Consider the following 115343-nt stretch of genomic DNA (forward strand, 5'->3'; position numbering starts at 1 on the left):
GGTTGCGCCAATCGATCCCGTCGAGCATGTAGGCGAGCTGCGCCGGTGATATGGAAACCGTGCCGTCCGCCGGCGACGGCCATAGAAACCGGCCCTTCTCGAGCCGTTTTGCATACAGCGACATGCCGAGCCCATCATGCCAGATAATCTTGATCAGATTGCCGCTGCGGCCGCGGAAGACATAAATATCGCCGGCATGCGGGTCCCGGCCCAGCGTCTCCTGAACCTGCAGAGCGAGGCCTTGCATCCCGCGACGCATATCGGTCCGGCCGACCGCCAACCAGATCCTCACCTGGCTCGGAACCGGGATCATGAAACGCCCAGCGCCTTCACCATCGCTGCCGCCAGTGTTGGCGGCGTGGTCAGCGGAATCCGCAGCCGCACCTTGCCGGCGACCTCCAGCTCGATCACCGCTGGGGATGCCGCCGGCCGCGAAACGGCGACAGGCTCATCGGGAGCCACGACAACTTCGGCAAAGCCCGTCTCGCGGGCTCTCACCGTGCGGCGCCACTTATAGATCAGGCTGGTCGCGACATCGTACTGACGCGCTACCGCCGCCACTGTGGCCCCGGGCGCGAATGCCGCGGCCAGTATCCGGCACTGATCCTCTTCACGCCAACGACGACGACGCTCAGGCCCGGTCAATAACGTCACATGGCTCATGCTGTGCTGCTAACTTCGCTCGTAAGGGCGACCTTAAGAGCGCAGCCTCGCTACCGTGCCGTCCTCTCGCAAGGCGGCCTTCGCCGGAGGGTATCCATACGGCGACATATTGAAGGTCCGCATGGCATACTGCGACCGCTGCATGTCGTTCCTGGCAAGTGAGAACGGCAAGCAGATCAAGCTACTAGCGCTCGGCGAAGCTGAAGTGGATTCTCGACGAGGCGCTGATCGCGGCGGCTGGCGCTCCGCATTGAGCCTTGTGCCTCACCGCGCCACCGCAGTCACAAGGAACGCGACGGCCTCTCCGCTCGTTGATTGCTTTTCGAATCGAGCCGCCGTCATGAGGCTTCTAATATACGCCCGACATCCTAAGGCTGACCTATGACCAGAGTTACAAAAGTTGAACTTCATCGGGGAACACTCCTTCAGTCTGCCTGTTCGATTTGCCAGGCGCATCCCGCGCATTCAGACAGGAGAAAGAAGATGAAACGCATCCTTTTGGCTTCGGCCGTGCTGGCGGTGTCGGCAGGGCTTTCCTTTGCCCAGACGACCAGCGGAACTTCGAGCGGAACCTCGACCAGCGGAACCTCGACCACGACAACCATGCCCAGTACGACGGATCAGGGCACCGGCACGACGAGCAGCGGCACCAACATGTCCGGCGATCAGGGCACCGACACGACCACCACCAGCGGCACCACAAATCCGAACTCGGCCAGAGACTGCGCGCCCGGCCAGCAGACTGGCAGCGCTCAGCAGGCGGCGCCTGGTCAGCAGGACACGACAGCCAATACCGCCGCGCCAGGCCAGGTGAAAAAGACCGACGAAGGTTGCTGATTGGCACATCGGCTCAGGTTGGAATCACCAGCGTGTGGCTGGCTGATCTCCCCCGACCACCGCCTGAACTCAACTCGGCTGGCGAGCAAGTTCCCGCCAGCCGAGCATCAGTTCAGGAACCTTTGCGCTTGCTTGTGCTTTCAGTGGGGCACGCGTGGTTTCTTTTGCTTTCGGTCAGATAGATATCCGTCTGCTCGCGCATCTTGCCTGAAGGGAGCTGCGGTCGCGCTCAGAGGAGAGCCGCGCTGTATTGCCGATAGCGCTAGAGCGATTCGAAGCCCTACGGCAACCGGCAGTTGGACTGACACCAAGTTGGCTCCGAGAGCGTTGGGAACAGCCTTGCACGGCACGTTGCTCAGTTTGGACTGCCCTCGTTCTCTTTGTTGCCCTGCTGGCCATATTCGTTCTGGGGTAGTCCTGATTGCTGCAGCAGGATCAAACTTGGGTGCACGAGGTTGTGAGCCTAGAGAGCTGCAGAGCCTACTTGGATCTTGAGCACCGTGGGGTTGAATGCAAGCTCCCGTGTGGTGCAAGTGACTGCTAGGCTTTCGTGGTTTTTGGTGTCCTCTTCGGTTTAGATGCCGCGGCCGACGTCACAGCAAGTGCGGCCTTCAGGCGCTGCTCCCGAAGCCGCGGTCTTTGCGTCTCGTGCCGCACGCTCAATGTCGGTCAATCCTCGTGCAGCATCCGAGGTGCGCTCGTCTCTGGCTTGTCTTTCTTTCTCGGTAGGCAAATTCCTACACTCCGATGTGCCAGCACAGTCGGCTGTCGGCACCCAACCACGGTCGCCATATCGTATTCCAACAGAAAAAACCCGCCTCGACTGCCGCTGAGCGCGCGCATCCCCGCCTCTGGAACGCTTCAAATACTTTGCCGTTGTTAAAGGCACCTGCAGGAGCCAGGCATGAGAGTATTCCAACGAATTTTGCCGCTCGCCGTGTTCGCCTTGCAGCTTTTTGCCGTGCAGTCATTTGCTCAGACCGAGCAGCAAGATCTGCCGGGGCAAGGCGCATCATCGACAACCGAAGATGCCCAGGATGTCGGCGTCGACGTTTCGCTTGGCAGGCACGAAGTGAAACAGCAGATCGCAAGGGAGCTTGGAATCTCCGAGGTGGAAGTGCCTCTGGCAGTTCATGTGCCTATCGAGCTCGCCAAGCGGGTCTGCGAGAAAGAGGTATTCGACGCACGCGCCAATGTGAACCGAAGCTGCACCGCGACGAAATACATCCCGGAAATTGCCGAAGCAGCACGAAATCGTCCGCAAACCTCTGCCGTTCCGGAGCAATAGGCGAAGCCGAATACTATGGGATACAGAAGGGGTGCTTGGCTACTCTGGTCGATCGACAAAGCGCCCCCCGAAAGTGTGGAGCTTGCGCGTAAGTTTTCAGGCAGCGTCGATACCGCTTGGCTTCCCCAGAGGATGAATCAGTTTGGGGCCGTTATGCTTCGACAAAAGGCGCACACCAGATTGCGAAGGCAACCTTCGACCAGGAGAGGCGGACACTGCTTGTTAGCAGCATCTTGATGATCGCCAGACTGACGAGCCTCTCTGGTCAGCATAGTAGCTTTTTGAGACTCCCCGCCCTTTTAGGTATACTTTCCCCTGACTGTCGACAATTGTTAGGGCGTCGTCAGCTGTGAGCGACCATCGCGCTTCCGCCCCGATCGGGAGACAGCGCAGATGGAAACCTCGTTCAAGAACGAACTGTTGCGGCCTGAGCGCGCCGGATCTGACGTTGCTGCAGCCTCACCTCGAAGCCCGTCACTTGGGACTGAGGACGCACCTGGAGCAGGCCTCGGTCCCGATTGACACCGTCGATTTCTTCGAGAGCGGTCCCGGGTCAATGGTGGCGAAGCTTCGGGCTGACGTCGAGGCCGAGGTTGGCCTTATTGGCTTTGACGGTATGACCGGGTCAGCCCTGGTCATGGGTGAGGACCGGTCCCCGCACGATTGCTTTGTTCAATTGAAGGCTGAAGCTATTGCTATAGACGCGCGTTGGCGGATCGTTCTTATGGGCAGCCCGAGGCGGAATACATCCGACTGATCGGGACGCCCCCGTTGCTCATGATGTCACCCGTGCTGCCCTCTCTCCCGTCGCTGACCACATTCGGGAGGTGGCGATTGGCACCTGTCAGGACGTTCTGGCAAGGGTTGTCCAACGGTATGAAACCGCAGTGTCGATCCAGGACAGGATCGTTGAACATTGCAAGGAGGTCGGATTAACACCGCAAGCAGATGAAGCTTTTTTGCAGGCCTTGTGGTTGTCGCTGGCGAAGGCCAGGACGGCCTTGGAGCGTGAGGTCCCCCCGGCACCGCTGCACCTGGCCGGCCGCTCTAGTCCTGGACAATTGCCGACCTCGTCGCTGGTCAGCATGCCAGAATGTCGATGGCGGAAGCCATGAGGACCCCGATTGAATGTTCTCATTCGTTTGTGATCGGGGGTGCAAGTCAATCCGGCTCCAGCGCATGTTGGCCTCAGGAACAAACCGCCGTCGCATCCGTTCAGCATCGCGAAGGACGACACGGCTGTCCACGGCCTTTCCGGTACTGCAAAGGAGACATGACATGCTCGGTCCGCAGAGGGGTTTTCGAAGACCATCTGAGGCTTCGCGCCGCTGGCGACATCGAGGAGGATCCTAGGTGCAACTATGCTGTGGACGTGGTCCTCTTGACCTCGAATTCGAATTTAGAGGCCATGATGCCGTCCGCCTGTCGTCCAAACGCCTGCGCGAGCAGCTGCCTCAAGGTGAGTTCAACTACATCGCAAAACAGGTCCGCGGCCCCTATACACTGCTGATCTGGTCGGCAACTTCGTCCAGGTTCGACGCCATTGGGGGCCCGAGAAGAGATCGGGAACCTTGATCAGGTGCGGGCAAAGGTCCGTTGCGAAAAATGCGGCCGCAAGGACTCGATGACAGCGGAAACCCTTCAGGCAGACGATCCTCATTCCGAACTTCCGCAATGGAGCGCAGCCGAGATGCTCAAGCCGCTGCTGGCGCGGCGGACTGAAATCAGCGGTCAACCCGACCGTCGCTCGCTGTTGGCTGCCGGTGTGCCGTCGCCGAAGGAACAACAAGAGACTGGTCCAGTTAGAGCCATGCATGCGTCGATAGAAATGAAAGAGGAGATGACAATGGCGACGAAAAAAAGCTCTCAGGGCAGCTCCAAGGGCTTGGAAGACCTTTTCTATGATGGTCTGAAAGACATCTACTACGCCGAACGCAAGATTCTGACGGCGCTCCGGAAAATGGCAAAGGGCGCGGAGTCCAAAGAGTTGAAGGCGGCGTTCGAAAAACATCGTGACGAGACGGAAGGTCAGATCGAGCGTCTGCAGCAAGTTTTCGACGCCTTTGGCAAGAGAGCCCAAGGGAAAACGTGCCCGGCGATCGACGGCATCATCGAAGAAGGACAAGAGATTTTGGAGGAGTTCGAGGAGGCTCCGGCATTGGACGCGGGTCTCGTGGCTGCAGCCCAGTCCGTCGAACATTATGAAATAGCGCGCTACGGGACTCTTGTCACATGGGCCGGGTTACTTGGCTTGAAAGACGCCGTCCCGCTACTCGAACAGACGCTCAAGGAAGAAAAAGCAACCGATGAGGCGCTCACACGACTAGGCGAAACAGGCGTCAACGAACGGGCGATGCAACAGGCCGCATAACTTCGGATCGAATCGACGCGACCGCGGCCCCCGGCAGACGGGATTGGAGCTTGGTTGTATTCGCCAATCCAGGCACACGTGTACACCGCAGCCGCCGAGCCGTCGACGTGGTGGTGGCCGACCGGTTTCGACTAGGCCACCGGAACTGACAATGGGGGACTGCGAATGCGATTACTTGCCCACGCCTTGGGCGACAGGATGTTGGTATGAACGAGGATACCGCTCGTCGGCCCACGGCAGGCTCTTCCGGGTTCGACAGCTTTTTCATGGCTGGTTTCGAGTGTTCCTCCCACAGGCGCGCCGACGGGGCCCGTCTTGATCTGATCCGCGCGACCTCACATGACATCCATGCACATGCCGACTATCGCCGTTGTGCCGAGCTTGGGCTTCGCACGATCCGCGACGGCTTGCGCTGGCACCTGATTGAAACAGCGCCCGGAGTCTTCGACTGGTCGAGTTGGACGTCGGCGATCGAAGCAGCCCAGGCGGCCGGGGTGCAGATTATCTGGGATATCTTCCACTATGGCTCGCCAGACCATATCGACCAAGGTGGCCCGGGGTTTATCAAGGCCTACGTCCGTTTCGCCGCGGAAGCTGTTCGGGTTCATCGCTCCGCTACCGGGGTGGCTCCCCTGGTGTGCCCGATCAACGAGATTTCGTTTTTTGCATGGGCTGTGGAGGTCGGCTATTTCCCCCGCGTCGGGCCGAACAAGCGTGGATGGTTCAAACGACACCTTGTCAGGGCAGCGGTCGCCGGCGTGAGGGCCATGCGGGAGGCCGAACCCGGCTGCAGGTTCATCTGGGCTGAACCGCTGATCCATATTGCTCCTCGTGACCGTACTCACCCCGAGCGGCGGCGCGCCGAAAATGCTCGCCAGGGCCAATTCGAGGCGTATGACATGCTGATCGGGCGCGTGGAACCGGAGTTGGGCGGCAGCAAGGACGTTGTGGACGTCATCGGCCTCAACTTCTATCCGCACAACCAATGGTACTTGAATGGCCCAACGATACCGATGGGGCACCACGAATACCGTGCACTTTCGGAATTGCTGGTCGAGGTCGCCGAACGATACAAGAAGCCGATGTTCATCGCCGAGACCGGCGCCGAAGGTTCAGGCCGGCCAGCCTGGCTTCACTACGTTTGCGACGAAGTGCGCGATGCGACGAGCCTCGGTGCACCTGTTCAGGGTATATGCCTGTACCCGGTGACGGCCTACCCAGGTTGGGACAATTCGCGCCACGCCGAAGTCGGCTTGTTCTCCACCATTCATGCGGACGGCTCGCGCACTGTTCGCAAGCCACTTGCGGACGAGTTGGAGCGCCAGCGCCAATCGTTCTTGGCGTTTGAGGAACAACAAGCAAGCGCGCTATAGCCTCGCTGATACGAACAGTGCGCGCTTTTCAGCTGCATCAACAGCACAGCATATCTAGAGCTGTTCGCCGAGAAGCCGAGAAACATCGTTGGTCTCTTTGGCCGTGGGTCGCCCGACGCCGGTCAGGCCGGCGCATCATTCACTCGGCCGCCTCGCGCTGCGTCGGCGTGACGAGCATCCCGTTTGCTGGCAGGCGTGTCTGAATGCGCCCGAACGTAGCCAATGCCTGGCCGACCACCTGATCCATATTGTAATAGCGATATGTTGCAAGACGTCCGACGAACCAGACCTCCGGGCACGCCGCGGCCAAAGCTTCGTATCGTTTGTACAAAGCCTCGTTTTCGGCCCGCGGCACCGGGTAATAAGGATCTCCGACGTCGGTGGGGTATTCGTAGGTGAGGCTGGTCTTCGGACTCTGCTGACCGGTCAGATGCTTGTACTCGGTGATCCGTGTGTATTTTTCCGTCTGCGGATAGTTGACGACGGCGACCGGTTGAAACTGCTCGCAATCAAGCGTCGTGTGCTCAAAGCGCAGCGAACGGTAGGGCAAGCGACCAAGCTTCCAGTCGAAATACTCGTCGATCGGACCGGTATAGATCATCTGCTGGAAGGGGATCTTGTCGCGAATTTCGCGGTAGTCGGTCTGCAGCATGATCTTGATCTTGGGACTATCCAGCATGCGCTGAAACATGCGCGTATACCCGCCTGCCGGCATGTTCTGGAAGCTGTCGCCAAAATACCGATCGTCGCGATCGGTCCGGGTCGGGACTCGCGCCGTCACTGACTTGCTCAACTGGGAAGGGTCGACACCCCACTGCTTCCTCGTGTAGCCGCGGAAGAATTTCTCGTAGAGCTCTCTGCCTACTGTGCTCACCACGACGTCCTCGGCGGTGCGGACTTCTTTGACCGTTTCGCGTCGGAAAGCGAAGAAGTCCTGCAGCTGCTCGGACGTCAATTCAAGGCCGTAGAGGCGGTTTATGGTGTCGAGATTAATCGGTATCGGCAGCAGCTTTCCATCGACAAGCGACAGCACGCGATGTTCGTAAGGCCGCCATTGCGTGAATTGCGACAGATAGTCGACGATCGATTGGGCGTTGGTGTGAAAGATGTGAGGCCCGTAACGGTGAATTAGTATTCCCGCCTCGTCGTAGCAGTCATAGGCATTGCCGCCGACGTGATTTCGTCGGTCTATGATCACGACGCTTTCCTGCCGTTGCGATGCGATACGCTCGGCCAGCACACTGCCGGCGAAACCGGCCCCTACGATCAACCAGTCGAACACGCTCACGCCCTCCTCAGGAATGGGACGACGCTCTTCATCGCATGGGCGCGCTCGATGTGGGCAGCCATCGCGCTCCAGGTCTTCTCCCAGGACATGTCGGCGAGGTAGGCGTCGGCCTTCTCCACCAGGAAATCGCGGGGGTGGGCCAGGATCGAGCGAAGCTTGGCCTCGATGTCCTCCGCCTCGACAATCTCGACAAGACCTTCGACGCCGTAGGTACGCACAACGTCGACGATCGCCGTGGACAACACCGGCAGTCCTGCCGCAAGAAACTCGGGAGTCTTGGTCGGGCTGATGTAGCGGGTCGCTTCGTTGAGCGCGAACGGCATCCAGCCGGCACTCCAATGCCTGAGATAGTTCGGCAGGTCTGCATAGGACTTGCCGCCCAGCCAATGCAGGTTGCCTGCCGTGGGAAGGCTCGCCCGATCGATCTTGACGACAGGGCCGAGCATGACAAAATGCACGTCTGGCATTGCCGCAGCCGCATGCGCGATAAGTTCAAGGTCGAGCCGTTCGTCGATGACCCCGAAGTACCCCACCCTCGGGTGAGGTATGTCGGCCTGATCGAACGGGTCTTCACCTGGCGCCCTAGCCTGATGGAAATGGGTAACGTCGATGCTGCTCGGGAAGGGAAAGATCGCCCGATGCAAGCTGCGCTTGGCCTCGTAGAGGCTCTGCCCGCCCGTGAAGACGACATCGGCACGTTGCAACAGCGCCTTTTCCAACTGCGTCAACTCTGCGGGAGCGTCTTTGAACGCGGAGAGTTCATCCATGCAGTCGTAGACGCAGACGTCACAGGCGAGATGATCGCTGAAGCGTAGCGCCATAGGCGTGTAATACCAGGTCGTCAATCGGTCATGCGGCGTGGAGGCGAGGATCTGATCGACGAACCTGCGCTGGATTGCGTCCGCCCTGGTCGCGGAAGTACCAACTGGGATCAGCGGCGTCACTATTCTGATCTTGGGGGTAATATTGTGCACCCGCATCGAAGGGTGGCGCCTCTCATCGAAGATCGGCTCTTCGAAGTAAATTAGCTGTTGCTGTTTTGACGCCAGGGTCAGAATGTGTTGTGGTCTCTGATATACGAAGTTCCATCGGAGGTGTGAAAAGCAAATTAAAATAGACGGTTGTACAGGGTTTTTTGGTGTTTTGGCCCGGCCCGCCGCCATTTCCATGTAGATTATCCTTCGATATAGTTACAAAATGCCTCGACTAACAAAAGTCAATCGAGGCAGCTTTGACATGAAGTTCGCAGCCTTCTATATAACTTCCATCCCGATAAGTTGTTCCATAGCTCCAAACTGTCTCGGGCGAGACCAGCCGTCCGCTCCACTTGCGACGGCTCGACAGAGAAGGGGCGAGCCGGCCGCCCCCATTCGATCCACATGATGAAGCCCCTCGCGTCAGGTCGGGCTCCCCAAATGTGGCCCTTTGCCACAGAGCGGTTCAAATCCTTCAATCGTTCAACAACCGTTCATCAGCGGAGCTATAAATACGCTTGGAATCGATTCATCTGAGTCGCGCCGGTGGTTCATTTGAATGGAGACCGAGACGAATCGAGGGATGGCTGGCGAATGAAGATCGACTTTGAAACCAACGTCTTTCCATTGTTTCACCCGCAGGTTGTGGATGATCTGAAGGACCCTTGTCCGGTGTTCGACGGCACGCTCTGGCACGTCTTCGGCTCCAGCGGCACCGTCACAACAGAGAGCTGGAAAATACTCCATGCCACGGCGCCGGATCTCTATGGACCCTGGACAGAGCACGAGCCGATCGTCTTGCCGATTACCGGATCTGGCATTGCGGCACCCGGCGTCATCCATGAGTGCGGCGTCTTCCATATGTTCATCCAGACCGAATTCATGAAGTCCGGCGGACGTTGCGAGCATGCAGTCTCCAATGACGGCTTTCATTGGGTGGTGCTCAATCCGGCGATTTTGTCGCTGCCCGACACTGATGAGGACGGCATCTACGATCCCCATCCGGCAATCATCGGCGGCAAGCGCTACATCGTCTATTCAGGCATGCCCAAATTCACCAGGGTACCTCAGCCTGATGTCTATCTGGCGCGCAGCCAATCCGATTCCTGGTTCGGGCCATGGAAACGTCTCGGCAAGATACTCGATCATCTCGACGTGCCGCATCACAATGCGCGCGAGCACCCAGATTACGAATGGGGGATCGAAGGCGCCCAGATCGTCGAACTGCCGGACGGTCGCGTGCTTCTCAACGCCACCTGCTTCCTCCCCGAAGGTCCGCGCGGCAGCCGGCAGCGCGTCTTCTTCGCCATCGCCGATGACGTCAAGGGTCCCTACGTTTCCGTTGGCCCCGTTCTCGACCCTGGTGAGCCCGGCGAGAATGGCCATTCGACGGTGATGATCGACGGCCGGCAACTGACCTTGTTCTACCAGAGCAGGCGTGAGGCTACGAACCATCGCTGGCGGTTCGGGTTGGCTAAGTGTGACCTGGATCGGCATATACTTTCGAGAGTTGCCTAGATGGTAAGTTCCGGCATTTGCCGGAACGGAGGATGCTCTGGCTGTTGGTTGGTGGGACGGATCCCTTTGTACTGGTGATTGAGGGTAGCAGGGGATTCGCAGCCAGTGGGCAAAGCTTGCGACGAGGGATCTATACACGTCAGGCAAGCCGGTCGCCTCATGGACGGCGGTGCCAGCTGCAAGCCTGGCCTAGCAATGAACTGTAACTGAGCGCAGCAACGCGGCCAGTCGATTCACGCGGTTTTGATCCTGAGCACAATGTCCTGATCGTAATTTCCAAAGCCCTTGCCGAAAATGTTGATCCCGCCGGGGCGATTGGCGTCGTCCTTGACGCCGATACGGACGCGGATTGAATGATGGCTCTTCAGATCGAGTGCGGCGAGGCCGGTTTCGGAAATCCTGAGGCCGTCGACATAGGTGCCGTCATTGGCAATTCGCCAGTTCTTAAGCTTGCCGTATTGCGAACCCTTGAGTTTCCACCAGGACGGCGTGAAGACGCCGCGCTTGTCGCCGAAATCCCCCGGCGACGTCCAGGTGCCGACATCGACGCCATTGATCGTCAGCGTGATGTCCGAGGGCCAATCGGCGCTGGTGCCCGGCACTTCCGAAGACAGCTCTATCGCTACTTCGAGCTCGGTGATCTCGGCATTGGCGAGCTTGGCATTGTTGGGAAACTGGTATTCGACAAAACCGCGCGTGAACCATAGCAGACCGGCTTTCATGCGGTCCGGATCGAGGAAAGTGTTCGGCACATCGAGCAAGCCGATGATGCCGTCCGGCGAACAAAGGCCGCAGGGCGCGGTAACCTCGAAGCCGGTGTAAAGCCCGATCGGCATCGACACTTCGATCGCGTCGTTCTTGACCGCACGATATTCGCTCTTGAACACGACGAGCACTTCTTCCGCCGTCGGATAACAGATTTTCTGACTGCCCTTCTTCGCTTTCAGGTGCTCGGTTCGGATCAGGCCCGCATCCTCCAGCACCTGGATGTTGGTCGAGACGGTCGACTGCGGCAGCGACAGCACGGCGGCGATTTCGTTGACATTCATCGGCCCCTTCTCATGCAGCAGTTTCAGCATCGAGATACGCGCCGAGGAGGCAAGCCCCTTGAGCACGGCAATGCCTTCCTCAGGTTCAATCACCAGAAAATTGCGATTCATGAAATCGCCAGTCTATGCTCGTGACAGAGGTTATGGCTTCGCTCATTACAACGGCGCTGACCGAAACGCCGAGCCGTTGATTTGGTTACATTAAGCCCTCGACCGTCAGTATGCATCGCAAGCCGCACCCACAAGGATGGTGCGACATGTCTACATTGTTCTCCGACCGCCAGCTCCTTGTAGTGCGGGGTGCTTGTCAGCCCGTGGCCTCGATTGCAGACGACTAGATACTGGCAGCCACAAAGAAAGGCAGAAGCCGAACACGGAAGTGGGGCCGTTCCCCTGGCCAAATCCCCAAGATACCGGACCTCGACGTCGGTGTTAGCCGAACCGGCGCGGATGGATGCACAGGATGCGGTTCGCTGAAGTGCGTGTCGCCGTGAAGTAAATCATCGGGGATTCGCCACCCGATAGAGTCGGGACGGGGTTCTACCTATTGCTTTTGAGCATGATCTTTTCCGAAAATCGCGATTCCACTTCTTCGGGATCGCGCCAGTGCCGGCCTACTTCATGCTGGCCGCGGCAGCGACCCTGTCCACCATGGCGAGAACAGCTAGCGGTGCGGTGTGGTGGACCATGTGGCCGGCCTGCGGGATGATATCGACAAAGGAACCAGGAATCTCCGATTGTAGTCTAAGAGCCTCGGCTTTCGCATCGAACAACCGGTCGCCGGCCCCGGCAATAATGCCGGCAGGCATCAACAGGGTGAAGCGGCCGCCGGCCAGCGCGTCGGCCAGCATCAATCCCGATTCGGCCGCGATCGACCGCAGCTGTGAGGCCGCTGGCGATGTCCTTTGCCGACGAAGCAAACCCTGCAGAGACGATGCCGGGGCGAAATACTTGCCCATGGCGAGCGGCCAGGTGAGCAGCACAAGCCGCGGCAGCAAAATGTGGCGGGAAACACCGGCAACAGGCAAGGCCAGCAGCCCGCCAGTGCAAGGCCCAGGCGCGGCGGCAAGAACGGACCGATGAAAGACTTCCGATCGAATCGTCGTCCGATCGAGCTCATCGACTCGCCCGCCTGCCATCGAACCCAAACTCAGGCCGCTGAGCGGCCGAGTAGTAGATGCGACTTCGCTGCTTCATGGCTCACACTCCATCTTTCAGAAAAGAGCGTGTGTTGCTGCGATCAGTTGAATCCGCCACCCAAAGCGGACGCGCCGCGAACGCGGCTGCTAGGCAGGCCGAAGCCTGTGCAAGTACAGCTGTGCGTCACAAGCCAAGTGAACCAAGAAGCTGCACGAACCGCGGGTGATCGCGAATGGCGTCGAAATCGACTTCGTGACGGATTCGCTCCAATACGTTCTGACTCATGCTTCCTCCGACGGCTCTTTCCAGGTACCGCACCGCTGCTCCACTTCCCCGAGCACGGAATACATGCAAGCGGCGTTGTACTGCGTCACGAAGTCGTCCGGATCGATCGCCAGCGCTCTGGCCAGCCAGGAACGCGCTCACCGATATACGCGAGCGCGAGGGCGCCGCGATGCAGCGGTGCCGCATTTTCAGGATGGCGGCCAGTTGAGCGTTCGGCGCGCTCGAAACAGACCCTTGGTTCGCGAGCGGATGAAGGCGATCGCGCAGGAGCGTCCCCCGTGTAGAGTTGCCACCCTGGATCTCGCCTTGGCCGGCTGCATTCCTGGCTGTGTCCCCTAGGATACATTGTCGAGCAGGGTCGACTTATCCAAGCCTTGTGTCGGCTCAGGCGGCCATTCACCATTCGGCGTCATCTCGTTGACTGTCTCGGGTAGATCCCGCGCAATCCTTCTGATTAGCTCCTCGCGCGAAAGACCCGTCTGCATCGAAATGGACGTGAGTGTACCTTCGTCCATTGCCGCTTGGACGTCCCTTGGCTCAATCGGTTGGTTTGGCCCGCTGCCAACCCACGAGTCGACCTTCGATCCTGCCCCCGCCTCCCTGAACCGGTCGAGGATCTCACCAAGGTCAGCCCTCGACACGCCATTCGTTATCTGAGCCAGAATTCTGCGTTGCGGGTCGTTTGGGTTAAGATACCCTGCTCCCGGAATCAATTGACAGAGCTTGTCGCGATTTTGGTATGCCAGAACGCCAAGCATCGCGATCGCCAATCTTCCCAGATTTGCCATTTGGTCTCCTCCACGGTTTTGGCCGATGAGCGAATCAAAGCCAAGTCTTGGCGGATGCCGACGCGTGTGGACTCGAACAACTTCTTGCCGGTCGGCTCGCGGGCGGACAGGACGCGTCCTTCGGGTACTCGTTTTCTATCTGACGTCTTCCCCTGACGCAGAACTTCGGGGCGCTTGGCCGCAGTCGCCCTGCGCCGATCGAACGCCCTAACCCGGCGCCTCCCGGGTTTGTTCCGCTTGTCAGAGTTTGTCGGCGACGATGGGGCGCGCGACCCGACGGGTAACTCTACCGGCTCGAGAGACAGAGTCTGCCCAACTTGACCATACTTCAGAACGACGACGGCTCGGTTAGCCTCAGCTACCTTGGACTGCCGCCGGCTCGCGCACGAATTTCAATTTCGGCGGGACGGCGAACACCCTGAACCGCTCAGCCAGGCTGTCAAGAGCTTGACGCATGCCCACTCCCGCAGCAGCCGCACCGTGTCCACTGATGACCATCCGCGGGTTCAGGGCAGCCAGGTGCTTCACGGATCTTTCCGCCGCATCCCAGTCCGGCGTGAAGTAGCGCGGCGGACCGTGCATCTCAAGATCCTGAACGGCGACCTCATAGACTGACTCCTGACCGGTGGTGATGAAAGCGTCCCCTACGATCAGCGAGCGGTCCTCCTCGCGCCAGAGCGAGATATGCCCAGGAGCGTGCCCGGGTGTGTGTAGCCATCGCCATCCGGGCATTCCGGGGATCGATCCGTCGGCAGGTAGGAGTTCCAAACGGTTGCCAAGATCAATTGGCCCCCGTGGGAAAAGCGGCGAAAGCAGCGCCATCAGTCCACCCCCGACCCAGGGATCCGGTGGCGGATAGGACGCGGTTCCGTCCAGATAGGGGCGCTCGAGTGGATGCGCGAAGACAGGCACGTCCCACCTATTCGCGAGGTCTAGAACCGTTCCCACATGGTCGAAATGGCCGTGGGTCAGGATGATCGCGGCCGGCCGTGCGTTCGTGCCAAACCGCTTTTCCGCGACCGCAAGAATGCTGCCGCGGGACGTCGGCAACCCGGTATCGATCAGCATCCAGTTCCGATCTCCGCTGCCCGGTGCGCCGAAGAACACGACATTGACGATTGCTAGGCGCAAATAGCCCAAGTCCGGTGCGATGCTCCAAGCGCCGTCGCCACGATCCTCGCGCCTGGCGTGGTCGATCTCGGAAAGTCGAATCTGAACGGTCATGTGATCCCGTGCCTCTCTTGTTGCTGAGCAGCCGCTCGAGTCGATCGGCGGCGGTGGTATATCGCCCCGAACTTGGCACGGCCCTCCTTGTTCCTCCTTCGCCACCCAGCTCCGGACAGTCCACCACAGGAACAAAGGCTCGACCAAATCGGTTCGGCATTACCCGGTCGCGCCAGGACGAGCTGGACTGAGCAACGAAGATGGCGCGCGCCCCATTGGATGCGGTATTTCGCCAACGCGGTTCCCGGTCCTAACAAGGCGGCCGAGTTCGAAGCCGACTGCTGAAAGAAGACTTCGAATGAGCGAAGTGGGGCGTATGGACGAGCACCAGGTGGAGGCTCCGGTTCCGCAAGCTTCGCCTATGACTGGTCAAGTTGGGCGCCAATGGTCGAGGCGGCCCGATCGGCAGGTGTCCAGGTTATCTGGGACATCTTCCATTACGGATCTCCAGACCATGTCGATCAGCGATCGCTGCATTTCATCGATGCCTATGCCTCGTTCGCGGCAGAAGCCGTGAGCGTACAGCGTTCGATCGCCGGAACACCGCCTCTGTTGTGTCCCATCAACTAGATCTCCTTTTTCGCATGGGCTGTTGAGGTCGGCTATTTCCCGCGTGGGGCCGAACAAACGTGGATGGTTCAAGCGGCATCTCGTGAAGGCTGCCATCGCGGGTGTTCGTGCAATGCGGGAGATCGACCCCGCCTGCAGATTTGTCTGGGCCGAGCCCCTTATCCAAATCGCTCCTCGTGACCGGACCCGCAGCGAACGGGGTCGGGCCGAAAACGCCCGTCAGGGGCAGTTCGAAGCTTACGACATGTTGCTGGGCCGCGTCGAACCTGAGTTGGGCGGGAGCGAAGATGTTGTCGATGTCGTGGGCCTGAATTTCTAGCCGCACAATCAATGGTAAATAAACGGGCCGACGATATCGATGGGACACCATGAGTACCGCGCTTTGTCGGAAATGTTGCTCGAGGTTGCTCATCGGTACGGTAAGCCGATGTTCATTGCCGAGACCGGCTCAGAGGGATCCGGCGGGCCGGCTTGGCTCCACTATGTATGCCGCGACGAGGTGCGTGCCGCTATGGGTGTCGGAGCATCGATTCGAGGGTATTTGCCTGTACCCGATAACGGCCTACCCGGGCTGGGACAATTCGCGTCATGCAGAGGTGGGGTTATTTTCGGCCATCCACCCGAATGGCACACGCCGCCTCCGTCAGCCCGTCGCGGACGAACTGGTGCATCAGCAAGATCTGTTCACGGCAAACCGGACGCGCTGATTGTGTTGCGACACACCGCAAGGGCGAGCACCGAAGACCAGGGCAAATTACGGTGTATTCCTCAGCCAAAATCGGCGCCACGCGATGCCAAGTGGCATGGGTGCGAGGATGACCGTGCAGCATCAGGAAGCGGCGGCCCCTTCCACCAACCCGCACTCTGAGCGTCGCTTCCGGAAGTTTGATCTGCTCCAGCGAGAAACCTTCAAACATGCAACTCCCTCCATTCGCAACATTTGCCAAACGTGTAAACGGAGAGGCAGTTCAATGTCGGCTTCCGCGGGATCTGAACTTGCCTTGTATTCCGCGAAGAGGTCGTGAGCCGAACGGCGGCTTTAACTGATCCCTCGGCAATAACCGGACGGACAGCAAACGGCCCCCAAAAAGCCGCCAGGCGGCGACGCGCCTGATATCGCACTTCGAGATCAACTCTGCCGTTTCCTGTTAGCCGAAGTTGCAAACGGCCCCGCTCACAATCGTGGTTGCGCCTTTGGGCATCGTGGTTCAGACCGCTGGCGGATTAGAACTCATATTGGCTTTGCGATCGGCTCATCGCTGCCGACTATCGGGGACCTATATAAAGGGGCATGTCCACGCGCCGTAAAACCAATGCAACAGCGAAGCTGATTGGAGAGTGGCCTTTAACCCCGGCTGCAACGTTTGGATCGTCCGTCAGAGCGAGGGGTATTTTTCTCGAAATACGCGCCCGCCTTCCAACGGAGTTCAGGAAATTGCTCAATATCGAGTCCCGCGTGCTTACCCTGCGCCTGTCTGAGGGCGCCGAGAATGATGGGCAGGTGGTATTCGGGATCATATCCAAAGCACTGCAGAATATCGAAGACCTGCCCGTAATCCCCCGTGAAATCGAGGACATTCTGACGATCTCGACGGCCGAACGGCACCGCTGGCTGAAAGATGGTCGCTTGCAGAGCGCCGGGACGAAAACCGTGAAACTCCGCGGGCGGGCAAGGAACATCACCTTTCACGTGTTCGACCCGGAGCACGTGGAGGATGTGCTTGACCGCGACCTGGTTACGGTCTGGCGCGAACAGGACGCAGCGACAGCTGCAGAGAACAGGCGGCGAGCCGCGGGGAAGGCCGCTATGAAACGTGCTCAAAGAAGCGGTCGCGGAACTGCAGCTTCAACTGGCTACGGCCCCGACGAGAACGCGCACTCCAGTTTGCGCGGCTGGGAAGATTTTGAGAATGACGGACTCCTGCGCTGATAGGCCGGGCGCACAAGCAGTTTAGGACGTTTGCCTGCGCCGTGCGAGATGCGCAAGAAGGGCCGTCAAACGCATCGCGTTCAGGACCCGCTTCGCAGGAACACCGCCCTTGCGCGCCATCTCGACACCCCAATGCATGTGGTCGAGCTCGCGGATCGAATGAGCGTCCGGATTGATGCTGAAGATGCAGCCCTGATCGAGTGCCTTTTGATGCCAGCGCCAGTCGAGGTCGAGTCGCCACGGATGTGCGTTGATTTCGACAGCGACGCCGTGTTTCGCACACGCTTTGAGGACTTTTTCGACGTCGAGATCATAACCGGGCCGCCGCAACAGCTGGCGACCGGTCATGTGCCCGATGATTGTCGTCCGGGGATTTGCGATCGCCTCAATGATACGCTCCGTCTGTTCCTTCTTTGGCAACTTGAAGCGGCTGTGCACGCTCGCGACAACGAAATCGAACAGCTCCAGGATATCATTCGGGTAATCGAGCGAGCCATCCGCCAGGATGTCCGCCTCGATGCCCTTCAGTATGCGAAATTTTCCATTGTATGCCTTGTTCAGCCGGTCAGCTTCGCGGTGCTGTTCAGCAATCTCCTGCAACGAAAGGCCGCCTGCGTAGTGAGCGGACTGCGAATGATCGGCGACACCATAGTATTCGAAACCGCGCTTGCGCGTGGCTTCCGCCATTGCCTCAAGCGTTTCGGTGCCATCGGATGCGGTCGTGTGAGAATGCAGGATGCCATGCAGATCTTCATCCCGAATGAGGGCGGGTAGCTTCTGCTTTGCCGCTCGCTCAATCTCGTCCCTGCCTTCGCGCAATTCAGGCTCGATAAACTGCAAGTCCAGAGCTTGGTAGATTTCTTCTTCTGTCGCTGACGCGATCAGCTTTCTCCCGCGATGAAGCCCGTCGGCGTTTAGGGTGAACCCCTTGTCGGCCGCGAACGTCTTCAGTTGCTTGAGGTGGTCTGCCGAACCGGTTGCTTCGAGCAGGCTCGCGCCAAAGTGCTTCCTGTCCGTGACAACAAGCCTGAGGGTCGTATCCTCGATTCCAGTCGATTTTCTGGCCTGCGCTACCAGGGCGAAATCGGAAACGAGCTCGCAACCGCGCCGGAAGTCGCCTGCAATTTCGACGCGCGAAAAGTCTGGATGCTCTTGCTTCACCGATATGACCGCATGTTCGAGAAGAGCGGCGGCCTTGTGCAGGTGAAGTTGCGTTTCGCCGCTGCGCACGATGGCCAGGTTCTGCAGGAGCTTTGTCTGAAGCGCGGCGCCGAGGCCTTTGACTGGGCGTATGCGGTCTTCTCTTGCTGCGGCCTCGAGCTCCGCCAGCGAGTTCACGCCGAGCGCCTGATGAAGCTTCAGTATCTTATCAGGACGAAGCCCGGGTATGGCAAACAGCTCCATCACGCCCGCTGGAACATCCTCGCGCAGCTTCTCAAGGCTCGGGTGCGTGCCGGTTTGGTAAAGCTTGGTCACGATGTCTGCGATTGCGTCACCGATCCCCGGGATCTTGGTGAGGGCGCCGGCGGCAATGATCCGATCAAGCGGCTGCGACAGCGCCGTCAGACTGTCTGCCGCGCGCAAGTATGCCTTTGTGCGATAGGGATTGTCGCCGCGCATAGACGCCCGTTGTGCGTATTCCCTCAAAAGACTGGCGACGGTCCTCGGATTGATTTTTGCCATGGCTTCAGCCAAACGGAGGCCGATCTCCGCAGGTTCCAATCAGGCAAGGCCATGAGCGCCGCGTTGCCCTTTAAATCCCGGCTTTACTGCCTCTTCACGTACGCTACAGATTGGGCAAGGATTGGTCAGCGCGACCCCATCCAGCCAGAGCTTTGGAGGCTGCGCGTTTATTTAATTCAGGAGCATCGCCCACGTGGAAATGAGAGGGCGCATCTATTGTCTTCATCTCCGCCCACGTGATCGGTGCCGCGACAGGGGCGCCTGGACGTGATCTTGCGCTGTAGGGCATGATCGCGGTCGCCCCGCGCTGATTGCGTAGATAGTCCACAAAGATGCGACCCTTGCGGCGCGCCTTTGACAACACGGCCGTGAAATGGGCCGGATCGCTCCGGGCGACCGCCTGCGCCAGGCGAGACGCGAAGTCCTTCACCTCTGGCCACTCGGCGCCAGGGGTGAGCGGCGCGATGACGTGCACTCCTTTGCCTCCCGTCAGCATCGGGAAAGTCGTAAGTCCCAGCGATTTAAGGATAGCGCGGAACTGAAAGGCAGCGGCGCGGACGGCCTCAAAATCGAGGCCTTCATCGGGGTCGAGGTCGAACACGAGGCGGTCGGCCTTTTCGACATCCTCGATCCGAGCCCCCCATCCATGCAGCTCGATCGTTCCCATCTGGACGCAGGTCATCAGTCCGTCGGCATCGTCGACATAGAGATATGGTTCCTCGTGCCCGTCCTTCTCCGTGATGCCGACGTGGTGGACTTTGTCGCCAAAGCTGCCGGCGTCGTGTTTTTGGAAGAAGCACTTCTTCGCGCGGCCCTGTGGGCATCGAACCAGACTGATCGGCCGGCTGCCAACCCAAGGAAGCATGATCGCCGCGACCGCTGCGTAATGGTCGGCGAGCTGTCCCTTGGTGATGTTGGACTCCGGATAGATGACGCGGTCACGGTTACTTATCGCGATGGCGGTTGTCGCAGACGCGGCGAGATCGGCTGCATGACGTTCCGTCTCGAGCACGACCGCCTCCGGCTTCTTGTCTTCACGGAGACCAAGATAGCTCGGATGTCGTAACGTCCCTTCATTTGTCATTTCGGTGAAGGCAATCTCAGCGACCAGTTTCGGACGGAGCCAGTGTGCGCCGCGCACTTCGGCGCGTGGTGCGTCGACGGTGGCGGCCTTCTGCTCAAGCGGCGCCATGATCTTCAAGAGACGAAGAAGTTCAGCGGTATCGAAGCCGGTGCCGACTTTCCCGGCGTAACGCAGCTTGCCGCGGTCATGAACGCCAAGGATCAAGGACCGAAACGCGCGGACCTTGTCGGACGGCGTCCAGCCGACAATCACAAATTCCTGCCGCCTGATGCATTTGATCTTCAGCCAGCTTGCGCCGCGGGCCGCCACATAACTCGAATCCGCGAGCTTTGAGATGACGCCCTCAAGGCCGGCAGCGCAGAAGCGATCGAGCAGCTCTTCTCCGCGGCCGAGGATATGGTCGGAGTAACGAAGGACCGGATTTTTCGCAGGCAAGATCGCCTCCAGCTTCGCCTTGCGCTCAACAAGAGGAAGCCTTGTCAGATCTTCGCCGTCGAGCTGCAGCAGATCGAACGCATAAAAGTCGATAGTCGCCGGGGCACCCTTCAATGCATTTTGAAGCGCTTGGAAGTTAGATCTTCCTTCGGCATCGACAACCACGGCCTCGCCGTCAATCAGGGCGGAGCGCACCTTGAGCTTGCGAGCCTCGGAGAGGACCGAGGGAAAACGGCTAGACCAGTCCAGACCAGATCGTGTGTAGGCTCGCGCCTCGCCTCCGCCGACCGCAACGAGAATACGATAGCCGTCGTATTTCATTTCATGGATCCAACGATCGCCGGCAGGGACCGTGTCCACGAGCGTTGCGAGCTGGACCGGCCGGAAAGCGGGCGGCGCTAAAGTGACCTCGTCACGAGCGGGCGACTTCGCTTGACTAGCGCTCGACGCATTGATTGCCTTACGCGACGTTGGCTTGACCACCCTGACCTAAACCATACTCAGAGACGAAACAGCGTTATTTGCCGTCCAACGCGCGACTACTTCTTTAGTTTCGCTGGCGGCCGTGTTGAGCTTTTCGCGATCATTGCCGACCCGCTTGATTAGCGCCTCGGCCTGAGGCCGTGCTTCCTGCCTCCGGCCCTTCCATTCCCGATTTTCGCGCACAGCTCACAGGCAATAATCAAGAGCAGGAACGGGCCCTCAAATGCCGCCACAGCGTATCCGGTTTCTGCCATCGGCTTTAGAAGCCTGACATCCGGTTCCGGTCCCCTGTGCGTACGGTTTTGATCTTCTCGTCGAACCCTATGTTCGATTGATGATTACTCGACGTGCCCCATTGACGCCAACTACCTCGCCCAGAGCAGCTCCGATGCCAGTTTCAAGAAGTGCAAAATGGCCATAAATGCGCCGACCAGAGTGAATGCTCTCGTATCCGGGTCTATTTCGAGCAGCGCGGACTTGGTCAGCATTAGACAGCCTAACGGGTCCTTCCCAACATAGCCATGGGCACCGGCCTGCTACTCACGCAGCACCCTCTCCTCCTTGGCAGCAGCCTCGAAAGCCTGACGGACCTCTTCCGGAGTCACACGGTCCTGAAGGGCGTCGGCGCACAGTTGCACAGCCTTCCTCCACTTAGGTCCCATCTTGGTCCACTTCATGAGTTCCTCGGCGGCACCCTCGACGTTGTTGCACCCGTAGGACCCCAGGTCGGTCGGTCTTGACGTACACCGGAGGGGAGAACCAATGGGTTGCCACGACAACTCCTACTCAGGGGAGAGATACACGTTGGCCTCCTTAGCGGCAGCCTCAAAGGCCTTTCGTATTATGTGGGGTCAATCGAATCGCCCTCCAAGGCTGACAGGCAGAGGGTCACCGCCTTATGCCAGCGAGGCCCTCGCCGGGTCCACATCTTGAGCTGCTCAAGGGCTTCCTTCGCATTGTTGCAGCCATGCCTGACACCGGTTTCAGTCTTCACGAACACCGGAGGGACGAACCAGATGGGCGCCATGATACCTCCTACTCAGGGGAGAGATACACGTTGGCCTCCTTGGCAGCCGCCTCAAAGGCTTCACGCACCTCATGGGGGACATCCTGCCCTCGAACGCGTCGACGCAGGATTGGACCGCCTTCGTCCACCTCGGGCCCTTTGTGTCCCATGCCAGGAGTTCCTCGGCGGCTCCCTCGACGTGGCTGACCCCATTGCGAATGCCCGGACGTTTCGTCTTCACGTAGACCGGGGGAGAGAACCAGAGAGGACCCATAAGAGGGAACTTAGAGCGGGAAGAGCCCGCCGACCAACCCCGCTTTAGCTGCAGCTAAGGGAACGATGTAGGCCCTCGCGGGTTTAGAGGCGGCAGCGGGATTACTTCGTGGATGTGCAGCCGCTGTGGGGGGGTCCGTCGCCTCTCATCTCCATGCTTGGCGGCGGGCTCCTTTCGCGAAGGCGGTGTTGGTCTGAGACACCTAGAACCTTATACCGCAATCCAATTTAGCTGGTTGTCATTGGGGGGAGTAATGTCCCCTCCTCTTTTGCAGCAGCCAGGAATGCCTTGCGGGCCTCCTCAGCTTCCATCTCGTCGAAAATCACGGCCATGCAAACGCGCACCGCGAGGTCCCACCAAGGGCCACGCTTGGTCCACTTCATCAACTCCTCGCCGGCTGCCTCGGCGTTGTTGACGTTGCGGATGATCCCGGGACGCGGTCTTGACGGGGACCGGAGGGTTGAACCAGTGGAGAGCCATGAATGGACCCCAGGCGGCTAGCGGGTTTCGTCTCTACTAACCGGCTCAGCGATGAGGACGATTACCGTTTGTTAGGCATGTCTGAGTCCGTGACGGGATGTTTCCAAAGGTTCATCGACGGTTATCTAAGCGGTCGGTACGAAGCCGGTATGCATCATCTTCCGGTGGGTGTCGCCCTGGTCATTTCGCTTGTTGTCGGTCTACTCGTTGCGACGATCGCGTAAAAGGACCAGTCGGAAATCTGCGGCATCCGATGGTTATTTGTCCTCGGCGAGAGCGTTAATGTGAGGACTGTCACGCCAAGGCCGGAATATTGAGAATGAATGACAGCATATGGGCGCGCGCCCATTGCGAGGTCACCGAAGTCGGCCGACAGCTACTCCCGGGCGTCGAAAGCCACGCAGAGGCCCATGGCAGTTGCTGCCTCGACGATTGCCTCGGTTAGTTCTTCGTCGGAGGCCACCAAATAAGGCGCAGTCTCCCGAGCTTCGCGTAATGCCGCTTTGATCGAGACCGTGTCGCGACGGTCCGCCCTGTTGAGGAGGCGGTTATTCGCGAAGATCGAACCCGACGAACAGGCCAAAGGCTGGGGCAACATTGACAATAAGCTCCACCAGCTCGCAGTCAGTTTCCGCCAGATGTGGCCGGTCTCGGCGCACCGCTGCAATAGTCTCTTTGACGGAGATGATTTGGCCGCGACGGGCTTGTAGGATCAGCTCGTGAACAAGGTGTTTGGCAGTCACTTTGTCGGGTCGGCAGTTCGTCCAAACGTTCATACAAGGCCTCCCACCTCAGCGAGAACCCAAGAGAACATTCATGATCCTCTGTCGAGAAAAATCAAGAAGAATGTTTGATAACTTCTGAGTGGGAATCAGGGGGACAAGCCACGAAGCGAGCCTCTATACTCTTTGACCTGACGCTCAGCCAGCCGGCTAGGGACCTTCTTCCGTCGGGCCCTGTTTGGCCCGATCAATAGCCGCAAGTAATGACTGTAGGGTTGGCGGCAGTTCTGGTTCGACCTCCAGATTTAAGAACGTTTGTACGTGATGACGATAGCCTTCGGAACGGATCAGTTTCCGAAACGCTTCGGAGACAGACTGATGGTCTGCTTTGTTGCTCGTTGTCATGTTCGGGAAGTCCGTCCCAATGAGCCGCAACTCGCCCGCAACGAATGGGTTCCATCAGGAGGTCGGAATATTTGGTAGAAATTTCTGAGCGGGAGATCGGCTAACTGGCTCGCGCGAAGACCCCCGTGCCCCCTTCGATCCGCCGAGCATTAATCCCCGCTGTTTGAACAGAAGATCGTGTCGATCTAGCGTCGGTGTTGCATATCGTGAATGTTGGAATGCTTCTGTCCAATGTTTGCTCACGCTGTGATGCCAACAGGGCAGGCTCTTGCGGCAGGGTGCCGCAAGGTCGCGACGATGAAACGCCGGCCCAATTCAACCTGGGCGACGCCCTTCAAAGCTGGGAGGATCCATCTTCACCAAGCGGTCTGCGGCCTCGACCGCAGTTCGTATCCTGCTGCACAGCGCGAGATTTTCCGCCAGCATTTCTTCAGTGCGTTGAAGCGCGAGCTCGATCCGGTGGATGCGCTGCCTGGCATTGGCAACTTCCGATGTCAAAAGATCGGCCGCCATCCCGTGGCCGTGGGGTTCCATAGTGTCCATGGGTTTCTAATACATGGGGGGCGATATCGTTCCCTGATGTCGGGCGAAACGGCGGGCCGCAGAAAAGCGCGACGGGCCGAATGACCAATGCGCGCCGTGTCAAAACAGCGCCGGCAACAGGCGAACGGCTTCGGCCGCTCTAGATCCCACGGGCAGAGGCGATCACGGTCCAGAGGGCCATTGATCTGTTCAGGTACGACTACAACGTAAGCGAAGACACACTCAGGCGGCTGGTGATCAAGCACCGTCTTCACAACCAGACAATGCCCGGTGCTCCGTGGAGAATAAGCGCTCCCGGTTTGGCTATGGCGCTCGCCGGCGATGATGACGCGCTTGCGCGGTTGAGGCGGGACGATCGCGAGCATCCGGACGTAACCCGGTATTTCAAGCGGCTCGGCATCCCGCGACCCTGACCTGTTATCAAAAGTTATGGTCGCGGCGACTGTCTAAAATAGACATTAAGTAGATGTCGCGGCCCGACAGGGCTCCACACAAGAGCGAACCGTTGCTGCCTTGCGCATCGCCCTCTAGGCCGCCGGCGTCGAGTTCATCCCGGAGAACGGCAGCCGCGCCGGCGTGAGGCTCCGCAAACCTTAGGCCGTAGACTCGTTACTGCGCAGCCACACACCTGCTTTTCGCCATCGGACGAAGCGGTTGCAACAGGTGGTGCGCGGGCCATAGCGCTGAGGCAGGTCGGCCATGGAGCACCGGAGCGCAGCACCCAGAAGATGCCGTTCAGCACGCGCCGATCATCAACACGTGGCACACCTCTTGGCTTGTTGGGTAGACGCTTTATTCCATTGCTGACCATTGTCCAAAAGCGCTGTTAACCAAATTTTCTCACCCGCCAATGCTTATTCGCGCGACTGAAGGGGTGAGGTGATCGATGTGTGATTCAAACATAAGCGCGTTTCCGCTGCATCGGCGGCGGAAGTTGGTCGAAGGGATCGCCCGGGTCCTGGAATCCAAGAACGGGAAGGACGCGAACGCCTTCTGGCGCAACACCGCCAAGGAAATTCTCGTTCAACTGTCCGAATCAGGAATTGCACCCGGGGTCGCCGAACAGGAAGTTGGAACGCTTCTTCATGCTGTCTTGGCCGATATCGCCACCCGCAGTGCTGCGAAACTTGCACAATAGCATCGGCTCACGATGAAGGATTGCCGCATAGAGACGCCCCGGGGCTCCACAAGCGTAGCACCACTGCATCCGTCAAACGCAGGTTTCTCACTGCGGATGAAAAGATAGGCGCGTTCGTCGAAATCATGCGCGCGAATGTGCTCTCGGGCGAGATACGGCTCCGCCTCGCCTGTCCGGCGGTCATCGACCAAATCGAGGTAGGCGATGCGGAAACCCGCATTCACGAAAGGCCGACGGACCTTTTCCACGAGCTGAACCCGCAAAACCAATGAGCCGCCGTTGAGTTCCACACTGCCAATTATGCGACTTTTGAAGCACAAAAGGCGAACATGTAGTGGCCGGCCTATGTGTTCTCGACGTCAACAGCACTGACTCACTTCGGCTATCGCCGGCTTGTGAATGACCGGAAGGGGGCCGTTTCCAGACCGTCCGGTTTCGGTAGTTGCGAGAAGCTGCCGTTCTGCAGCCGACCCCTTAGCGGACATGGGGAGCTACTTCGAACAAAGATGTAAGCTGCCCTCCCCCATGCCAATCCAATGGCAGTCCTTCGGGCTACCATTGCAGTTTGGTGTACCTTTCCTTCTATAGGCTCTAAGCGATTCCAAGAGGGGGATTTTTGCCTTTCCAGCTGCAGAACTAGCATCGTCAAAGCACGGCTCCCATAGTGCCGCATGACCAGCGCGATGCGCGACTGAAACACACGAACGGGACAGAATGTTGGACTTGTTTACTCCGCGATTCCGGGAAGAAAAGCTCCACAATTACTTTCGTCGCATCTCGGCCGACCCTCACTACGCGAAGGTCCAGCCTATCATTCAAAACTGGGCGACAGGCCTGCTGGATCGAAGGGGAGAGAGCCAGAAATTCATCAACGAATTTCAAACGACATTCAATTCCTCGATGTGGGAACTCTATTTGAACAGAGCGCTGACCGATTTGGGGTGCAGTGTCGACTTTTCAAAGTCAGCGCCGGATTTCTTCGTCCGAGGACCCGGAAACTACGAGTTCAACATAGAGGCTGTCGTCTCTGACCAGCCTCCGACCGCGAAGCAGAAGAAGACCTTCAACGAGCAAGATTTCAAAACCCGTGGTGCACTGAAGCTTGCTGGGAAGATCAGGGACAAGCTGGATCTTTACCGCGGAAGCAATGGAAAGAAGCACCCGTATTCCTCGATGAGCCACGTGTGCAGCCGGCCATTTGTCATTGCAATCGCCCCCTTCGATAGCGACCTCTCACTCACCCAAAACAACGAACTCATCAACATGGTCCTTTTTGGCTTGGCGCCGCCTTTGCTCGAAGGGCCAGACCTAGGAAAGCAAGACAAGATAACCTCTCTCCTGAAGCCTTCGGGTGCGCGAGTTGAGATGGGAATTTTCACGAACGATTCGTTCAAAGAGATCAGCGCCGTTTTCTTTTCTACGGTCGGGACCTTTGGAAAAGCGGTCGTTGAAGGTAAGATTGATAGGCTCGTCCGGTCGACCCGTTACAGGGTGATCGACAAGGACAGGATTGCGCCCGGTTCGGAGCTCTGGCAAGTCGGGACGCACCGGTTTCAGCTCGCCGCGCTGAACTACCTCCTCACGCAACGACGAGGAAGCGAGCATCAGATCGGCGGTGCAGATGTGCTTATTCAGCACTCATCGTTTCATCGTGAAACCCATCTCGATGGGTTTCAGGTCTATTTCAATCCGTTTGCAGAGGTACCGTTTGAGCCAGAATTCCCATGGCCCGCAGAAATCGCTCTCAACTATTACGACGTCGAAAGCGGTGAGCACATCCAAGCGCATCCTGACGGCGCGCTCGTTTCAAGGCAGGTTTATCAAATAACCCCCGAATACATTCGGCTTCTGCTCGGCAGTTATGGCTTTCTTTCATGATGGTTAGCCGGATTGGAGAGGCTTCAAGATCGATTCCTAAGTCCGCATCCTGAGTTCTGCGCTCAAGAGCGGACTGACAGCAACCTGAGGTGCCTTTTTGCGACTGTGTGACGATTGCTTTGAACTCCGGTCATCAACATCTGGTACCATTCTTGAAGTAGCAGCAAGTAGGGCGTCGAACGATCAAGTCTGTCGCCCGAAACCGAATTGGGTCCCCATTATGAAACAGGAGGCAACTACTGTGGCAGCGGGAACTGCCGCGAGCATCGAACTTGCGGATCTGATCCGACGAAACGTGGAGTCTATGGCCTTCCCGCCATCGGAAATAGAGGCGGCCACCTATGAGGAGGTGAGCGCGCTGCCGCGCGTAGTTGTTTCTCGGCCGCCCGTGGAAGAGCTTTTGGCGACTGGCTTCGTGCGTTATGACTGTCACCGAAATTGCGGTGAGCAAGCTGCCAATGACCCGGATGGCAAAAGCAGACAGGTCACTGGATGGTTGCCCCATGGTGAAGACCTGATCCTCCACTCGGTCGCCATTATTGAAAATGAATGGATCTGTCTGACGCCGCAGTTAGTGCCTGCGCCGAACAGGTTTGAGTTCATTCCTGACCCTCATCTTGAGTGGCGCAATGCAGATGGCGGCGCCACCCGGACAGCATTCCGTCATGGGAATGAGGTACCGAAAGCACTTCGCAGGGACCCAGGCCATCATATCCGTATGTGGGACGAATTCCAGGCTCTCGTCGCAAGGGGACATTCGGTGATCGAGGCCAGAGATTTCATGGCAACGTCCGCTTTTTAGGAAATCGAACGTCGATTCGGAATGTCCGGCATGCGGCGCTAACCTGCCCGTCACGGTTCGAGCGAGTTGATTGTTTTGATCAGAGCGGCCACCGGTGGGCGAATAGCGTCAGAGCCCTTCGAATCCTGGGATGCCGTAGGCGGTCGGATCCAACGTCGGATTGAACAGCCATGCCAGCATTGACATGTTGCAGCCGTTCATGGTCTTGACGTTACTTAGCAAATCGGGCTCCGCGGCTGGCGTTTCGTCGGCGGCTACACTCACCTTTCCCTCCGGCCATTTGCCGGTGAGGCGAAATTGCTCCATGACAGCTTTTGCTTCTTCTTCAAGGGTGCGCCAGTATCTCGGCTTTCCGTAGAGAAATGGACACGAGTCTGTTGATGCCGTGAGTCCCGCCATCTCGGCGACTTTGGCGTCGGACAGCCGCCAGCCCAGCGGCAAGCCCAAGTCGCCGATGGGCAGCTCGTGGGGAAAATACCCGCCATCGACGTGTATTCCTTGAACGTTGTCCGGGTCAGCCAGTCCGCCGAGCAACCGCCTGGCCCGACTCACGGCCAATTCGCCTCTGGTGGTCCGAGTGCTGATCATCGTTAACAGCGGGTCCAGAAGATAGGACTGCCGTGGATCTGCGTCCTTTAGGGACTCAAGGTCGTTCAGAGGCACTTTGGAGTTCAAACTCTTGATCGGCATGTAAACGAGAAAAACATTGAACTCGCAGCCCTTCCACTCAACTGTTTGGGTGAATGTCGGGATGACGTGTAAAGGACATTTGCAGAGGTTTGTTCCACTCACCTCGTAGGTGGCGTCTTCGCTCTTGGCGCAGTGCTCGGAGTCGAGGGAAAGCGCCTTTATCTGCTCGACCACTTCCATCGCCGTATCGGCCCCTGCGTTCTCGAAGTAGCCGCCGTCTCCGAGAATTCGATAATCGTCTTTGTCGACTCGCAGCCGCGCCGTCGACGTGAGCCACGGGAAGCGAGCGCTGGTTACGGCTGCCCGGTTCCCTTGGATGTCCTCGCCGCCCGTCATGGGGAAGAAAGCAGCTGTTTGGCCACCCAGGTCAGGCACGGATCCAATCACAAAGCGAAATCCCGAATTGGCGTCCGTTGCAACGAACACCTGGGCGGGACGAGCCTGATCTGGCCGCCATGACGCTGCTAACGGTTCGGAGATACGCGGATTGTCCGGGAGACTTGCAGCAATGGTGTTTGCCAGGACATCGCCCCCGTCCGGCGAAATATCGATGAACGGCACGAAGAAGTCAGCCACCTGCACAATGAGGAGGTTGGCCAAAACGGGGGACAGGAAATCATAAGACAGCACATCGGTATTCACAGCCGTGTTGGAAGAGCCGCATTTACGCAGCTCAGAATTAGGCGCCTCCGCTGATGCGAACAACAGGTTGCCGATGCCCCCGCCCGATATGCCAACCGACGCGAACAGGTGCTGCTGGAAGCTTGGACAAACGGTCTGCAGCTTGCTGAGCGCGAGATAGGAATGAGCTGCGGCATAGATGCCGCCACCCTCGGCGGAGCTGATAATGACCGGATAAGGTCGCTTTGCCTCTTTGTAGGCGTCCAGATCGCCGCGCATTGCCAACCACGGCACGACAGCAGTGGCCGCAAACCAGTCGGAGCTGGCGTCAGCCCCGGGCTCTTTGCCAGGCGTGAGCGGAATATCGTTGCTGCTCCCGAACACAATCGACGCTAAAAGGCAAGCTCCGAGGTATGCCGCTGTGGCCAAAGGCCATGACCATAGGATCGTTAGTGTGGCGCCAAGCAGTCCAAGTCCAATAGTCACGACTGCAATACCTAGAGCCTGAGGTGTCGAGATCGGGTCGAGCCTCACTACGAGGCACAAAAGCGCCCACATGACCAGAACGGTTACAAGCGACCACCTCCGGCTCAGTTCTGCAACGCGCTTTGCGCCATACCCCGCCAATCTTAGCCGGCCTAAGAGCATCATGGCTCCAATACATACAAAGATGCCGGGAACGACAATCACCCAAAACAGCCACGGCGAGGCGGCGTCAGTCTTTTCGATTAAGCGGGCAATTGCGTAAAAGGATACACTCCCGACGAGCAGATCGGCGAATCGTGAGCTTCGACCGAGATCGTCGACGAATGAGATGGCGAAGGCCACGGTTACATATACTGGCAAAGCAAAGAAGAATATCGAGGCATAGCGCTCGTCGCGCAGGTATATGCTGAAGATATGTAAAACCTGCGGTGGCGCTAGAAAATTGAAAAGAACATAAAATACAGATATGACAAAAAGCGGAATGCGCTGAAATAGATATCGTGTGAAAAGCGTCATCGTATGTCTCTAAAGAGAATTTCAGCGCAAGTCAGTGATGCACATTCAAGAGAATGGTATTACATCGCCAGAGAACCGCAAGTCCTCCCCGCATCGTCATCGTATGCGAAGCCGGACGCATCATCAATCTGAGGACTGCCTGCAGCCAGATCCTCGGCTTCGTCGTGATGTCTATCTCCATGCCCTCCATGAGGAGACCTTTGTGGACCACCTGTTGGGCCGGCCAATGAGCCATGACCGTACCGAGTACCGCGTGCCGGTGAACGCCGATATCCATGACGCAGAGGTCATTTTTCTTCGAGGAGTAGGATTTCGATATAAAATCCGCTTGGCGTGAGGGGGCCGGCGAACTTGGCATAGTCGGTACTGCCGCCGCCGTAGCCAACGCCATCCACCACGTGACCGGCAAGTCCGTGCGTGATCTGCCGGTCACGATCGACAAGCTGCGTAGCCTTCTCCAGTACGAGCATCCTGGCGCCGCCCGTTTGGCATTCAGATGCGATGTGGCCGTGACTTAGTGCAATCGTGCCCAAGGTGGATCGCGAGAATGTCCGCTTTCTGGCTTTGGGCGAACCAACGTGAACGGCTGCGATCAGGCGCAAAGCTGCCACTCACCTATCGAAGAGCAAGAGGCCGCTTAGGGTCAGATCTTGCCGTTTGAGCTGGCCGCCGGAACGGGCACTGCGCCATCTCCGGACCTCCGGATCGCCATCAGGACTGAAGGGATTCTTCAAAGGCACGCATGCGGTGCCTCAAAGTCCGCTGATTGAGCTGCCGCATATGTCGAAGGTTGCGAAGGCAGGCCTCCGTCTCGCCGACACGGCTATCAAGAACGGTATCGAGTTCGATTTCAGCTATGAGGCGGATGCCAAGACGGGCACCCAGAAAATTGCCTTCAGGGTGACGCCCGCGGAGGCGCTGGAAGCGAAGAGGCGGGAGAAGGCGCGGCAACAGTTGCTTACCGGCCCGGAGACGGTGCGGCGGCTAACTGCTGCCGTTCCACAGGTCCAAATCGAAGACTTCACCAGAAGAGTGATTGCGCACGCCCCGTCTGGCAGCTCGTTCGACCAAATTGTGGTCGAGGCTTTCGTGCAGTTCATGAAAGATAACGGCAACGCTTACCAGTTGCTACAGCTCGCGTTGTCATTTGAGATGCAGGGCAGGTCGGACATCGGGCAGGTCATACGCCGACATATCGATGACGGACCGGGCAAAGTGAGCGTCAGCGTAGAGGACTAGGCTCAATCAAGCCTTTGGGGCAGCTGCGGGCTTCTCCGCTTCCTTTGCATCAGCGACAGCTGCCCGCTCTTTGGGCGTCGGGAAAATGGTCTGAAGCTCCTCGGGTGGTATCCGCTCTTTGCCCTTATCAAGGATGCCACTGGTACAGATCGTGATGAACCCGACTCCAAACTGCGAGGTGGAGATCATGAAGTCCCCCTTCTCCTTGTACCCGTAACGGTAACCGAACCGCCTGCCGTAATCCTTGATGTTGCCCCGGCCACCAACCTCTTTTTCAGGCAACATCCTATTCACGTAGTCGGTTAGCTGCGACGCGCGCGGATGGCTGCTGTGAACCGTTGCGGTCCAGATGTAGTGCTTCTTCGTAAGGAACTTGCCGCCCGTTTCCTTGTAGTAGATCGCACACGCCATCTTCCGCCCGATCCTCGTGGCCGCCGCAGGAAACTCTGCAGGCACACCAGCCAACGGCATGTTCGACAAATCGGCGTCCGCTGGCACATGAATCCCCATTTCAGCCAGTGCCGCCGCCTTGGCCTGATTGCTGAGCTTGGTGTTCAGGAGCGCGGCCGGATAGTTGTTCTTGATGCCATCCTGCAGCCGCCACATCGACCACAAGTCGTTGGTGAACAGGTCGGGGTTTCCCATCTGCATGTAGTAGCCGAATATCTGGTCCTCCCTCTTGGTCGAGCCGTTGCAGGCCTCACACGCGGGGAACTCAAAACCCTCCGGGAAGAACCCACGCGGGAAGCACGCCTGAGGCGGGATGTGGTCGACCGTGGACGACTTGGTCACGCCTCCACAAAGGCAGCACAGCGGGTTGTCCTCCAGCAGTTGCTGGTAGCGGCTCTTCTTTTGTTTGGCCTGTCCCATTATTTCAGCAGCCCATGCAGGAGGTCGTTCAGCTGGATGGTGCCATGTGCAAACCCGTCGGCGAGAGCATCGATTTCAGGAATCGAGAGCCGCGCGCTTTGCGCGATTAGCTGCTGTTCCGCTTGCTCGAAAGCCCCGCGTCCAACCTTGCTCAGGCCGATGCCGAACGACGGTCAGTCCGGACTGAACTATACCCGTTAGAGCATCCTTGTCAGGCCTAAGTTTAGCATGGCTCGGTTTCGGATAGGTTAGCAGGCGACATCTACCGGGCTAGGGAAGCGCGGAGATGTCGAGCGACCTGGCTAACGGCCCTTCCGCTGCGCAAACAATGGGACAATCGCAAGCGCAGCGTTCGAACCAGCGTCGGCCATAATGGCCAATATGCGCCGGATCTCGGGCCTGTCGCAGCCCGCGTGATCGGCCAACGGCTTCGCGAGCGCGGCGGCGCGGTCGCCAAGATCATCATATTGCCAGAATTTCGGATCGCGGCCATGCGCCTCGACAAGGCGGGCGAGCCATCGCGTATAGATGGAAGCTCGCTCGTCCAACGACATGCGTTCGACCACACGCAATGATAACCACGCCGCTCGGCGGAGATGAAGTGTCGATTGCTGCCAGGTGTCGATCCATTCCAGAAGATCTGCGAGATGTAGCCAACCGGGCGGAATTGGAGTCGACCAAGGGCCCACGAACCCTGCAGCCTCCACGCAATTGTCGAGTGAATCATAATTGGTTTGCCGAGATGGGACGGCCGTCGCCATGACCCATTCCGCCGCGGGCTTCCACGCGAACCAGAAGCGTGCGTCGGGCCTCCGCTCGCTGACCATTAGTTCGTGGGCGATCGCCTCCATATAGTTGCCGACGAGTTCCCGGCCGTGATCTCGTTCTTCAAACCGGGTCAGACTTTTCCAGATCGCCCCATCGCCGTGGAAGGCCGCAAAGCGCCCGACCTCGCTCGCCATCTTGTGGGCCCATTCGAAGGGATAGCGGCGGTCGTGCTGCCGCGGCTCCTCGTCTTCCGAATAGTCCCGTGTCCATTCGACGAGGCCCTTCAAATAGGTCGCGAAAGCGTCGCGCCCCGTTGCCTCGCTCGTAAGGCGACGCCAGTCGAGGCGGGCTAGAATTTCCGCCACGCGTCCCCAGTCGAGCACGACAGGCGAGATCAGCCGAACGCGGCGCGGCGGATGATACCATTTGCGACCGCGTACCCACTGAGACCGATAGGGTGCCGGCGGAAGGTCTGGAACTCGGTTTGCCGGACATGGCGTTGCAGCGCGTTTGATAATCTTCAATCGCCTCCTCGCCATGCGTCTCGCAGCCCTTTCTTCGCTGCCCTGAAACCAGAAATGGCCGATGTCGATCACGCATACATCCAGCGTGGCAAAGGTCACCCGGCGAGCAAAGTCCGGGTTTGCGTCCCAGAGAAGTCCATCGAGCACTGCCTTTTGAAGGCCATGCAGCCGATCGACGGCAAGTTCGAGGACACGCCGCTCGATGGCGTCGTTGCGCTGGCGGCAGGCATACGCGGCGAGCCCCCATGCTCCTATATCCTGAGGGTCGAAGCTGAGTAGCGCCTCATCAACAGTAAAGTGTTCTTCCGCTGGCGAGCGCCGATTCTGACAACCCGCCTCAAGCCGTTCGCGAGCCCATTCGAGCCTTGCATCGAGAAACGCCATGTCGGCCCTTGCGACGACAATTGCTGCTGCTCCAACAATGGCGAAGGAGGTCATCTTTCGGGCCAGTCCGAATCCGCCATCATCGGCATCCTCGGGCGGTTCGGCCATCACTTGATCAGCTAGTTCGATAGCCTCTTCGAGGGTCAAGCCTTCCTCGATACCACCTTTCTCGCGCGAGTGGACTGCCCACATCGCCAACCGATTTACCTGTCCCATTCTGCGGCGGTTTTCTTCTGCAGCCTCGATGACCTTGAGCTGCTCGGCCGGAGGATTGATATGGGCTTCGATACGCTGCTTGGCCTCATTGTAGCTGATCTCGACCTGATTCTGGTCGCTGTCGGAGAGGATGCGTGCGAACCGCTCCCCGTTCGCCGCGACCCATGATGAATCGGCCGGCTGTCGCTTATCTTCGGCGAGATCCTCCAAACTCCACGTGCCACGCAAGGCGTCGAACTCGGCTTGGACTGTCTCGCCCGCCTTCAGGCGGAATGGAAGCATCAACGTGTGCGACATCGGCGACTGCGCCTTATGTCGCTCGAAGATCGCCTCGACCTGATCGAAGTGGTGATCACGCTCTGAGAAACTGTAGCTTATGCGATGCGCCGGTTGTTGGTCGTCGATATGCTTGCGAATGTCGTAGTTCCAGAACCGCGGCGTCCCGAGAAATGGCGCAGCGTGATCAATCGCACCCGGCGTGTTTACATGCGCCTTGAGGAGAGAAATACACAGACCCGCCGTCGCCACCAGACCGTTGGGCTGTAGAGCGAGCCTAATAAGGTCGCCGACATCCCGTCCGTTGGATGCTTGCCGATGCATCCATTCATCGAGCGCGAGATGCATCGAACCCAGGATATTTGATCCGAGTACGGCTCGGGACCAGCGGTAAACGGTCTCGTCACCCCAGAGAGCGATGGTATGCCCATCGATTTTGAGCGTCAGCGCAAGCGGTTGTTCCCCGTCGCGGCAGCGGGCGTACCAGCGCCAGAAGACCGAGGCTCGCCGTTCGATTCGATGGAAAAGATCCAGCGCCAACACTTCGTCGGCCTCGAACAACTCAAGGAAACCCGCGCGTGATGGGCCAGGCGGGTAGCAACTCTGACCGTCAGGGAGCCCCGAGCTATGAGCGTCGGAAAAACTAAATAGCTCACGCCCGAGGATCGACTGATCGTTACGCGAGCGGCGTCGCGGCGGCAGATAATGGCAGGCGCAAAGCTTGGCCCACGTGGCTGGAAACTTACCTGCCAGGAAACCAGGGGATTTCAGCAACTTGCGTCGCGGGCTGCCGAGGCGCCGATCATTAGCCAGACGCGCGAGATAGGCTTCGACACCGCGCGCGTCCGACTCAGCGCAGAATATCAGAGCCTGCCGAAGTTTCTCTTCGATTAGCTTCCAAGCGTCGCGGTCCGGCAAATCGATCCCGAAAGGCTCGCGTCTATCGCTCCAACCGAGCAGGTGACGGCATTCCTCGATCTCATCCAGCCAAGGGCGTACGATCTGTCCTATGGCCTGGCTATGGGCGTTCGGGAAGTTGAGCGTTGCTCGGCAGAAAACGCGCGCAGGTTCGGCAAGCTGAGGAACAAGACTCTTCGGCCAATTGGACCATTTCGGCAGCGACCAACGTAGAAATGGAACCCAGCTTCGCCACACCGGCTGCTTGCCATAGGTTGCGATCGCGTAGCGTTGGCTTTCGCTAAAATGGGCAAGGTGAGGAGAGTGTAGGAGCGTTTCGTCTAGCCTTGTCTCGGATACGAGGAGCGAGTCAAGAAGACGGCGGATCAGCCGGAAGTCATCGGCTTCGAGGGCGGAACCGAGATCGTCAAGGATTGCGCTAGAGGCTTCGGTATAGAGCGGCGCGACGAGCCAGGCCCGAGCCCAGGCAGGATCTATTGAGGTGTCGGCTTCGAGCGCCGCATACACTTCGCGCCAACGGACATAGTGGCCTTGCTCGAGACACAATTGTCCGAGGAGCCTAACCGCTCGAAGCCACCACAACGGCTCACCGCTGTCGCGCAAACGTTCGCCAAGCCGGTCGCAGTCGGGCAGCAGACCACGGGCGATGAGCCAATCCTCGTGTACGTCAAAAGCAAGCGTGATTGCGTCGGCACGAGGGTCTGAAAGCAGCGTGCCTTCGCTTATGAGGCAGAGCGCTCCTTCCGGATCGAAAACGGAGCTCCCAGGCGCGCGCGTCGGATTTTCGACAAGCCACCGCCCCATCTGCGACAGAGCCTTGGTCCGGCAAACGGTTAAGCGGGCATCATTCTGATCTGCATTAGCCCATTTTCCTGCTAAATCCATTTCGGTAATGCGCCCCTCGGGCGGTACGTCGAGTTTTAAAAGCTCGCGAAGAAGAAAGAGCCGCCGGTTCTGCTGGGCAAGATCATTCCGTCTGAGTAAAGATGCAAAGGCCGGGAACGCTTCCGCAACTGCTTCACAATCCTCCTCTTCTATCGCATCGACCGGAAGGCTCGCCGACTTGCTGATCCCCGCGTCATCGAGAGCGGCGAGCACCAAGTCCCGGTCTTGATATGCGCGAGCGGAAGTAATCATCCGCCAATTGCCGGCATCCAGATAACGTGCCGCGAGCGCCAGCAGGTCGGTCACGACCCCGCGCCGCTCCGAGAGCAGGAGTCGGTCGGCCCCGTCGATCAGGACCAGCAAATTGCCACCGCGTCCGAGGCGCTCGAACAGCTTTGTAGGTGTCTCGCCGATCCCGAGTTGCACCAGGTATTCGGCGAGCGAGCCTGCCCGAACCCTATTGTCTTTCAGAACAAAAAGCGGACCCAAATGCTCAAGTGCCAGGCGCTTCAGGATAGCCGATTTGCCACCTCCGCCCTCACCTGTGACGCGGACGATATTATGCTCAGCAAGATAGACCGACGCGCGCGCAACGAGATGCGACCGGGGCAGTTGGAGACTTTCACTGCCGCGGCGCAAGCGGTCCTCGATTGACCCCAAGGCGGCCTCGGCGGCCTCAGCCACACGCTCGAGATCAGCCGCGCCTGCCGCAAGCTCAGGGTAAAATTGGCGGATGACCGATGGATGCTTTGCCAGCAAGGCTTTGAGAGCGCCCCAGCCAAGAATATCTACCTCGAACTTGCCGACGGCAACCCGATCCGCGGAGACAGTGCGGGCGTGCTCCTGGAGATCCGCATCGACCTCGGCAGTCGTCGCAAAATACCATTTCCCGAGTGGTGGTGCGAACGCCTCTGCTTTGCCGAGCTCGATATCGAACTCGGCCTTAGTTGGCTTTCCGCCAAAGCCTTGGTCCTTGCCTTTGCACTGAACACCGAAGTATGTACCCGGCTTCCATTCGGGCGAGCCGTATACGTCGACGCCGTGCTGCGGTTGGCCGATCCGGCCGTTCTTCTGCGCGGTTGGATCCCTCCATACTTCCGCGAACAAGGCGCAAGACAGGTCCTCGAAGGTTTGCCACTTGCTCGGCGCATTGATCTGTGAGTCGAGAATATCCACGAGCTCAGCCTTGGCACAGCGAAAGATAGCCAGCAATTATGCGGGCGGAGCAATATCTACCCCAGCGCAAGATATTTCGCTTCCATTTTCACATTGGCCGGCGCGAACGCTAATCTGCAATCCGACTCACCCTCCGCTGGCCGAGCTGTTTGAGCCGATGCTTGATGTCCCGCGATTTCGCCTTGCGCGCCGATCGCGTAGGAGGACCTACTCAGCTTCTCCCATCCAGACGCGCGACCGATGCCTGTGGGTCGCCCGCAGCCGCTTCCACCCGCAACTCGAGCTCATGCGCCTCGGCGACGCCAACCCCGATCAGATTGCCCAGCGCGCGGTCGATCCGGCCCCGCGCGGGATGCGCCTGGATCAGCAGGCTCGGTTGTTCGGCGAACACGGCATCGAACCAGCGCACGACGCGACCACCGATGCCAGCGGTGATCCACAGGCCCGCCGCGCGGGTGCGATCGAACCAGGCCTCCACTGCATCGAGGACAAAGTCGAGGTGTCGCGCCCGGGGCGCAACGAGGAGCAGCTTCATAGTGCAAAGCGCCACGAACACCGTCGGCCCGCCCCTCAGCAGGGGGCGCATTGTGGCTAGCAGCGGCTCGATGCGGTCGAAGAGAAATGGCGGGAGATAGCTATGCGTCCGTTAAATGGATCGTGGGTATTGAGGAGCATCTTCGCGATGATGCCGCCACTTTCTATGTCGATCCGCGAGCTGGCCGGATCGCCGGCATATTCCCACCGCCTGAGCGCGATCACCCGCTCCACCAGCTTGGCGCGCAGATCGGCAGGCCGAGAAGCGGTACGTTGGAGATCATTGAAATAGAGCGCGTCGGCCGCATGCATGACCGTCTGCGCGACCTCGCAGAAGGGCTCGTCTGGCAAATCGGTCACGAGCTTCAGATCGGAATCGAACGACATAGGCGTTCCGTCGAGTAGCCGCTCGGCGAACAGCGCATAATAGTGCAGGTTCCAGTCGTGGGGATCGCGGTCGATCTCGGTATCAACCGACAGCCCCAACCCGTTCATCCGCGCGGTCCAGTCAGCATAGGCCGCGACCACCTCCTGCCGCCAGCCGATCGATCCCTTAGGCGCGGCCTGCATCATCGCCAGCCACTGCGCCGCAGCCGCGCTGTCGACGTGGACGATCTCAATCGCCTCGTCTTCGTCGAACTGTGCCGGTGGGACTGGTCTAGGAACGCGAATACGCGAGCCGCGACGCAGATGTGGACGCTCCTTGGGCCATGTCGGCCACGCAGATTCGGCGCCGCCATCCAGCCAGGCGACCTCGGCTGCGACCGCTGCATCGATTGCCGCGGCCCGCTCTGCTTCGAAACGCGCATGCTCGGCGTCGTCCTCCTCCTGATAGCTCTTCCAGCGCCAGGTCGTGCTTGCGAAGGCTACGCGCATCGCCGCTTTGAAGAGCCTGGGCTCGATCTCGAGGATCCGCGCAAGGCCGGCGGAAAATGCCGGCGCGGCGCTGCGGTCCTTGCGGGTCGCGAGCCGGATCAGCGCATCTCGGTCCGCTTTGCTCCCCTTGCGCCCCCAGAGATGGATCAGCGCAAGCGTCGCGATCGCCGGGCGGTTGAAGCGCAGCGCAAGCTGCGAACCACCCCCGCGATCGGACTGCTCTTCCAACGCGATCGAGATGACCTGACGAACCCATTTCTCGTGCGTCACGAGCAGATCGTCATCCCCATCGCGTGCTACCAGCAGGGCAGTCGTGACCAGCCTCGTCGAGCGCGATTTGAGAGCATCGGTATCACTGTCGTCGGGAAGATCGCCCTCCGCATACTCGACCGCATCGCGTGCCGTTGAGGCGTTGGCGTGTTCGCCTTCTCCGCCCATAGCCAGACTGACGCGCGCCTCGATTTCGCTAGATCGAAGGAACTCGCCCCGCGTTTTCTCCATCGCCGCAAGATGGGCGGCCTCATCCGCCGGCGGCTGATAGGCCAGCTTCCCCTCCCCGATGTCTGTCCAGTTCGACCGTTGAAGCATGTTGTTGGCACAGCGGGCGATGAACCGCGTATCGCCCCAGTTCGAATAAGGCTCATAGGGCTCCAAGTTCTCGATCGCGGCGCCCAGTTGCTCACGCAGACGGTTCGCAATGGTGTCGTCGCCCATATAATTGGGGACGATGTCAAGCAAGGACGCACCCCGTGACGGGCGGGCTTTCAAGTCGGCGAGTTTGACCTTTCCATCCGGCTCTTTCCCAATAGGGAAATCAATTCCCGACCCGATTTGATCATGGGTCTGCCGCGCGCGGTCGGCAGACAGCAGCACAGGGGCTGCGATAAACGGCGCGAGAACGTCACGACCGACACTGAAATGCGACAGCAGTACGTCGATTGCGACCAGCAGATAGGCCGCACAGCTGCCTTCGGGTCCAAGGATGTCGGTGAGCACTTCATCGACGGGTACACCGTCGTCGAGGCGCTGCTGGCTCCACGCCTCGAGGGCCTTCAGTCCGGAGGCCGCGGAATATTCGTGGCTCTGGTCGCGAGACCACAAGTAGCTCGAAGTCCAGGGAAAGAAGCGCGGGCCATGGCCGAGATCGACGGTGTAGCCGTCGTCTTCCGGGGCAAACCCGTCGGTGTTGAACGCTATCGCTTCCGCAACCAGCGTCCGAATCAGCCTCAACCCTTCAGCAGCGCCGGACTCCAACAGATCGAGGAATGGCGGCTGCGCCGGCGAGGCCGGCAGATAGTCGCTGTCGGCGAAGGTGAAGGCTCGCTCCATCGAGCGGTCATGGCGGCCGCGCCGCTCCCGCTTGTCAATGAGGCTCGACAGTATGAGGTCCGTAAGCTCGGCCGGCGCAACCGGCGCGATCACCTTGGAAAACGGCCGGATCGCCTTGACCTTGTAGCTGTCCCCCTCGGCGCCGAGCTCCCTTAAATAAGTCTTCAGTTGATCGGGCGCGAATTCGCCAAGCAAGACCGCAATCAGGCGCAACTGCTCTATCGTGCTACGCGACGCGTCGCTCGCCGCCCGGCCGAGGCTTCGCTCTCCGGGGATCGTCACCTCGGCGTCGCGAACATCAAGCTGACGCAGCCAGCCAAACAGCATGATGGCCGTCTGCTCGGCGAACGGTCGAAGGTGCTTGAGGAAATAGACCTGTATTTGGACCAGCTCGACCACCGCGCCGATCGCCGACATTGGAATCTCAGCAGCATGCGCCACCACCCAGCGCAGGACCAGAACTGCCGACCCGGTATTATTTGTACGATACGAGCGCGGCAGATTGACCTTGGAGCCGTCCGGCATCGTCATCAAGTCTGCCGTCGCCACGGTCTCGGCCGCCGCGATCGCCGTGCACAATTCGATAAGGCGAGCTGCGTCGTCTGCCAATAGACCAGCGCTGCACTTTTCGAGCAATTCGAAGCCGGCCTCCGACCGCGGCAAGGCGAGGATGGCTTGGCGCCGCCATGATCCGTGCGCCCCTCGCGGAGACAGATGAGCGATCAGATCGGTCCAGGCGCTGCAATCTGCCCCCGTCTCGAGCGCGAGACGTGCGGCGAACTCGATACCGCGCGCCACACGCGGCGATACCGGCACAGTCAGATCGAGTGCGGCCAGACGGCTCGGATTCTCTGCGATGTAGTTCCCGATCGCCCAGTCGCGCAGCACGTCGTGATAGAAGTTTAGCCGGTCGCGGCGCACTTCCTTGAGCGTCAGTGCCTCAAGCAGATGCGTCCGAGCAGAAGAATCCTCGGTCAGCTCGACCCCGTCTTCTCCCTTTATGGCACTCGCCGCGAGCGCTGCCAGCAGCCGCTGCGCGGCGCGCACCTCCGCAGCCGACGCGCCGTCCGCTCTCTTCCACCACGAATCGGCCATTGCTGCTTCGGTCCGAACCTCGGTCGCGCTCGGCACCTTCAGCAACCGGGATAGCCGATAGAGATTACGAGCAAGACCGGCGGCGGGATGTTGGGGGGCAAGCAACAGCCGAAGATCCGGCGCCTGATTAACTAGAATCGCGACTTCATCGTCCGACAAGGGGCCGACGGGTACCGGCTGCACGCCGCCCAGGGCGGCAACGATCTCTTCGTCGAGCCAAGGTTCGATATCGACATGGCCGGCAGTGCGCGTGGTAGCGATTACTGTAAAACCCGGAATCGTGCTCGCCGCGCGCATGAGCTCGATGATGGTGCGTTGGCGGCCTCGATCGTCGAACATATCAATGCCGTCGACGAACAGCATCGCGGCGCCGCTAGCGGCCAGATCGGTCAGGAATTCGCCCGCCGAACCCGGAATACCGAGCGCGTTAGAGAACGGTAGCCAGCCGCCTGCCGGCGTCGAGTCGCAGTCAAGCACGATGATCGGCGCTTGGCGCGCCACGCGCTCGGCGACGTGCCGAAGCACCCAGGACTTACCGACACCGGAATCGCCACGGATTTCGATGAACCGATGCGCTTCGGACGCGTCATCCACCGCAGCGACAGCTTCCAATCGTGGCAAGGTCACACCCGCCACGCTCGTCCCGATATGGGAAAGCGTATTCCGCGCGAGTTCGGCTAGCTTGGCGCGTGCCAGCCCATAATCGCGGTCGCCGGCAAGCCGGAACCCTGCCTCGGCGAGATCGGCCCTGAGGCTATCTCGATCAATTTTACCGCCAGTGGTTCCGGTCTTGATCGACAGGTCGGTCAGCCGGCTCCATAGCGCCTCGGCACGGGCGACATCCTCGTCTGCCAGCGCCACCCGCGCGAGCGCCAGACCATGGGCCCGGGCAATCGGCGCCATCGCTTCGAAATCGAACTCGAGGATGAGCATTCGCCGCAAAAGCAACCAGATCGCCTGGTCATTGTCAGCGATACCGCCGGCGATCAAATGCTTTCGCGTCGTCGCGACGAAGTCGCGCATGTCCTTGCTCGCGACGCCCTTGGCGTCGATGCGGTTGAAGAACGCTGTTGCGCTATCCGCAGTTCGCGCCCATTTGAGCACATCCTGATAGGCGCCCGAAATCTTGCGGCTGGTCCGTTGGGTCGCGATGCCGAGAAGATGCCGGTCCTCCGGGACAGAACCCACCGTGCTCAGCGCAATTTGCGACGCGACGTCCTGATAGACGCTATCGCCAGGCGAGAAGGTAATATCCCGCTTCGACTGGATTTCGAGGATGAAGTCGCCCGCCGATCCCACGCCCGAAACTATCAGGTCATCGAGCTTGAATCCCTGCTCCGTGCCCTGGAACCGAATGCTGACGACCCGGGCGTCAGGCAAGCCCGGTGCCCGATTGCCCGTCAGCAGCGCAAGCAGATATAGCGCGCCGAGCTCACCTTCGATATAGGCACCGGCTGGCCCCCGCGATGCTGGGCTCGAACCGCGCGCGATTTCGGAGCTGGACTCCTGTTCCACCATTGAGATGATTTGCAGGGAGTCGTCCTCCCGATCAAGTGGGCACAACACTTTGTTCTAGTTCACCTGAACGGTCGGCAGGTTCTGACTTCGCTGAAAACAGGTGAGAATGGCCGAGGCGCTTTGCAGCCGGCTGCCTTGCTGCCCGGAAGTGGACTTCTTTCTGGTTCCGAATTGGAAATAGCGGACTCTGAGGTCGCCACGAGCCTTATCTTACATGACCCGTGACGGGCAGCGAAGGCTTGAACCAGCACAAACCAGACCTGACCAAGTGCGCTCTATTTATTCCATCTGGGTCCAGACATCGAACCCATCTTAGCCGAGCTGCACACAACTGTGCTCGCGGCGCGTCAACGATCCTTGTCCGATCTGGCCGCGTTCTCTCGGTCCTTGAGAAGTCGCGTACGGAGCTGGCGGGCCTCGACGACAAACTCATAGGGGAGCGTCTCAAAGACGCCCTTGAGGCTGACCGGATCGTTGCGCGCCCAGAGATAATAAGGATCGACGATTTCCATGATTTTTACCAAGCGAGCCCATTGGATAGGTTTCGGCGAATCGAGCAGCCGATCGCGATGCAATAACGCGGCCGTTTCAAGGTGACGTTGACGGAGCGCCACGCGGGCGGCATCGCTTACGGCCGGCAGAGTTTCGGCTGCGAGTTGATCAAGCCAAGGTACCATCACAGCCGAAGGGATGACGGTGGCTACCTGAGCCGCCAAGACTCGGTCCTTTGAGCGCTGCGAGTTCGCCAGCGGGGCGAGTAGCGCTGCCAGCCTATCGCCCCCCAGATGCAGCCGAAGACGCCGCTCGAGTTCCAATCGAAGGGAAGGCTTTGCGTCTCGGTAGCGGAGTAGGAGTTCCGAGCCGGCGCGATCTGGGTCGATCTCAAGCATCAGGTCGGCCGAAGCTGGTACCTCGTGGCGAGTGAGCAAGCGCTGCGCGGCGAAATAGGCTTCGTCCGGATCCTCATTCCGCAAATAGCGAATGGCCGCGATCGCGTTCCCGCGGTCAAACCCCGAGTGGCGGTAAGCCGCGCGCAGCAGCTCGTCTCGAGCCCGGCTGTCGCCCGCCTCGGCCAGCAGTCGCATAAGCCCTCCGTCAACGATCAGGTGCCCGTTGGTCCGCGAGCGCCGCAAGAAGCTGACGACCGCAGCCCTGCCCTCGGGGTGGTCGATGAGCGGGCGCAGGTAACCTTGGCCCGACCATGATGAACTCCCTATGTCCTGCTCCGAGAGCCAGTCAATAACGGCGCGCCGGGCATCTTCGTCTCCGTGTTCGCCGAGGTAGGTAGCGACGAGGTGTGCCTCCTGGTGGATCTGCCCGGCAATCATCTCGCGCGCCAGCGGAAGCACTCTGGGCGTGTAGAAGCCCAGCGCCCGAAACGACGCCAGTATCCTGATTCTGATTTGGCGGGAGGTCCCTGGTTCCAGGAAGGTTGCGACTAGGCGGGACGCATCCTCCGCGGCTCGTAGGAAGCCAGTCAGAGCTGCGGCAGTGTCGAGAGATTGTGCGTCGCCAGCTGCGAGAAGGTTCGTGATGCGGAGGCGGAGCGCCGAGGTGTCCCGGCCGTTCGACGAGCGCATCTCCGCAGCATTCAAATAGATGGGGGAGCCGGTTCGAACCATGCTTTCGATGTGCGCGTCGCAACCGTGTACGGCGAGCGCTTCCATGTACAGGACCTGGCCAACGGACTGGGCGTCGGGGTCCACCAGGGCTGCCGACAGCGACCTCGTGACGGCGTGTGCCTCAGACCAGCGGGCGGCGATAAAGCCATCCTGGCGACCAAAGGTATTGGGTCTTGCGAGCTCGGCCACCACCAAGTCATCGAACCCCGGCCCAGCGATCATCGCCAGAATGCGTTCGCAATGGCCGCCGGTCACATCGCGCGTCATATCGATGCGGCCGCGACGCCGTGCAGCGAACGTCAGCAATTCGGCCTCGAGCGCCGTGCCGGCACGACTTCTCAGTCTGTCGAATTGCCAAGGTTCACAGAGGCGAGGAAGGAAGTCCAAGGGGTGATGCAGTCGCCCCTCCTCTCGGTTGGGATTTCCGGTCCCGTTGAAGACACGGAGCCTTTCGGTGAAAGCGTCGAGAACTTCGTCGAGCGTTTCGGCATTCATCGCCTCGGGTCTGTTGCGGTAATAGAAGATGAGCTCGGTCGGTGGATCGTCGCTCCTGCTCGCACGCATGCGGATCGCGTCAGCGAGGCCCTTTGGATCGGCCGCTGCCAGTAAGTCGAACCACCAATTGGAGGCTTTCCAGCCGTAGAGGTCGCTGCCCTCCGCCAGCTGCCGCATGGCATCGCTTGGCGCTAGCCGTGCGCGGCTTCGCAAGATGCGCTCTGGCATCCACTCCTGCGCACCGGTCCCGGCTGCGTCAAGTACCGTACTCAAGGACGTTTCGCGGAAATGGCCTATTGCCTCTACGAGCGCTGCGCTCGAGGACGTCATTAGGGCCACCAACCGCTCGCGATGCCTGTTCCAAATCGCTGACGCCGTATCTCCGTCAACCGATTTCTCATCCTTGAGCCGCCACAACAGCTGGTCGATCGCCGTCACGTCCGTTTCGGCGGCCAGCTTCTTGTCGAGCCACTCCGGGGCTGCGGCAACGGCGATGCGCAGCGCATCGGAACTCAACTCCCGCCGGATAATCGCGAGCGACCGTACCTCGACATCCGATGTGGTTGCGGCCTCGTCGTAGGCGGCCGTGCGCGCAAGGTGCTCGCCCCAGATCGAGTCAAGCGCTCTCGGAGCCGGCACCATGCGGGCCGCCCGCACTCCAATGTCGACGATGCGCTCGACGCCCGACGTGATCTGGCGCTCGATCAGGTCCTCGACGGGCTGGGCATCCGCGACTGCGATGCTGGCGAGGGCGAATGGAAGATTCCTCAGGATTTCCGTATCACCCTCTTCACCGAGCTCGTGGGCGGCGAGATATTCCAGGGCGGGAAGGATGCGCGGGCCCAGGCTGCCGAAGCCGTTTGTCCACTGATCCTCGGCATGGTCTTCCGGGTGCATCCGCGCGATATGCTTACGGATGAGCATGGCAACGAACTCGGGCTCGCTCTGGCCAGCGAGCAGCCACAATGCGTCGAAGTAGACATAGCCAAGACGCGTGCCGATCGCTTCGCCACTCTTGGTTCGCAGAACGTCGATCGAGGCAAAACGGGCCTCGGCTTCCGTCGGAGACAATCCATCCTCCAGTATTGCTTCGACCAAAGATTCCGCGACCGCCCAGTTGAGCATTCGGTCCGCGGCGAAAGCGATGCGGTCGGCTACCACGCGCCGTAAAAGCCCGACCTGCTCAAGGCGCAGGATTGCGGGATCGTCGAGCCCCGCGGCCCGCATCTCGCCGATACGCCAAGGATAGTGGCTTTGCCCTGTCAGGAGTTGGCCGGCCAGCGACCTCAGGCAGTGTCGGTCGCTGGGATGGTCGAATTGCTCGCGGGCATCCAGGCTCGCGTAGTCCCAATAGGCGTTGAACAGCTGATACTCTGATACGCCCGCCCAAGCATCGCGTTTGGGTAACTGAACAATAATGCTAGCGTGCACCGGCTTCAGAAGCAGTTCGAAAACATCGTCGGGCGTGGTCTCCAGCGCCGTGGCATGCCCATGTACGGTTAGGAAGCGGCGCAGTTCGGCACTCCGGAAATTGCCGATCTCAATGATCTGCAAATCTTGGCGAACCGAGCGGATCGCCTCGGTAATGCGCGGCTGGGCCGAGATGACGATGCGCACACCATGTTCGTGCCACCTGGCTCGCGCGAGCCGCTCCGCGAAGGTCCGATCCTGCACGTCATCGACATAGAGGGTGAGCCACGTCCCGTCGGCGCGACGGAGCGCCTCGCGCAGGCTTTTGGCCATGACCGCGATCGGCGCGAGATCCGGATGCGCCGGTTGCCAGATCCGCTCCGCGATGAAGTCGAGAACCTCCTCGATTGTCGCGGGCGCGCGCATGAGGATAGCGAGCTCGCCGCGATCGATCTGCTCGAAGGCGAGTTGTGCGAGTGACCAAGTCTTACCCTGTCCGGACTCGCCCGAGAGGACGGCGAGATCGGCCACGACATCGGGCAGAGCTCGACGCACCTGTAGTTCAACGGCGTAGCCGATGAGGCGGGCGTCCTCTTGCAGATGATTGCCGAGCAGCGTCGGCAAGGACTGGATATGTGCAAGCAGGCGGTGCGCTCGCGGACTAACCAGGGCGAGCAGGTCTGCGGACGACAGCTTTGCCCCATTCGTTGCGAGCATCATCAATTGGCCAATCAACTGATGGCGCTTGTCACTCACGTGTTCGCCGGGCTCGATGAGCGGGGTAAGCACCTTGTCGATCTCGTCTTGGGCCGCCGCTGGATTGAATACGTGGATTTCAAGCCGATCGAGCAGATGGCGCAACTCGGCGGTAACCTGGTCTAGGCCAGCAAATTTCGCGAGGCGTCGCTCAAACTCTGCCGTCGTCAGGCGTTCAGAGCCCCATCGATGTGGTTTGCCAGTAGCCCGCCCGCGCGACGCGATGTAGCCCTGAAGCGTAGCAAGGCCGGCCCCGTTGTTGGTGACGAAGCGAAATGTCTGGTCGGCAGCGATATGAACCGCACGCAGCAAGTCGGGAAACACCTTTGAGGCGACCTCACTGCTGGACCATCTACCCCGGCCGGTGCGCATCTTCACCTGTTCGACGATGTCGCGTGGTCCGCGAAGAAGCCTGTGGTCCCCGCCGTCGGAGGGTTCGAGATGCAAAATCATCTGGGCGCTGCCGTCCACAGGCGAAAGCGCGATGCTCATCTCGAGGCCGAGGTGAACGCTCCGCAAGATCTGCACGAGAAAGCCGGCGATCGCGCGCCGGCCCGGCGTTCCCGCGTCAAGGTCGATGGCAAGCGAGGCCGCGATCTGAGACGCCGCGTCGTTCATTGTGTTGGCTTCCTCAGGCCCATTCCATGATCGAGCGATGATTCGCTCTCAGAAGCAGCCTAGCCATCGGTGCGGCAAAGGCGAGGCGGAAGAAGGGACCTGGCAGTTGAAGCGGGCGGAAGCATCAGTCTACTTCGCGCCGACGTTTTTGTCCGCATTTCCAAGCCCGACGTTCCTGCACCGCAGGACCAAACTGTGAAACTCCCGCATAGCAAATGGGCTGACGGGAGGGTCCACAGTCTGGGACGTTCAAGGTTGATATCGAGCCTTCGGACCGATGTTCACGAACGTCGTCCCGAGGATGCGGCGTGAGCGGGTCGATGTAAGTCGTAAATGGTCTCCGCCTTCGTTTGGGTTAGACAAGATCGGATTGAATCGGTGTCGCCATTCTCGAATGGCAGCTCAAGAACGGACGGATCCGCGAGGCTGCCAAGTGCCAAGCCTATCTCATCTACCGACCTGATGTGATGATACAATCTCGGCGAGTGGCTCGATCTGGCGTCGTTCATCCTCTCCGACATTGTGGAAGACCCCACGCCGTCCGAGCGTGGGCGGCGCGGTCTCTACAACGACATTCTGAAATGCGTGGCCGAACTCGAGCGCCGCGGCCTCACTGTATTGTCGGGCGTCATGGAAGCGCCGCAACCGGGGCTGCCTGATTGGAAGGTGGCCATTGTCTCGGTGACGCCACGTCTGACCGATCCCGGCGCGCCCAAGCGCCGCCACGTCATGGTCGACCGCCGCTGCGTGGCACTGCCGCCGAATGCGCTCGCTGACGGCTAGGCAATGAGCGCGGCGCGCTCAGCGATGAATTGGGCAATCTGAGCCGGTACGAAACGGCGCGCATCGACATAGCCATCGGTGCGGAACACTCCATCGACGGCGCCATCGTCCACGCGCACGAACATGACGCGCTGATCTTCGCGCCCCATGATGATTTCGCGGATGGCACGGAATTCGACGTCACACCAATCCTTGCGCTGATAGTCCTCGCCGAGGAAGACAACGATCAGCTTGGACCGATTTCGGTAGATGTCCTGCAGGAGGGTGTCCAACGAGGGTCGCGCAAGCTGGGACACGTAGTTGTTGTCGTAGAAATAGGCATTGGGGCCGACGCGTGCTTCAAGCTCGCGGGCGACCTGCTCGACCAGTCCGCGCGCCTCACCAGGGAAAGAGAGGCCGACATCGAAAGTGTGCCGCGTGATGTCGACGGCCCTCCCGGCCTGCTGGGTCCATGACGGCAGCACGATGCCGCGTGCGGCATGGAGTTCCTTGGGCAGGTTGACATTCTTGACCGCCCAATGCGTGCGGTTCATTTCCCAGTTGCCGATATCGAGCTCGAAGCTGAGGGCATCGAAATCGGCCGCCACCAGGAACGGATCTACAGGGATGATCTCGTATTCGATCCGCACTTGGCCGCGGCGTACGGTGACCTCGCGGATGATGCCGAATTTGGGGTCGAGCTTGCAGCCGGCTTCGTAAGCGAAGATGGAAGGCAGACGAGTCAGTTCCTTCAGCGCTTCCTCGTCCAGGGCGCCGAACTGCTGGGCTATCTGCTCGTCGGTGTATTCATGGTGGCGAACGCAGCGGCTGGCGTCGAGCACGCAGGGATCGCCTTTCTACTGATCTTCCCATCCGGATACGAAGAGGTTGTACATCGGCGTGCTTTCAAGGTGAGGCGTCAGGGCAGAAGCCCGACATCGTGGAGGAAGGCGGCGAGCACGGGCTCGACTGCAGCGGCCCGGCGCACATCGGTAAGGCCGATGCGGCGCGCCAGCAGGATCTTGGTCATGGGTTTGTCGTACTGAGGCCAGGCACCACGCAGGGCGACTCCCGATGCTTGCGTGGTCGGCGGCCGATGCTGGGCGAAGCCGTTGAGGTGACGCAGCAGCAGCGCCTCGTGGCAGGGGTCCTGCCAGATGAGACGGATGTCCAGCTGGTTGGCGAGCTGCTCGGCCTGTTGCCGACGTTGGTTATCGTTCTGCACCTGATCGATGTCGAGGAGCACTGCCCGACGCGCGAATTCCGAGCGGCGCCGGCGTCTCCGCTCGATCTCTTGTGCGGCGCGGCGCAAGCGGGAGGTGGGGTCACCCGCGCCCGGGCTGAGGTTCACGACTTCGAGGTGAACCGGACGGCCGGCGGCCTGCAGCAGATCGTTGAGCAACTGCCCATAGGCCTGTTCGGATTCCCCCTCGCAGCCCAGAAAGATCGGCGTTTTCGGTCTTATGGTCGGACGGCGCATCCTCATCCAACCTGGGGGACTGCGCCGTACACGCCGCCGAGATACTTCTTGTAGAGATTGTCGGTGCGGCGAACGGCGCCAACGTCCATCAGGCTATACACCTGTGACCGGCCCCGGCTGTCCTTCTCGCAAAAGACCACCTCTTCCTTGGCGAGATCGTCGAGCAGGGACGCCGAGTGGCACGTCATCCATAGCTGCGCGTCATAGGGGTTGCGTTCCGGGTCATAAAACCAGCGGACGATCTCCGGCAGGATCAGCGGGTGGATCGACTGATCCAGTTCGTCGACAAGCGCCACCCCTCCCTGCTGCAGGGCGAGCAGGATCAGGGGGAAGATGCGGATGAAGGAACGCGTCCCGTGGCTCTCGAGGCCCCAGGGCATATCCACATGCAGACCCTGATGCCGAAACAGTGCGACCGGTCCGGTTGCTGCCTGCACGATCTGCATCTCCTCGACACCGAGGTCGATGCGCTGCAGCTCCCGGTTGAGCGCCGCCACGACCGGCGGGTTCTGCGCGAGGTAGGTGATCACGGCCTGGTCGCCAAGATCGGTGCGGTCGATCAGGATGTTGCGATAGACGGCGGCGGCGGCCTCGAGGATGACCTTGGAGGCCTGGTGTTCGAAGAGTGCCAAGGTCGCGATGACGCTGGCATCCTCCCTTACCTTGTCGACCACCTGCGAGAAGCCGCTGAGCGGAAAGATCCTCGATCCCTGGACCTTACGGTCGGCATCCCGCTCGAAGACGCGCTGCCACTTGCCCTGGCCGTTGTTCTTCATGCGCAAAGCTTCGTGGGTGACGGTCTTGATCACGCCATCTGTGGGTTGCAAGTGCAATTCGTAGCGGAAGGTTCCGACATCGTCGGCGACGGCGATCTCCTCCGCGCTGCGTTCGGCGCCACTCAGGTCGAGCAGACCGCCCAGCTCGATCGCGAGCCGGATCGGACGATTGGCGGATTCCGCGTCGTTGAAGCGCTCGAAGGGAAGACCGGGACCCTTGTGCTGGAAGCTCTCGCCGATGAACCAGCTCACGAAGGCCAAGGCACGCAGCACGGTCGACTTGCCCGAGCCATTGGGCCCGAACAGCGCAACCGCCTTGGCGACACGCTCTTCCGAGCGCGGGAAGATCGAACCAAATCTTTCCGGCAGATCCGGCACGTTCTTGCCGATCCTCAGGTCGAGGACCTGTGGATCGCGGATGGAATAGAAGTTCTCGATTTCGAGGCGGTACAGCATTCGCGCAATATGGGGTGCCGTATTCGTATTTTCAACCGAAATTTGTCGATTATACGTTTTAGTCAGCCAAAATGCTACCTGAAGTCGCGGGTTTTGACTTTGATTGGCTCCACCTTCAGCCTGGGATCTACGATATCGCGTGGCTTGATCCTCGGCAGCATCGAGATCTGCGCGCGGCTCTCGATCTGAAAGACCCCAATCGTGTCCGCCTTGCGGATCATGGCGTAGGTCGCGGGATCCTCGGCCGGGTGGCGAGGTGGAGCGTGAGGCCCCCTCGGCCAGGAGATCGAAGCTGCGCATCATGCAGGTGAGCATGCCTAGCGCCAAAACATCCACCTTCATGAATTTGAGAATGTCGATATCGTCCTTCTCCCATTCGATGACCTGCCGATCGGCCATGAGCACCGGCTCGATCGGCACCAGCTCATCGAGGTGGTCGTGGGTCAGGACGAATCCACCGGGGTGCTGCGACAGGTGATGCATCAGAGGATCCGGCCGCGCTTTCGGGCGGCGACACCGGCCGCCCACAAGGTGGCGGCCGCTCCGTCGATGGCCCCGTTAGCGCCGCTGGCGACCTCATGCAGCGCCCCCAGCGCAAGCCCTCCTCCCAGCAGCACGCGAGCGATTTCGGGGACGCCGAAGAGTAGGATCTCGCGCCGGCGTGCAGAGCCGCTTTCCAGGCGTGCGATGCGCCCCCGAAGTTCGCGCAATTCACGACTGTTCGAGGACATGGCCATGCCCGTCGCGCTCGGCTCCGTTTTTCGATATGTTCTATCTTTGTTCCCGTGACGGAAGAGTCAATTGCAGGCACAGTTCAGATATGGAGTGTTGATCTGATGACCGACGAATTGCCGAAGTTTTCCCGCGTGGAGCTTGCGCTCGGCGAGCGTGTGGGAAAAATCGCCGCGCCCATGATTAACCAAGGCATGGCGCTCGAAGAGGCCCTGACGGGCGCCTACCCGATAGCAGCGAGGCAACTCATCGACGCTGGTGAAGATGCGCAGGAAGTCGAGGCGGCTCTGGCTCGTCAGCTCGCCTCTCAAGGGGTCCTGCCCGAGCAAGAAACCTTAGAGATTTCAAAGCCGCTTCACGCCGCGCTCATGGAGAGCTTTGAGGACGGGCTGATCACGCTGCCCGAAGGGCCGGTCCGTCTCGACGAAGTGACGGTCAAGGCGAACACCGGCTTTAAGATGGTGCTCTACCCGAACGAGTCGCAGCACGCCGGCTTTCCCCACGTGAAGGTCCAACTACAGGATGGCGACATCAATATCTCAATCGAGGAAGAACCTCGCGTCGTGGCCGGCAAGCGCAGCCTTCGCGGCGAGGCTGCTGCCCTTCGTGCCGTGAAGGACCACAAGAAGAGCCTGCTCGAGGAGTGGCACGCGACCCGGCCCGACGACCAGAAACTTCCGAAACCCGCGAGCTCCGCACCGCCAAAAGCGCCAAACACCGCTGCACATAAGGTCGCGATCGCGGGCGGTTCATCGCATTCCAACCCATGGCGACCGCGATGGACTCGGTGAGTTCTTTCTTGCAAACAACCGGATCGTCCCCGTCAATTTTCAGCAGAACGCGATAGCGGGCGACTAGTCCTCAGGAGCTCACGTTGCGCCCCCAGAAATCAGCGCTGAAATTGTTCAGCCGGTCATCGTCACCGAGCCTAACCTCAAACTGACCTGGAATGCCCGCTCCGTCACGGCCCGCCCGGAAATAGTCGCGCACTGACCAATGAGCCAACCGCTCAAAGTGCTCCCGTTCGTAATGCAGGTCACTCTCACGGTTCTCCGCAAGCTTCCTGGCGCTCGGCTTTCGCTTAGGCTTCGGCTGAGCGAGTGCAAGACAGTCCAAACGGGGCCGGACCTTGTGCTTGAAGACAATGGACCCGGAAGTCCATTCATCCCCGGTCGCCCGGCGCCACCGGTAGCTGACGCGAACCTGCATGTTCTGGGTCAGACCAAATGGAGGCATCGTCGGATCGTAGACAAAAAATAGCTGGCTCTCGCGTTCCTCGACCTCCATGCGTTGCTTTATCTGGGCGAACGCAAAAGTCAGATCACTGCCGGCCTTGTGAGCGGAATATAGCGTCTCTTCGCGCTTCTTGGCCGACTTCGCGATCCTATACGCCGCAAGCGCTCGATCGAAGTACCGAAGCTTGGTGGCCACGTACTCTCCGCAGTCGTAGAGTGGTAGGCTGCTGAGTTTTCCGAGGTGCTCTGAACTGATGGCCTGATTAACCAAGTCATGAAGCTCGCTGCTGTTAATCGCGCCGATGGCCTGCTTCTCGCGGTGACTTAGGTTTATCAGCCCCATCTGGCTCTCCGTCCGCATAGATCACACCGTCACGTTCAACGCATTTGAGGTATCTGACAACACTCTTGTACGAGAAGGGCGCCCAGAACATGGCTAAAGGTCAGATGACACCTTGTGCCACTATCGTCCCTGACCCGATGAGGTTGAGAGCCCGTCAACCGGCTGCTGCGCTTCATCGCCACGCACGCGCAGGTACCCTGCCACCGCGCACCGATACCGAAAAGTGAGGCCTTGTTTGCCTTCTCCCCTTGCTACCGCGTGGCCCGGCGAACGGCCCGGCGGATGACCTCGCTCGAATCTGGATCGGGGTGCTCGCCACCGCCTTTCCATTCATCAGAAACCAGCCATTCTTCAAAGTAGAATAGCCATGTCGCAATCCATGGAATAAAGGTCTGGTCCAGGCGCATCGACCCCACCCACTCATGCGCTTTGGGCAGGTACAGGCAGAGTCGGAGTGGATCACGGTAGACGTGCGGTAATTTTCTCTCGCCACCAAGAAGCTGAATGTCCGGTTCCAGCACGACAGCTTTCGCTGATCCGCCTCGCTCATAGCTCAGACGGACGCGATATTCCCGACTCAACGGCGTGGGACGAACATGACATTCCCAGGTCAAGCCTTTTGTATTCAACGCACCGTCGCCCGCACAAATCGGGTTCGCTCGCAGGAACAAGAATTGCTGTGCGGGCGTGAGATCAGGACGGGTTGACCAGCTCATTAATCACCGAAATCGCTACAAGGGGCTGATCGGACGTCGCCTGCGAGCCCGCTCCTTTTCGGCTCAGCAGACCGAGGTCGCCATCGGCTGCGCCGTGCGCACGCCCGGAGTCCGTTCGCTGCCCGGCAAGGCCGACATAGCATGCGGCATCAAAGAGCTGATTGTGCCTAATGCCACATTTGTGCACCAACGCCTTGTGGCGCGGGCAGCCACAGGCACAGGCTACGCGGAAAATGAAAAGCGGGGCCAACCCATTCGCTTGCACACAGCCTGCGTTTTGCCAGCTCCTCAACCGCAACGTGCTGTCAATCTTCGTCTTGCCATGTCTTGAACGCCGAACTGTTCACGCCATTGGCGCCGCTTTGTCATCCCGTGCCCCGAAATGAGGCCGTCGTTCGAACGATATGCGCAGTTGCTTATCCGCCAGAAACCGGCGAGCCAGATCGGTGTCGCGCTTACCCACGCGTGACACCCAGTCCGAAAACAGGCGAACCGCGCGCCGGTTCATATGCCGCGAAGGACAGACCAGCCAGTATCCCGGAAACTCGATGACCTCGAACTCTATCGAGACCGCAACCAGAGAACCCGACACCAGGTCCTCGAATGCGATGGATGTGCTTTCCAGGACCACACCTGCACCGTCCTTCGCCAGTTGAACCGACATTGACGAACGGTCGAAACGATAGGGATACGTCATGCGGGCGCCCTGGATACCGTTGCACGGCAGCCAATAATCCCACCGGAAATAGGCCTTCACACTGTCGATCAACCGCGCATGGCGAAGCTGCTCGCGCGGATCCGGTGAGATCGCGCGCAGTTCGGCAAGATAGGAAGGCGAGCACATCGGCAGGATCAGATCGTTGACGACGCAATCCGAATAAAGGCCGGCCCAGCCGCCGTCGCCATAACGAAGATCAAGATCGATGACCTCCGTTTCGAAATCCGAGAAATTGGGCGTGGCGTCGACGCGCAAATTCCAGCTCGGATAGCCCTTGCTGAACTCGGCCAACCGCGGCGCCAGCCATTTCTCGCCGAAGGAAGGACTGACGCGCAGGCTAAGCTGGAAGCTTTCGCGCTGCCGCACAATGGCATTACGCACCTCGCGTATGGATTCGAAAGCCTGGGTCGTGGTCTGGAAGAGCCGCTCACCGTCGATCGTGAGCGAGAGATGGCGCTTTTCGCGCTGAAAAAGCCGCACCCCGAGTTGGTGTTCGAGCAGCCGCAGCTGCTGGCTAACCGCCGAAGGTGTCACCTGCAATTCCTGAGCGGCCTTTGCCACGCCGCCGAGCCGCGCGACTGCCTCGAAATGCGTCATCGAATTGAACTTGATGTCTGACCTCGTCCTCGTCAGTTAAGCTCAGCTACACAGAATGTTAAGAAACGAAAATTGAGCCGAATGTCAATCGGTCGCACAGTGGTCCCGGAAGGAGATACAGGATGGAGCCGAGTTCAACCCAAAGCTTGGGTAGCGCCGGCAACGTGCCGGGAGTTGGACAGGTATTGACCAGGAAGCCCCTGATCGAAGCTGCGAATATCGAGAAGAGTTATGACGCAACCCGTGTCCTGCGGGGTGTGAGTTTTCAGGTCCGGGCCGACGAAATCCACGCGCTCCTGGGCGGCAACGGCGCCGGCAAAAGCACTCTCATCCGCATCGTCACAGGGCTGACCTCACGCGAAGCCGGCGAGATTGGCTTCGCCTCGTCGAAGGCCGACCACAACAGCCCGATCATCGCGGTGGTGCATCAGGAGCTGGCGCTGTTGCCCGAGCTGTCCGGTCGCGGAAAACATCGGCATTGTGCATGCGAGGTCGGGCTGGCCGCAGATCAGCCGTCGCCGCACGCGCGAAACTGCGCTCGGAGCGCTCCAGCTGATCGACCCAGCGATCGGCGAAGCGATCATCGATAATGCCGGCACGCAAATTGTCCCTCCACGAAGGCCAGATCGTCCGGATCGCTCGTGCCCTTTCCACCGGAGCCGAAGTGCTGCTTCTCGATCCCGGCGATCCGGTTGGGGAAACGCGCTGGCTGCAGGAGATCGCCAACAAGCGAGGCTTTCCGCATGGCATCGTCGGCTATGCCGACCTGTCCCAACCCGACGTCGGCGACCTCCTCGACCGCCACATGGAATATCCGAACTTCCGCGGCATGCGGCAGCCGATGAATTATCATCCCGACCCCGCCAAGACCTATCTGGCGCGGCCGGAGGTCAGTCGTACGCCCGAATGGCGGCGCGGCTTCCGGGAGCTGGCGAAGCGCGGGCTGAGCTTCGACCCGCAGCTCTACTATCCGCAGATGAGCGAGTTCCTCGAACTGGCGCGCGACTTTCCCGACGTGCAGATCATTCTCAATCACACCGGCATGCAGGTCGACGGCGCCGAGCATCGAGGAGGCGATCGCAGCCTTCGGCGTCGGCCGCTCGATGTTCGCGACGAACTTCCCCGTCGACAAGCTGTTCTCGAGCTTCGACGCCATTTTGAACGCCTTCAAGGAAATTACGATCGCCCACCCGCACGAGGAGCGGCTCGCGCTGTTCCATGACAACGCCGCCCGGTTCTACCGACTTTAGATCGCCGGCAAACAGAAATAGCAGGAGAGTTCGACTTGTTGCTGAAGGGCAAGGCCGTGGTGATTTCGGGGGCCGCGGGCCCCCGGGGAATTGGCCGCTCCACGGCAGCGCTGATGGTACAGCACGGGGCTCGCGTTGCAATACTCGACCTCGATGACGGGCAAGCGCGTGACGCCGCTGCGTCGCTTGGACCCGACCATATCGGCCTTGCGTGCAACGTCGCGGACCTCGACGCCTGCAAGAGGGCGGCGGCGCAAGTGACAGAAACCTTGGGCAGGATCGATGTGCTCTGCAACAATGCGGGCGTCACGCAGCCGGTCAAGACGCTGGAGATCAGCGCGGCTGACTGGGACCGCATCCTCGATGTCAACCTACGCGGCGTGCTCCATCTCAGCCAGGCATTCATCCCGAACATGCGCGAAAATGGCGGCGGCTCGATCATCTGCATGTCGTCAGTTTCGGCCCAGCGCGGCGGCGGCATCTTCGGTGGCCCGCACTATTCGGCTGCCAAGGCGGGTGTTCTGGGGCTTGCCAAGGCCATGGCGCGCGAATTCGGTCCCGAAGGCATCCGCGTCAACTGCATCACACCGGGCCTGATCCAGACCGACATCACCGGCGGCAAACTGACCAACGCCATGCGCGCCGACATCATCAAGGGAATCCCGCTCAGCCGGCTGGGCGAGGCGCGCGACGTAGCCGGCGCCTATCTCTTCCTGGCTTCCGATCTGGCCAGCTACATCACCGGCGCCGTGATCGATGTCAACGGTGGGATGCTAATCCATGGCTGAGTGGACAACGGAGCTTGAGATGCCTCGCGCTGGCAGCAATGTCAGCCTGGCCGAACGAGCCTATCGTATCCGCCGACACGCCGTGCGGATGGGTCAAGTCCAGGGCCAAGGTTATGTTGGACAGGCGCTGGGTGTCGCCGACGTGCTTGCCGTCGCCTATTTCCATGCGCTTCGTTACCGGCCGGAGGACACGTTGTGGGAGGGACGCGACCGCTTCCTGCTGTCGATCGGACACTATGCGATCGCGCTCTACGCGGCTCTGATCGAAGCGGGCGTGCTGCCGGAGGAAGAGCTCGAAACCTATGGCAGCGATGAAAGCCGTATGCCGATGTCCGGCATGGCGCCATACACGCCCGGCATGGAGATCACCGGCGGCTCGCTCGGTCACGGCCTTGGCATTGCCGTTGGCATGTGCATGGGGCTGACGCGCAAGCGAAGCGACAGTTTCGTCTACAATCTTTTGTCCGACGGCGAGCTCGGTGAGGGCTCGACCTGGGAAGCCGCGATGTCGGCCGCCCACCACAAGCTCGACAATCTCATTGCCATTGTCGACTTCAACAATCAGCAGGCCGATGGTCCGTCGACGGCCATGCTCTCCTCCGAACCGGTGACCGACAAGTTCGAGGCGTTCGGCTGGCATGCGCAGCGCGTCGACGGCAACGACATCGAGGCGGTCCGCAAGGCCTTCGACATGGCGCGCGGCCTGAAGGAACCTCGTCCGCGTGTGATCGTTTGCGATACGCGCATGGCCAAGGGTGTGCCATTCCTGGAAACCCGCGACATCACGCATTTCATCCGCGTCGAACCGCACGAATGGACGTTAGCGCTCGAAGCTTTGGAAAAGGGACGTCCGCGTTGAGGTTGTCAAAGTTCGCGCCGCGCCACGCCGCCAATGCCGGTGAGCGCAAGACCACATCGGCGATGATCGCGTCGATCGCGCCCGATGGCGTACCGACACGCAATGCGCCGTTCGGGCACACACTGGCCAGACTGGCGCACCAGCGGCCCGGGATAGTTGGCCTGACGGCGGACCTCGCGAAATACACCGATCTCCATGTCTTCGCACAGGAGCATCCGGACCGCTTCTATCAGATGGGCATGGCGGAGCAGGTGCTGATGAGCGCCGCCGCCGGCTTGGCGCGGGAGGGTTTTACGCCCTTCGCCACCACCTACGCCGTCTTCGCATCGCGACGTGCCTACGATTTCATCTGCATGGCGATCGCCGAGGAGAAACTCAATGTGAAGATCGTCTGCGCCTTACCGGGGCTGACGACCGGCTACGGCCCCAGCCACCAGGCGACGGAGGACATCGCGATTTTCCGCGGGATGCCGAACCTGACGATCATCGACCCTTGCGACGCGCTCGACATCGAACAGGCCACGGAGGCGATCGCGGACTACAACGGGCCGGTCTACATGCGGCTTTCGCGCGGTAAGGTTCCTGTCGTGCTCGACGAAGACGACTATACATTTGAAATCGGCAAGGCGCGAATGCTGCGCGAGGGCGCGGACGTATTGTTCATTTCCAGCGGCCTGATGACCATGCGCGCGCTGGAGGCCGCGAAGGCGCTTGAAGCCGACAGGATCGGCTGCGCCGTTCTGCACGTTCCGACGATCAAACCTCTGGATACGGAGGCGATACTCGCTGCCGCGCGCCGTTCGGGACGGCTGGTGGTGGCGGCGGAGAACCACACCATCATTGGTGGCCTTGGCGAAGGCGTTGCCGCGCTGCTGATGCGCGAGAGAGTGACCCCAGTCTTTCGCCAGATCGCCCTGCCCGACGAGTTCCTCGACGCTGGCGCGCTGCCGACGCTTCACGATCGCTACGGGATCTCAACTTCCGAGCTCGTGCGCCGCGTCCGCATTTGGAGCGAATGAGAAGTAAGAGCTCTCCCCACACAACAGTTGAGTCATCGACCTTGACCTTGCCCCTCTTATCTAATCCGGTTTGAAGTTCGTTCTGGCCCATCGAGAGGACCAGGACATGAAACGTAGCCGCTTCTCTGAAGAGCAGATCATCGGAATTTTGAAGGAATGAGGCCGGGGTATCGGTTGCCGATCTGTGCCGCAAGCACGGGGTCAGCGACGCCTCGATTTACAACTGGAAGGCCCGCTTCGGCGGGATGGATGTCTGCGAGGCTCGGCGACTGAAGGCTCTGGAGGACGAGAACACGCGGCTGAAGCGGCTTCTGGCCGACGCCATGCTCGACAATGCCGCGTTGAAGGATCTTGTCGGAAAGAAATGGTGACGCCCGCGGCCAAGCGGAAACCTTTCCAGCGACCAGATCGATCAACTTCAACGCCGACTGCAACGGACCAGGCGATCAAGGAAAGGTGCATCATGAAGCATTCGCGGAGCCGACAATAGCCGACGCCATTCTCGACCGGATCATCCACAACGCCCATCGCATCACCCTCGAAGGCGACAGCATGAGAAAGCAAAAAACACCGCCGCCCTTGACCGGCGCCGAAAACGGCGAAATCAATCGCAAATGACTTCAACCAGGCAACCGAGCGCCGACCCCATCCTGCTGTCCGCGAATTAGTGAAACTGCTGTCCGCGATTTAGCGGAACGACTGTCCCGTTTTTGCGAAATACGCACGTCCGACGCAGCTTGCGTTGACAGAGGCGGTTTTACGCGCAGTTGCAATAGCACTTCCGCCGGCCTATTTTTGTGGAGTTCAATTGTGGTTCGGCCAAGGGCGCTTTGGGCGCCGGACCGGCCCCGTGTAAACCTCATTAAAGAGAGACGAACCCTGCCATGGAAGAATTCTTATCGCGCATCGCCACTGGTGCCGGCATCGGCCCGGCTCTCGCAGAGAAGGCCGTTGGGTTAATGCTGGGTTTCCTGCAACGCCACGCGGCCGACGGTCCCGTTGCGCGCATGATCGCGGCCATTCCCGGAGCTTCGGAATTAGTGGCGAAGTATCATGGCAACGACCCAGAGGGCGGAGGCGGCCTCATGGGGCTCGGCCAGCAATTGATGAGTGAGGGTCTCAGCATTCTAAAGATCGCCGCCATCGCCAACGAGACGATCGCCTTCGCCAAGGAACATGCCGGCGACGAACTCGTGGACGAGGTCCTCAATTCCGTTCCTGGCCTTCCCCAGTTCGTCTGATCAGCGGCAGCCGGGGGCGCATGACCTCGTGCGCCCGTGCCGGCCCGTCTGCGCAGGTAGGCATTCTCCGCCGAGCGCTCCGTACCGATCTCGCCAGACCACCAACCGCCGGGCACGCGAAGCGAGCGTTGGAGTACTTCATTCGTCTGTCCCAAAATCGACCGCAGGCGAACCGATGTGTATAACTTCCGGCGGTAAGGGTTTATCGTGAACGCTTTCGATGAAGCCCGCGAGATAAGCAAACGTATTGTATTTCTCAAGAACCAACCGCTTCGCCTCTTGTATTGCGCCGCGACGCTCCTTCCAGAGGTCCGAGTCGATGATTTCTTGAATTTTTTGGATTACGTTCTTGTCCTCTGGGTCAATCAGAACCATTGAGTCGGAAGGGAAGAACCTCGTGATTGCCGGGCTGCCGTAATAGATCGGCATTGTTTCAGCAACGAAGCAGTCCATAAGCTTCTCTGTAAAATAGTAATCAGCACGAGTATTCTCGAAAGCTATACTGTAACGGTACGGTGCGAGTGCGTCCCATTTATCTCCAATCAGCCGAAAACCTCGGCCGAACAGGTCAAAATCGAGCTCCTCTCTCAGCCGTTCCAGAAACGCCAGCCGATATCGATGCCCTTTAAGCAGGGCGATGTTACTGGTAATCCATGAGAGCCGAAGCGGCTTGTCCACGACTTCGCTGACCAGAAGTTGGTCATATGTCTTTGTTACAGACCAAGACCGAGTGATAGGTGGAGACAAAACGAATCGGCGCTCTGCATTCTGCCGAGCAGCCAGCTCTGCGTCAGACGTCAGGACGATGGTATTTTTCCCTTGCCCTTCATGAAATGCGCGATGAGCTTTCGTCGGCGGTTCGCCGATTGCAAAAATTGTCCTGTTTGGACTCGCCTCGATATCAACAGGGAGCCCAAAAATAGAAGCAGAGTTAAAGACAATATGCCAATCGGGCGCGAAGGATGTCCTGCGTACAAAAGCGACATTGTTCCAGATTCCACTGCCCTTTGGAGTGAGATGGTGGATTGCATCATCCAAAACGCCCCAAGAATCCAGACATGTAGCAACAATGGGCGCCGGACGTTCCGTCAACAATTTGGTCGACAAAGCAGTTCCACCCCATTCACTTCCGTTGGACCGGGAGCAACTCGTGCATCGGGCGCAAGACCTCTCTGCGCCTGAAATAGCTCGCGATCCTGATCGGTATCAAACACACGATTCTGTGCGACTTCGCGATTCTGTGCGACTTCGCGCCATTCGACAACTCATCTCTAAGACCGCGGGAATCCCTTCACTCGTGAAGGTACTCAATCGCCATTTCGGATTGCGGTAAGATTGGGCAGCATAAACCTTCCGGGACCCGCTGTCGAGGCAATTGTCGCTTTGCACCTAACCAGGTTCTTCCTCACTTTGTGTGGTGATCAGGCCGGTTGAGTGGCAGCATGCGTGCCCTCTAAAATATGGAAGTTGACTACATTCTTATTATTTATACGACCAGTTTAGAGGCGGCTCGCCTCTTACAGGCGACGTTTGCAGCGGCGACGGCAGATCGAGATATTGGCGGGTTGATGCCGGGGCTTTGTCCGAAATCTGTGGTCCGATTTCGGACGAAGTGACGGTCAAGATGTCCGAAATATGCTACGAATTTCGGACAAGCTTCACACACAAAGCGCCGCGGCTTTGCCCGACATCATCGATATCGTCATGCAGATGGGCGATGCCGACCTAGCCTCGTCCCCTCCCCTTCCAGCCATTGCCAATCCCAGCCTGCCTGCGCAGCTTGAGGCGCTCGCCGGCCGCGCGCGCGATTATATCGAGGCGGCGAGTTCGGCCAACACGCGCCGCGCCTACGCAGCCGACTGGAAGCATTTTTCGAGCTGGTGCCGGCGCCAAGGCATCGAGATGTTCCCGCCCGATCCTGAGGTCGTCGGGCTCTATATCGCCGCCTGCGCGTCAGGTACGGCCACTGGCGACAAAAAGCCCAACACCGTTTCAACCATCGAGCGCCGGCTTTCGTCGCTCTCCTGGAATTTTGCCCAGCGCGGCCAGCCGCTGGACCGCAAGGACCGGCATATCGCCACGGTGATGGCTGGCGTTCGAAACACCCACGCCTCCCCTCCCCGGCAGAAGGAAGCGGTCCTGCCCGAGGATCTGATCGCATCTTCGAGACCCTCGACCGCGGCACGCTGCGTGGTCTGCGCGACCGCGCCATGCTGCTTTTGGGTTTCGCCGGCGGCCTTCGCCGATCCGAAATCGTCGGCCTCGACGTCGGCAGGGATCAGACCGAGGACGGGCGCGGCTGGGTCGAGATTTTTGCCGATAAGGGTCTGCTTGTCACATTGCGCCGCAAAACCGGCTGGCGCGAGGTCGAAATCGGCCGCGGCTCCTCCGACGCCACCTGCCCTGTGGTCGCTCTGCAGACCTGGCTAAGACTGGCGCGCATTGCGCACGGACCGCTGTTTCGGCGCGTTGCTGGTCAAGGCAGAGCCGTCGGTGCCGATCGCTTGAACGACCAGGAGGTCGCACGCCTGGTCAAGCGCACGGCGCTCGCCGCCGGCGTGCGCGGCGATCTGTCGGAGGGCGAACGGGCCAAGAAATTCGCCGGCCACTCACTGCGCGCCGGCCTCGCCTCGTCGGCCGAGGTCGACGAACGCTATGTGCAAAAACAGCTCGGCCATGCCTCCGCGGAGATGACGCGAAATTATCAGCGCCGGCGCGATCGTTTCCGCGTAAATCTCACCAAGGCGTCCGGGCTCTGATGCCCCCGTTTTGTCCGCTGGGATGAGGCGGTCAGATCTCAGGCGATAACAATTACCTCATCGAGCACAGCGAGCGCTGTGTCCAGACTATCGGCGGCCGACGCTTCGTAGTCAGGCATGATCATCAACTGCGTTATGGCACGGCCCACAAATTCCGGGTTTAGCTTTTCCAACCGATCCTTGGTCCGGGAGACCTGTTCCGGGAATGCGCGCAGATTGAAGCGAACAAATGACGAGGTCTCTTATCCCCGACACGAATAGCTCGCGATCTCATCGGGATTTCCCTTACCGCCATAGGCAGCTTGAGTGGGATAAGCGCAGATCGGCTGGTGCTTGCCGGGGAATGCCTTGCTGCCAGCCGCGAGAGAATCCGGAGCCTTGTCTTGGTTTATCCAGCCCTCGATGGCGGCCAAAGGATCAAAGTCGTCGAAGGCTTGGCCATCGCCGCAGTGGGTCATCCCCGGGATTATGAACATGCGCACGAAACGGCGAGTCGCTTCCAAATCGCCGCCGCTTGTGACCTCGACGACTTGCTTGTACCAGCGCACCAGATCGTTGGCTGAGAAGACCGGATCGGAAAGTCCCTGAAACAAGAGCAGCTTTCCACCGTGGGCAGCGAAGCTGGCGAGATACGTGCCGGTCGCATCATTGAGCTTGGCCGTATCCGCAACGCGTGCCGGATCCTTGTCGAAGTCGAACTTCAGGGGGTCAAAATTCGGCGCCGGGGGCGTCATGAAGTAGTATTGAAGCGAGCGGGCTCCCAGAACGATGTTATTTGCATCCGACTGGGAAGTGGGGGAATTGCCCAGCTTCCACATTCTCCAGTCCGCGCCCGCAACGCCCGTATCATATGGCCAATCGCTGTAAAGCTTTTCGCCATCGGAGCTTTCCGGACCCGCGAACGCGCGGCTCATGGCCTGCACTTGACCAGCCGTGAGGCAGCTGTCCGTCTTATCGCCTTGGCAGGACAGGACCTTTGGGTCGAACCGGCACTGCTGCCAGGCGTTGATGACGCCATCCTCAATGCCATCGCGAGCATCACAGGCAGCGAGAACCGCCTTGGCGACGATGTTCAGATCCTGCTGGGAGAAGGCGCGGGATAGAATGGGATGGCCGGCCTCATCCTTGGGAGCGATGCTCATGTACTGGCGAGTATCCCAGGCTTCGGCAATGTTGGCGGCACTGAGACGAAAACCCGGGCTACCTGCAACAATGCCGTCGAACTCGAGCGGATATCGCTGAGCCGCTATCAACGCCTCACGACCGCCATTCGAGCATCCCATGAACACCGACTTTTTCGGAGCCGCCCCATAGAACTTTGCAATCACCTGCTTCGAGACCGAAGTGACTTTGCCAATGGAGGCGTACGCAAAATCAATGCGTGCGGCTTGATCGACCCCGAAAGCCGGATCGGGGCTTGGGTGCCCGCCATCCATGCTTACAACAGCGTAGCCGCGCAAGAGCCCGGGAGCCGCGGTCGAGTTCCGGCAAGGAATGGTCCCGACGGCCGGCGCCAGGAAGCCATCAACTGCGCCGCCGCCCTGGAAAAGGAACATGTCATTCCAGGTCGTCGGAAGACGCACCTCAAACCGGGTGCCATATGATTGACCATCGACCCCCTGGCGTTTCCCGATAACACCTCGGACAAGGCAGTGCCCGCCCACTTTTACCGCCTGAGGCGAGGCGCCGGCGAATGCAGTGAAGGGATCTGCGGGGATCTCCTGCGGCTTTTGAAGGCTAGCCTCGGTAAAGATCACGCTTGGAATTTTGAGCTTGGCGATGGACCGGCACGCCTGATCCGACGCGTTTGCCGCCAGTGCAGGCGCACATACACATATGATCGCCAACATCAGTGCCAGCGTGCACCCGCGGTCCCGCAGCTTGAGCCCGTTAGCCAAGAACATACCCATCCTCCCTGGATGCGCCCGATAGCCCGAAAGCTGATCGCATTGGTAGCTAGTTGTGAGCTTTCAGTAGCTTGTCCATCCGGTCCGAACCGGGAAAGCTGAGATTGTCGAAGCTTCAGTGACTCCAGGGGGACCGGATGAACATCCATAAGAATACCGGTCTGACGCCGCTCGGTCGAGAGCGGATTTTTTGCGCCTGGGCGCGCCGGCAGCACCTCGGAGGTGTTGCCGCCTGATCCGCAGACCGTCGGCCTCTACATCACGGCCTGTGCATCCAGAAAGGTTACAGGAGACAAGAAACCAAACTCTGTGGCGACGATCGAGCGCCGTCTCTCCTCCCTGGCGTGGAATTATACGCAGCGTGGCGAGCCGCTCGATCGAAAGGACCGCCATATCGCCACCGTGCCCGCCGGCATCCGTAACAGCCATGCAAAACCGTCTGTGCAGAATGAGGCCATACTTCCCGAAGACCTGATCGCCATGCTGGAGACGGTGCTCCGCAAGACCCATCAGGTCGCCCCAGGCCAGAGCAACCGGCTCGTCCCCGGGGAGGACGAAACGGTCGACCACTCCGCTTGTTCGACTTGTGTTCGGGCGACTATCCCGGCTTCTATGCATCGCGCTTCGGCGCGGCGAGCTTTGTCCAACGCGCCAAGCCTTTGAACCGAATCGCTGTAGACGGAAGTCGCGGCGAGCTTCGCGTTGTTGATCGGAGCATCGAACCAGGCGTCGTATCCGCGGTATCCACCCCATCGTCTGTCGCGCAATCTGTTGGCGAGCGCGTCCTCAGCCGTTCGATCGCGGCCGTCTTTGCCGCAAACTATTATGTGGCGGCCGCCGATGCCATTCGGGCGCGCAATATCTCAGGGGTTGAAGGATCGTCGATCAGTTTTCCGATGTCTTGGCGGGCCGCGATGATCTGCACATGACCCTACAAAGATTGCGCGTAGTAGGAAATACTGGTGCAACTGGTCACCCCAGGCGTCAGGATAATCGTAGAACCAATCGAACGAATGCACGCATCGCGGTTTGCCTACAGCACTGCTCTCCTGTCCCGATAGCGCAAATTCGCGGTTACCTCCGGCCACGAACAGTCGGACCAATTTTATTTGTAGGTTAGACCTTCGTCCTCGGCAAGATTGGCCAAGCGATGACTCGCTGCTGAATTGCCGGCCCGCGCGTGATGAGCGCGAAGGCGTCAGGTGCCCCCGCCGTCAAGACTCAAGCCGCAACGTAATCAGGCGGGAGTGCCTTCCGCTAGGTGGGGATGGACTGGCCGCCGAAGTCGGAAGCAGCAAGCCTGGAGCATAATGGAAGACCTCGACCATGTGAAGCAGGCCGTGAAGGGCGACCTAGCCTATTTGCAGCCACCTGCTCAAAGCCGCGACATGAAGCCAGCCGCCAGCCTGCTAGTTCGACAGCAACCGTTCAGCTTGCTGCCGCCGACCGCTTGAAAACGATGGTCACCTTCGTCCCTTTGTTGGCGCTGGACTCGACGGCTAGCTGCGCCTTGGCGTTCTCGGTCAGCGATCGCGCGATCAGCGCTCCGAGCTTGCCTGGTTTGGGCCACACCTCGCCTTCCGGCAGGCCGATTCCGTCGTCCGCCACTATAACCCGGCAGCCGTCGCCATCGACGACGCTGTGCAGTGTTATCGTGCCGCCATCGCGGCCCCGGAACGCATGCTTTAGTGAATTGGTCAGCAATTCGTTTACGACCAGCCCGGCCGGCATGGCGACGTTTATTGACACGGGATATGTATCCACCTTCATATCCAGCCGGATCCCCTCGACTGCATGCGAGCTCATCACCGCGGACGCGATCTGGCTGAGATAGACGCCAAGATCGACCTCCTCCTTCGGCTCGTCGGCCGTTAGCGTCTGGTAGAGGATCGCCAGAGCGTCGACGCGACCGGCAAGCCGCTCAAACCTTCTCCGGTCGGCCTCGGTCGCGTTGCGGCTTTCCAGCCGGATCAGCGCGGTGATCATCTGCAGGTTGTTCTTCACCCGGTGCTGCAGTTCGCGCAGCAGCGTGTCTTTCTCGCTGACACGCTCCTCCACCGAGCGCTGATCTCCCGCCTCGCCGTGAGCCGATACGTCGACCAGCGCCACCAGCCGGAAGCAAACCTTGCCGTTATCGTCTTCGATCACGTTGGAATAAACGTCGACGATCGCGGGTTTGTCCTCGCCGCGCTCCAGCCTGAAGGTGCCGACCAAATCGGTTCCCTCGACCACCGCCTCGGCTAGCGGCCTGTCCTTTTGCTGATGGAGGCCCGTGCCTAAAAGGGCCGCCCAGTTTTCTTGGGTGAGCCTGGCGGCCATCAGGCCTGAGAGTTTCTCGAATTCCGGATTGGCGTAGACCACGCGCTCTTCACCGGCAAGGTCCGAAACGGCTATGGCGATCGGCACCTGGTCGAGGAATTTCTTGAACTGTTCGCTTTCCAGTGCGGTTGCAAGGTCAGGTGTATCAAGTAACTGCTCGACCGCCTCAGCCTTCTCTGAATCCGATGTCATTTGCGCGCCTGTTCTGTGCGGATGATATCAACAATGCGGCGAGCCCGCCATCGCCAAAACTGGAGCTGCATCTCACGTTTCGCATCACGCATCTGACAACCAGCTCTGCATCGCGTAACGGCCGCACGTCCAGCATTGCGACCGGCCGAAGGAGAGCGGCAAGGATCGGCTAGAATCCAGGTGCCTGGAATGTCGAAGCGACCGGTCAAGTGGTTACGCTGCGGAAGATCGATAGAGCAGGCATTCAGGGAGAATGAGTTCGCGTGCCGGCCTCGGCGATACGTGCCGACACTGTCAACCTCATGACCGCATGCGGGCTGAAAGAGCAGCGCTTCGCTCCAGCGGTAATTCAGGCCGCTTGCCTAACTGCGGCAAGCCCATCGATCGTGTATGTTGAGACGCTATTGCCGATGCCTAAATATCGAACCCGTCATGGCAATCGTTGTGACGGGAAGCGCTCGCTTATGGGCTGTGCTGGAATGCGCATGAAGTATACGCCTGTGCGCCGCTTCGTTGATCTCTTGGCCTTCGAGGAAGTCGTCAATCTCATCGTATGTGAGACCGGGACGAGGTTCTCCAGGTCGGCGGTCGGGATCTTTTCAACAAGATCAGACGGAGCGCCCAGATACACTGCCAAGGCGCGAACTCTGCGCTTGTTCAGCCCGGAAAGAGGAAGAATGTCTGCGGCACCATCGCCGAACTTGGTGAAGAAGCCCATCAAGGCCTCGGCTGCTTCGAAGCGACTTCTGAAAAAGAAGTGTGGGTTTGCTCTCATACCCTTTGCTGAAAAATGTTGTCATAGAGCGCATGGAATGCCACGCGCTTCGAATCGGAGTAGCCATCCGGGAAGCCTGAAGCCCCTTTGAAGCGCATGTCCGGCAGCTATTCATAGCGTGGATGACTTTGATCGAAACAAACGATTTCATAACTCTTCGGAAATCTTGCATGGACAAAAGCACGTCCGCACCGGTCACCCATCCAAAGGAGAAAATCTTCCATGCGCCCTGACGTGCAGTGGAGGTCGTGCCGAGAAGTGAGTTGCAACTGGCCGATCATGTCGGCGGTTCGACGCTAGTCGTCCCCAATGTTCCTGAGCTGCGAAGTCTTGCAGGCGAGCCAGCTGCCCAGCGCGATTCTGCTTGTGGCGGGCTTTTTGCCGCAGGCAGTCCGCTCGTTTGGGCAGAGGATTGGAGACCCGGCCGGCAGCGCTACCATACAACATCAGCGCACTTTACATCTACGCGGTATTGCCGGGCTTCCAGTCGGTGCCATGTTTGGCCGACGAATGACGCGATGCGGCCTCCTGCACAAGCGAAGGCGTTATCGGATGTGCGACCGGGAAGCAGGCGGACAGTGCAGCACATGTCAGTCGCCTGTGCGACGGTCTTTCGGGGAATGAAATCGGGCCAGTTCACGGCGCGGCATTATTCGTCAACAGCCGCCCCTTCGCAAGGATATAGGCAGCCCGCGTCACAAGTTCGTGCTGCAGATGAAAACGGCATCGCCGGCATGCAAGTCAGCAGCCGCTCAAGATTCGATGATCCAGCCAAGCTCTCGGCGTCATGGAATGGCAGGCGCCACGATCGAAGCATCTCATGTTGATTCAGGCGGACCCTTATGAGGCGTTCTTTGATGCCGGTGATGCCTGACAGGCGGTTGCAGCTGCAAGCGACAACGCGGCCTATTTAGTTGGAAACGGTCTGAGGCAGGCCAATTTGGCTTGCCCGTCACTATGTGGAGAAAGAAATGCTGTGTCTAGGAATTAGCGGCGGACTTGACCAAGTCCATGAAAACCGATTCGAGCTTCGGAACGCCTTTATGCACGATGGCGCCGCGGTGCTCGTCCGAGACGGACGGGTGATAGCAGCCGTCGAAGAGGAACGCCTCAATCGGATGAAACACTCCAACAAGCTCCCAATTCGTTCGATTCAATACTGTCTGTCAGCGGCGGGGGTTCAGCTCAACGACATTGATCGTGTCGCGCTCTACGCCAGCGAGCCCTATGCCAACGCCATGCTTGAAGGTATGTCCGCATCCCACCCGGACATTCTCTCCATTCCGTTGGATGCTAAAACGTTGGTGCAGGATCTGTTAACGCGTGAGTTCGGCACTAAGTTGGACAGTTCGCGTATTTCATTCGTAAGTCATCATCAGGCGCACGCCGTGAGCGCCTTTGCAATGTCGGGCTTCGAACAAAGTCTCATTCTAGCGATTGATGGCTCTGGTGATTTCCTATCGGGCCTCTTGGCGGTAGGGTCTGGAACAGAAATTACGCAACTCGAGGCTTTCCCCGAGAACAATTCTCTTGGGCTGTTTTATCTCGAGACGATCCGCTATCTCGGCTACGGCTTGTTCGACGAGTATAAGGTAATGGGACTCGCGCCCTACGGCGACCCCGCTCCCTATCGCGAGCTCTTCGAGCAGTTCTACGAGCTCTCCGCCAACGGCGGTGGCTACCGTGTTCACCTCGACCGCATCGGTCCGGCGTTGCTCCGCAATATCGAGGTCAGGCGAAAGGGAATGCCCTTCACCCAGCAGCATCGAGATGTGAGTGCGTCACTGCAGGAAGCGCTTGAGCGGATCGTGTTCCACATTCTCCGGCATCACCGTGAGGCCACCGGCATGAAGCGGTTGTGCCTGGCGGGGGGGGTGGCCCACAACTGCACGATGAACGGTAAGCTGCTGTATTCAGGGCTTTTCGAAGACATTTTCGTGCAACCCGCGTCTCACGACGCTGGCTGCGCATTGGGAGCTGCGCTGATAGTCTCTAACGAGATGGGCAGCCCCGCGCCGTGTGAGCGACTGCAGGGGGTCTATTGGGGTCCTGATCTCGGGAGCGAGCGCGCCGTGCAACAGGAACTGAATGCATGGGCCGGACATCTCGAGGTTGAACGCTCTGATGACGTGGCAAGCAGTGCAGCCGACTGGATCGCCAACGGCGCCGTGATCGGCTGGGTGCAGGGTCGTTCGGAGTTTGGGCCACGTGCGCTGGGCAACCGCAGCATTCTTGCCGACCCTCGGCCCGCCGCAAACAAGGACCGGATCAATGCGATGGTCAAGAAGCGCGAAGGCTATCGGCCCTTCGCGCCATCTGTGCTGGAGGAGGATGCGAGCGAATTTTTCGACCTCCCGGATGGTAGGCACGAATTTCCATTCATGAATTTCGTCGTTCGCGTGCGTGACTCAAAGCGCGCCTTGCTCGGTGCCATCACGCACGTCGACGGTACCGCTCGCCTGCAAACAGTATCGCGCAACGCCAATCCCGCGTACTGGGAGGTCATCAATGCGTTCAAGAAGCGCACAGGCACTCCAATTCTGCTCAATACGTCCTTTAACAACAATGCCGAACCGATCGTGGATTCGGTTGCAGACGCGATTGCCACCTTTCTGACGACAGAGCTGGATGGACTTGTGGTCGGGCCCTTCCTGGTAAAAAAGCGGGCTACAACGCTGCAGGATTGGACTGCGCTTGCGGTTTCGTTGCCGCCCTATGTGTCCCTCCATCAAACCCGCGCTTACAAAGCGCCAGATCGTCGGGAGACTCACTGCGAGATCAGCACGACCCACTTCAGCAGTGACAGTGTACGAATTTCACACGACTTGTTTAATCTGCTGATGCGGATTGAGGGCGAAGCCGTGTTGGGAGATCTCCTCAATACAATTGCGCCGGATCAGGCTAAGCGTGAAGCTCTGATGGAGGGCCTGCGACGGCTGTGGGAGCAGCGCCTCGTTCGATTGCATCCCTCACAAGCTGCTCGCATGGATCAAGACTGCGATCAAACGCTGGACCAGCATAACAGGCTCTCAGCGTGATAGAGGTGCCGCTATCCAAGCTCGGCGAATAATGGTGTTCATCGATGCCGCCTGCCACCTCACCGCTGGCAGGCAGTCGACTTCATCACAGGGTTGATTCGTCCACTTCACCTTGGACGACCGGACGCGCAGAAAAAAGCGGCTGCGGCGGGTCCTTGCTAGCGACCGTGATGCGGGACCACAGCGACAGGGCGTGCCCGAGACGGTCAATGCGGCCGGCGGTGTCGTCGCCGGCGGCGACGGTCGCATTCAGGATCAGCATCGACCAAAGAGCGAGGCCACTGCCGTTATGCTCCGAGATCTGGGGACGGCGGCTTGGCGATCACCGTCTACTCGGCGTTGCCGAACTCACTGCATGCGAGACCGTGACGAAGCCCCTCACATTGCGGGTCGGGACATAGCTGGCTTTCTTGGCGCGCTACCATCGCTAGAGATGCAGACTTCGCCCAACAGCTCCTGCTGGAGCGCGGCTTGGATCTGATGGCAGAATTCTTGCGGAGACGCGGACAAAGTGGGGAGCACTCCAACCTACACACGCGTCACCGGGCTATCAGTGTTGACCGTATAATCTTCGGAATGGCAATGGCATATTTTACAAAGCACGACGGCAATCAAATTATATACCGCAGCTGGGAAGAGCCGGAACAGTCAAGCGCAAGGATGAGAATTTTGGTCCTCAAGCTTGATCATGTCGGCGACTTTTGGATGTCTCTAGGGCCTCTAAAGGACCTTCGTCAGCGTTTTGCGCATGCCCACATTACGCTGGTGGTGGGAAGCTGGAACATCGCTACTGCAAAACAGTTCGACCTCGCCGACGATCACGTTGCTTTTGACTTTTTTCCTCGCAACCCAAAAGTCAAAACGCGCAAAGAAGCCGCGGACATAAGGCCGCTGCTGACCGGCGAGTTTGATCTTGCCATTGATATGCGTGTTCCGGAAGAAACAAGGCCGATCTTGCTTGAAGTTCCCGCCAGGCACCGTGCGGCGATAGTTGATCCGTACAGCATGCATCAGATCGATATTGCGATAGCGCCATTCAATCTGAAACTGCGCAGAACCATTTTCTACAAGCTGGTCCAAAAAATAGGGCTTGCTAACAAAATCCCCCGTAGATGGCTTGATTGGTTCATTGACCGTAAGCAGGTGCGTCTCCAGCATGTGTCAGAAATCCTCCTCTTTCTGGTCGCAAAGGCAGCTGCCTATTTCGAAAGCGGAGCGGGTCACCCACAGAATTCGACTACAGGCAATGCCCCGATTGTCGTGGCTCCGTTCTCCAATTCCAGCCTGCGAGATTGGCCGATTGAAAGTTTTGGCAAAGTTGTCGCTGCTCTTTCGACCCGTGGTGAGGTGGTCCTCGTTGGCCGTGGCGAATGCCTGGAAGCGCTTGAGGAGGTTGCGAAGATAGCTAGGGAACGTGGGGCCGCGAACATTCGGACGGCTGTCGACTTGTCAGAATTGGAATTCAATTGTCTCGTGAATTCGGCCGCCCTCGTCGTTTCGAACAATTCAGGCACCGGCCATGTCGCTGCCCAGCTTGGCCGCCCTACTATCGGCATTTTCACGGCGTCACATCTACCGGAGATTTGGGGGTTTCGAGGTCCCTTGGTCAGCATGCTTATGAGTGTTATTGAATGTCGCGGATGTGGTCTGGACCAAGTGCGGCATTGTCCGGTCAAAGTCCGATGCAAGTTCGACATCACGCCGGATCTCGTGATTGCCGAGGTAAACGCCTTGATGAATCATTGTAAGGGTACGGCACAAGCTTAGTGGCTCGCGGTCACCACAACCGCGATTGCCCAGCCCTTGTCGCTGATTCAATCGCTACAATCACCTAAAGGCCGAAATTCAGAATCGAATCGACTTGTTCGAAGGACCGCAGTGGCGATGTCACATTGGCCGACAGGTGGCATAGAGCGGCGCCTGAGAATGAAAGTGCCGCCGCCCAGCCTTCATAGCCGTTCCTCCTTTGTGGCGTGACGGCCCGAAAGTCGCCATCGCGTCAGATGTTCATCAGCTTCGGGATAGCCGGGCTCGTCCGGCGACAGTCATGGCAGCGACTTCGCTTCTGGACCCGCTCATCCGGCCGCCAAAAACAAATGCGCTTTCTAAGCCGTAATTGATCCGCCGGAGCTGACCAAAGCCACCTTGCTCTGGGTTGCGGCAATGGCGACTGGGGCGAGAAGCCGAGAAGAACCGATGCGGCGAGAAATCCTGAGACCATCCGCCACGAGACGTCGCCAGGGAACGTAGTATTGCGTTCCGCGTTACACTAACGTATATACGTCCGCAGCACAGGAGCGCGCCATGGCCACCACACCCACCAGGAAGGAAGCACCCGTCTCGATGCGGTTTCGCGACGATGATCTCACCATCATCGACCGCGGCGCGGAGCTGCTCGGCCTGTCGCGCACGGAGTTCATGCGGCGCGCCGCGCTGCACGAGGCGCAGGCGGCCATCCTCAACGAAACCGTCATCCGCGTGTCCCCGGAAGCCTATGACGCCTTCATGCAGGCGATCTCAGCCCCGGCCGCTGCGCCCCCGGCGAAGGCGGCCGAGCGGCTGCGTCGGTCCCCGCCCTGGGACCGCTAGGTGGCGCTTTCAGGCATCGAACTCCTCGACCACGCACACCGCCTCGACAGCTTCGATTGCGGCAAGCCGGCGCTCAATGCTTGGCTGGCCGGCTTCGCGCGAACGAACCAGGCCCGCGGGTTTACCCGCGTCCTGGTCGTTCACGACGAGGGAACAGTCGTCGGGTATTACGGCCTCGCGCCGGGCGTGATCCAGCCAAATAGCGCACCGCGCGCCATCCGCACCGGACGCCCGCCCGATCCGATCCCCTGCCTGCTGATCGGACAACTCGCCGTCGACCACCGCTATGCCGGACAAGGCGTCGGTAGCGGCTTGGTCAAGGACGCGCTGTATCGCTGCGTCGCCGGCGCCGACATCGTCGGCGGCCGCGCGGTGGTGGTGCGGGCGATCGACGCCGAGGCAGAGCGCTACTGGCAGAGCTGGGGCTTCATTCCCGCGCGGGACAATCCGTCGGTGCTCATGCGCTCGATCCAGGACGTGAGCCTCTGGCTGGCCGACAAAGGCCACTAGCTCCGCGCGCGTAGCGCCTCCGGAAGCGGCAGGTCTGCGCGCCGGCCTGCCGCCGACGGGCTCTAGTTGCGGCGTCCCGCCGCTCCCCGAGCCGGCTTCGCCGTCTCGGCGTTCGGGTGACCCCTCACGCAGGGCCAGAGGGAGACGGCGGTCAGAGCGAGGGAGCCCTGGAGAGAAGGGAAAGTCATGATGTCGATGATATTCATAGGGGGTTCACGCGAGATATTTGAGCTGACGGAACCTGCCATCGCTCGGATCCGCCCAATCGTTGTTGCCGTGCACGGCGTGCTGATTGGCGACGCGTCTGGAGCCGATGCCGAGGCGCAGGGCCTGCTCGCGGGCCACGGCTACAAACATGTCGGGGTCTTCCATGCGGCCAAGGAACCCCGCAATGGTCTGGGCGACTGGGCTGCCTACCGGGTCCCGTCTCCTGAAGGTGCTAGAGGATACTGGATCTACGCCGCCAAAGACCGGGAGATGGCGCGCGCCGATTTTGGGATGATAGTCTGGGACGGCGCATCACCCGGCACGGCCGTCAACGTGCTTCGGCTCGCCATGGCGAACAAGCCGAGGTCATCTACGATCTGGCCAGGGGCAGCATGGCGACTACGCACCATGTCGTAGACTGGTGCGCCATTGCTCCGCGATGCCGGTCCAGACATTCGGCGCGCCAAGCCGAAGCCCGCATGACGCGAGGCGAGCGCCTGGCGTTGCCGGGATGATGTACGCGCGGTCCCGGCGGGTCCAACGCGATAGACTTGATCCGGCCCCGCGCCCCCAACTCCACTTGTATGAACGGCCGGGGCCGGCCCTTTTCGAAACCGGCTCACCGCCGCGTGGCGTTGTGCAGGATGATTGTCTTGACCCGTCTCGCATCTGAAGCGGGTGCAAGCCTGCCGCACATGCCGCTGCTTGGTCATGCGAGGCATCGCTACCGTGGGGCGTGGCGTTCGCCGATCTCCAAACCGCTGTGCCGCCATACCGAACACGCAAGGCGGTTTAACCGCCAGGCTGCTGTTCAAGGTATTAACGACGCAGGCGGCATGACCGGAGAGACTGGCGGGGTAAGCAGCTTCCATCGATCCGGCGGCATTGCGGATGTGGCTGGCGATGGCGGCCTGAGTTCTTGTCCATCTGCCGCATAGCGGGTGGTCAGATGCTGGTCGCGTTTCCGGCGAGCCGAAGCATTTGTCTCTCAAGGTCACCCGTTGGAAATCCAGCACCAGCGGCTTGTCGGGACAAGATAGTTGCTATTGGGATTTGGCCGCCGCAACCGCGAGCATCGCTTCTCCCATCCCATTGACGCCTCGGGCATTCAGCATTTCACCAGCGTTCTGAATGTCGCGCACCTCTTTGTTCTGGCTGAGTTTTGATTTACCAACCAGGCTGGTGATCTCGATTTCCAGGGCGACGATCGCCTTCACCATCGTGTCAATGAAGTCCTTCGGCGCGTCGCCCATCTTCCACGGGGCAGGCTGCGAGGCTTCATGCATGTGAGTGAGCTTCGCCACGTTACGGCGCACATAGCGCTCATCATCCCGGACAGTGATGCGTCCGTGGGCGTGGACGACGAGATAGTTCCACGTCGGCGCCTGGTTATGGAATTCATGCTTGCTTGGACCAGTTCGGCGAGATGTAAGCGTCAGACCGTCGAGCTCGTCCCGGACCGCATGGCGCTACGGCGCCACCTCCAGCCCGGCGAGACAGTCGTCATTGTCCGTGAGGGTGACCGCCCCTCTATGGTGAGAATATTGATCGCCGGCAACTTATGGCGCCTGCCGACCTCAAATTCGTTGAAGTCGTGCGCCGGCGTGATCTTGACCGCGCGGCTGCCTTTCTCCGGATCAGAATACTCGTCCGCCACCACCGCGATCCTGCGGCCGACGATCGGCAGAGGATGAGGTTCTTGCCGACAAGATGCCGGAAACGCTCGTCGTCGGGATGCACCGCCGACCGCCATATCGCCCAGCATCGTCTCCGGGCGGGTCGTCGCCACGGTGATGAAGGTTTTAGGATTTTCCGGATCCAAAACCTCGCCCTCGACGGGGTAGCGGAAATGCCAGAGATTGCCGTTGACCTCCTGCTGTTCGACCTCAAGGTCGGACTCGCGGTCAAGAGCTTCGGGTCCCAGTTGACAAGCGCTTGTCCTTGTAGATCAGGCCTTTCCTTGTAGAGCGTGACGAACACTTCGAGCACCGCCCTGGACAGGCCCTCGTCCATGGTGAAACGTTCTCGGCTCCAGTCGGCCGAGGCCCCAGCCGCTTCAACTGGTTGAAGATCGCGCCGCCGGATTCGGCTTTCCACTCCCAGACTTTCTCAATGAACTCGTCGCGCGTCAGGTCACGGCGGTGGATCTGCTTCTCCATAAGCTGGCGCTCGACCACCATCTGCGTGGCGATGCCGGCGTGATCCATGCCGGGCTGCCACAGCACGTTCTTGCCGCGCATGCGCTCGAAGCGCACCAGAATGTCCTGCAGCGTGTTGTTGAGCGCATGGCCCATGTGCAGCGAGCCAGTGACGTTCGGTGGCGGGATGACGATGGTGAAGGCTTCCGCGCCCTCCTCGGCGCCTGCGCCGACACGAAACGTCTTTTGAAGCGTATTATGTTTTTTGTGCATAGACCAACGAGTTGAACGGCGGCCCCATAAATCGCCGATGTGATAGGTCGGGCGAAGGCGTCCACCAGCTCGTACTTGTCAAGACGATGCCACCCTTGATCTTGCACCCGCCTCCGATACCAGCGATGCGCTGCGTCGTACGCTCATGCCTGTCAGGATGGGATGGGCGCTGCTAGCACCGTGGCAGTTTGACAACCCGGCCATCGGGGCGGTAGCACCGTCCAAGGCCAAGAGTCGCAGGGCAGACCGCACCCCATCGGGCTGCGCGACCCAGACCAGCTGACGCCCAACTGGCACACTCATCGCGCATCAGCACCGTGGATGCGACATCTACTTTGTTGCGAGCGCGATATCGGAACTTGGTTGTGACGCAGCTGTGCGTAAGCGCACCGCTGTCAGCAAGTGAGTGAGCGAAAGAACTACGTGGTGGAGGTGAGAAGTCATGCAGCGTCAAGATTCCCCGCCCTTTGCGGCAAACACACTGATCCCTCTTCAGAATCCGGTCTTTCGTTCGATCTGGACAGCCACGCAGATATCCAGCCTTGGCTGGCTGGTGCAGAGCGTGGCTATAAGCTGGCTTATGGCAACGATTTCAGCCTCCGATCTGATGGTTGCGCTCGTGCAGGCTGCATCGACACTGCCCGCCTTCTTCTTGTCGATCCTTGCTGGAGCGATTGCAGACAGCTTCAGCCGCCGCGGCGTGATGCTTGCCGGACATTGCCTGATCGCACTGGCATCCACGGCGCTGGCTCTCTCTGTTGGACTGGGCTTTGTCAGTCCATGGCTGATCTTGGGACTGAGTTTCTTGGCGGGATGCGGCTTTGCCTTGAATGATCCAGCCTGGCACGCCTCGGTCGGCGACATCCTGGAAAAGCGCGACATACCCGCTGCAGTGACGCTGATGTCGGTGGGCTACAACGTGGTTCGAAGCATAGGACCGGCGCTTGGCGGTGTAATTTTGGCTTTGCTGGGCCCCCTTACGGCTTTCGCCTTCGCTGCGCTGACCGACCTGGTCCCGTTGAGCGCTGTACTGCGCTCCAAGTGGCAAGTTCGCTCTTCGCCTCTTCCGCGCGAGCGGATGACGACGGCCATTCATGATGGCATGCGCTTCACGGCAATCTCCTCGGAGATCAGAGTGGCGATCGTGCGTGCAACCCTGTTCGGGCTGTCAAGCATCTCGATCCTTGCTCTGCTCCCCCTCCTGGTTCGCGACCAACTGGCGGGGGGGCCAATTGTTTACGGCGTCCTGTTGGCCGGCTTCGGCACAGGCGCCTTCATCGCGGGCATTGGCAATAGCTACTTGCGACGCATCACGTCCCAAAATCGATTGATCACGTTCGCGTCCGTTGCTTGCGCAACGTGTTGCCTTTTACTGGCTCTCACATCATCGGTGGCTGTAGCAGCGATCGCGCTTGCAATCGCTGGCGCAGGTTGGGTTGTCACCTGGACCGGAACCGACGTGTGTGTGCAGTTGGCAAGCCCAAGGTGGGTCGTTGGTCGCACCCTGTCGATCTATTACGCCCTGACCTACGGCGGCATGGCAGCGGGCAGCTGGATCTGGGGTGCTGTCGCGCAGAACTATTCCCTGACGTGGGCTTTGGAAGGTGCTGCAGCGGCGCTGTTGCTGGTTGCAGCTGTGGGAAAGCTATTGCCGGTCCGCCTATGGGAGGAATCGGATCAAGGGGCCTTCGACTTCAGGCCACCAGAACTGGCCCTCGATTTGAAGCCCAGGAGCGGCCCGATCGTGATCAAGGTGGAGTACTCGATACCCGAGGAGAATATCGAGGAATTTCTGAGCTGCATGCGCGAAAGGCGGCGCGTTCAGAGCCGTGCCGGTGCGCGGGACTGGACCCTCCAGCGCGATCTTCAGAACTCGACTCTTTGGACCGAGACATTCCGCACGCCGACATGGACGGACTATCTTCGTCTAAACCATCGGCTAACGGTGACTGACAGGGAAGTAGGCGAGCGCCTTGCCGCTCTGCAGGTCGGTGATTCTCCTCCTCGTCTCTCACTTTCGATTGAGCGGTCGACAAGCCCCGCCCCCGGCAGCCAAGTCCAGCCTGTGCCCTTTGTATCGCGCCCGTAAGGAAACCAGTAACTTTTCTGGGTTCGGACACGGGAATGGCCGAGACCTACTCCTTCTTTCGTCGGGTCTGCCGGATTGCCATACGTTGCAGCCGGTTAGGCGAGCATGAGGATTTGTGTGGCACGTATGTCCACCACGGGCCCATGTACAGCCCCACCGCCTCTGCGGCCATCAGATCGGCTTGGGCACGGGTTCAGGTCGCCTGTCCCCCTGCATCGCGGCGAGCAGCGGGAGCAAGGGGGGCGGAAGGGTCTCCCCGGTCTGCAGGGAGCGCAGCGGGCAGACGGAGGAATCCGCCAGCGGCGGCTTGCTGGGAGAGGGCCGCGCGCCTCTTTCCCCTCCCTGACAAAACGTGCCGCCAAGCACGTTCACGTCGGCGCAGCCGTGCCGCAGAGGCGGCCGCAACAAAGAAGGCCTACAAGGCGGAAGCATCGAAATGTCCGCCAGCGGGACCAATTCAGTTCGGTGCTGGAGAAAGCGGTTCAACAGGGCGGCCATGGGAGCGCCAGCATAGCGCCGCTGTCAGGCGCGATGCGGACCGACAGCCCCGGCGAAGGGCGCTGATTGATCGACCGAAATTGGATCGGGTCATAATCCATGAATTTTTCACGATGCTTCAGCACGCGCGTGGATTTGTGCATTTAACTGCAGCGTCCAGGTGGTCCGGTGGAAGCGCGCCCGGGGCATCTTGGAACTTATTTGATGCAGCCATCCAGGACTGCTGCATTGCCACAGCAATGGTCACAACCTGCTAGGATCCGGACCCATAAAGGGATTGAACGAAGCCGCTGACGCGTCATTTGGTGCGTGGGTTTGCGGATGACGCTTCTGTTTTGAAGGATTGCGGCTGTTGAAGCGCAATCTTGAGAACAGGAGTTTGAGATGGCCGAGTTGAGCCCTCTTCGCCGACGCATGATCGAGGACATGACGATCCGCAATCTGTCGCCGGCCACCCAGCGATCCTACGTGCACGCGGTGGCCAAGTTTTCGCGATATTCGACCGCTCGCTGGACCGGCTCGGCCTGGAGGACGTTCGCGCCTTCCAGGTGCATCTGGTCTCTACCGGAATCTCGTGGCCAGCGCTGAACCAGACGGTGTGCGCGCTGCGGTTCTTTTACGGCGTGACGTTGCGTCATGCCGAGATCCCTGAACGGATCGCCTATGCCCGCGCGCCACGCACGCTGCCGGTGGTTCTCAGCGCTACGACGTTGTCCGCTTTCTCGCCGAGCCTGAAGACGCGCACCGCCCTGACGACGGCCTATGCCGCGGGCCTTCGCGCTTCGGAGACTGTCGGACTGAAGGTCGGCGACATCGACAGCGGACGCGGCGTGATCCGGGTCGAGCACGGCAAGGGCAGCAAGGACCGCACGGTGATGCTGTCGGCGCAGCTTCTGCGCATCCTGCGGGTCTACTGGCGGCTGGCGAAGCCGCAGGGCTGGCTGTTTCCGGGCCGGGATGCAATTCGCCCCATTGACGTGCAGGTGCTGTACTCGGCCTGCCGCTCGGCGCGTGCGGCCGCCGGCATAGATAAGCGTGTGACGGTCCACACGCTCAGGCACAGCTTCGCAACGCATTTGCTGGAGAACGGCACCGACATTCGCATTATTCAGGTGCTGCTCGGCCACAACAATTTGTCCTCGACGGCGCGCTATACCAAGGTCTCGAACGGCCTCATCCGGCGCACGACAAGCCCGCTCGACCGACTGAACATCGAAGTCGTGCCGCCCGGCTGATCGGTCCCGCCCAAGTGCTTAAATGTGTTATTTATGTTCATGGTGTTGCCCTCCTCAGTGGAATCGAACCCCGAGCCTACAGGCTCGAAGCGGGCAAACGCCGCTCCCTTCAGATTTTCAACAATGACCGGGACATCCCCGGCCAACTCCGTTCACACCGTCAGCGTGAGAGTGACCGCTGCCCCACCAAGAAAGTCGCGAGCGCAGCGCCCACTCAAAAGCGCCGTAGTGTGGTGAGGGCAGCCTGTTACCCATCTGGGTCGCCGAAGGTGAATGACCTCGACAAGGCGACGATCGTGCGCCAAATCCGATGGATCCGCAATGTTGCGTGCTGGAGTAGGTGCCGTGATCCACGAAAACGAAAGGACCTGACATCAGCCATCTTTGCCCGTCGCGAATGTCCTGTATGTGGCAGCTGGTATGGCCGCACGATCACCATTGCTTGGCTTGACAGCCCTATTGTCGAGCAAATCGTGCGGATCGTTGACCATCACCGCCAAGTTATGGCGTGTCGAACAGCCAAGCGTTTGGTCGAAGGACTTTTCGTTGAGTAAAGGACTGGAAAGCGACGGACAGACAGGAGGATGGGCATGGAAGACAATCGCCTCTATTCGCGCTGCGCGGCCGTCCTGTTGGTCGAATAAGTGGATCTTGTAAGCGTCGATGCCCATCTCCTTAGCCTGATGGACCGTCTCTGCGCTGAGACGGGGCGACCCGCTGATAAGGAGATGGAGCGCATCCCGCCGACCGCGACTGGCTCTCTCAAGGAACACACGCAAACGTTGCCGTTCGGAAGCGCGAAGGCTCTCTAACGTTAGGACGGTGGTCTCCTGCCGGACAAGGATCGGTGTCAATGGCTCGACACTCGGTGCGGTGCTTGTGCAGCCACTTACACTTGCCGTCAGAGCGATCAGGAGACCTATGATCCGCAACGTCATTCGGCCCCCCTATTCAATGATAAAGCCGAGACCGCCCTTGGCGGCTGGCGCGCCGGTGCGGGGATTGGCGTGGTATCGCGGCGGACTTCCCAACGAATTCGTCGGGGTGGCCCCCCCGTCCAAAGGCTGCCCCATCCGGGCCGTGGGGGCGCTCATCTGGTTGGGGGTCGATCCTGGTCTTACGATGTAAGGCGTAACCAGAATAACCAATTCCGACTCCTCCTTTTGAAATGAGGACGAACGGAACAGGGCGCCAAGGATCGGCACCTCGCCGAGCCCAGGAAAAGCACTGATATTGTTGCTGACGTTACGCCTGATGAGCCCACCGATTGCAAAGCTCTGCCCGCTGGCGAGTTCGACGACTGTGTCGGCACGGCGCGTGGAAATTGCCGGCACGGAGATACCGTTGATTTGAACGGCACCTTGCGACGTGAGTTCACTGACTTCCGGCTTTACGCGAATATTGATTTGGTTGTTGTTGAGAACGGTGGGTACGAACTCCAGGGCGACGCCGAAGTGACGGAATTCAATCGAGACCCGCCCATTTTCCTGTGGGACAGGAATGGGGAATTCGCCGCCGGCGAGGAAGCTGGCGGTTTCACCGGACATGGCAGTGAGATTCGGCTCAGCCAAAACGGAAGCGATGTGCTCCTTGGCGAGCGCGTCGAGAACCGCGCCGACGCTGATATTATCATTGTTGAATCCAACTTCTGCTGTACCGCCACCATTGGCCGCACCAGCGGGCACCTCTGCTGCCGCTTAACAAACCCACTTTGAAATTGCCGATTTGACCGAAGGCAGACAGGTTAATACCGAGTTCCTTCATGGCGCTACGGGATACCTCCGCAACGCGCACATTCAGATTAACCTGCAAGGACCCAGCGACCTTGATGTTATTGACGACCTGCGCACCGTCACCGAGAAATTGCTCAGTGACTCTTTTCGCGATGTCGACGACCTCGGCATCGGGCGCTGTACCGCTAAGGATTGCGCCGCGCGGCGTGTAACTGACGTGGATCGGATAGTCGCCGACCTGGTCCCTCAACATGGCGCGCAGGTCCCCGATCGGTTGTGTGACGACAATACGCAACTGGGCGAGAGCCTCCCCGTTGTCGTTTAGGGCGAACAGACTGGTCTGCCCGGATTTCTTCCCAAAGACGAAGATGGTTTTGTTCGAGGGTGCCTGATAATCTGCGATCGTCGGGTCGGCAACAAAGATGGTCGCGGCTGGCGCGGACAAATGAACTGTCTTGCCGAGCGAAGAGGAAAGGTTCAGCGTCGCGTTGATGCTATTGGAAGCGGCACGCGGCGCCCCTTCATCCCCGTTGTTTTGGGCCGCGGCAGAAAGTGGAGATAATAGAACGAGCGCGCAGAGCAGATGGCCCAAGTAAGGGGAAACCGTAGGTCTCGGACCGCCGATGAGGATCGGCTGCTGTTTGGCGCCACGATGGCGAGTTGGAACGATTTTCAAGGCAGTCTGTTCTTTCAATTTCGACCAACTATGCGGATGCCGCCTCAGTCGATTCAAGAATGTAACCAATGCCGCGCACGGTCTTGATCCGTGGCGTTGCACCTGACCTACTCAGGTGTCCACGTAAGCGATAGATTCCGACTTCAAGCGCGTTGGCAGTTACCTCGTCGTTGAACGAATAGAGGTGATCTTCCAACTGCGCACGAGGCACGATGCGGCCTGCACGGATAAGCAGATGCTCTAGAATACATAGTTCGCGGCGTGCGATCTTCAGCGGATGACCCGCAACGGAAACCTGTCGGCCGGGACAATGCAGTTACCCCTGCCGCGCTTGACCATCAGGCACCGGGAAGAGTGCCGTGGTGGCGCAGGAGGGTTTTGGCTCAGAATCATGGAACACGATGAATCATCGCGGCGCATTTTGTAGAGCGAACGATAAGTCTTGCACGACCAGCCATTTATCCCTCGCGAGATCAATGCCGCGGGCAATTAGCAGGCGAACTCCGTCCGGACTGAGTACCTGTTTCAACGCGGGCAAAAGAAGTTGTGTAGCCATGTCACGAAATGCTTGGTCCGCTTCTCTGCCGGCCGATGGTCCATGAAATCCCCTCTGCACGCACGACGCCGGAAACCTCCTTGCCGATATGATGCTCAAGCACCGGCCGCCATGGCACCAGCGTGAACTCGCGCGATTTCTCGATGACAGCGTATTTTCCGCCGGCGAGCTCGACGGAGCGGCGGAGCGTGCCTTCTATTCGATCTCCACTCTGGGCTTCAGAATAGGGCAGACCGAGTTCGTTCGACAACTGGCCGGCCACGCGGTTCAACTCGCGTTGGCGCAGCATCGAAAGCATGTTGGCGCGATAGACGATCCGGTCCTGCTCTTCCCGAGCAAGACCTTGCGCAATCAGCCACTGCCGTCGGCGGCCTTGCGCCTCTCGGACATCGCGGCCGAAACCAGAGCTGTGCAAGGCCTCCGGTATGTCGGAAACCAGCTCTCGATCGAGCCAGGTGGCGCCGTCGAAGCTGACTTGTTGTTCCAGCGGCGTCGATGAGAGCTTGTCAACCGTGACAGGCTCGGCCCCGGCCCGCTGACGCTCGTAGTCAGACACACGGTCGAGATGATCCGGTGCGACGATCCAGGTGCCGTCCGGCTCGCGCTCGACACGACCGGTCGCCCGGCGGATCGCCTCCAGTCGCCGCGCGTGCGTTTCGGCAAAGCGTTCGGTGGCCGACGGGTCATGCTTGAGATGGATATCGATGCTGTAGCGCCCGTCATGGGCCGTGGCGATCTCGGCAATTGTGCGGTCGACTTGCCTTGGCCCGGTGTCCCTCGGCGTGACCCGCACTATGCAGCCCTCTGGCGTCGGTTGGGTGGCCTCGCCTTTGCCGATATCAACATAGTGGCTTTTGCCGTCCACGCCGTCGACGACGAGGTAATGGCGGTCAGTGATTTCGTCGGCCAGGCCGCGCGCAATGATGCGGCCGACGACAGGCTGCATCTGCTCTGCAGATCGATCATGGACAACATAGTCGGCGGCACTGCGGGCGAGCCCCTTGCCGGTCAGTTCGCGGTGCATGGTCTTGATGATGTCGCCCCGCTCGCCGATGCGGCGCAGCGTCGCTTCAAGCTCGCCATCAAGGCGCCAGCGGCCCGAGCCGACTTCCTCAGCCAGACCCATCCGCTCGAGCTTGCGCAGGCGGCCCTGGTGCAGCGTCTGGCGAAACGTGTCTCGGCTGGCCGGTGAGACATGCCCCTCATGGTCGCGCATGCGGAGCAGCTGCCGATCGATGTTGGTGAAGCGTTCCCGCTCCATTTCCTGGCGCAGGCGTTGCTCGATCTCGCGGTCCGTTCTCGGGCCAAGGTCGAGGCTGACCAGCTCCGCCGCCCGTTCACGGATTCCAGACGAGATGTAGTCCCGCGCGATGACGAGGTTTTCGTCGCGGTCGTCCTTGCCGCGGACGATAATATGGGTATGCGGATGACCAGTGTTGAAATGATCGACGGCCACCCAGTCGAGCCTAGTGCCGAGGTCTTCTTCCATCTGCGCCATGAGGCGCCGCGTGAGCGGCTTCAAGTCATCATACTCGATGCCGTCTTCAGGGGCGACGATGAAGCGGAACTGATGCCGGTCGCCATCGGCACGATCGATGAAGGCCTTGCCATCAACGCGGTCGCTGTCGGCGCTATAGAGCTCGCCAGGCTCGCCTTCGCGGGTGACGCCGTCGCGCTGGAGGTAGCGAAGGTGTGCACGTGCCCCGTCAACACCCTTGCCGGCCAGCTTGACGATACGCGCCTTGACGACGGCGCGCCGCTGCCGAAACGCCGCGTGGGGGTCGCGCGCTCTGAGAACGGCGGCAGCAGCCCCGCCGCGCCCCGCCCGGCTTCCGATGAAGCGGCCACGGCGACCGCTGCCGCCGCCGGCTCGGTTGATCGCGGCGCGGATCTGGCCGGCGAAACGCTTGCCTGCCTTCGAGCCGCGCGATCCGATTTTGCCCAGGCTCGGCTTGAACTCTTCATCCTGCATTGAGCCTCCTAGTAATCTTAAGCAATATCAGAGGTTTGTCGGCAGCAGCTCTCCTGACGCTGAAGGCAGCCTCCGTGGAAAACGATGTGCAGACAAAGACTTCGCCGCCTCGAGGAGGCGATGCCTTTATCTTGCCTTCCGCGGACCTGCCTCCCTGCCCGGCCTGACCCACGGTACCCCTGCCCTCACCTGCGATCCGGCCGGCCTGACCTTGCTCGCTCCGATCCGAGCGGCACCACGATTTGGCCATTCGGATCTGTCGCGGAAACACCGTTTCGCAGGAAAAACAGCGACTGCCCGGACGGGATTTCCGGCGCTTTTCCGGAACGGGATTTGCCGGTGAACGCGTCCATGTCGGCGGCCGAGATCCCCGCCGCCTTGAGCTCTTCCAGATACAAAACCGTCTCGCTGGGCAGCGGTCGCCGACGCTGCAAATGCTGTTCGTAGCGGTCCGGCCCGGCGTTATAGGCGGCAAACAGGCCGGGAAAGCCGAAGCGGTCATACATGGCGCGCAGATAGGCAGTGCCTGCCAGAATGTTGTCGCGAGGGTCGTGCGGATCGGCTCCCAGGCCAAGCTCTGCGCGCAACTCCTCGTAGGTGCCGGGCATCACCTGCATGAGGCCGACGGCGCCGGCGTGGGAGGCGATCGGCCGTCCATTCAGCTTTGTCTGCCCCCGGCTTTCGGCATCCATGACGGCATAAATCCAGGGCTGTGGAATGCTGAAACGCCGGCTTGCCTCAGCTACGTAGTGCTGCCATCTTGCCAGCTGCGGACCACGGGAGATGGCGGCCGGCTGAGCGTCGGTCGCGGCGGAACAGGCGCATGGCGCTATCGCGACCATGCCGAGCATCAGGAGGGTTACTCGGTCCATAGCGGCACGAGCCTCCCGGCAATATTTTCGGCCGGCACCGGCCCGAAATAGCGGCTGTCGAAGGAGTGATTTCTATCGTTGCCGAGCAGGAAAACCTCGGCGGCGGCGAGCTTGCGGCAGGCATTCCACCAAGGCAGCGGACGGTGCTGCGTGTCGGTTGCCAGCCGGCGCGCGACAATTTCGCCGCCGATGATGATGGCGTCGCCGAAGGCGCAGACATGCTCGCCAGGCAGCGCGGCAAGGCGCTTGACCAGCGGCACGTTGCTGGGCAGATAGAAGCGTTCGGCGGCGAGATCGGCGACCGGTTTTGGCGGGCGGACGAGCACCAGGTCGCCACGAGCCGGTGATCCGGACGCGACGCGATAGAGGCCGACCGGCGCACTGGCCGAGGCGTTCCAGACCAGCCAGGGCGATGGGTTGTCGAAAGCGGCGAAGCCGATCAGGCTGAGGCCTATACTGGCCACGGCGATCGTCTTGCGCGCCCGAACGCGCCGCAGATGGCTGCCGATCAGACGGGTAGTGGGACGCCGGCTCATGAGCGGCCTCCCTCACCGGCCGAGCCGGAATCGTGCCCGGCATCCTCGGGCCTGGTCTCCTGCGCGCGTCCCTTCGACCAGTCGTCGAGCTCGTCGATGTGATAGCGGACATAGCGGCCGTGCTTGCGAAATTGCGGGCCGCCGCCTTTGAGCCGCATCTTCTCCAGCGTGCGCTGGGACAGCCCGATATAGAAGGCGGCCTGCGCGGTGTTGAGAAACGGACTGCCCTTCTTCGCGCGGGCCGCGCGTTCGTTTTCGTCGTCCATGATGATCCTCGTTTCGTTACGGACAAGCGAAGGCGAGGATCGGCGAGCGAGATCGTTTTGGGGACGGGCGAAGAGTGGGGGGCGAGTTTTCGCCGCCCCTTCTTGAGAAGAGCCCCGCGCCGGTTGCGGCGCGGGCCTCGAGGCTGGCGGTTCAGTCGACGGGGTTCCAGATGATGGCGTATGTGTCGTCGTCATCCTGGCCGGCGGCGCGGCCGAGATTGGCGTAGAGCTTCCGCGGACCGAACTCCGGGGCGGCAATCGACAGGCTCACATAGTCCTTGCCGGAGGTCTCGCCGGTGCGGATCCAGCCGGCCCCTACTTCGACCCCTTGCGTCAGCACCCGGAAGTCGGGATGGGTGTCGGCGCTCTTTGCCTGATTGGGCACGATGTCGATGTCGGCGCGGACGCTGAGCGTCTTGAGCTGGCCCTTGTAGCCGCCGTTTTCCTGTTTGGTGACGTATCCGATCGCGGTCATTTTCAGTCTCCTTTTGGTGCTCGCCGGGGACCATTCCCCTGCGATGGCGGACCGTGATGGGCGCGTCCGGACCGCCGGAACCGGGGCGGCCGCAGCGATAGCGGAGGACCCGAGCGGACAGCTTTTTTGAAGCGAAGCGGCGCGAGGAAGCCGCCGCAGGCGGCGGGGAAAAAAGCTGCTGGCGAGGGTTTCGGGCGGGCCGGATCCGCCCATAGGTCGTCAAGCCAGCCGCAGGGGAATGGTCCCTGAGACACATGGAGACAGGTGGCGCGATCGGTGGCACAAGAGCGGGCGGCAATGCAGGGGGCTGGCTGCGCGGGCTCTGTCGGCAACCGGATCGGACAATTGGCCCCATGCGCCTGGCGCCTCAGCAAGCAACCCGGCGTGGTGCAGGGCTGCCGAAATGGGGGCGAGTTGGCGTCGGGATTTCTCGCGCAAGGCACTGGCTCGACAAGACGACCAATCGGCAGCCGGCGCGGCCCGGAGCGGCGCGCGCGATCTGAGCGGCGGCACTCGAGAGAACCGCCGCTTGAGGCTGATCGGTTCATTCGCGCACGAACAGCGGCTGCACTTGTGCCCACTGATCGGCGGTGCGGAAGCCGCCGCGGCTGGTGTAGCTTTCGGCGGGGAATTTCATCCAGCGCGGCAGCCAGGTCTCGACCCTGAGGCGGCCATTCTCGCCCGCCAGGAAGTCGCGGATGATCTTCTTTTGCGTCTTGACCTTCTCGGCGACATTGCCGTCCGCGACCAGCTTGCCGCCGACCTCGGCCAGCATCGAATTGGCGATTTCCTTGTCGCGCAAGAGGTCGAAGAAGGCATCGTCCGGTTGCCACCATGTGCCCATATCGACGTTCAGATGGTTGCCGAGCGCCTCGATGACGGTGCTGCCGGCTGCAAGCGTCTCGGCCATGACAAGGGTGAGAACGCGCATGACATCGTCGTCGCACAGCGCCAAGAGGCGCGCGAACACGCCGGCGATAGCAAAGGCGTCGCCATTGCCGCCGGCGACCACGCCATCCTCATCCGGTGATCCGAGCAGGGCCAACACTTCGCGCCGCTTTTTGCCGAATGCAGCTTCAGCCTTGCAGCCGGCAAGGCTGGCAGTCACCGTCTCGTTGGCTGCGCGCTGTGGCTCACGGCGCACCTGCCACAAGCCGGAACCGGTGATGGCGTGCGCCACCACGAGGCGCAGCGCCACGGCGGGATGGTCGAGCATGGCCGCACGCACGGCAGCATGGCGATGCAGATCGACATAGTTCTGCATCGGGCCGGTGAGTTCGGGGCGCGGCGGCTTGGCGGCTGTTTCTTCTTGCTCACCGCCCTCGCGGGCGCGGCGGGCTTCCTTGTGTGACAGCCAGCCCTCGTGACACCCGACCTCGCCGCGATGCGAGACAGTGATGACGACCTTGCCGCCCTTCTTCTTCGGGGTCTTCTCGTGGTCCCATGGGTGGAAATACTGGCCCGGCTCCAGCAGCACCACCTCGCTCCAGCCGTCGTTGAGATAGGTGTCGCGTCTGGCGGCAATCGCTTCGTTCTGCTTTTGCCAGAACAGGTCGGCATCGGCGAAATAGCTGTCCTCGCCGAACAGGTCCGAGGTGATCAGGCCGGTATATTCGTCGATGGCAAACATCGCCACCTTGGTGGAAATCGACTGGCCGCCGAACAGCCATTGCTTCAATTGATAGCCACGCGGCGCGTATTGATCGGGATCGGCACAGAGTGCCAGCCAGTCCTTCTGCTGCGCCTTGGACGCCATGGTGAGATGGCGCACCGTCTCGGTATCGATCTCCTCGCGCCGGTAGGCTTCGCGGATTTTGGGCAAGAGGTCGCCAAGCGCCAGAATGCGTTTGACCTTCAGGTCAGTGATGCCGAAGGTCGCAGCGATATCGGGAACGGTGCGGCCTTGCCTGACGAGCCGCGAAAACGTCTCCCATTGCGATACTTCGTCAGGATCGAGACGGGCGAGGTTTTCGATCAGCGAGGCTTCCAGCGCATCGGCGTCGTCGCCATCCTCCATGATGGCGCAGGGCAAGGGATCGCCTTCGCCGCGCTCGTCGGCAAGCGATTTCGCGGCGAAATAGCGCCGCCTGCCGGCGACGATCTCGAAGGTTTCCGGTTGGCCGTTGGGCCGCACAAGGAGAGGCACCAGCACGCCGCGCGCACGCACTGACGGCAGGATGTCGGATATGTCGGGCGCGCGTTTTCCATGGCGCATGTTGAGCGCGGAAATGTTGAGCTGATCCAAGGGGATGTGGGCAAGCTGCACGGTTACTCTCCTTCGCTTTGGTTGAGGGTGTCCCCGCCGCAGAGGCCGAAGGCGCGGCGCGGCGGGACGGTTTTTGCGCCTATCGGCGCTGCTGTTCCGCCATGTCGGGCGGAAGCTCGGAATGGGGCTTTGAAAGGGCGTCTGCTGCCTGCCGCAGAAGTCGCTCGGCCTCGGTGATGTGGCCGCAAATGCGGGCGGCTTCGGCATAGACGGAGAGCGTAAAGCGCGCCTGGAAATGCAGGTCGCGCTCGATGCCGAGGCCAAGCGGACCTTTTACGGATGCAAGCTCGGCCAGACTGACGCTGCCGAGTTCGGGGAAGCCGAAGCCGAGATCGCAAAGGCCGAACAGCGTGTCGCCATCTGCGTCGAGTTCGGTCAAAAGCCACGTGGCGGCACCTGTCGGATTAAACAGTTTCACAACGGGAAAATGGTCGATGTCGGCCTCGGCGGCGCCATTGGCGAGCAGTCGTGCGCGCAGTAGATCGGTGATCAGGATCATGGAAAGACTCCTTGTCAGAACAGGTCGAGTTGATTTCTGCTGGCTTCATCGAAGAGGCCGATATGAGCGGCTTTTGCGCCGCGCGCGGACACATCGGCGCGTCCATCAGGAGGGTGAGCCGATCGCGCGTGGTGATCGGCCGGACACCGGGAATGAGCATCTGCTCGCCTTGCGGCGTCGGCTCGGTCGCGGTCAGTTGAGGATCGCGCATCGTCATGCCGCAATCCCTTCCTGCGCCTCGCCTTCGGCATCGGCCTGAAGGCCAAGCAGGAAATCGGCGGCCTTGGAGGCAAGACTGGCGGCACGGAAGATCGCGCGGTTGTCCTCGCGCAGCACCTTCAGCCATGAGCCGATGTAATCGGCGTGACGCACGGTCGGTTCGATACCGAGATTGCTGCAGACGAAGGCGGCAGTGATTTCGGCGACCAATTCTTCACGCGCGTAGGTCTTGGAGCCGAACGAGCCGGAGAGGTCGCGAGCAAGCCGCGTCGGGTGGCCGGTCCAGTGGCCAAGCTCGTGAAAGCAGGTCCGGTAATAGTCGATCTGGTGATGGAACGCCGGCTGCGGCGGCACCTGAATGTGGTCGCTGCCCAGCATGTAGAAAGCGCGATCGCCGCCGACCCTGAAATCCGCACCGCTGGCGCGAATGAGCGTCTCGGCCTGCGGCACGATCTCGCACTGAGGCAGCGGCTCGGCGGCGGCATAGAGGTCTTCCGGAAGATTATCGCACTGCGCGACATTGAAGACGGTGAAGCGCTTCAAAAAAGGCACGGCCTGTGGTTCATCGCCCTCGTGGCGTGCGCGCTCCTTCTCGTCCTTGGGGACAAAGCGGTCGGCATGCACGATGGTCGTGCCGCGCTCGCCCTTCCTGACGTTGCCGCCAAGGACGAGCGCCTGCCGGAAGGTGAGCCAGTTCTGGCTGGGATAGCTGCGCTCGATGACCGCGCCCCACAGGATGAGGATATTGATGCCGGAATAGGTGCGCCCAGAGGATGCATTCCTCGGCAGGCCAAGGCCTGCCTTTGCGCTGCCCCATGGCTTGACCCATGGCACGGTGCCGCGCTCCAGCTCGGCAATGATGCGGTCCGTGATCTCCTGATAAAGGCTGGCGCTGGGGCGCCCGCCCTTGCCTGCGCCAGCCTCTCCGCTGGCGGAACGCTTGCTGTTTGCATGCATCGTCTCATCCTCCGCTCGCCAATCGCCGCGCCTTTCCCCGGAAGCGGGGTGGGCGGCGAGTCGCGACCGGAAAGGCCCGCCGTGGGAGGCGGACCGCATCCGAAGGACCGGAACGAAGAGGAGGACCCTGAGCGGCACGCGAAGGGTTGCGGGCTGCCGCGGCGGGCCTAGAAGGGAGTGCCGCCCACCCCGCGCCACCGGGAAAGGCCAACAGACAAACCGCGCCGCCCGCAAGGGCGGCGGCCGTCACAGCCCGAAGGGCTGCCCACGCCAAGGGGCGAAGCCGAATGGCCGAGACCGCCTGAGCTTGCCGAAGAAAAGCGGGCTCGGTTCACGAGCACCTGGTGCGCGTCGTCAGGCGCGCGGGCGCCCGCCAGGACGGCAGGCTGGACAGATTTTTCGCACGGATCATCGTCAAGCGCCGCAGTTACGTCGAGAAACTCGACGACATCGCCACCGTGCGCGCGGCTTCCTACGAACAAAGCCAGCGCTCGCCTTTCAACAGGTTGAGGCGCGTGTCCCAGTAATATTCCTGACCGGGATCATGATAGACGCGCTCGCCCGTTTGTGGCTTATATTGGCTTTGATGTTGCAGGCGACAGCGGCAGGGTCGATTCGAAGGCAAGAAAGCCAGCCAGGAGTTGCTTTGATAGCGATGGTTGCCCACGCCCTTCCCTCCGAAGAGAGAATGCGACGTTTGCGGCCTGGAGTCTACAAGTCGGGTCTAATTCACCGGTCCTGTTCCGAACCATTGAATGAACGGCGCATCCTTACCCGTGATATCCTTCACCGTCTTTAACAGCGCTTCATGGGTGCGTTGGAGAGCCCGGTAATGGTTGCTGGTGGGTGATAGAAGCGGCTGGACGATGCTCTTGTGCAGCCGTTCCGCCTCCGCCAGAAAGCGCTCGATTTCAGCCTGTGAAAGCTGCTTGGAAAGTTTGGTCCGAGCCATTGCGATCTCCGTTGAGGAATCGCCCCACCTAGGATTATCATCCCAATTGTATACTTGACGTACCAATGATCGATTCGATAAAGCAGCCGGGCAGGCCGGTACTGAAAACGAGATTACGCCGCTGATGGTCGAAGCGGGCATTTCCGTTCGTCTGGGTGCCCTCACACCGCCACGGGAGACGTTGTCGACCAAAGGATGGTCGCCAAGATTTACTCATCTATGGCAGTGGTGGGAGCAGCTTCCGTAGAGCCTTAGTATTGGCTATCAGGGTTTCGACATGGTGGTTGATGTCATGCGCTTTGACGGGCTTGTTCCTGCCCTTGTTTTCGGCGGCGCGGAAATTGAACACAACAACTTGGCCTGTTGTCTTTTCCTTGCTCCAGATTCCGTGAACCCAGTTGTTGCGCGTGCCCGACATGCCGCTGATTTTCTCAATTGCCTTTGAGATGGCGTCTCGATCGGAAGACGTATCCCACTCGGGGATCATCGCTAGGAGGAACTTAACTCGGGCTTCAAAAGTTGGGATACGATAGTAGCCGAAATGCGCCATGTTGGTCGACATGTTACAGATTGAACACATGGCATGCATGAGTGTGGTTTCAGCGTTCGCCCAAGCGACGACCATATCGCCCAATGCGGTTGCGATGTCCGAATCACTACTTAGGTTGTTGAGATCGTTGTAGGTAGCCATGTCAGAATCCCCCAAAGACAAAGACCAGGACAAGGGCGACGAGATTTTGCGACGCCTGTTGAAAACCCCTCCCGATCATAAGACCGGGAAGGGCAAGCAGCCTGTAGCGCCAGATGGCTCTAAGGACAGTGAGGGAGTGCCAGCAGGTTATTCGGCTCCACGCCGTCAGGCTCCGTCTTAAGATACTTCCGTCCGTTCGAACGCTGGCGTACGACAATCCACACGGAATCTCCTGTCGGCGCTACCGTCCAGTATTGCTCATTTTCGTTTTCGACGTTGTTTATCATCGTATCGATGTCTCGATACCAGCCGCCAGCGGCAGGGCCGCCGAGGCCCTGAAGACGACGGTCCTTGTCGGCGTTATCAGGCTTGTGACAATTTACTCGGAAAGTTCCGGCCATGTAGGCCTCCTGTGATTTGCGCCACAGGAGGGCTTGACGTGAATCGCGTAACGCGCAACTTAATGGACGTGATCACAAACAAGCCCTCCAACGGCTTGGTTTCAACTTAAAGGCGACCGTGGTTCAGACGGTCGCCTTTTACGTTCTGGCGAAACTTTGATTCGCACAAGATCGTCAATCTCGTTTTGTTCTCTTTTTTCTACGTATCCACAGGAGTCGTCGCGCCTTCTGCTTAGGCGTGACCGGCTTCACCAATCCGCCGATAGGTAAGGCGCTAGTCGCGGGCCATGCGAAGCAAATCCTCCGCGCGTTCTGCATCTGAGACTTTCAGAGCCATGCGGCGATGGTAGCGGAAATCAAACTCGGCAAGGTAGCGATGCAAATGCGCCTCGCCGCAATGCTGGTAGACGCCGATCATGCCGCGCTTGAAGACTGAGAACACGTTCTCAATGGTGTTCGAATGGATGGCGATCCCGTCCTCGTAGCGGACATATTCGCCGTCCGAATGCTTCGTGGTCTTGTGGGTAGCGAACTCGCCGCCAGTCTCTGTGTAGAGGTTCGACGCATCGGTGTAGAGGATGGTATCTCGCGACACGTTGCGCACCAGCACGTCACGGACGGTTGCCTTGGTGGCGTCGTTCAAATGGAACATGCGAGCCTTGCCGCCGCGCTCGACCAAGCCGACGACGATGCGCTTTTCGCGACCGCCGCCCTTGCCTTTCTTGGTGAAAGGACGACCCTTACGTTGGGCTGATACGCGAGGCGTCTCGCGCTTTCCGATGTAGGTTTCGTCGGCCTCAACAGTCTTGCCGTTGCCGCCGATAGGACCAGCAGAAGCAACATCCTCTTGCATGGCTTCGCGTGCGGTGCGCCATAAACCAAGCGGTCTTGTAGGTGACGCCAAGCATACGATGCAACTGATGGGCACTCATGCCTTTCTTGGACGAAGCGTAGAGATGCGAAGCCAGCACCCATTTATGCAGGCCGATCTTGGAACGCTCAAAGACGGTGCCGACCGTGACCGTGAAAGGCAAACGGCATTCGTTGCATTTGTAGACGCCGGGGCGCGTGGACTTGCCCGCCAGCTTCGTGATGCGCTCGGGGTTGGCGTTGCCACAATGCGGGCAGAACGGGCCATGAGGCCAATGGATAGTCTCCAGATGCTCGCGGGCCTTGTCAGCGTCGTGGTAAATTTCGTTGGTCAGGTCGAAAATTGGCGGTAACTCCTTGCATTTATTGAAAATTCGGCTTGGTACGTCAAGTATATAATTAGGATTATCATCCTATATCGGCATGGCCTGGTAAAGACCCACAGACCCACCCGCAGCGGAATGGCAGCTTGCCGAAGAAAAGCGCGCTCGGTTCACGGCACCCGCGCGAGCCGTTAGGCGCGCGGGCGCCCGCTAGGACCGCAGGCTGGACAGAATCTCGCACGGATCAGCGTCAAGCGCCGCAGTTAAGTCGAGAAACTCGATGACGTCGAGACGACGCTCTCCACCCTCGTACTTGGCCACGAAGGATTGGGGACGATCAAGCTTCTCGGCCACCTGCGCCTGAGTCAGGCCTTTGGCCTTGCGCAGGGAGACCAACTCGGCCAGAAACCGCTGGTGGCGGGGCGATCGAAGAGACTTGGGCATGTAGGCGAACCGGTCGGGTAAAGACCGGATCAGCGACTAATCCCGGTTTCGGATTATCCCATTTTGGGATATGCTGCGTTGCATCCAGCGCTCAACAGCCGAGGCTCGCAACAGGCATGAATCGATCAATGGGAACAGATGAGACTCGAAGCTCAACTCTGTGTGACGAGGTCCCCTGGTCGGATAACCTCACGAGCTACGACAGGAAGCATTTCACGATCTACCTGCGGATCCTGGATGCCTGCGCCGACAACGCCAGCGAGGAGGAGATGGCCGATCTCATTCTCGGCATCGACCCGTCCATTGAACCGGTCCGCGCCCGCAAGGCTCTTCGCAGCCATATCGACCGTGCGAACTGGATGGTGACGACTGGCTACAAGGAACTGTTCGCCGGCTGACGCACAGCACGGACTGTCATGCTCTTCAAACAAGGACGTTCAGATACCCGCCATTCATGAGCGCACGGCCGCGAGAGACGGCGCGGCGGGAGCGGTCACAACTGCTTCGCGTGCTGTTTCACTGCCATTTCTAGTGCTTGGCTCAGAGGCACAGCCTTGGAGAACAGGAAGCCTTGAGCGGTTCGGCAGCCAAGCTTGTGCAGGGTTTGCCGATCCGCCTCTGTTTCGACGCCCTCGGCCATGACCTCGATCCCGAGCATGTTACCGAGATCGATGACCGATTTGACAAGCAGTCGGTCCTCTCGGGACTTGGCCAAGCCGCGAATGAAGCCCTGGTCTATTTTCACCTTGCGTATCCGACTGTCCTTGAGCGATGCCAACGTAGAAAAGCCGGTGCCGAAGTCATCGAGCGCGATGGAAATGCCGGCATGTGAAAGCCGTCCGAGCTTTTCATCCACTCTGTCCGGGTCCACCGGGGATTCTTCGGTAATCTCGATTTCGAACATCGTTGCAGGGAGGCCTTTTGCCGCCAGACCATCCAGAACCATGTCGTCGATATCGCCGGCTTCCAGTTCGCGCGGCGAAACATTCATCGCCACACGGAGATCACGACAGTCAGCTTTCACCAAGCCGTCGATAAAAGCACAACAGTCGGCGAATACGGTTTGCGTCAGCAGCTGAAGCATTCCGGTTTCGCGTGCAGCTGTGATGATTTCGGGTGGAGAGATGGCGCCATGAGTCGGATGGGACCACCTCAGCAAGGCTTCAAAACCGACCACGGCCTCGGTGTCGAGTTTCACGATCGGCTGGAACCAAGGTTGCAAGCTTCTCGTCTTTATCGCCGAATGAAGGTCCCGTTCGACGGACTGGCGGCGTTGCAGTTCCCTGTCGAGTTCGGCATCGAACAGGCAAAATTCGTTCCTGCCACGACGCTTGGCCGTGTAAAGGGCGATATCCGCCCGCAACAACATTTCGGTCAGGCCCGGGCTTTCCGCCAGGTATATTCCTATTGATGCCCCGACCCGGACGGACGCGACCTCCCGATAGGGGCGGGCAATTTTTGCTATGATATTGGAGGCGAGATCATTGGCAGAAAGCGAAACCCTCGTTGAGGGAAAAAACAGCACGAATTCATCGCCGCCGATACGAGCGAGCGTTGAGCCTTCCGGTGCTTCCTCCTCTATGCGGCGGGCGATCCTGACAAGCAGTTCATCACCGGTCCTGTGACCGTAGGTATCGTTGACGGATTTGAACCCGTCCAGGTCAACCAGCATTGCCACGAAGGGGCCATCCGCGGTCTCGAACCGTCCGATAGCGTCTTCGAGGCCACGCCTGTTGAGAAGGGCCGTCAGGTGGTCCTGCCTGGAACTGGCCTTCATCTCCGCCGCAAGCCGCTCGGCCTCATGCCTCAGGCGGCTCGCTTCGCGGAACCGTGCTTGCCCAACAAACGAAGCTCGAACCAAGCCGCCCATGAAGAGCAGAACGGTAAAAGCCAGAATGTAGTCTTCAAAATTGCCTTTCGCCAAAAGGCAACCCACCGTGATGAGGAGCGGAGGTGTGATGAAGTTGATCGCCGCCGCGGCATACGAACTGCCGTATGTAACCGCACCAGCTGAAATGCCCGCCAGAATGACCAGATGCAGCGGTGCTTGAGGTGTCGTGTATCCAACAGTCAGGACGGCCAGGAAGGACCAGGCAAACCCTGCCAGAAGAGCAAGGATGCCAAACCAGCGAAGCCGCGGCAAAACCCCCACTAATCCGTCATGGCGCCCCGTTTCCTTTAGCTGATAACGCGCGAGTGCAAGGCGGGCGGCATTTATCGCATTGACGACCAGGAACCAGATTGCAGCTGCAAAGCCGCTGCCAGAAAGGGCGTGCACCGCCCAAATCAGGCCTGACAGGATAGCGCTTATCGGCATCGACACGAAGAGGCCGGCCCTCAGGTCAGCAAGCTGATCCTGACGGATTTTGGCCTCCAGCGTGTCTTCATTCTTCGGGGCCATGGACGGACCAGCTTGCTCCCATCGTTGTTCGCGAGGACAAGCCTACGCAGGCCCACTGAAGGACGGGTTAACTATCCAGCGGGGATAACCAGTGTGCTCACCATGTCTTCGGGGCGCACGTCTGCCTCTTGGCCTTGCCGTCTGACCATCGAGCTCTTGCCCGCACGCGTGCCTTGATCCGAATCATCCCAGGATCGGCAACGTCACCATGGAAGCAGCCCTACCAACGGCATCAACGCGCCCGGCGAGACAAAAGGAAGCCGGGCCGAGATAGCGTTCCAGAGCGGCAGCGCTGCCTGCGATTCACCGCCTGAGCATGGCCGAAATGCCAAGGCGGATAAAGGGAAGATATTGGGCAAAGCGAAGCCCTGCATGTCTTGCAAGCCGTGCCGCCGGGTGCTCGCCTGAGTAGAGAGCGACAAGTGCATTCGTAGCATGATAGAGCGGTGCCGCCGACAGACGCAGCCGGCTTTCGTATCTGCCGAGCATGTCGGGATCAGCAATGTCGCGGCGCTCGCGACATGCCGCCAGGATTCTATCGGCGAGTTGCTTCTGGCCACTGAGGCCGATGTTGAAGCCATGCGCGGTCACCGGGTGCATGCCGAGGGCAGCATCGCCGATCAGTGCCGCACTCGGAGCCCAGAACTTGTGCGCCCAGGTCGTGACCAGCGGATAGGCATGGCGGGTGCTTGCCAAGGTCATCTCTCCGAAGCGTCCTCGACACCGGCTCGTCGATTCCATGAGGAACAAATCGTCGTCGAGAGCAAGCAGTCTGTCGGCCTCGCTTGAGCGCAACGTGAGAAGCAGCGACGACACGCCTTCCATGAGCGGCAACATCGCTATCGTCTGATGGTGATCGAACCATTCGACCGCGATCTGGTGATGGGCGCGCTCGTGCCTCACTCGGCAAATCAGCATGGAGTTGCCAAGCCGATTGATGTCGGCGCCAATGCCGAGCAGGTCGCGCGTCCCGGACAAACGCGAATCCGCTGCAACGAGCAGCCGAGCGGCCAATTGCCTGCCATCAGAGAGCGTTATGACTGCTTCTTTGTGGCTGGTTGTTGCATTGACGACCGAGCGGCCGCACAGCAGCTGGGCATGATCCTGGAAGTGGACAAGCTTGAACAGGGCGTCGCGGATCCGACAATTTGGGACCAGAATTCCGAGTGGTTCCCCAGATCCGCTGGGAGAATCGAAGCTCAGGGCGAAAGGGCTCGATCCGTTGAGCACGCGCGCGCCTTGTAGCGGTGATTTGTCCGAAGCGGGGATGGCATCCCAGGCGCCGAGCTCGCGAAGGATTCCAACCGATGCGTGGGTCAGCGCGATCTCGCGACCGTCGAAAGCCGGATTCGCCAGGCTTTCGAGCGACTGCCGTTCAACCACTGCCACCTTGAGTCGGCTCTGGGCAAGCGACGCGGCGAAGGAAAGTCCGACCGGCCCGGCTCCGACCACAATAACGTCGAATCTATCGACAGAGCCGGCCATCAGCGTGCCGCCATTGCGTCGGCTATCTGCGACGAAGGGCACTGGAACGCATCGCAATCGATCCACGGTTTGCGGCTCATCTCCCCAAGCGTCTCCACGCGACCTAACCGTCCGTTAGACATCCGTTCTCCGTTCAAAAATGCTCAATGAAACCATGCCTATGAAGAGATAACCCTGATGTGGATCAACCAGGCTCGATAAACGCGGCAACGGCGGGTTCACGGTCGACTGGTCGACCGCCACACCATGGTCTGGTCAGGTCATCATGGAATGGCCGGCTTCCCGTTCGGTGCGGCCCTTTCCTGGCCGAAAGTTCGGCAACGTATTCTGGCTGATCCGTTCGCACCCGTCGCGCGCCGAAATCGGCATGACGCGAAGCAACCGCGGAAAATATTCGAGCGAGTCCTCGCAGGGCAGGCTGGGTCAACTGCGTTGCTCGTCGCGGTCGATCAGGATCCGCTCGGCGGCGCCATCGAGATCTTCATATTGGCCGCTCCTCAAGGCCCACAGGAACCCCGCCAGCCCAAGCGCTCCGAGGAACAGGGCCACAGGTATGAGGTAGGCGAGCGTCGTCATGAGGATTGTGCCAGTGCGCCAATGTCCGAGCGCCTGTCATGTCGGGCATCTTGCACCGATGCATTTGACACGAAACCTTGCAGACGTAGCGCATTGCCGATGACCAGGAGGGACGAGGCGGACATCGCGACCGCCGCGATCAGTGGCGTAACGTGCCCCAGAATGGCGACCGGCACGGCGATGCCATTGTAAACGATCGCGATGGCGATGTTCTGCCGGATCAGCCGTCCGGCCTTCCGCGAAATGTCTAAAGCAAGTGGGACCGCCAGAAGACTTTTACGCAGGAACACGAAATCCGCGGCGTTGCGACCGATATCCGCCGCCGTGGCCGGAGCGATCGAAACGTGTGCGGCGCCCAATGCAGGCGTGTCGTTGAGCCCATCGCCGACCATCAGCACCTTGTGGCCAGTTCGCGTCAATGCTTCGATGTGTTCGACCTTCCCGGAGGGAAGCAACGAGGGAACGAAGCGCTCGACGCCCAGTGCTTCCGCGACTTCGCCGCAGGCAGCCTCTGTGTCGCCCGACAGCATCTCCACCGACACGCCGGCGCCGTTCAGTTGCTCGATGGCCGCCTTGGCATCGGCACGCAGCTCATCCTCGAAATCGAAAGTCGCGACAATGACCCCGTCCTTCGTCAGAACGGTTCCGCCATAGCCTTGTTTGCCTTCGCCGCCGATCCGAGCTTTCCACTCACGCCATCCGCGGCGACCCAGCCGCCAGGTACTGCCCTCGGCGATGGCTTCGATGCCGAAGCCCGGATGCTCGCTGACGGACGCGAGTTTCGGCTGGCCGGCAAAGGCTGCATTGCCAGCGATTGCCTTCGAAAAGGGATGGCGGGAATGCGCTGCCATCTCGGCCGCCATGGCGAGCATCGTCGGATCGATGGACGGCGCATTGATCAGCCTGGGCAGTCCGAGCGTAAGCGTGCCGGTTTTGTCGAACAATGCCGTGTCGATCCCGGCCAGGCGCTCAATGGCGGAGCCGTCCCTGACCATGACGCCGCTTTCAAACAGCCGCCGCGCAGCGACCACCTGCACGATCGGCACGGCGAGACCGAGCGCACACGGGCATGTAATGATCAAAACGGCGATTGCGATTGTTATTGCCCGGTGCCAGTCGCCGGTCGCCGCCATCCAGCCGAGGAACGTCACAAAGGCGGTGAGGTGGACCACGGGGGCGTAGAGCGCGGAGACGCGATCGGCGATCCTGCGATGGCGGGCGCGGCCGCCCTCTGCCGCTTCCATCAGCCGAACGATTTCGGCCAGGAATGAATCCTTCGCGGCGGCCGTCGCCTCGATGGTCAGCGGACCGGTGAGATTGAGTGTACCGGCCTGGACCTGCGCCCCCGGGCCCACCGTTCTGGGCGTGCTTTCCCCGGAAACCAGGGAACAGTCGAGATCCGATGCCCCGCCAATGATCCTGCCGTCGATGGGCACCCTCTCGCCAGCCGCAATCAAGAGCTCCATTCCTGGTTCGATCTCGCCAACCGGCAAGTAGTCGCGCGAACCATCCTCGCGCAGCACCATGGCGCCGCGCGCCGCCAGCCGAGCCAGTCCGTTTACGGCCGTCCGTGCCCGTTCCCGCATCACGTGATCCAGCGTGCGGCCGATCAGCAGAAAGAACAGCAGCGACACCGACGCGTCGAAATAAGCATGGTCGCCATGGTTGATCGTCTCGTAGAGGCTCATGGCGTAAGCGAGCGATACCCCGACCGCGATCGGCACGTCCATGTTCATGCGGCTGTGGCGCAGCGCATTCCAGGCCGAGCGAAAATAGATGCCGCCGGCGAAAGCGAGCGCAGGAATGGCAATCAAGGCCGAGACCCAATGGAACAGGTCGCGGGTCGCGCCTTGCGCGCCGGACCAGACGGAGACGGATAGCAGCATGATGTTGCCCGCCGCAAAGCCGGCGACCGCGACGGCGCGGATCAGTTCCGAGAGCGTCCTGTCCTTCCCGTCAGCCTCGGGATCGAACAGGTGCGCGCCATAGCCCAGCCGTCCAAGTGTGGCGACGAATGGCGGAACCTCGTCGCCGCGCCACCGGACCGAAACACGTTTCGTTGAAAGATTGACACGAGCGCCTTCGACGCGATCCAGCTTACCGATCGCCGTCTCGATCGTCTGGATGCAGGCGGCACAATGCACAGCCGGCACCGAGAGGTCGGTCTGGCGAAGATTTTCGCCGATCGAGCGGCTCGCCAGTCTGATTTCCTGGCCAGAAGGCAGGACCAGTGTGACCTTTTCCAGGTCCAATGCCATTTCGGCGCCTGGCGCGCAGCAGCTCATTGCAGCGCCCCGTGGGAAATCATGATCCGGCGAACGTCGCGATAGGGTTCCGCAAGGCTCGCATCGGCGTCGATTTCGACGATCCAGACGCCATCCGTGGGCATGTGGTGCGCGGCGAATATCTGACCGGAGGCAGCGGCAAGAGTGACGGATTTGTCCTCGGCCTCGTAGGCGGGATGACGAAACAGCACCTTGACGCCATGCAAGGCAACCGGCTTGCCGACAGCATCGGTGAGGCTGTAGCGGACCTCACCGCCTGCGATGGTCAGTTTGCCAGTCCAGCCGAGGGCCGCCTGAGCTCGCCCCTCCTCGGCCTTCTTGTTGAACTGCTGGCTCGCCACATAGGTGTTTTCGACGACAAGGCCGGTCCAGCTCGTGTTGGCGAGCGTCGCCATCGTCAGATTGACCGCTATGACCACGCCGAAGAAGCCAAGGATGGTGAACAGCATATGCCTGCCGGTGAATTCGCGAGATTGTCGCGAGGTGTCGCTCATCTGGCGCTCTCCGGTGCGTTGAAAGTGGCCGTGTATTCGTCCGACTCGAACGTTGCCTTGTTTTCGACCCGGAACTTGAAGCTTTGCGCTGCACCCCGAACCTGATCTGCCGGCTGACGCACGAAAACCTTGAGCATCTTGAGCCGGTCGGGTTCGACCGGGATGGCGAAGGAGCGATCCGCCGGCAGGTCGATGCCGACAACGCTCATTTCGGCTCCATGCAGGCCCTGCATCGTGACAATGATCGTTCTTGGTTCGGGGATCATGTTGAGCAGCTTGACGGTGTAGCCGTTGCGGATCGAACCGTCGGACAGCGTCACGAACTGCGGGTTGCGATCGTGCAGGACATTCAATTCGAGCCGTTCGCGGGTCAGCAGCGAATAGAGCAGCGCGAGACCGACCGCCGACCAGGCGCCCATGTAGATGAAGGTGCGCGGGCGAAAGATCTTGCGGATATGGAAACGGGCCACCTTGTCGGAGAACAGGCCGTCAGCGCTCCTGACCACTGACGGGTTGACTGAACCGGAGCCGCCCGGGGTCGCCAGCATCATGTTGGCGTTGTAGTCGGCCAGCGTCGCATAGGAAATCAGTCCGCGCTCCCTGCCGAGCTTGTCCATGATACCATCACAGGTATCGATGCAGAGCGCGCAGGTGATGCATTCAAGCTGCTGGCCATCACGAATGTCGATCCCCATCGGGCACACCGCGACACAGGCATTGCAGTCGACGCAGTCACCGACGGGCTGCCCGGCGGCAAGGACCCTCTTGGCGTGGCGCGAGCGCGGTTCGCCGCGCCAGTCATTATAGGTGACGGTGAGCGACCTTTCGTCGAGCATGGCCGCCTGGATGCGCGGCCACGGGCACATATAGGTGCAGACCTGCTCGCGCATCAGCCCGCCGAACGTATAGGTCGTCGCTGTGAGCACAGCGAAGGTGATGTAGGCGACAGGCGCTGCCGTGCCGGTGAAGAGTTCGATGAGCAAGGTCGGCGCATCGGCGAAATAGAAGATCCAGGCGCCGCCGGTCAGCACCCCTATGACCAGCCAAATGGCGTGTTTCGATGTTCGCAGCACGAGTTTGCGCGCAGTCCAGGGACCGGCATCGAGCTTGATGCGCGCGTTGCGGTCGCCCTCGATGGCTCGCTCGACGACCAGAAACAGATCGACCCACACGGTCTGCGGGCACGTATAGCCGCACCAGGCCCGACCGACGGTGGATGTGATCAGGAAAAGGCCGATACCGGCCATGACCAGAAGGCCGGCGACGTAGTAGAATTCCTGCGGCCATATCTCGATGAAGAAGAAGTAGAAACGCCGGTTGGCGACATCGAGCAGCACGGCCTGATCAGGGGCAAACGGGCCACGGTCCCACCGCAGCCAAGGTGTCAGGTAGTAGATCCCCAGCGTGATTGCCATCACCGACCACTTGAAGCGGCGGAAACTGCCAGAGGCCCGGTTCGGGAAGATCTTCTTGCGTGCGGCATAGAGCGGCTGACGGGTCTTGGCGGAGTTGACCGCATCGGCTTCGAGCCGTTCTATTTGCGTGTTATCGAGCACGAGAAGCTCCAGTCACCAGCGACGATTTCGCCGGAAGCCCGACCCATCGGTTTCTGGATGATGCCGAGGCCCGGCTCGCGCCGGGCCTCGTCGCTTGGCGGTTGGGGGGAGGACGAGAATAGGCTTGCGTTCCTATTCTCCGCCGCCAAGCGAATGGACATAGACCGCGAGTTCCTTGACCTTGATCTCGCCGAGACGCCCGATCCAGGCCGGCATGACGCCATGCCTCGGGGCGCGGACCTGCGCGGCGATGGCTGTTTCGCCAGACCCGTAAAGCCAGATCGCGTCGGTCAGGTCGGGTGCGCCGAGCTCCCTGTTGCCCTTTGCATTCTCACCATGACAGGCCGCACAATTCTCGGCGAAAACATTGGCGCCGAGTTCGATCAGGCTTGCGTCCTGAACAGGATCGGAGAGGCTTGCGACATAGGCGCCGACCTGCTTGATCTGATCCGTCGTGATGATGTCGCCAAAAGCAGGCATTTCCGACAGGCGCGTATCCGGGTCTGATGCGAAGCGGATGCCGTGCGCAATCGTCTGCTGGATCTGTTCGGCGTTGCCACCCCACAGCCAATCGTCGTCGTTTAGGTTGGGAAAACCCTTGGACCCTTGAGCGCCCGAGCCATGGCACTGCACGCAATTGACCTTGAACGCGGCGCCACCTGCGGCGATGGCGAATTCGCGTAGCGTATTGTCGGCTGTAATCTCGGAGACGGTCTTCGCCTGAATGGCAGCGACAAATTTACCCTTGGCCACTTCGGCCGCCGCCAGTTCATTCTTGACGTCTCTGCGGCTCGAATACCCCAGCACACCCCTGGTCGCGGAAGTCAGCATCGGCCATGCCGGATAGACGACGGTGTAGCCGATCGCCCAGGCAATGGTGATGTAGAAGGTTATGACCCACCAGCGCGGAAGCGGGTTGTTGAGTTCCTTGATGCCGTCCCACTCATGGCCGGTCGTCGAGATGCCCGAAACCTCGTCGATATGCTCGCTGCCCATGATCAGTCGTCCTTGAGAGGAATGTGAGCGGCTCTCTCGGCTTGCCTGCGGCTGCCGGGACGAAATGCAAAGGCAACGCATCCGAGGAAGAAAAGTGCCATGGCAAGCAGGCCCCAGCTGTCGGCAAACTCCCGCATGAAATTGTAGGTCATCGCCATTCTCCTCAGCGGTAACCGGCGGCTTCGTCATAGGTCCTGAAATCGACCAGCGTGCCGAGCATCTGGAGATAGGCGACCAGCGCATCCATTTCGGTGACCTGCTGCGGATCGCCGTCGAAGTCCCCAAGCTTGGCTTTCGGATAGCGTCTCTCCAGGCCCGATGTGTCGGCATTCGCATCGGCCTGCGCCATGAGATCGGCATTGGCATGAGCGATCATGTCGTCTGAATAGGGCACACCGACACGGCTGTTGGCGATCAGATGCGTCGAGAAATCCTTCACCTCGATTGGCATGTCCTTCAGAAACGCGTAGCTCGGCATGATCGATTCCGGCACCACGGAGCGTGGTTCGGTGAGATGCTGGACATGCCATGCGTTGGAGTAGCGGTCGCCGACCCGGGCGAGATCCGGCCCCGTGCGCTTCGAGCCCCACTGGAACGGGTGGTCGTACATCGACTCGGCCGCCAGGCTATAGTGGCCGTAGCGCTCGACTTCGTCGCGGAATGGCCTGATCATCTGGCTGTGGCAGAGGTAGCAGCCCTCGCGCACATAGATGTTGCGCCCGGCGAGCTCGAGCGGCGAATAGGGCCGCATGCCTTCGACCTTCTCGATGGTGTTGTCGAGATAGAAGAGCGGTGCGATCTCGACGATGCCGCCGACCGTTACGACCAGCAGGGACCCGAGGAGAAGCAGTGTGGCGTTCTTCTCGATGACCGCGTGTCTGTCCATCAAGCCCATTTTCTGGCTCCTGATCGCACAGGCTGGAGGGCGGGGATGGAGCGCGGCATCGGATCCTCCTCGCGCCGGTAGCCGAGGATGGTCATGGCGATGTTCCAGGCCATGATGAGGGCGCCCGACAGATACATCGCGCCGCCGATGGCACGCATGATGTAGTAGGGATGCATGGCTGCGACGGTTTCGGCGAAGGAGTAGACCAGGAAGCCCTGCTCGTTGTATTCGCGCCACATAAGGCCCTGCATGACGCCGGAGACCCACATCACCGCGGCGTAAACGACGATCCCAAGCGTCGCCAGCCAGAAGTGCCAGTTGACGAGCCGCAGCGAATAAAGCCGGTCGCGGTTCCATAACTTCGGGACCATGAAATAGATCGCGCCGAACGAGATCATGCCGACCCATCCGAGCGCGCCCGAATGGACGTGACCGATGGTCCAGTCGGTGTAGTGCGAGAGCGAGTTGACGGCCTTGATTGACATCATCGGGCCTTCGAACGTCGACATTCCGTAGAAGGCGATGGCCATGACCATCATGCGGATGATCGGGTCGGTGCGCAGCTTGTCCCAGGCGCCCGAGAGCGTCATCAGGCCGTTTATCATGCCACCCCATGACGGCATCCAGAGCATGATGGAGAACACCATGCCGAGCGTCTGGGCCCAGTCCGGCAGGGCGGTGTAGTGGAGGTGGTGCGGACCGGCCCAGATGTAGAGAAAGATCAAAGCCCAGAAGTGGATGATCGACAGCCGGTAGGAATAGACGGGTCGGTTGGCCTGCTTGGGAACGAAATAATACATCATGCCGAGGAAGCCGGCGGTCAGGAAGAAGCCGACGGCGTTGTGGCCGTACCACCACTGCGTCAGGGCGTCCTGTACGCCGGAGAAGGCTGAATAGCTCTTGGAGCCCAGGAAGGAGACCGGCATCGACAGGTTGTTGATCACATGCAGCATTGCGATGGTCACGATGAAGGCAAGGTAGAACCAGTTGGCGACATAGATGTGCGGTTCCTTGCGCTTTAGGATCGTGCCGAGGAACAGGATGAGATAGGCGACCCAGACAATGGTCAGCCACAGGTCCACATACCATTCGGGCTCGGCGTATTCGCGGCTCTCGGTTATGCCGAGCAGGTAGCCGGTCGCCGCCATGACGATGAAGAGCTGGTAGCCCCAGAACACGAACCAGCCGAGATCGCCGCCGAACAGCCGAGCGCGGCAGGTGCGCTGGACGACATACAGCGACGTGCAGAGCAGCGCATTGCCGCCGAAGGCGAAGACGACGCCCGACGTATGCAATGGCCGTAAACGGCCGAAATTGAACCAGGGCTGGATGTTGAGATCCGGGTAGGCGAGCTGCAGGGCGATGACCACGCCGACCAGCATGCCGACGACGCCCCAGAATACGGTGGCGATGGCACCGTAGCGGATCGGCCCATCCATGTAAGCGGCGGGGTCGATCGGAACTGCCGGCTTGAACTCCGTGTTGCGCAACAGAATCGCCGTGAAGCCAGCCACGGCGAAGAACAAAACCCACATATGCCGGCGAAAAGGTTCATCTACGCCGAAGCCGGCAGCCACCAGGGCCGCAAACGCAAACAGGCTTAGAAGGACGATCTCTGTGCCGAATTTCATCGCAAGCCCCGATTTCCGATTCCGGCGGGCGCCAAACCGCAGTGCCTTATTGCGCAGCCGTGGCCTGCTCGCCCTGATCCATGTCAGAGCCGCACGATTTTGCTTCGAGCAGGATCGAGTTCGGTGCGATCAGACTGTGGCGATCGAATGTGGAAGCGCGGCACCGGCCGCCACGCTTACGGACAGGCCCCGCGTCCCCGGTCGGGCCGGGTATGGAGGCGATCGCGGGCGTGTGGGGAAGCGCGCCTTCTGTGACGCTGGAAAGTAGGCCGATGCCTTGCCGAACGTCGATCGTTTCAATGCCTTGGGACATCCAGCGCCAGCGTTGCGCTGCCTTCGTGACATTCATGGTTCGGGGAGACGGCGATTTTCCCCTGCGTATGAGGCGTATTGACTTCGGCCGAGTGCAATCCTGCCTGGAACAGCCGGTTGCACGTCGAGCACCTCGAGGATGGATGCTTCGCCGACGAGTTGGCCGAAACACACCTGGCTCAGGCGATCGGATGGAGAGCGGGCTGTCGCTATGCGGCTTCTTCTAAGCCCAACGCGAGCATGCCCTGCCCCGAACGAAATAAGTGACGTAGGCCATGCAGCTTCGATGTCATTCAAAGGGCGGTTGCGCCTCGGCCGCCGCAGCGCCGTTCCAGCCGGCTCATGCTGTCCACGGTGACACGGCGGTTGTTCTCGATCCGAATCACGCCGTCCATTCTCAGGCTGGTCAGCTGACGGCTCACGGTCTCGTTTGTGATTCCAAGGAAATCAGAGATGTCGGCACGCGTCATCGGCAGCTCGAAGCACGCCGACCTAGCCGCCGGGTCAACACTGGAATCGATGTTCCGGGCGATCATGAGGAGAAAGCTCGCCACCTTCTCCGGTGCGGTCTTGCGCCCCAGAGTCACCATCCATTCGCGTGCCTCGTCGAGTTCGTTCAGCGCCTGCTTGAACAGGCGATGCACAAATTCCGGTGATTCCTTCATCAACCGTTCGATGGCCGCTCTCGGAAACGAGCATAGCGAGACAGCTGTTGCCGCTTCCGCATTGATCGCGCTTTTCATCTTGAAGGGCCGTCCCAGAAAATCCGGCGCGAACTGGAGACCGACGATCTGCTGGCGGCCGTCCGAAAGGCTCTTCGTCAGCTTCACCACGCCTGAAAGCACGTTTGAATAACAGTCGACCGCCTCGGCGTCGCCGATCAGTTCGACCCCCGGCTCGATATTGTGCCGCGACGACGTCTTGGCGAGCTGAGCCAAATGGTCTGGTTCGAGCGCACCACAGACACCGCGGTGCCGTGCCTCGCAAGACAGGCAAAGAACGGGAATGCCGGAACTGTGAATGTCCTGCCGTAATGTCATTCGATCGCTCTACTTGTCCAGTGCGGGCAGGATAGCAATCGACGGTAGAAAAATCCTTGCGGCAGTTTGTCCGTGCTGAACGCTGATCGAAATCAGGGCTTAGGCTCATCCAAGCATCCACAGTTCCGGCGACGCAAACACGGTGGACCACGACATGCGACTGGAGCTAGCTGCCAGACTTGGCGAGAACGTCCCGCGCTATACCAGTTATCCGACCGCGCCGCATTTCCATGCGGGGGTCGATGCCGTCGTTTACCGAGGCTGGTTGGAGGCGCTCGAAGGTGGTGACGAGATATCGCTTTACCTGCATATTCCCTATTGCGACAGGCTCTGCTGGTTCTGCGCGTGCCATACCAAACAGACGCGCCACTACGAACCAGTGACCACATATCTCCGTTCACTGCATGCCGAGATCGCCACCGTCTCCAGTCTTGTCACCGGCAAGGGCCGAGTTCGCGCGGTTCATTTCGGCGGCGGTTCGCCGACGATGCTCAAACCGGAAGATATCGTGGCGCTGGGAACCGTCCTGCGCAACAGCTTCACGTTTCTCCCCGGTGCAAAGATCAGCGTTGAGATCGAACCCAACGATATGGACGATGCCCGCCTCGATGCACTTGCCGAAATCGGCATGACAAGGGCGAGCCTCGGCGTCCAGGATTTCGACCCGAAGGTGCAGAAAGCGATCAACCGCGAGCAGACCTTTCTGCAGACCAAGACGGTTGTTGATGGCGTTCGTTCGCGCGGCGTCGAATCCGTCAATCTCGATCTGCTCTACGGCCTGCCGCATCAGACCAGGGAGAGCGTCGCCTCCACGGTTGCACAGGCACTGACCCTGGAACCGGATCGGATCGCGCTTTTTGGCTACGCCCATGTGCCGTGGTTCAAGAAACATCAGACGATGATCGACAAGGCCTGGTTGCCGGGTCCGGCGGAGCGGTTTGCCCAATCGCAATTGGCAGCGCGGGCGATCATGGACCAGGGATACGAAGCAATCGGGCTCGATCATTTCGCCAAGCCCGGCGATGCGCTGGCGCTTGCGGCCCGCGCCGGGACTTTGCACCGGAACTTCCAAGGCTACACCGAGGACTGCTACGAGACATTGATCGGCCTCGGCCCATCGTCCATCAGCCAGTTTCGCCAGGGCTATGCACAGAATATGCCTTCGACCGCCGAGTATGGACGCATGGTTGCTCATGGCGGGCTGGCCGCTGTTCGGGGTATCGCGTTTTCTGACGACGACCGTGTTCGCGGCTGGATCATCGAGCGATTGATGTGTGACTTCGCCTTCTCGGCGATTGAGCTGGTGGAGCGCTTTGGCGAAGCCGGCCAAAGACTTCTCGTCCGAGCGAGTTCCACGGCCCTCCAAGATCCTGCGCGGTTGCTTGAACTTGATGGTGACCGCTTCGTCGTGCCTGCGGAAAGCCGGCCCTTTGTCAGGAGCATCGCGGCAAAGTTCGACAAATATTTCGAAAGTGGAACGGCCAGGCACTCAGCGGCAGTCTGAGCACCGCAGAGGAACGGTCATGGTTCTCAGTCGATCGTGAACCGATTGCGCTACATTTTTCACTGTTGATCGGCGACCGTCGTGTCGAGACAGGATTCGGAGCGGACCAGACGCGTCTTGGTATAGCGACGATATCGTCCGGTCGTGCCTTCCGGCGCCGTATTCCATTTCGCAGTCCCTGAAGCGCCACGTCGAGTCCGGCCTCTTTTCTGTATCGGAAGCAGTCGACAATCGTCCTGGCCAGATCATGGTTGTCGGCCGACAGCTCCCTTCGGCCTTGCAACAAGAATCCGCAAGGACCCTGCCAGCTGCAGCAGGCGCCGCCGCATCGCACCACCACACTATCCACCCGTGGCTCGCGCTAACCTTTGATTGGTTCGCGCCAAGCCGACGCCCGTCGAAACCGAGCCTCGGCAACATTCCGAGTCGTAAGCGGCTGGCCACGCTCCTGGTGCCGGTGGCAGAAAGTCCGCAAGCACCCCGGCAGCGCCGTCAAGCGTGGGACAACCCGTCCACCCGAATATCCGCCGGCGCAGTTTCAGTGAAAAGCGGGCCCAGGCTAGACGGCTCTCTTGTTACCCCAGAGCATAACGTGCAGCTGCGGCAGCACACGGGCTTCGAACCACCTGTCGCGGGTCACGCTATCAACCAGCCACTCCATGCGCTTCAATATTCCGTCAAGGTCGACAGGCGCGTCTTCATTTGCGGGGCGTGGCGGCGTGTGATTGCCGGGTTGCAGATAGATCGGAAGTCGCGGAAATCTCGCAGCGGCGTCTTTCGCGTAGGCGTAGTCCCTTTCGTCGAAAACAATGAGCTTGAGCACGACTTGCGGCCTGCCTTGTGCCGCCTGGAGGCACGCCTCGAAAGCGGCCCAATCGGTCGTCATTTGGCTTGACGGCGGCTTTGGGCTGAGGACTAGCACGTCGAGGTCGGCAAACCAGTCCCTGGCCACCGAACCTTGGGTTTCCAGCGCAAAACGGTAACCTTCACCATGGCCTCGCTCGATGAGCGCGCCGAGCGGCTGGATGGCCGGATTGCCGCCTGACAGCGACACCATCAGCGGGCGGCCACCGGAAAGCGCAAGCACGTTTTGCCACACCGCGCCAATGGACATCATCTCCCATTCATGGCGGAATTGATTGTCCACCGCATGCAGGCTGTCGCACCAGGAACAGCGATAGTCACACCCGCCGGTTCTGACGAAGACCGTCGGCAAACCGATGAGCACGCCCTCGCCCTGGATCGTCGGCCCGAAAATCTCACTCACGCGGATTGCGGGATGCGTATCGGTCATGGCCGGTATTCCGCCCAGGTTTTCGGCGTTTCGCTCACCCGCACGGCCGAGGTTTCGCGCAGGCGTGCCTTGCACCATTCATAAAAATGTCTGGCCAGATATTCCGCCGTGACTTGCTCATGTCCCAGCACGTCGTTGAGATGTCGGTGGTCGAAGCTCTCGTCGATGTAGCGTTTGAATGGCGCCAAATCGTGATAGTCGCGCACGAAGCCGTTGTCGTTCAGTCCATTCGCTGAAAGCTCCACTTCAACGATGTAGTTATGCCCGTGCAGGCGCGCGCATTGGTGATCGGGTGGCAACGAGGTGAGCTGATGCGAGGCTGAGAAGTGGAATTCCTTGGTGATGCGGAACATTACGCGGTCCTCCTTCGCAGCGCATCGAGCCAGAAGTCGGAGTCCTCGTAGTCGGTGGGGTCCGGCTGCCCAGAGAGATGAAACGCCTCGCGCCGCTCGACGCAGGTCCCGCACCTCCCGCAGTGACGCTCGGCGCCCTTGTAGCAGGACCAGGTCTGCGCAAACGGCGTGCCGTATGCTGCTCCATTCCTAACAATGTCCGCCTTCGTGAGATTCACATAGGGTGCATAAATGCGAATCTCCGCGTAGCCGTCGAGCGCGTGGTCCTGCATCATCTGGAAAGCGTCGATGAAGGCCGGACGGCAGTCGGGATAAATGAAATGATCCCCACCATGCACGGCCGTCGCCACCGCCTCAGCGCCGTGCGCTGCGGCGAAGCCGAAGGCAATGGCCAACATGATGGCGTTCCGGTTCGGCACCACCGTGACCTTCATCGTGTCTTCGGCGTAGTGCCCGTCGGGCACGTCCACATTATCGGTCAGCGCGGAGCCGGAAAGGCCGCCGCCGATCTCGTGGATGTCGATGATGCGGTGCGGGACGCTCAGTCGCTCCGCGCAAAGGGCGGCGAAGCCCAATTCCTTCCTATGCCGTTGGCCGTAATCGAAAGATAGGAGGCCGGCGAGTTCGTGCTCCGCTGCCACCTTGTGAGCAAGGGTAACGGAGTCCAATCCGCCGGAGCAGACGACGAGAGTCTTCATTTTTGGGTCCTTGTTTTAACCGGGTAGGCTGCGACCGGAGATTTCTCTGCGCTCCCAGTACTTCAGGAAATCCATTTTGTGAAGTGAACGGGGGACGAGTTTCATGCGCTGACGTGCCGCTGTGTGCAAGGCGCCCTCGCGGTGAGCCTGCAAGGAACACGGACTAGCGAAACGTCACGCTTCAGCGGAATGCTCAAAGGCGAGCGCACCGGAATATGCTCTGCAGGAGGTCCGGACCTTCGTAAACAAAGTTCTCGACGATCAAGCGCCCGGCGGTCCAGAGCTTCGAGGGACGCCACCGCGAGGGTTTCAGGTACAAGACGGCCCGAAGATGGGCTTGCCGCAAGAGAACGGACTTACCAGTGGGATGTTCAGCGACGCCGATGCAGATGTCTGGAATGATCACGACATCAATTGTCGCGGCAACTTTGGCCTCGGGTTCCGTAGATCCAGCGCATTCCGCTTCAGGATCGGTTCGAACCGGAGCACGCCCTCGGTCAATGGACGACCGGCAAACCCTGAATGATCGGTCGTGAGCCGACATCTGTGAACAAGCGGTGTGGTCGATTGCTATCACCCATGTGTTGCGCGCAGGTACCTTATGGCAGTGGATGAACTGGATTTGATGGTTTTACGGCTGGCGGTCGAAAGCGTCCGCTCGCTCTCCTTAAGCTTCGCTGAAAAGGCCGCCGAGGTAGCCACCAGGAGCCGCGGCATCCTGCTTTTCGACGTGCGGGTCGACGGTCATGCGGGGGTCCAGCGGGTCGCAGCCATCCGATATCAGGGCGACCAGATCGGCGTGCTGGCGTTGGACAGACAGGGCCTTGTTACCCACCATTGCATCGTCAACGGTACGTTCTCACATTTCATTGCGCCCTTGGAGACCTGGCACAGCATGCCCCTGTCGATGCAGGCCAAGATCGATGCCAACGGCCATGCCAGTCTCTTCCTAGGGGCCTTGCGAAATGCCGGACATTTGCTGGGCAGCTAGCATTTGGCCAGAATGCATCTGTGAATTTTTGCATGCGCATCGCTGCCGAACCGCCGGCATGATTGTCGTGCTCGAAAACGGCGGCGGCGATCGCGGAAAAGCGATCGCCGCGATCATGGCGATCAACGCGTGGGCGTTGCATCGATGCGCGATCGTTTGAGACGGAGATCTCCGCCTGGCATCGAGCAACATGCACGGAGGTACGCAAAGCGCAAATGCATCAAGTAGTTGAAGGGACGAGCCCCTCGCGCAAATGGAGCTTGCGCTGCCGTTGTCGTCCCATCGTGCCGCCGAACTCGGGGGCGTGACGATCGACCACGATGGCCTATTTTTTTGCAAAGCCGAATGTCCCGATTCCGAAGCCAAGGAAAAAACTCCGACCACAGCGAAGAATAGTAACAACACGGCGACGCGAGCCGCCTTGCGCTCTAGCAGGGGAGGTGCTTGCGGTGCTCTCACCGACGCAAGATCGCAAATGGCACGTGGGTGAGCACCAGAACTGGCGACACGCATGGTGATCGGCTTGACTCGCTGGAGGAAGCACAAGGCCTCAGTGGGCGGAGGCGCCAGCGACGGTCG

91 protein-coding genes and 13 pseudogenes are annotated in these 115343 nt (G+C 60.2%); 34 read left to right on the plus strand and 70 right to left on the minus strand.

The features are described 5' to 3' along the window. Together tnpB and tnpA are read right to left on the minus strand one after the other, a co-directional pair. Positions 1-313, minus strand: a 313-nt coding sequence (gene tnpB / locus NKH70_RS24160) for an IS66 family insertion sequence element accessory protein TnpB (RefSeq protein ID WP_353026211.1), incomplete at its 3' end; no start/stop codon positions are given. Continuing rightward, positions 310-663, minus strand: coding sequence for an IS66-like element accessory protein TnpA (tnpA, locus tag NKH70_RS24165; RefSeq protein ID WP_031239744.1), 354 nt, complete (start codon positions 661-663; stop codon positions 310-312). The genes tnpB and tnpA, both read right to left, overlap by 4 nt. 483 nt (positions 664-1146) lie before the next feature. Here tnpA and NKH70_RS24170 point away from each other — a divergent pair, with 483 nt between their 5' ends. The 4 genes from NKH70_RS24170 to NKH70_RS24185 all read left to right on the plus strand — a co-directional run bounded on the left by NKH70_RS24170 (position 1147) and on the right by NKH70_RS24185 (position 6532). Next, the gene (locus NKH70_RS24170) at positions 1147-1500 is read left to right on the plus strand and encodes a hypothetical protein (protein WP_352456137.1); all 354 of its coding nucleotides are present in this window, start codon (positions 1147-1149) and stop codon (positions 1498-1500) included. Between the two features lie 937 nt (positions 1501-2437). Further along, the gene (locus NKH70_RS24175) at positions 2438-2788 is read left to right on the plus strand and encodes a hypothetical protein (protein ID WP_031212028.1); all 351 of its coding nucleotides are present in this window, start codon (positions 2438-2440) and stop codon (positions 2786-2788) included. A 1846-nt stretch (positions 2789-4634) separates the two neighbouring features. Then, on the plus strand, positions 4635-5159 hold the full coding sequence (locus NKH70_RS24180) for a YciE/YciF ferroxidase family protein (protein ID WP_352662415.1): 525 nt from the start codon (positions 4635-4637) through the stop codon (positions 5157-5159). 206 nt (positions 5160-5365) lie between these two features. Beyond that, a complete protein-coding gene (locus NKH70_RS24185; RefSeq protein WP_352700219.1) occupies positions 5366-6532 on the plus strand; it encodes a glycoside hydrolase family 1 protein in 1167 nt (388 codons plus the stop codon). Between the two features lie 139 nt (positions 6533-6671). Here the strand turns inward: NKH70_RS24185 and glf are convergent, their stop codons facing one another. Then, on the minus strand, positions 6672-7814 hold the full coding sequence (gene glf / locus NKH70_RS24190; protein ID WP_352700263.1) for a UDP-galactopyranose mutase: 1143 nt from the start codon (positions 7812-7814) through the stop codon (positions 6672-6674). A 2-nt stretch (positions 7815-7816) separates the two neighbouring features. Next, positions 7817-8989: a glycosyltransferase family protein gene (locus NKH70_RS24195; RefSeq protein ID WP_352700220.1), complete on the minus strand. Its 1173-nt coding sequence runs from the start codon at positions 8987-8989 to the stop codon at positions 7817-7819. Positions 8990-9388: 399 nt separating this feature from the next. Between NKH70_RS24195 and NKH70_RS24200 the strand changes: the two genes are divergently transcribed. After that, on the plus strand, positions 9389-10312 hold the full coding sequence (locus NKH70_RS24200) for a glycoside hydrolase family protein (protein WP_352700221.1): 924 nt from the start codon (positions 9389-9391) through the stop codon (positions 10310-10312). Positions 10313-10545: 233 nt separating this feature from the next. Here NKH70_RS24200 and NKH70_RS24205 read toward each other — a convergent pair whose 3' ends face one another. The 5 genes from NKH70_RS24205 to NKH70_RS24225 all read right to left on the minus strand — a co-directional run bounded on the left by NKH70_RS24205 (position 10546) and on the right by NKH70_RS24225 (position 16285). Beyond that, the gene (locus NKH70_RS24205) at positions 10546-11472 is read right to left on the minus strand and encodes an ArsR/SmtB family transcription factor (protein WP_352700222.1); all 927 of its coding nucleotides are present in this window, start codon (positions 11470-11472) and stop codon (positions 10546-10548) included. Between the two features lie 503 nt (positions 11473-11975). Then, on the minus strand, positions 11976-12215 hold the full coding sequence (locus tag NKH70_RS24210; protein WP_352700223.1) for an alpha/beta fold hydrolase: 240 nt from the start codon (positions 12213-12215) through the stop codon (positions 11976-11978). Between the two features lie 906 nt (positions 12216-13121). Continuing rightward, complete coding sequence (locus NKH70_RS24215; protein WP_502897799.1) at positions 13122-13574, minus strand: YidB family protein; 453 nt, start codon at positions 13572-13574, stop codon at positions 13122-13124. Positions 13575-13928: 354 nt separating this feature from the next. Next, entirely contained in the window at positions 13929-14798 is an 870-nt protein-coding gene (locus NKH70_RS24220) for an MBL fold metallo-hydrolase (protein ID WP_023679038.1), read from the minus strand. Positions 14799-15970: 1172 nt separating this feature from the next. Further along, on the minus strand, positions 15971-16285 hold the full coding sequence (locus NKH70_RS24225; protein WP_352700224.1) for an alpha/beta fold hydrolase: 315 nt from the start codon (positions 16283-16285) through the stop codon (positions 15971-15973). Between the two features lie 374 nt (positions 16286-16659). On the opposite strand from NKH70_RS24225, the gene NKH70_RS24230 reads away from it, so the two are divergent. After that, a complete protein-coding gene (locus NKH70_RS24230) occupies positions 16660-17298 on the plus strand; it encodes a hypothetical protein (RefSeq protein WP_352700225.1) in 639 nt (212 codons plus the stop codon). Positions 17299-17319: 21 nt separating this feature from the next. On the opposite strand, the gene NKH70_RS24235 is transcribed toward NKH70_RS24230, so the two are convergent. The 7 genes and pseudogenes from NKH70_RS24235 to NKH70_RS24265 all read right to left on the minus strand — a co-directional run. Continuing rightward, positions 17320-18981: a DNA polymerase/3'-5' exonuclease PolX gene (locus NKH70_RS24235; protein ID WP_352682205.1), complete on the minus strand. Its 1662-nt coding sequence runs from the start codon at positions 18979-18981 to the stop codon at positions 17320-17322. Between the two features lie 103 nt (positions 18982-19084). Continuing rightward, entirely contained in the window at positions 19085-20983 is a 1899-nt protein-coding gene (gene ligD, locus NKH70_RS24240; protein ID WP_352700226.1) for a DNA ligase D, read from the minus strand. Positions 20984-21519: 536 nt separating this feature from the next. Beyond that, positions 21520-21660 (minus strand): DUF982 domain-containing protein, encoded by a 141-nt coding sequence (locus tag NKH70_RS24245; RefSeq protein WP_352700227.1) that lies wholly within the window; start codon positions 21658-21660, stop codon positions 21520-21522. Positions 21661-22490: 830 nt separating this feature from the next. After that, on the minus strand, positions 22491-22691 hold the full coding sequence (locus NKH70_RS24250) for a DUF982 domain-containing protein (protein ID WP_502908394.1): 201 nt from the start codon (positions 22689-22691) through the stop codon (positions 22491-22493). 600 nt (positions 22692-23291) lie between these two features. Beyond that, the gene (locus tag NKH70_RS24255; RefSeq protein WP_352467869.1) at positions 23292-23519 is read right to left on the minus strand and encodes a hypothetical protein; all 228 of its coding nucleotides are present in this window, start codon (positions 23517-23519) and stop codon (positions 23292-23294) included. A 666-nt stretch (positions 23520-24185) separates the two neighbouring features. Next, positions 24186-24383, minus strand: coding sequence for a hypothetical protein (locus NKH70_RS24260; protein ID WP_352682143.1), 198 nt, complete (start codon positions 24381-24383; stop codon positions 24186-24188). 644 nt (positions 24384-25027) lie between these two features. Next, positions 25028-25224, minus strand: a pseudogene (locus tag NKH70_RS24265) (transposase); the annotation flags it as partial. A gap of 75 nt (positions 25225-25299) precedes the next feature. On the opposite strand from NKH70_RS24265, the gene NKH70_RS24270 reads away from it, so the two are divergent. The 3 genes from NKH70_RS24270 (at position 25300) to NKH70_RS24280 (ending at position 28231) form a co-directional block, all read left to right on the plus strand. Further along, positions 25300-25551, plus strand: coding sequence for a DUF6074 family protein (locus NKH70_RS24270; protein ID WP_352473724.1), 252 nt, complete (start codon positions 25300-25302; stop codon positions 25549-25551). A 714-nt stretch (positions 25552-26265) separates the two neighbouring features. Next, on the plus strand, positions 26266-27429 hold the full coding sequence (locus tag NKH70_RS24275; protein ID WP_352700228.1) for a hypothetical protein: 1164 nt from the start codon (positions 26266-26268) through the stop codon (positions 27427-27429). A 220-nt stretch (positions 27430-27649) separates the two neighbouring features. Further along, on the plus strand, positions 27650-28231 hold the full coding sequence (locus NKH70_RS24280; RefSeq protein ID WP_352682139.1) for a hypothetical protein: 582 nt from the start codon (positions 27650-27652) through the stop codon (positions 28229-28231). 108 nt (positions 28232-28339) lie between these two features. On the opposite strand, the gene NKH70_RS24285 is transcribed toward NKH70_RS24280, so the two are convergent. Together NKH70_RS24285 and NKH70_RS24290 are read right to left on the minus strand one after the other, a co-directional pair. Beyond that, positions 28340-30544, minus strand: a complete 2205-nt coding sequence (locus tag NKH70_RS24285; RefSeq protein ID WP_352682137.1) for a hypothetical protein — start codon at positions 30542-30544, stop codon at positions 28340-28342. Positions 30545-30831: 287 nt separating this feature from the next. Continuing rightward, positions 30832-31155, minus strand: coding sequence for a hypothetical protein (locus tag NKH70_RS24290; protein WP_352700229.1), 324 nt, complete (start codon positions 31153-31155; stop codon positions 30832-30834). 46 nt (positions 31156-31201) lie between these two features. On the opposite strand from NKH70_RS24290, the gene NKH70_RS24295 reads away from it, so the two are divergent. Next, positions 31202-31783 (plus strand): hypothetical protein, encoded by a 582-nt coding sequence (locus NKH70_RS24295; protein WP_352682133.1) that lies wholly within the window; start codon positions 31202-31204, stop codon positions 31781-31783. 6 nt (positions 31784-31789) lie between these two features. On the opposite strand, the gene NKH70_RS24300 is transcribed toward NKH70_RS24295, so the two are convergent. From NKH70_RS24300 to NKH70_RS24320, 5 genes are all read right to left on the minus strand, one after another. After that, positions 31790-32653 (minus strand): hypothetical protein, encoded by an 864-nt coding sequence (locus tag NKH70_RS24300; protein WP_352682131.1) that lies wholly within the window; start codon positions 32651-32653, stop codon positions 31790-31792. 302 nt (positions 32654-32955) lie between these two features. Beyond that, positions 32956-37800: an NACHT domain-containing protein gene (locus NKH70_RS24305; protein ID WP_352682129.1), complete on the minus strand. Its 4845-nt coding sequence runs from the start codon at positions 37798-37800 to the stop codon at positions 32956-32958. A 211-nt stretch (positions 37801-38011) separates the two neighbouring features. Next, positions 38012-38335 carry a hypothetical protein gene (locus NKH70_RS24310; RefSeq protein WP_353026217.1) on the minus strand — a complete coding sequence of 108 codons (324 nt, stop codon included), beginning with the start codon at positions 38333-38335 and terminating at the stop codon, positions 38012-38014. 56 nt (positions 38336-38391) lie between these two features. Next, entirely contained in the window at positions 38392-42657 is a 4266-nt protein-coding gene (locus NKH70_RS24315; protein WP_353026218.1) for an NACHT domain-containing protein, read from the minus strand. 842 nt (positions 42658-43499) lie between these two features. Then, positions 43500-48053 (minus strand): ATP-binding protein, encoded by a 4554-nt coding sequence (locus tag NKH70_RS24320; RefSeq protein ID WP_352833898.1) that lies wholly within the window; start codon positions 48051-48053, stop codon positions 43500-43502. 522 nt (positions 48054-48575) lie between these two features. Here NKH70_RS24320 and NKH70_RS24325 point away from each other — a divergent pair. Further along, complete coding sequence (locus NKH70_RS24325) at positions 48576-48836, plus strand: hypothetical protein (RefSeq protein ID WP_352682123.1); 261 nt, start codon at positions 48576-48578, stop codon at positions 48834-48836. Here NKH70_RS24325 and NKH70_RS24330 read toward each other — a convergent pair. From NKH70_RS24330 to NKH70_RS24350, 5 genes and pseudogenes are all read right to left on the minus strand, one after another. Then, a complete protein-coding gene (locus NKH70_RS24330) occupies positions 48833-49657 on the minus strand; it encodes a toll/interleukin-1 receptor domain-containing protein (RefSeq protein ID WP_352682121.1) in 825 nt (274 codons plus the stop codon). The two genes, NKH70_RS24325 and NKH70_RS24330, sit on opposite strands and share 4 nt — an antisense overlap. 77 nt (positions 49658-49734) lie before the next feature. Continuing rightward, positions 49735-50295, minus strand: a complete 561-nt coding sequence (locus NKH70_RS24335) for an RloB domain-containing protein (RefSeq protein ID WP_352682119.1) — start codon at positions 50293-50295, stop codon at positions 49735-49737. Positions 50296-50297: 2 nt separating this feature from the next. Then, entirely contained in the window at positions 50298-51527 is a 1230-nt protein-coding gene (locus tag NKH70_RS24340; protein WP_352818549.1) for an AAA family ATPase, read from the minus strand. A 98-nt stretch (positions 51528-51625) separates the two neighbouring features. Then, positions 51626-52004: pseudogene (dnaE2, locus tag NKH70_RS24345) on the minus strand (error-prone DNA polymerase); the annotation flags it as partial. Between the two features lie 5 nt (positions 52005-52009). Next, a complete protein-coding gene (locus NKH70_RS24350; protein WP_352682116.1) occupies positions 52010-52264 on the minus strand; it encodes a hypothetical protein in 255 nt (84 codons plus the stop codon). A gap of 99 nt (positions 52265-52363) precedes the next feature. On the opposite strand from NKH70_RS24350, the gene NKH70_RS24355 reads away from it, so the two are divergent. Next, positions 52364-53050 (plus strand): DUF4160 domain-containing protein, encoded by a 687-nt coding sequence (locus tag NKH70_RS24355; RefSeq protein ID WP_352682114.1) that lies wholly within the window; start codon positions 52364-52366, stop codon positions 53048-53050. 70 nt (positions 53051-53120) lie between these two features. On the opposite strand, the gene NKH70_RS24360 is transcribed toward NKH70_RS24355, so the two are convergent. From NKH70_RS24360 to NKH70_RS24370, 3 genes are all read right to left on the minus strand, one after another. Continuing rightward, complete coding sequence (locus tag NKH70_RS24360) at positions 53121-53837, minus strand: hypothetical protein (RefSeq protein WP_352682112.1); 717 nt, start codon at positions 53835-53837, stop codon at positions 53121-53123. Positions 53838-54088: 251 nt separating this feature from the next. Beyond that, positions 54089-54553: a type II CBASS E2 protein gene (locus tag NKH70_RS24365; protein ID WP_352682110.1), complete on the minus strand. Its 465-nt coding sequence runs from the start codon at positions 54551-54553 to the stop codon at positions 54089-54091. 343 nt (positions 54554-54896) lie between these two features. Further along, positions 54897-55868: a LysR substrate-binding domain-containing protein gene (locus tag NKH70_RS24370; RefSeq protein WP_353026220.1), complete on the minus strand. Its 972-nt coding sequence runs from the start codon at positions 55866-55868 to the stop codon at positions 54897-54899. A 122-nt stretch (positions 55869-55990) separates the two neighbouring features. Here NKH70_RS24370 and NKH70_RS24375 point away from each other — a divergent pair, with 122 nt between their 5' ends. From NKH70_RS24375 to NKH70_RS24410, 8 genes and pseudogenes are all read left to right on the plus strand, one after another. Then, entirely contained in the window at positions 55991-56458 is a 468-nt protein-coding gene (locus tag NKH70_RS24375) for an ATP-binding cassette domain-containing protein (RefSeq protein ID WP_353026222.1), read from the plus strand. Beyond that, positions 56458-57118 (plus strand): annotated as a pseudogene (locus NKH70_RS24380) (amidohydrolase family protein). The gene NKH70_RS24375 and the pseudogene NKH70_RS24380 overlap by 1 nt, the downstream one beginning before the upstream one ends. Before the next feature lie 35 nt (positions 57119-57153). Further along, positions 57154-57906 carry an SDR family NAD(P)-dependent oxidoreductase gene (locus NKH70_RS24385; protein ID WP_352453729.1) on the plus strand — a complete coding sequence of 251 codons (753 nt, stop codon included), beginning with the start codon at positions 57154-57156 and terminating at the stop codon, positions 57904-57906. Positions 57907-57925: 19 nt separating this feature from the next. Continuing rightward, entirely contained in the window at positions 57926-58765 is an 840-nt protein-coding gene (locus tag NKH70_RS24390; protein WP_352453734.1) for a transketolase, read from the plus strand. After that, positions 58762-59784 (plus strand): transketolase family protein, encoded by a 1023-nt coding sequence (locus NKH70_RS24395; RefSeq protein WP_502895560.1) that lies wholly within the window; start codon positions 58762-58764, stop codon positions 59782-59784. Before NKH70_RS24390 ends, NKH70_RS24395 begins: the two co-directional genes overlap by 4 nt. Before the next feature lie 106 nt (positions 59785-59890). Further along, positions 59891-60175: pseudogene (locus NKH70_RS24400) on the plus strand (transposase); the annotation flags it as partial. Positions 60176-60246: 71 nt separating this feature from the next. Further along, a pseudogene (locus tag NKH70_RS24405) lies at positions 60247-60402 on the plus strand (ATP-binding protein); the annotation flags it as partial. A gap of 266 nt (positions 60403-60668) precedes the next feature. Next, the gene (locus NKH70_RS24410) at positions 60669-61025 is read left to right on the plus strand and encodes a hypothetical protein (RefSeq protein ID WP_352453730.1); all 357 of its coding nucleotides are present in this window, start codon (positions 60669-60671) and stop codon (positions 61023-61025) included. A gap of 138 nt (positions 61026-61163) precedes the next feature. Here the strand turns inward: NKH70_RS24410 and NKH70_RS24415 are convergent, their stop codons facing one another. Next, on the minus strand, positions 61164-62132 hold the full coding sequence (locus NKH70_RS24415) for a glycosyltransferase family 10 domain-containing protein (RefSeq protein ID WP_352453731.1): 969 nt from the start codon (positions 62130-62132) through the stop codon (positions 61164-61166). A gap of 528 nt (positions 62133-62660) precedes the next feature. On the opposite strand from NKH70_RS24415, the pseudogene NKH70_RS24420 reads away from it, so the two are divergent. After that, positions 62661-63784 (plus strand): annotated as a pseudogene (locus NKH70_RS24420) (site-specific integrase). A 242-nt stretch (positions 63785-64026) separates the two neighbouring features. On the opposite strand, the gene NKH70_RS24425 reads toward NKH70_RS24420, so the two are convergent. Further along, complete coding sequence (locus tag NKH70_RS24425; protein ID WP_353026224.1) at positions 64027-65688, minus strand: tannase/feruloyl esterase family alpha/beta hydrolase; 1662 nt, start codon at positions 65686-65688, stop codon at positions 64027-64029. Between the two features lie 191 nt (positions 65689-65879). Here NKH70_RS24425 and NKH70_RS24430 point away from each other — a divergent pair. Continuing rightward, positions 65880-66198, plus strand: a pseudogene (locus tag NKH70_RS24430) (integrase); the annotation flags it as partial. Positions 66199-66200: 2 nt separating this feature from the next. On the opposite strand, the gene NKH70_RS24435 reads toward NKH70_RS24430, so the two are convergent. From NKH70_RS24435 to nadE, 3 genes and pseudogenes are all read right to left on the minus strand, one after another. After that, entirely contained in the window at positions 66201-66458 is a 258-nt protein-coding gene (locus tag NKH70_RS24435) for an aminopeptidase (protein ID WP_352453904.1), read from the minus strand. 661 nt (positions 66459-67119) lie between these two features. Beyond that, positions 67120-68202, minus strand: coding sequence for a sensor histidine kinase (locus tag NKH70_RS24440; protein WP_352474131.1), 1083 nt, complete (start codon positions 68200-68202; stop codon positions 67120-67122). A 401-nt stretch (positions 68203-68603) separates the two neighbouring features. Then, positions 68604-68935: pseudogene (gene nadE / locus NKH70_RS24445) on the minus strand (NAD(+) synthase); the annotation flags it as partial. A gap of 1013 nt (positions 68936-69948) precedes the next feature. Here nadE and NKH70_RS24450 point away from each other — a divergent pair. Beyond that, positions 69949-72015 (plus strand): carbamoyltransferase family protein, encoded by a 2067-nt coding sequence (locus tag NKH70_RS24450; RefSeq protein WP_353026226.1) that lies wholly within the window; start codon positions 69949-69951, stop codon positions 72013-72015. A gap of 85 nt (positions 72016-72100) precedes the next feature. Here NKH70_RS24450 and NKH70_RS24455 read toward each other — a convergent pair whose 3' ends face one another. Continuing rightward, positions 72101-72277 (minus strand): hypothetical protein, encoded by a 177-nt coding sequence (locus tag NKH70_RS24455; protein ID WP_352457364.1) that lies wholly within the window; start codon positions 72275-72277, stop codon positions 72101-72103. A gap of 320 nt (positions 72278-72597) precedes the next feature. On the opposite strand from NKH70_RS24455, the gene NKH70_RS24460 reads away from it, so the two are divergent. The 4 genes from NKH70_RS24460 to NKH70_RS24475 all read left to right on the plus strand — a co-directional run bounded on the left by NKH70_RS24460 (position 72598) and on the right by NKH70_RS24475 (position 75738). After that, complete coding sequence (locus NKH70_RS24460) at positions 72598-73782, plus strand: glycosyltransferase family 9 protein (protein WP_352453586.1); 1185 nt, start codon at positions 72598-72600, stop codon at positions 73780-73782. A gap of 537 nt (positions 73783-74319) precedes the next feature. Beyond that, on the plus strand, positions 74320-74604 hold the full coding sequence (locus NKH70_RS24465; RefSeq protein ID WP_352453587.1) for a type II toxin-antitoxin system TacA family antitoxin: 285 nt from the start codon (positions 74320-74322) through the stop codon (positions 74602-74604). Continuing rightward, positions 74605-75114 (plus strand): GNAT family N-acetyltransferase, encoded by a 510-nt coding sequence (locus NKH70_RS24470; RefSeq protein ID WP_352453588.1) that lies wholly within the window; start codon positions 74605-74607, stop codon positions 75112-75114. Positions 75115-75303: 189 nt separating this feature from the next. Next, positions 75304-75738, plus strand: coding sequence for a hypothetical protein (locus NKH70_RS24475; protein WP_353026228.1), 435 nt, complete (start codon positions 75304-75306; stop codon positions 75736-75738). A 626-nt stretch (positions 75739-76364) separates the two neighbouring features. Here NKH70_RS24475 and NKH70_RS24480 read toward each other — a convergent pair. Then, the gene (locus NKH70_RS24480) at positions 76365-76760 is read right to left on the minus strand and encodes an FMN-binding negative transcriptional regulator (RefSeq protein ID WP_352453596.1); all 396 of its coding nucleotides are present in this window, start codon (positions 76758-76760) and stop codon (positions 76365-76367) included. 89 nt (positions 76761-76849) lie between these two features. Then, positions 76850-77732: pseudogene (locus tag NKH70_RS24485) on the minus strand (class I tRNA ligase family protein); the annotation flags it as partial. Positions 77733-78174: 442 nt separating this feature from the next. On the opposite strand from NKH70_RS24485, the gene NKH70_RS24490 reads away from it, so the two are divergent. Then, the gene (locus NKH70_RS24490) at positions 78175-79821 is read left to right on the plus strand and encodes an MFS transporter (protein WP_352453590.1); all 1647 of its coding nucleotides are present in this window, start codon (positions 78175-78177) and stop codon (positions 79819-79821) included. An 882-nt stretch (positions 79822-80703) separates the two neighbouring features. After that, positions 80704-81554: pseudogene (locus NKH70_RS24495) on the plus strand (tyrosine-type recombinase/integrase). 374 nt (positions 81555-81928) lie between these two features. On the opposite strand, the gene NKH70_RS24500 reads toward NKH70_RS24495, so the two are convergent. From NKH70_RS24500 to NKH70_RS24545, 10 genes and pseudogenes are all read right to left on the minus strand, one after another. Further along, positions 81929-82492, minus strand: a complete 564-nt coding sequence (locus NKH70_RS24500; RefSeq protein WP_352683961.1) for a CpaD family pilus assembly lipoprotein — start codon at positions 82490-82492, stop codon at positions 81929-81931. A gap of 9 nt (positions 82493-82501) precedes the next feature. After that, positions 82502-83963: pseudogene (locus NKH70_RS24505) on the minus strand (type II and III secretion system protein family protein). Positions 83964-83991: 28 nt separating this feature from the next. Then, a pseudogene (locus NKH70_RS24510) lies at positions 83992-84267 on the minus strand (winged helix-turn-helix domain-containing protein); the annotation flags it as partial. A gap of 253 nt (positions 84268-84520) precedes the next feature. Further along, entirely contained in the window at positions 84521-86491 is a 1971-nt protein-coding gene (rlxS, locus tag NKH70_RS24515; protein WP_352684154.1) for a relaxase/mobilization nuclease RlxS, read from the minus strand. A gap of 185 nt (positions 86492-86676) precedes the next feature. Beyond that, on the minus strand, positions 86677-87363 hold the full coding sequence (locus NKH70_RS24520; RefSeq protein WP_352453593.1) for a lytic transglycosylase domain-containing protein: 687 nt from the start codon (positions 87361-87363) through the stop codon (positions 86677-86679). Next, positions 87351-87899 (minus strand): signal peptidase I, encoded by a 549-nt coding sequence (lepB, locus tag NKH70_RS24525; protein WP_352683957.1) that lies wholly within the window; start codon positions 87897-87899, stop codon positions 87351-87353. The genes NKH70_RS24520 and lepB overlap by 13 nt, the downstream gene beginning before the upstream one ends. Beyond that, complete coding sequence (locus NKH70_RS24530; protein ID WP_023679653.1) at positions 87896-88165, minus strand: helix-turn-helix transcriptional regulator; 270 nt, start codon at positions 88163-88165, stop codon at positions 87896-87898. The genes lepB and NKH70_RS24530 overlap by 4 nt, the downstream gene beginning before the upstream one ends. Before the next feature lie 151 nt (positions 88166-88316). Next, positions 88317-88640, minus strand: a complete 324-nt coding sequence (locus tag NKH70_RS24535; RefSeq protein WP_023672372.1) for a DUF736 domain-containing protein — start codon at positions 88638-88640, stop codon at positions 88317-88319. A 544-nt stretch (positions 88641-89184) separates the two neighbouring features. After that, positions 89185-90906 carry a ParB/RepB/Spo0J family partition protein gene (locus NKH70_RS24540; protein ID WP_353026230.1) on the minus strand — a complete coding sequence of 574 codons (1722 nt, stop codon included), beginning with the start codon at positions 90904-90906 and terminating at the stop codon, positions 89185-89187. A gap of 79 nt (positions 90907-90985) precedes the next feature. After that, complete coding sequence (locus tag NKH70_RS24545; RefSeq protein ID WP_353026232.1) at positions 90986-91405, minus strand: DUF2958 domain-containing protein; 420 nt, start codon at positions 91403-91405, stop codon at positions 90986-90988. Between the two features lie 11 nt (positions 91406-91416). On the opposite strand from NKH70_RS24545, the gene NKH70_RS24550 reads away from it, so the two are divergent. Then, entirely contained in the window at positions 91417-91605 is a 189-nt protein-coding gene (locus NKH70_RS24550; protein WP_353026234.1) for a hypothetical protein, read from the plus strand. Positions 91606-91618: 13 nt separating this feature from the next. On the opposite strand, the gene NKH70_RS24555 is transcribed toward NKH70_RS24550, so the two are convergent. Then, the gene (locus NKH70_RS24555; protein WP_353026236.1) at positions 91619-92581 is read right to left on the minus strand and encodes an ArdC family protein; all 963 of its coding nucleotides are present in this window, start codon (positions 92579-92581) and stop codon (positions 91619-91621) included. Positions 92582-92925: 344 nt separating this feature from the next. Between NKH70_RS24555 and NKH70_RS24560 the strand changes: the two genes are divergently transcribed. Next, on the plus strand, positions 92926-93108 hold the full coding sequence (locus NKH70_RS24560) for a hypothetical protein (RefSeq protein WP_353026238.1): 183 nt from the start codon (positions 92926-92928) through the stop codon (positions 93106-93108). A 197-nt stretch (positions 93109-93305) separates the two neighbouring features. On the opposite strand, the gene NKH70_RS24565 is transcribed toward NKH70_RS24560, so the two are convergent. The 5 genes and pseudogenes from NKH70_RS24565 to NKH70_RS24585 all read right to left on the minus strand — a co-directional run bounded on the left by NKH70_RS24565 (position 93306) and on the right by NKH70_RS24585 (position 96262). Next, the gene (locus NKH70_RS24565; RefSeq protein ID WP_352818640.1) at positions 93306-93533 is read right to left on the minus strand and encodes a hypothetical protein; all 228 of its coding nucleotides are present in this window, start codon (positions 93531-93533) and stop codon (positions 93306-93308) included. A 217-nt stretch (positions 93534-93750) separates the two neighbouring features. Beyond that, complete coding sequence (locus NKH70_RS24570; protein ID WP_352480257.1) at positions 93751-94224, minus strand: hypothetical protein; 474 nt, start codon at positions 94222-94224, stop codon at positions 93751-93753. Between the two features lie 119 nt (positions 94225-94343). Then, the gene (locus NKH70_RS24575) at positions 94344-94625 is read right to left on the minus strand and encodes a DUF3892 domain-containing protein (protein WP_353026241.1); all 282 of its coding nucleotides are present in this window, start codon (positions 94623-94625) and stop codon (positions 94344-94346) included. Positions 94626-94899: 274 nt separating this feature from the next. Beyond that, positions 94900-95839: pseudogene (locus tag NKH70_RS24580) on the minus strand (IS1595 family transposase). Between the two features lie 189 nt (positions 95840-96028). After that, positions 96029-96262, minus strand: coding sequence for a helix-turn-helix domain-containing protein (locus NKH70_RS24585; protein ID WP_352818637.1), 234 nt, complete (start codon positions 96260-96262; stop codon positions 96029-96031). Positions 96263-96390: 128 nt separating this feature from the next. Between NKH70_RS24585 and NKH70_RS24590 the strand changes: the two genes are divergently transcribed. After that, a complete protein-coding gene (locus tag NKH70_RS24590) occupies positions 96391-96660 on the plus strand; it encodes a DNA -binding domain-containing protein (protein ID WP_352618984.1) in 270 nt (89 codons plus the stop codon). Positions 96661-96755: 95 nt separating this feature from the next. Here the strand turns inward: NKH70_RS24590 and NKH70_RS24595 are convergent, their stop codons facing one another. The 12 genes from NKH70_RS24595 to NKH70_RS24650 all read right to left on the minus strand — a co-directional run bounded on the left by NKH70_RS24595 (position 96756) and on the right by NKH70_RS24650 (position 109924). Next, positions 96756-98663 (minus strand): putative bifunctional diguanylate cyclase/phosphodiesterase, encoded by a 1908-nt coding sequence (locus tag NKH70_RS24595; RefSeq protein ID WP_353026243.1) that lies wholly within the window; start codon positions 98661-98663, stop codon positions 96756-96758. Positions 98664-98966: 303 nt separating this feature from the next. Further along, complete coding sequence (ubiM, locus tag NKH70_RS24600) at positions 98967-100148, minus strand: 5-demethoxyubiquinol-8 5-hydroxylase UbiM (RefSeq protein ID WP_353026256.1); 1182 nt, start codon at positions 100146-100148, stop codon at positions 98967-98969. Positions 100149-100571: 423 nt separating this feature from the next. Then, positions 100572-100724 (minus strand): cbb3-type cytochrome oxidase assembly protein CcoS, encoded by a 153-nt coding sequence (gene ccoS, locus NKH70_RS24605; RefSeq protein ID WP_352453617.1) that lies wholly within the window; start codon positions 100722-100724, stop codon positions 100572-100574. Beyond that, positions 100721-103009, minus strand: a complete 2289-nt coding sequence (locus NKH70_RS24610) for a cation-translocating P-type ATPase (RefSeq protein WP_353026245.1) — start codon at positions 103007-103009, stop codon at positions 100721-100723. The genes ccoS and NKH70_RS24610 overlap by 4 nt, the downstream gene beginning before the upstream one ends. Next, positions 103006-103503 carry a FixH family protein gene (locus NKH70_RS24615; RefSeq protein ID WP_352517892.1) on the minus strand — a complete coding sequence of 166 codons (498 nt, stop codon included), beginning with the start codon at positions 103501-103503 and terminating at the stop codon, positions 103006-103008. Before NKH70_RS24615 ends, NKH70_RS24610 begins: the two co-directional genes overlap by 4 nt. Continuing rightward, a complete protein-coding gene (gene ccoG, locus NKH70_RS24620; protein ID WP_353026247.1) occupies positions 103500-105059 on the minus strand; it encodes a cytochrome c oxidase accessory protein CcoG in 1560 nt (519 codons plus the stop codon). The genes NKH70_RS24615 and ccoG overlap by 4 nt, the downstream gene beginning before the upstream one ends. A gap of 132 nt (positions 105060-105191) precedes the next feature. Continuing rightward, the gene (gene ccoP / locus NKH70_RS24625; RefSeq protein ID WP_353026249.1) at positions 105192-106055 is read right to left on the minus strand and encodes a cytochrome-c oxidase, cbb3-type subunit III; all 864 of its coding nucleotides are present in this window, start codon (positions 106053-106055) and stop codon (positions 105192-105194) included. Positions 106056-106057: 2 nt separating this feature from the next. Beyond that, positions 106058-106207: a cbb3-type cytochrome c oxidase subunit 3 gene (locus tag NKH70_RS24630; RefSeq protein ID WP_352457387.1), complete on the minus strand. Its 150-nt coding sequence runs from the start codon at positions 106205-106207 to the stop codon at positions 106058-106060. A gap of 11 nt (positions 106208-106218) precedes the next feature. After that, entirely contained in the window at positions 106219-106950 is a 732-nt protein-coding gene (ccoO, locus tag NKH70_RS24635; protein ID WP_353026250.1) for a cytochrome-c oxidase, cbb3-type subunit II, read from the minus strand. Continuing rightward, complete coding sequence (gene ccoN, locus NKH70_RS24640) at positions 106941-108572, minus strand: cytochrome-c oxidase, cbb3-type subunit I (RefSeq protein WP_352468490.1); 1632 nt, start codon at positions 108570-108572, stop codon at positions 106941-106943. The genes ccoO and ccoN overlap by 10 nt, the downstream gene beginning before the upstream one ends. 46 nt (positions 108573-108618) lie before the next feature. Next, positions 108619-108921, minus strand: coding sequence for a hypothetical protein (locus tag NKH70_RS24645; RefSeq protein WP_353026251.1), 303 nt, complete (start codon positions 108919-108921; stop codon positions 108619-108621). Positions 108922-109177: 256 nt separating this feature from the next. Beyond that, a complete protein-coding gene (locus tag NKH70_RS24650) occupies positions 109178-109924 on the minus strand; it encodes a Crp/Fnr family transcriptional regulator (RefSeq protein ID WP_352453609.1) in 747 nt (248 codons plus the stop codon). 154 nt (positions 109925-110078) lie between these two features. Here NKH70_RS24650 and hemN point away from each other — a divergent pair, with 154 nt between their 5' ends. Then, a complete protein-coding gene (gene hemN / locus NKH70_RS24655) occupies positions 110079-111428 on the plus strand; it encodes an oxygen-independent coproporphyrinogen III oxidase (protein WP_353026253.1) in 1350 nt (449 codons plus the stop codon). A gap of 559 nt (positions 111429-111987) precedes the next feature. On the opposite strand, the gene queE is transcribed toward hemN, so the two are convergent. From queE to queC, 3 genes are read right to left on the minus strand one after another with little or no spacing between them, the layout of a single operon-like run. Beyond that, positions 111988-112722, minus strand: a complete 735-nt coding sequence (queE, locus tag NKH70_RS24660) for a 7-carboxy-7-deazaguanine synthase QueE (protein ID WP_352453860.1) — start codon at positions 112720-112722, stop codon at positions 111988-111990. Then, positions 112719-113075, minus strand: a complete 357-nt coding sequence (gene queD / locus NKH70_RS24665) for a 6-carboxytetrahydropterin synthase QueD (protein ID WP_023722053.1) — start codon at positions 113073-113075, stop codon at positions 112719-112721. The genes queE and queD overlap by 4 nt, the downstream gene beginning before the upstream one ends. Continuing rightward, entirely contained in the window at positions 113075-113773 is a 699-nt protein-coding gene (queC, locus tag NKH70_RS24670) for a 7-cyano-7-deazaguanine synthase QueC (protein WP_031194962.1), read from the minus strand. The genes queD and queC overlap by 1 nt, the downstream gene beginning before the upstream one ends. 601 nt (positions 113774-114374) lie before the next feature. Here queC and NKH70_RS24675 point away from each other — a divergent pair. After that, positions 114375-114764, plus strand: a complete 390-nt coding sequence (locus NKH70_RS24675) for a hypothetical protein (protein WP_352453859.1) — start codon at positions 114375-114377, stop codon at positions 114762-114764. Positions 114765-115343 lie beyond the last annotated feature (579 nt).

Source organism: Mesorhizobium sp. M0991 (genome assembly GCF_040318915.1).
Taxonomy (GTDB): domain Bacteria; phylum Pseudomonadota; class Alphaproteobacteria; order Rhizobiales; family Rhizobiaceae; genus Mesorhizobium.

Coding starts and splice junctions, on each gene's coding strand:
- NKH70_RS24375 (WP_353026222.1), top strand. CDS start 55,991: ATGGAGCCGAGTTCAACCCAAAGCTTGGGTAGCGCCGGCAACGTGCCG.
- NKH70_RS24285 (WP_352682137.1), bottom strand. CDS start 30,544: ATGACGCTTTTCACACGATATCTATTTCAGCGCATTCCGCTTTTTGTC.
- NKH70_RS24275 (WP_352700228.1), top strand. CDS start 26,266: ATGTTGGACTTGTTTACTCCGCGATTCCGGGAAGAAAAGCTCCACAAT.
- NKH70_RS24440 (WP_352474131.1), bottom strand. CDS start 68,202: ATGACATCGGATTCAGAGAAGGCTGAGGCGGTCGAGCAGTTACTTGAT.
- NKH70_RS24545 (WP_353026232.1), bottom strand. CDS start 91,405: ATGATCCTGATCACCGATCTACTGCGCGCACGACTGCTCGCCAATGGC.
- NKH70_RS24465 (WP_352453587.1), top strand. CDS start 74,320: ATGGCCACCACACCCACCAGGAAGGAAGCACCCGTCTCGATGCGGTTT.
- NKH70_RS24230 (WP_352700225.1), top strand. CDS start 16,660: ATGTCCACGCGCCGTAAAACCAATGCAACAGCGAAGCTGATTGGAGAG.
- NKH70_RS24650 (WP_352453609.1), bottom strand. CDS start 109,924: ATGACATTACGGCAGGACATTCACAGTTCCGGCATTCCCGTTCTTTGC.
- NKH70_RS24675 (WP_352453859.1), top strand. CDS start 114,375: ATGGCAGTGGATGAACTGGATTTGATGGTTTTACGGCTGGCGGTCGAA.
- NKH70_RS24595 (WP_353026243.1), bottom strand. CDS start 98,663: ATGGCCCCGAAGAATGAAGACACGCTGGAGGCCAAAATCCGTCAGGAT.
- NKH70_RS24365 (WP_352682110.1), bottom strand. CDS start 54,553: ATGAGCTGGTCAACCCGTCCTGATCTCACGCCCGCACAGCAATTCTTG.
- NKH70_RS24425 (WP_353026224.1), bottom strand. CDS start 65,688: ATGTTCTTGGCTAACGGGCTCAAGCTGCGGGACCGCGGGTGCACGCTG.
- NKH70_RS24475 (WP_353026228.1), top strand. CDS start 75,304: ATGTCGATGATATTCATAGGGGGTTCACGCGAGATATTTGAGCTGACG.
- NKH70_RS24340 (WP_352818549.1), bottom strand. CDS start 51,527: ATGCTGTACCGCCTCGAAATCGAGAACTTCTATTCCATCCGCGATCCA.
- NKH70_RS24630 (WP_352457387.1), bottom strand. CDS start 106,207: ATGACCTACAATTTCATGCGGGAGTTTGCCGACAGCTGGGGCCTGCTT.
- NKH70_RS24490 (WP_352453590.1), top strand. CDS start 78,175: ATGCAGCGTCAAGATTCCCCGCCCTTTGCGGCAAACACACTGATCCCT.
- NKH70_RS24225 (WP_352700224.1), bottom strand. CDS start 16,285: ATGTTTGAAGGTTTCTCGCTGGAGCAGATCAAACTTCCGGAAGCGACG.
- NKH70_RS24235 (WP_352682205.1), bottom strand. CDS start 18,981: ATGGCAAAAATCAATCCGAGGACCGTCGCCAGTCTTTTGAGGGAATAC.
- NKH70_RS24185 (WP_352700219.1), top strand. CDS start 5,366: ATGAACGAGGATACCGCTCGTCGGCCCACGGCAGGCTCTTCCGGGTTC.
- NKH70_RS24460 (WP_352453586.1), top strand. CDS start 72,598: ATGGCATATTTTACAAAGCACGACGGCAATCAAATTATATACCGCAGC.
- NKH70_RS24280 (WP_352682139.1), top strand. CDS start 27,650: ATGAAACAGGAGGCAACTACTGTGGCAGCGGGAACTGCCGCGAGCATC.
- NKH70_RS24390 (WP_352453734.1), top strand. CDS start 57,926: ATGCCTCGCGCTGGCAGCAATGTCAGCCTGGCCGAACGAGCCTATCGT.
- NKH70_RS24575 (WP_353026241.1), bottom strand. CDS start 94,625: ATGGCCGGAACTTTCCGAGTAAATTGTCACAAGCCTGATAACGCCGAC.
- NKH70_RS24410 (WP_352453730.1), top strand. CDS start 60,669: ATGGAAGAATTCTTATCGCGCATCGCCACTGGTGCCGGCATCGGCCCG.
- NKH70_RS24500 (WP_352683961.1), bottom strand. CDS start 82,492: ATGACGTTGCGGATCATAGGTCTCCTGATCGCTCTGACGGCAAGTGTA.
- NKH70_RS24300 (WP_352682131.1), bottom strand. CDS start 32,653: ATGGGACAGGCCAAACAAAAGAAGAGCCGCTACCAGCAACTGCTGGAG.
- NKH70_RS24200 (WP_352700221.1), top strand. CDS start 9,389: ATGAAGATCGACTTTGAAACCAACGTCTTTCCATTGTTTCACCCGCAG.
- ubiM (WP_353026256.1), bottom strand. CDS start 100,148: ATGGCCGGCTCTGTCGATAGATTCGACGTTATTGTGGTCGGAGCCGGG.
- NKH70_RS24310 (WP_353026217.1), bottom strand. CDS start 38,335: ATGAAGCTGCTCCTCGTTGCGCCCCGGGCGCGACACCTCGACTTTGTC.
- hemN (WP_353026253.1), top strand. CDS start 110,079: ATGCGACTGGAGCTAGCTGCCAGACTTGGCGAGAACGTCCCGCGCTAT.
- NKH70_RS24260 (WP_352682143.1), bottom strand. CDS start 24,383: ATGGCGGCCGATCTTTTGACATCGGAAGTTGCCAATGCCAGGCAGCGC.
- NKH70_RS24255 (WP_352467869.1), bottom strand. CDS start 23,519: ATGAACGTTTGGACGAACTGCCGACCCGACAAAGTGACTGCCAAACAC.
- NKH70_RS24615 (WP_352517892.1), bottom strand. CDS start 103,503: ATGAGCGACACCTCGCGACAATCTCGCGAATTCACCGGCAGGCATATG.
- ccoO (WP_353026250.1), bottom strand. CDS start 106,950: ATGGGCTTGATGGACAGACACGCGGTCATCGAGAAGAACGCCACACTG.
- NKH70_RS24205 (WP_352700222.1), bottom strand. CDS start 11,472: ATGAATCGCAATTTTCTGGTGATTGAACCTGAGGAAGGCATTGCCGTG.
- NKH70_RS24370 (WP_353026220.1), bottom strand. CDS start 55,868: ATGACGCATTTCGAGGCAGTCGCGCGGCTCGGCGGCGTGGCAAAGGCC.
- NKH70_RS24610 (WP_353026245.1), bottom strand. CDS start 103,009: ATGAGCTGCTGCGCGCCAGGCGCCGAAATGGCATTGGACCTGGAAAAG.
- NKH70_RS24530 (WP_023679653.1), bottom strand. CDS start 88,165: ATGGACGACGAAAACGAACGCGCGGCCCGCGCGAAGAAGGGCAGTCCG.
- NKH70_RS24180 (WP_352662415.1), top strand. CDS start 4,635: ATGGCGACGAAAAAAAGCTCTCAGGGCAGCTCCAAGGGCTTGGAAGAC.
- queD (WP_023722053.1), bottom strand. CDS start 113,075: ATGTTCCGCATCACCAAGGAATTCCACTTCTCAGCCTCGCATCAGCTC.
- NKH70_RS24245 (WP_352700227.1), bottom strand. CDS start 21,660: ATGAAGTGGACCAAGATGGGACCTAAGTGGAGGAAGGCTGTGCAACTG.
- lepB (WP_352683957.1), bottom strand. CDS start 87,899: ATGAGCCGGCGTCCCACTACCCGTCTGATCGGCAGCCATCTGCGGCGC.
- ccoP (WP_353026249.1), bottom strand. CDS start 106,055: ATGGGCAGCGAGCATATCGACGAGGTTTCGGGCATCTCGACGACCGGC.
- NKH70_RS24585 (WP_352818637.1), bottom strand. CDS start 96,262: ATGCCCAAGTCTCTTCGATCGCCCCGCCACCAGCGGTTTCTGGCCGAG.
- NKH70_RS24270 (WP_352473724.1), top strand. CDS start 25,300: ATGTGTGATTCAAACATAAGCGCGTTTCCGCTGCATCGGCGGCGGAAG.
- NKH70_RS24520 (WP_352453593.1), bottom strand. CDS start 87,363: ATGGACCGAGTAACCCTCCTGATGCTCGGCATGGTCGCGATAGCGCCA.
- queE (WP_352453860.1), bottom strand. CDS start 112,722: ATGACCGATACGCATCCCGCAATCCGCGTGAGTGAGATTTTCGGGCCG.
- NKH70_RS24645 (WP_353026251.1), bottom strand. CDS start 108,921: ATGAATGTCACGAAGGCAGCGCAACGCTGGCGCTGGATGTCCCAAGGC.
- NKH70_RS24315 (WP_353026218.1), bottom strand. CDS start 42,657: ATGCGCGACTTCGTCGCGACGACGCGAAAGCATTTGATCGCCGGCGGT.
- queC (WP_031194962.1), bottom strand. CDS start 113,773: ATGAAGACTCTCGTCGTCTGCTCCGGCGGATTGGACTCCGTTACCCTT.
- NKH70_RS24450 (WP_353026226.1), top strand. CDS start 69,949: ATGCTGTGTCTAGGAATTAGCGGCGGACTTGACCAAGTCCATGAAAAC.
- ccoN (WP_352468490.1), bottom strand. CDS start 108,572: ATGAAATTCGGCACAGAGATCGTCCTTCTAAGCCTGTTTGCGTTTGCG.
- NKH70_RS24215 (WP_502897799.1), bottom strand. CDS start 13,574: ATGGCAAATCTGGGAAGATTGGCGATCGCGATGCTTGGCGTTCTGGCA.
- NKH70_RS24565 (WP_352818640.1), bottom strand. CDS start 93,533: ATGGCTCGGACCAAACTTTCCAAGCAGCTTTCACAGGCTGAAATCGAG.
- NKH70_RS24195 (WP_352700220.1), bottom strand. CDS start 8,989: ATGGAAATGGCGGCGGGCCGGGCCAAAACACCAAAAAACCCTGTACAA.
- NKH70_RS24220 (WP_023679038.1), bottom strand. CDS start 14,798: ATGACCGTTCAGATTCGACTTTCCGAGATCGACCACGCCAGGCGCGAG.
- NKH70_RS24335 (WP_352682119.1), bottom strand. CDS start 50,295: ATGCGCCGTCCGACCATAAGACCGAAAACGCCGATCTTTCTGGGCTGC.
- NKH70_RS24170 (WP_352456137.1), top strand. CDS start 1,147: ATGAAACGCATCCTTTTGGCTTCGGCCGTGCTGGCGGTGTCGGCAGGG.
- NKH70_RS24555 (WP_353026236.1), bottom strand. CDS start 92,581: ATGCATGCAAACAGCAAGCGTTCCGCCAGCGGAGAGGCTGGCGCAGGC.
- ccoS (WP_352453617.1), bottom strand. CDS start 100,724: ATGACGACGCTCGCCTACCTCATACCTGTGGCCCTGTTCCTCGGAGCG.
- tnpA (WP_031239744.1), bottom strand. CDS start 663: ATGAGCCATGTGACGTTATTGACCGGGCCTGAGCGTCGTCGTCGTTGG.
- NKH70_RS24455 (WP_352457364.1), bottom strand. CDS start 72,277: ATGCTGATCCTGAATGCGACCGTCGCCGCCGGCGACGACACCGCCGGC.
- NKH70_RS24590 (WP_352618984.1), top strand. CDS start 96,391: ATGGGAACAGATGAGACTCGAAGCTCAACTCTGTGTGACGAGGTCCCC.
- NKH70_RS24320 (WP_352833898.1), bottom strand. CDS start 48,053: ATGAACGACGCGGCGTCTCAGATCGCGGCCTCGCTTGCCATCGACCTT.
- NKH70_RS24360 (WP_352682112.1), bottom strand. CDS start 53,837: ATGGGGCTGATAAACCTAAGTCACCGCGAGAAGCAGGCCATCGGCGCG.
- NKH70_RS24350 (WP_352682116.1), bottom strand. CDS start 52,264: ATGGCCATGTCCTCGAACAGTCGTGAATTGCGCGAACTTCGGGGGCGC.
- NKH70_RS24570 (WP_352480257.1), bottom strand. CDS start 94,224: ATGGCTACCTACAACGATCTCAACAACCTAAGTAGTGATTCGGACATC.
- NKH70_RS24535 (WP_023672372.1), bottom strand. CDS start 88,640: ATGACCGCGATCGGATACGTCACCAAACAGGAAAACGGCGGCTACAAG.
- rlxS (WP_352684154.1), bottom strand. CDS start 86,491: ATGCAGGATGAAGAGTTCAAGCCGAGCCTGGGCAAAATCGGATCGCGC.
- NKH70_RS24355 (WP_352682114.1), top strand. CDS start 52,364: ATGACCGACGAATTGCCGAAGTTTTCCCGCGTGGAGCTTGCGCTCGGC.